This is a genomic window from Streptomyces sp. NPDC104307, assembly GCF_055584045.1.
The window spans coordinates 114,155-229,497 of the sequence record NZ_JBVJMU010000007.1; the positions used below are offsets into that span (position 1 = coordinate 114,155).

Genomic DNA, 115,343 nt, shown 5'->3' on the forward strand with positions numbered 1-115,343 from the left:
GCGACCTGCTGGGCGCCGTGCGCCGAGAGCCGGGCGAGCCGGAACAGGGCGATCTCGCCGCGCCGCAGCAGCCAGCCGGTGGCCAGCGCCGCCAGCAGGTGACCCAGCAGCATCGGCAGACTGGGGAACATTCCGGCGAGGCCGGCCGCTCCGGAGCCGGCCATGCCGCCGGAGGGGGTGGTGGCCATGTGCTGATGCGCCTGCGCGGTCACCGACGCGGGGTCGATGCCCGCGGTGGTGACGATGCGATGGGCGTCTGCGGCGTTCAACTGAGCGGGGCCCGCGCCGCAGACGAGGCTCGCCGCGAACCGGATCAGCGAGTCGTCACCGGCCGAGGGCTGCGGCGTCGCGGCGTGCGTCCCGACACCGAAGAGCGTGTGCAGGGCGATCTGTCCGCCGGCCAGGGCCACGGCGATCGACGGCAGCGAGCGTTCGCGGCCGGCCAGTACCACCGCCACCGCCAGGATCCCGAGGAATCCGGCGAGCAGGGTCCACCCGGGCACCGCCGCGCAGGCTGCCATCGCGTGTCCGGCCGCGGACAGCGCGACGCAGACCGCGGCGAACACCGCGGCCCTCAGCAGCCGTAGACCGGCTCCGGCGCGTCCCACAGACGTAGACATGGCCGGGTCATCATCGCACTGCGGCCCCGGCCGCCGTACGGCAGGTCCGGAAGGTCACCTTCCGCCCGATTGGCTGCGCGCCGGGCTGTTGGGGATGGTTGCGGACGGGGTAGGAGACGTCCTGTGGGCCGGGACATGCACAGGTGCGGCGAGCCCGGGTATCCGCCGAATGAGCGGTCTCACATCCCGTCCGTGCTTACGAACGGCATCGGGCGGCAATACGTATCGGTATGTCGAGCCGCAGCCAGGAGGCTGGAGCATGAGCATGTGGTGGTCACTCCATCTGCGGCGCGAAGCTGCGAGCGTTCCGCTCGCCCGTCGTTTCCTGCTCGGCAGCATGGAATCCGCGGGCGTGGACCCGGACATCTCCTTCGACCTGTCGGTCGCGCTCAGCGAGGCCTGCGCGAACGCCGTCGAGCACGGCGGGGCCAACGGAGGCCCGGACAGGGCCGGGGAACACCGGGACGCGATGGATGCTCTGGACGCGTGGGAGGAGCCGTCCGGTACGGCCTGCGGGCAGTACCGGGTCACCGCGTACCTGGACGGTGAGAAGTGCCGTATCGAAGTCGCCGATTCAGGTCCCGGCTTTCCCACGCGACGCACGCTTCGCGACGCCGCACAGCAAGAGCGGCAACCGCAGTACCAACAGCAACCGCAGAATCAACAGCAACCGCAGTACCAACAGCAGTACCAACTTCAGCAGTGCCAGTCGAAGCAGGCCGGGCACCCGCCGCTGGCCGCCGAGGGCGGGCGCGGCCTCTGCCTGATCGAGGAGCTCTCCGACCACGTCCACTTCGGCAACCGGCCGGGGCGCGGCGGCGCGGTGGTGAGCTTCGACAAGATCCTCAAATGGCGGGAGGGCGCCCTGCTCATGGTGTCCTGAGCGGGGCGCCCTCCGGCGCGGGTGAGGGGGCGGAAGGTCAGCCCTTGACCCGGGCCATCCAGGCCTCGACCTCGTCGGCCTGACGCGGCAGCTTGTCCGAGAGGTTCCGGTTGCCGTCCTCGGTGACGAGGATGTCGTCCTCGATCCGGACGCCGATGCCGCGGTACTCCTCGGGGACGGTCAGATCGTCGGCCTGGAAGTAGAGACCGGGCTCGACGGTGAGGCAGACGCCGGGCTCCAGCGTTCCGTTCACGTACGACTCAGTCCGCGCGGCGGCGCAGTCGTGGACGTCCATGCCGAGCATGTGACCGGTGCCGTGCAGGGTCCAGCGGCGCTGCAGCCCCAGCTCCAGGACCTCGTCCACGGTCCGGTCTCCGAGCAGGCCCCACTCGACGAGCTTCTCGGTCAGGACGCGCTGCGCGGCGTCGTGGAAGTCCCGGAAGCCCGCGCCGGGCTTGACCGCCGCGATACCGGCGACCTGGGCCTCGTACACCGCGTCGTAGATCTTCCGCTGCAGCGGCGTGAACGTGCCGTTGATGGGAAGGGTGCGGGTCACGTCGGCGGTGTAGAGGTCGTTGGTTTCCACGCCGGCGTCGAGCAGCAGCAGTTCGCCGGAGCGGACCGCTCCGTCGTTGCGCACCCAGTGAAGGGTGGTGGCGTGCGGGCCCGCGGCGCAGATCGACCCGTAGCCGATGTCGTTGCCCTCGATGCGGGCGCGCAGGAAGAACGTTCCCTCGATGTAGCGCTCGCTCGTCGCCTCCGCCTTGTCGAGGACCTTCACGACGTCCTCGAAACCGCGCGCGGTGATGTCGCAGGCCTTCGCCAGCTCGGAGATCTCGAAGGCGTCCTTGACCAGGCGTGCCTCGGAGAGGAAGACCCGGAGCTCCTCGTCGCGCTCCGCGGTGACCTTGTCGGTCAGCGCGGCCTCGATGACGGCGTCGTGGCCGCGGACGTTACGGACCGGGCCGGTGGCCCCGGTCAGTGCGGCGGGCAGCTCCCGTACGTCCTTCGCCGGGATGCCGAGCAGCTGCTCGGCCTCGGTGAGGGAGTGGCGGCGGCCGACCCACAGCTCGCCCTGGCCGTCGAGCCAGAACTCGCCGTTCTCACGGTCGGAACGCGGCAGCAGATAGACGGTCGCCTCGTGGCCGCCGTTCACCGGCTCCAGGACCAGGACGCCGTCCTGGGTCTGGTCGCCGGTGAGGTACGCGTACTCGGTGGAGGCGCGGAAGGCGTACTCGGTGTCATTGGAACGGGTCTTCAGCCGGCCGGCCGGGATGACCAGCCGCTCGCCGGGGAAGCGCGCGCAGAGCGCGGCGCGGCGCTCCGCGGTGTGCGCGGCCTGTGCGATCGGCTCCAGCCCGTGCAGCTCGGTGTCGGCCCAGCCGGACTTCATGCTCGCGGCGAGCTCGTCGGATACGCCCGGGTACAGGCCGTTCTTCCGCTGCTTGACCGGCTCTGCCTCTTCGGTCTCCGGGTTCTCCGGGGTGAGCTCCTCAGACACGACTCTGTCTCTCCTTGATACGACACTGGACCCCCTCCATCGTACGGGCGTACGGAAGGGGGCCCAGGGCCGGAAGACCTGTTACCGGAAGACCTGTTACCGGAAGACCTCGTACCGGAACGGTCCGGGGCGCGGGACGGCTCAGTCGAACCGTGCCGCCAGGAGGACCACGTCCTCGGTGTCTTCGCCCTGCCCGGGTCCGTCGGGCAGCACGGTGCGCAGCACGTGGTCGGCAACCGCGGCGGCGTCGTGGCGCAGCGCCTTCGGGACGCTCGCCGCCGCCGAGTGGAGCCGGGTGAACGCCCGGTCCATCGAGTCCCCGGCCCGGTGCAGCAGTCCGTCGGTGTACAGCAGGACGGTCTCGCCGGGCGCCGGTTCGATCTCCACGCTCGGCGCCTCCCAGCAGGCGAGCATGCCCAGCGGCGCGGACAGGGTGGTCTCGACGTACTCGGTGCGCCGGTCACCGATGATCAGCGGCGGGGCGTGCCCGGCCCCGGCCAGCAGGATCTTGCGACGGGCGGGCTCGCAGTAGGCGAAGAGCGCGGTCGCGGACCGGGCCGGCTCGGTCAGCCGCAGCAGGAGCTCAAGATCGGAGAGTACGGCGACCGGGTCCTCGCCCTCCATCACCGCGTACGCCCGCAGGCCGGCCCGCAGCCGGCCCATCGCGGCCAGGGCGTTCGGCCCGGAGCCGCTCACCGAGCCGACGGCGAGGCCGAGCGCACCCTCGGGCAGGGCCAGGGCGTCGTACCAGTCGTTGCCGCCCTGCGGTGCGGCGTGGTGGCGTACTGCCAGCTCCACGCCGGGAATCCGGGGCATCCGGCTGGGCAGCAGCTCCTCGGTGACGGTGGCGACATCGGTCCTGGCCCGTTCCAGCTCCAGCAGCCGGGCCAGGTGTTCGGCGGCGTACCCGGTGTACAGACCGGCCAGGTGGCGCTGGCGCTCCAGCGGCTCGGCGGGCTCGTCGTAGAGCCAGACGGCGGCGGCGAGCCGGCCGGTCCGGTCGGTGGTGATCGGCAGCGCGTAACTGGCGGCGTAGCCGAGCCGGGCGGCGACCTCGCGCCTGCGGGGGTCCAGGCCGGTGTCGCCGAGCAGATCGGGGGTGGTCAGCGAGTCTTCGGAGGCGGGCAGACCTTCAAGGATGCGGCCGTAGGACGTGGCGCTGCGCGGCACCGTCTCGATCTGGCCGAGCTCCGCGTGGGCCAGTCCGAGACCGATGGTGCTGACGGGGCCACGGCGGTCCGAGGGTTCGAACACGATCAGCCCGCGACGGGCACCCAGCAGAGCGGCTCCGGCTTCGAGCAGCTCGTGGAGTGCGTCGTCCAGGGTGTTGGTTCTGGCCAGCCGCTCGGTGAGTTCGTGCAGCGTGGTGAGGTCGGAGACCCAGCCCGCCAGACGGTCCTGGATGAAGGCAGAGGGGACGGCGGGCACTTCGGAGAGAGACCCGTCAGTGTGTGTCGAAACCGGAACCGTGGGATCGATTCCAGCCACTTTCGGCAGGTGCGGGGCGCTCATGGTCGCCAGCTTTCCGACTGGTGTGATTCGTCGAATAGCATCGCAAACCCCCATGTCATTCTGCGCCGCTATCAATGCATCCACATGTACACGCACAAGTAACGTGATGTCCAGCATTGTCCCCACGGGATTTGTGGTGTCCAAGTGATAACTAACTTGGCCAAAAAATGCACCCTGCGGAAGCTATTTGCGGTCGACTGGGTCTGCTTGGCAGGGGGTGCTCACGGGGTGAAGTCCCGGGGGGAGCGTCATCGCGGGCATGCTGGGTACGTAATCGATGGATGGCCAGGGGTGGTTCCGACCGCCCCCGGAACCTGGCAGCGGGCCCGGACGTCCTCATCTGTGACGGCCACGCCCCACCCCCGAGTGGCGAGGTTGTACGCACGGACGGCAGGCGCGATACGTGCTCTGCGCCTGGCCACGATTTTCGACTGGAACCGGCTCGATTCGGCTCAGCACAGCTCACGCTCGGTAGCGACGACCAACCCGTACCGCAGGCTCGACGAGCATGTACACACAGTGAAATTCCGCACACGCGATGTGACGCACGCGTGGTGTGATGTGGACCCTCGGCGTTCAACGGAAAGGAACGAGCGCTCATGCGCGAGATCCTCGGAAGGCGACGCAGGCTCCGGTTCCGGGGCAGGACCGCCCAGCTCGACGCGGCCCTGACCTGTGCTACCGAGTGGCAGTGGCCCGTACTCCCCGGAGTGGGGCTGCGGACGGCCGACGGCCGCGGTGAGGGCGGCTGCGCCTGCCCCGATCCCGAGTGCGCCGTGCCCGGCGCACACCCCCTCGATCCCGGACTGCTCGCGGCGACCACGGAACCGCGGATGGTGCGCTGGTGGTGGACGAACCGGCCCACCGCGCCGGTGGTACTGGCCACCGGCGGGCGAGCGCCGTGCGCGCTGAGCCTGCCGGCGGCGGTCGGCGCCGGAGCGCTGGCCGAACTCGACCGGATGGGGGTGCGGCTGGGCCCCGTGGTGGCGACGCCGACCCGGTGGTCGCTGCTGGTCGCCCCGTACACCCTCGAACGGCTCGGTGAACTGCTGCACGCGCAGGACTGGGTGCCCAGCTCGCTGCGGTTCCACGGCGAGGGGGGCTACCTCGTCCTTCCGCCGTCCGGTACCGGTGCGGGGCAGGTGCGCTGGGTGCGGGCGCCGGCCCGGGTCTCCGGGCTGCGGCTGACGGGCGGAGCGCCCGTCGCGGCGGCCGCCTCGCCGTGGCTGCCGGACGTGGGGGCGGTCCTGGACGCGCTGGTCGAGGCGAGCACCAGCGCTCCGGACGGTGGGAGCCGGCTCGCGTACTGACGGGGCCAACCGGCTGCCTGCTGGCAGGGGAGAGGCGGCGGCAAGGGCGATGTGCGCGGAATTCCGGCGCACCGTCAGGAATTCCGTACGCCGGGAAGGCGCGCGTCCAGCAGGAAATGCCTGACATCCGCAACGGTGTGCTGCCGGATCTCCCGGTTCCGCTGGCCGCCTGTCCTGGCTCGTGCCGGCCGCGCGCAAAGCCGGTCGCTACAAAGACGTTCGGCAGTCGGTTTTCTGATGCCTCATCCGAATCACGTTCGAGGAATGTTCGAGTTCTTCTTTAGGAGAACCAGGGGATCGCCCGGGTGCCGTCCGGGTGCCGTCCGGGTGTCGGGGCGGCACCGGTCGGAACCGTTGGGGGTGCGGCGAGACGCCAGGCGGGCAGGGTGATGCCGGGGAAGTCAGGGGGGATTGACGAGACGGAGCCGTTGTCGCCGGGGGCTCGTCCGGGGACCTGCATCAGGTCTGTGCGCGGTGCGTGCGCCGTGCGGCGCGCTGTTGGGCGCCGTACCCGGAAATGAGGATGCCCGATCGCTGGCGACGGGGGATGCACCAGCGACCGGGCTTCTAGAACGGTAACAAGAGATCTGCCGTTCGCAAATTCGATCTCGCGTATTCGGACAGCGATTTACCTGTCAGTACGGCGAGTTGTGACGCGAGTCACCGTACGGCCCCGGTAGTGGTCACTGTCAGCTGAGTGTCACCTGGCGGTTGGTGAGCCCGCCGCGCGCCCGGCGCTCCTCGGGGGTGAGGGGCGCGTCCGAAGCGAGCGCCGTGGCCAGCCGCTCCGCGAACACCGCCGCGGGCTTCTCGCACTCCTCTGCCCCCATCGCGCTCGGCAGATCCCAGACCGGGACCATCAGGCCGTGCGCGCGGAAGGAGCCGACCAGCCGGGTCCCCTCGCCGAGCGACGAGACACCCGCCGCGTGCAGCCGGGCGAGGGCGTCGAGGAGCTGCTCCTCGGGGTGCGGCATGACCCACCGCAGGTGGTTCTTGTCCGGCGTCTCGCACCAGTACGCTCCATCCACCCCGGTGAGCAGGACGGTCGGGATCGCGGCTTCGTTCGCGCGCTCCAGGGAAGCGGACACCTCGGCCGTGGCGTTCTCCGAGTCCGGCACCCAGAACTCGAAGCCGGAGTGCACGACGGGCGCGAAAGGCGCATCCGGGTCCAGGACATCCTGCAGCCTGGGACCGTCGGCCGGAACCCGCCGGGCGGTGACGGGAGAGCCGGGCTCGGTCTCCAGCGCGCGCTGCAGGGTGTCGGCGAGGTCCCGGCTGAGGTCACCGGAAGAGGTGTCGTTCTGCAGGGCGAGCAGGACCGAGCCGTCGTCACGACGCAGCGCGGGCCAGGCCATCGGGAGCACGGTCGCGAGCGTCACGGACGGCACGCCCTCGGGCAGCCCGCCCTTCAGCGTCAGCTCGACCGTGGCGGCCGGGACCAGCTCGCGCAGCGCGACCCAGTCGCATTCGCCGGCCAGTCCCTCGAAGGGGCGCTGGACGAGCTCGGTCACGGCCTGGGCGGCGGCGCGGCCGTGGCAGGCCTTGTACCGGCGGCCGGAACCGCACGGGCAGGGCTCGCGAGCCCCGACCACCGGGATCTCGCCGTCCGTGAGCTGCTGCTTCCCGGCCTTGGTCTGAGGGCGCTTCTTGGCCATGGTGGGCTTTCTCCCGGTTGCGACGGTTGCGACAGTGCGGTCTGGGCCGCGAGCCTAGCCGTCCTTGCGGTGCCCGGTGCGCAGCTGCCCGGCCACGGGCCGGCGAGCTGGTCAGCTGCAGGCGGGCACGGGCGCGGGGAGGGGGCCTGCACGGGTGCGCGGACCGGTCAGCGAGACACTCTCGGCGTCAGCCCGCGTCGTCGAAGGCGTCGGCGAGATCCAGCCCGTCGAGTCCCGGTACGACGGGAACGGGCACTCCGATCGCGTCCGCCGGCCCGGTCGCGCCTGTGGCTCGTCCGTTGCCCCGTTCGGTACCCCGTCCGCCGGGACGCTGCGGCCCTTCGTCGACCAGCACCCAGACCGTGACCTCGCCGGACGAGTCGTCGCGTACGCCCCATTTCTCGGCGAGCGCGCTGATGATGTTGAGCCCCCGGCCGCCGCGAGCGGTGACCGACGGAGTGGCCGGAACCGGTCGGGTCGGACCGCCTCCGTCCGTCACCTCGACCGTCAGCCCGCCGGTCCGGTCGACGCGCCAGGCGGCGCGCACGTCGCCCTCCCCCACGTCGCTGTGCCGGCCCAGCGGCCTGCCGTGACGGCAGGCGTTGCTGAGCAGTTCGGAAAGGATCAATACGGCATCGTCGACGACCGAATCCGACACCCCGTGACTGCGCAACTGCTCACGCATCCGGCGTCGTGCCTGACCCACGCCCGCAGGGCCATGGGGTACGGCCATGCTCGACGACGTGGGCACTTCCTGTGCCACCACCAACGCCACCCCCGAGACCTCCTTTGCCCCACGCCACGATGTGGATGCCCCCCTGGGCTGAGCCGGAAACCGGCCAGTGGTCTGACAGTGACGCACTCGCGACGATCGAGTACAGCCCGAATGCGCCGGTGTACTCCCCGTCACTGATATGAAGAGCGGCCCAACTGGGAGAGGACCTGCTTCGGGCGGTTCGTGATGATCGCCTCCACTCCGAGCCGGACGCACAGGTCGACGTCCTCCGGTTCGTTGACCGTCCAGACGTGGGCCCGGTGGCCCGCGCGGTGCAGGCGGTCGATGTAGCCAGGGTGGCTGCGCACGATCCGCATCCCGGGGCCGGCGATCCGGGCGCCGGCCGGCAGCCGTCCGTCCCGCAGCCGGGGCGAGACGAACTGCATCAGGTACACGGTGGGCAGCTCCGGTGCAGCGTCCTGGACGCGGTGCAGGGAGCGGGCGGAAAAGCTCATGATGCGGACCGGTGAGGGGCCCTCGGCCGGTGGTGCGTCGAGCTCGAAGCGCTTCAGCAGATGCAGCAGCCGCTCCTCGACCTGGCCCGCCCAGCGGGTCGGGTGCTTGGTTTCGATGGCGAGCTGGAGCGGACGCCCGGCGGCTCTTGTCTCGACGAGCAGTTCGAGCAGCCGTTCCAGGGTGAGTACGGAGGTGAGCTCGCCCGGCACCGGGTCCCAGTCGGGGGACTCCGACTCGTCCCGGTCCTTCCACGAGCCGAAGTCGAGCGCGGCGAGCTCGGAGAGCTCCAGGGCGGAGACCGCGCCGCGTCCGTTGGACGTACGGTTCACCCGGCGGTCGTGCACGCATACGAGGTGGCCGTCGGCGGTGAGCCGTACGTCGCACTCCAGGGCGTCGGCGCCGTCCTCGATCGCCTTCCGGTACGCGGCCAGGGTGTGCTCGGGGGCGTCGTCGGACGCGCCTCGGTGTGCGATGACCTGGATGGGATGCTGCGTGGTGTGCTGCTGCCGTGCTTGGGTCACCGCGTCATGGTGTCACCGGGGGGCCCGGGTGCGCGAACCTCGCGAAGCGAGGTCGTTTTGTCCGGTGTAAAGGCCCGTGCGCGGATGCACAGGTCCTGCTTACAGTGGTCTGACGTGCTGTGGGAAAAGCTGACTCCAGACACGTACACAGCGGATCTCTTGCCGAACGATGATGTGGAACCGAGGAGTATAGAGCTGTGAGCACAGAGAACGAGGGCAACGAGGGCAACGCGGCCGAGGCCGCCCCGTCCGTTCCGTCCGCACCTCCAGTGCCGGCCGATGCTCCCCAGGGGTCCCCTGGAAGCACGCCCCCGGCCCCTCCGCGGCCGGACGTGACCGCCGAGCAGCCGCAGGTCCCGTCGGCGCACGACCCGGCGACCACGCCCATGGCCCAGGTCCCCCCGACGCCGCAGCCCCACACCCCTCCTCCCGTACCTCCCGTACCGCAGTCGGCGGCGGATGCAGGCTGGCCCCCGCCTCCGCCCGCGGTCCCCGCGTACGCCCACGGCGGCCACGGTGCGCACGGCGGTGGCCACGGTGCGCACGGCGGTGGCCCGGTGTGGGGCCCGCCCGGCCAGCTGCAGACGCCCGACGCACCCCGCAAGCGGGGTGCGGGCGGTCTGGTGGCCGCGGCGGTCGTGGCAGCGCTCGTGGCGGGCGGCGTCGGCGGCGCCCTCGGCTACTGGGCCGCTGACAGCAACGACAGCTCCGGCTCATCGGGTTCGACCACCGTCGCGGCGTCGGCCAACCCGCAGGACCTCAAGCGCGACCCGGGCACGGTCGCGGGCGTGGCGGCCAAGGCGCTGCCGAGCGTCGTCACCATCGACGCGCAGGGCGGCGACGGGGAGGGCGGCACGGGCACGGGCTTCGTGTACGACAAGGAGGGCCACATCCTCACGAACAACCACGTGGTGGCCTCCGCGGCGGACAACGGTCAGCTCACGGCGACGTTCTCGAACGGCAAGAAGTACGGCGCAGAGGTGGTCGGCCGGGCCGAGGGCTACGACGTCGCGGTCCTGAAGCTGAAGGACCCGCCGAAGGGGCTCACGCCGCTGTCGCTGGGCAACTCGGAACAGGTGGCGGTGGGCGATTCGACGATCGCGATCGGTGCCCCGTTCGGTCTGTCCAACACGGTCACCACGGGCATCATCAGCGCGAAGAACCGCCCGGTCGCCTCCGGTGACGGCTCCGGCGGCAGCAACTCGTACATGAGCGCCCTGCAGACCGACGCCTCGATCAACCCGGGCAACTCCGGCGGCCCGCTGCTGAGCGCCGGTGGCGCGGTCATCGGGATCAACTCGGCGATCCAGTCGACCGGCAGCAGCACCGGCCAGAGCCAGGCGGGCTCCATCGGCCTCGGCTTCGCGATCCCGATCAACCAGGCGAAGAACGTCGCCGAGCAGCTGATCAAGACCGGCCAGCCGGTCTACCCGGTCATCGGCGCCACGGTGACCATGGACGAGAAGACCGGCGGCGCGGTCATCTCGGACCAGGGCGCGAGCGGCACGGAAGCGGTGACGAAGGGCGGCCCCGCAGCCCAGGCGGGCCTCAAGCCGGGTGACGTCATCACGAAGTTCAACGACACCGTGGTCGACAGCGGCCCGACCCTGATCGGTGAGATCTGGACCCACAAGCCGGGCGACAAGGTCACGCTGACGTACAAGCGCGACGGCAAGACGTCGACCGCCGAAGTCACCCTGGGCGAGCGCAAGGGCGACAGCTGACCGGCTAGGCTGTCCTCGCGTCGAAGCGGGCCGTTGCCCGCCGGTGCGAGGTGGGTTGCCCGAGCGGCCTAAGGGAACGGTCTTGAAAACCGTCGTGGCAGCGATGTCACCGTGGGTTCAAATCCCACACCCACCGCCAGGTCAGAGAAGTAGCAGCTCAGAGGGCGGGTCCCCGGCGAGGGGGCCCGCCCTCTGCGTTCACCTTGTCTCACCCCATGCCCCTGTTTCCCGGTGCTGACCAGGGCGTGTGGGCCATGCATGGGCCAGGATCGGTCCTACTCCTCTGCACGAAGTCCCTGCTCAACGAGGAGATTTGCCGCTGCCGAACCACCCTTGAGGAGCTTGGCGTAGAAGCGGTAGAGCACCGCGAGGCTGTGGCCAGCGCGGTACGCGGCTTCCACCGGGTCCATGCCGGACTTGATCCACAGGGAAATAGCCGCATGGCGCAGTGTGTACGGAACGTCTGCCAAGCGGGTGCCCTGGTCCTGCTCGCTGAGCACAGCCTTGCGCGCTTCGTTCCAGACGTCGGAGTACTCGTTCGAGGTGAGGCGGCCGCCGCGCGCCGCACGAAACAGCCGACCGTCCGGGGCCACACCGAAGCGGGCGATGTGGGAACGAACCATGCGGACGTACACCGGCGGGACGGGTACGGCACGTACGGCCTTGCGCGCACGGTGCTTGAGGCCGCGCTCGTCGTGAGACTTCCCGCTGTCGGTCCAGCCACTTCCCACCTCAGGATGGCTCTCCGACACGAGTACTTCTCCCCATGCCTCCGGCTCGTTCTCCGGCGGCAGGATGAAATCCGACTGCCGCAGGGCGACCGCTTCGCCGGGACGTGTCGCCACGTAATAGACGGCGCCGAAAAACGCCTCCAGATGCTCGCCTCTGCTTCCCTGCGTAACCACGGCGGCGAGCAGGGTCTGAGCGAGCCGGGGGCCCGGCACCCAACGGAAGTCGACCTCATCCGAAGTCTGCGGGGCCGCCCAGTCCACGGACAGGAACGGGTGTCGGGTGAGGAGGGCTCGCTCTTCCACCGCGTAACGGAAGGCGTTGCTCAACACCATGCGTTTTCGGTTTGCGGTGTTCTCTGCCGCAGGCTTCCCGCTTAGAAGCTTGGAGAGGGCCGACAGCGCCGCGCGGACGTTCTCTGGCCTCGCGGCTTCGTCCACCCGCATCGAGTGCTTGGCCACCCAATCCAGGGCCTCTCGAAGGTCGTCGGGGAGCTCTTCGGTATCGGCTCGCGAGACGGTCTGATCCCCAGGTCCGTCGACGGCCCGGAATGCCCACTGGTACAGGGCAGTCCGCAGCACCCGGGGGTCTGGCCGGGGGCCGGTCGTTTTGGTGAAGACCGGCGTTACGACAGCGAGGGATTCCGCGATGCTCGCTCGATGCTTCGCGGCCGCGCCGGGCCACTTCATCAGCGTGTAGGCCCTGGCATGTTCGTACCACGTAGGCATCGCGAGCGCGGCAAGTTCCTTCTCGGGAAGGCCCGTCTCCTCGTCGAACTGCTGCCCCTTTCGGAGAGCGACCATCAGCTGCGAACGGCGTCCGTCTGCCTGCGGCTTCGTCATGTAGCTCTTGGAGTGCCCCTCGTCTCCGACTCGCCAGCGGAGCTCCCAGGGCTTCGGCCGGCCTTTCCTCTGCCGGATGGACCAGATGACAACGTCGAAGGTGAGCATGTCTCTCCATGACGAGAGGGCCCGCCGTAGCGGGCCCTCTCAGAGGTGGTTGGCGCGGACTCAGGCGGCTTCTTCGTACCTCGCTAGCCATGCGTCGAGGTCAGACCGGCGTACGCGAACCTGGTGGTTCGGGAGCTTGATGAGCTTCGGCGCGAGGCCGCGGGCACGCATGCGGTAGAAGGCAGCTCGGGACATGTTGAGTTCGTCGAGGACTTCGGGGAGCTTGAGCATCTGGGGGCGGGCCGCCACGATCGGCTCCTTCACGCTGAGGGGCTGGAATCGCTGACAGAACTGACAGAACCTCGCCGCTAGGCCGCTGACCTGTGGTTTCCCCGGTTTCGAGTGGCGTGACAAAACCTCCGGAAACTCTGACAGAACCTCCGGGTGGGGGGTTCTGTCAGAGCGCCCGGCTGGGGCGGGGAGGTTCTGTCAGAGTTTCCGGAGGTTTTGTCACAGCCGTGATCTTGACTGTTTATGCAGGTCAGCGGAGTGGGGCGGGGGTTGTGTCAGTTCTGTCAGCGGATTGGGGGTTGTGTCACGCGCCGACGATGGGCGGGGTGAGGGTGGGGTGGGTGTCGTAGCGGGGCGAGGGCGGCCGGCCGCCGCGTCCGGTGCGCGGGGGCAGAGGCTGTTGCCGGACCCATCCGTGTTCTTCGAGCAGGGCCAGTGCCGGGTCCAGATCGGTCATCGCGGGGAAGTCGCCGCGTGACAGGCCCCGGAACAGCTCCCGCTTCGTGAACCCCTCCAGCCGCTGGTCCCGGATGTGGGTGAGGAGTTGGTGGGCGGTTTCCTGCGCGGGGTCGGATCCCATGTCGTCGAAGACTTCGAGCGCGTGCGCGGTGAAGTAGTCACCGAGCTCTGTTGCCGCAGCCATGGTCGCGGCCTCGATCGGCAGAGCCCATCCGTTGTCGGGGTGGGCGGCGAGGTGAAGCAGCCCGGCGATACGGGCCACTGCCCCGTCCCGCTTGGATGCCCACTTCACGATCGGGGCGAGGGAGCCGCCCTTGCCGAGCCGGGATTCGGTGACCCGCTGATAGGCGAGCATCACCGTGTCCGCCTCGGGGGTCAGGGTCAGGACTGCCGGGTCGGTCCAGTCGGCGAGGGCGAGGGTGAGCCCACCGAGCTGTTGGGCGTAGGCGGCGGTGGTCTCTTCGGTGATGAGGTCGGGGGTGAGGTTGCGGCGCCCGACCAGGGACGGGGGTTTGGCGTAGAGGAAGCGGGCGAGCAGGCCGCGCCCGTCGGCGCCTTTGACGCGGCCGATGGAGTCGAGGACTTCGGGCTGGATCGCCAGTGCCATCGTGACGGCGGGGTGCTCGATGTGCTGGGGGTCGCGGCCCTGTCGGTTGACGCGGGCCATGTCGCCTGCGTGGCCCTTGAGGAACACGCCCATGTTCGGGGCCCCGGAGTAGCGTCCGGCGATGATGTCGAAGATCTCGCCTTCGGCCGACATGACGCTGATCCGGCCGCCCTGCTCGGCCAGCAGCGTGGCCAGGCTCTCCGGTGTCACGTCGTCCGCGACCAGTTGGGGTTTAGCGGGGACGGTGAGTTCGTCGGCCTGCTGGGCGAGATGGACGGCTTCCGCGGTGAGTTGGTCGCGCAGTCCGGGTTCGGCCGCCGCTGCTTTCTGCGCGGCCTTGTCCGCCGCGGATTTGGCGAGCCGGGCGGTGGTCTCGGCTTCGGCCCGCTGCGGTCCGGAGAGCTCGACGAGTGCCTTCTCGGCGGCGAGCAGGGGACCAGTCATGAGGGCGAAGACGGCGGACTTGCGGTTGCCGGGGGGCAGGGCGACGGCGGTGTAGAGGTTCACCGGTTCCCGCCAGTGCCCGCGTACGCAGACGGTGGCGCGTCCGCCGGCCGCTGTCGCGAGGACTCCGAGGGCGAGGCACCCGGCGAGGTCGGGCGGCGTCTGTGTCTCTTCCGCGACGGCGGAGACCATGTCGCGCAGCCATGCCGGGAGCGTGTGGACGGGGAAGTCCGGGAGGGTGCGGCGGTGGTTGAGGGGAACGGGTTCGTCCCACACCGGGCCGGTGATGCTCTCGGGGTCCAGGGCGTTGAATCCCTCCCACAGATCGGCGGTCATGCGGCCTTGCTCCCTTCCGCGTGGCTGGTCTGCGGGCAGTGCTCGGGGTGGTGGTTGTGGGCTTCGATCAGGGCCAGGACCCCGGCTCGGCCCCGTGCGGTGCGGTCGTATCCGCACCGGCACCAGGACCGTGCCGACGGTGCCGCGTTGAACGAGGGTGGGGCCACGATGTGCAGCCACCGCACCGGCACCGGCTGCGGGTCCGAGCGAACAGCAGCAAGGACGCCCTTGCGGGCGGCGACTTTCGCGCCCACGCCCGGCGCGGGTACGGCCTGCAGGGCGGCTGTCGGGCCGGTGGTGCTCATGAGACCCGCCCGGGGGTGGGTGTGCTGTAGAGGCCGTTGGTTACGGCCCGGTGCGCGTAGGGCTCGGGGACGCCGACGGAGACGGCCGTGGCGACCACCTGCCAGCCGAGGGCTTCGAGCCCGCACGGTCCGGGGCAGGCGGTGTGCTGCGTGGCGAGGAACTGCGCGACGCCGAACGCCTGCGATCCGGCACCGGACTCCGTACGGGCCCGTACCAGGGCCAGGCCGCGTTCCAGGCCGGTGCGGACGAAGCGTTCGGTGTGGCGGCAGCCCGTGGCCACGCTGCGGTCCCACTCGGTGCGGCCGGAGGAAGAGACCACCTCCCCGCGGGCGGGGGTGGTCTCTTCCCTCTCCACCAACGCGCGGACGACGGCCGGTAGGCGGGTCATGGTGCCGCTGCCGGGCCCGAGCCAACGTGTGTAGGCCATGAGCGACTTGATGTCGACACCGGGGCGGACGGCATTCGCGGACCGCATCGCACCTTGGTAGATCCAGTGTTCGCCGCGGGTGGTGGGCACGGTCCGCGTGGCGGGGAGCGTCTCGCGGGCCCAGGTGACGGCGTGGGCGTTGTCGAGGTCGACGACGGTCAGCCCGGCCCCTCCCGGGTGGTAGGCGAGTGCCTGCGCGTGACGCCACGGCCCTGCCCATGCGGCGGAGGTGAGCACGGCGGTGCCGGTCGTGGCGGCGGCCCAGCCGTGGCACACGGCGGGGCACTGGCACGATCCGGGCCGCTTCATGTTCGGCCGGCCGCCGCACGCGTTGTCGGCGCAGGCGCGGCAGTTCCCGAATGGGATCTTCCCCGCCCGCAGGGGCAGCACGGGCACCCCTGCGGTGGCGAGGGACAGGGCGGTACTCACACGGTCGCGGTAGGGCTCGGGGATGCTGAGCGTCGCTGCTGGCGACGCGGGGTTGTGCTGATGCGTCATGCTGGTAGTTCTCCTGTTTCTGCGAAGGGACAGTGGAGCCGGGGCGGTCGCGGTCTTGTGGTGAGAGGCGACCGCCCCGGGCGTATCTACTGGTCCTTGGCCCAGCGGGCGTACTGCTGGCGGACGTAGTGGCGGGGGTCGCAGATGACACTGCTGTCGTCGAAGTCCCTCAGCCGTCCGGCCGCCTCAATGGCGAGTTGAACGGCGCCTCGATCGGCCGGGGCGTCCGGGTCTCCGAGCGCGATGCGGTCCAGGAGTGCGGCCTTGCGAAGCCAGAACTCCCGTACCGTCTCGGTGCCGAGCGCCCGGTTCGCGGCGTAGTGAGCGACCCAGCCGATCTCGTAGACCACGCCCGGCGCCTCGGCGTACGCGGTATCCGGGCCGGGCCACTGCTCGCCGCCGGACGTATCGGCCATGTCGCCGATCTGCCTGAGCAGGTCTCCGAGCTGCTCGCGAGTGATGTCACGGCTGTAGGCCGTGGACATCAATCCGCAGACGTCCCAGCGCATTTCAACGGTGACGATCTCGTGCGGGTCGATGCTCATGTCAGTGCTCCTTGCCGGTGGTGAGTGCGGTGAGTTCGGGCAGGCCCGCGTCCGTGAGCGCCTGCGGGTCGAAGCCGGGCAGGGCAGCGCGGGTGACAAGCGCAGTGGCGAGCTGCTCGGCGTAGGCGGCCCCTGCGCGAGCGGTCTCGATCTGTGCCCCGGCGCGCAGGGCTTCGACGCGCTCAATGTGGCCGTGTTCCTCGCGCCGGACGCTGGTCTGCCGGGCGTGGGCGATGATGTCGCGGCGGTCGGTCCGCCAGTAGCGGGCGGCGATCCCGTACGCGACGGCGGTGGCCACACCCCACAGCAGGATCGGCAGCGACCATCCGTCGGCGTATCCAGCGACCCCGGCGAGGGCGAGGGCGCCGGACGTCGCGAACGCGGTCGCGGCGAGGACCCCGTCACCGCCGCCACGGCCCCCGGCGGCGAACGCGCCGGCCGTTGCCGCACCGGCCGCAAGCACGATCATCAATGCCGCGTTGCCGGTGCTGTGTTCGGCGCCGTTGGCGTTCCAGATCCGGCCCAGGATGAGCACGGTCGACGTGGCGAGCGCGGGGGCTACCCTCGGGGCCGCGAGCGACACCCAGTGGTGCTGAATCAGGGGTTCGTTCATGGCGGCGCCTCCTACAGGTTGGGGACGGCGTTGATGACGGCGGTGGTGAGTTCGTTGATGGGGCCGGAGGCGCCGGTGGAGGCGAGGAAGAACCCGAACATGACGGCGATGAACGCGGCGCCCCAGCCGAGGGTGTTGGAGCGGAGCAGGAAGAACAGGACCAGTCCGAAGAGCAGGACCAGGGAGACGGTGACGGCCACGACGGGCCCCTTTCCGGTGCGTGTGGCGGGGTGGGTTAGCGGGTGCCGTCGCGGTGGAGTCGGGCGGCGACGTTGTAGAGGTGGCGGCCGATGCGGATGCGTTTGCCGGTGGCCTTGCAGCGGCGGCAGTCCTTGCCGCGCTTGGCCCGGCCCTTGCGGTCGGTCTTCGTCGCGAAGCCCCAGCCGCGGCACTTGCGGCAGTCCCCGAACGGCGAGGCCACACACAAACCGCTATAACAGAGCGTGACGAGCAGGAGGAGTGCGCTAGCGAGCAGGGCAGGGGTCATGAAGGGCCTCCCGGGCCTGTTTCGGGGGTTTTCGCAGGTGGGGCGCTAGTAGCTAGCTCCCTGATCAATGCGGGTTTGGGGTGCTAGCGGGGCCGCTAGACCTAGCGGGGTGTGCTGCTAGGTCTAGCGGCCGGATCGGCTAGCCCGCGTCTCGATTTCCGTCACGCTCCGCAATTACGGTGAGGATGCGGGAGCGCTCGATACCGCGCCGGTTGGCGCCCTTCCCGGCCTCGGTCTTGCCCCACACCTGACCGGTGTTGACGCCGTGCGGCTTGAGAGCGGCGGCCAGCTGCTCGGGCTCCCACCCGCCGTAGACGTCCGGCCGAAGCTCAGCCAGACGCGCTACGACGACTTCGGACCACAGCTTGGGTTCCTCGGCCGGCACGACCGCGAGGATGTCCGCGAGCAGATCGAACCCGGACGACTCACGCTCTTCGAACGACTCGCCCGCGGCATGTCCGGTGAGGCGTCCGGCGGCCTCGCGCAAGCGGCGGGCCCGCAGCCCGATGACCTCGGCCATGGGCGCGTCGATGTAGACGGAGGAGACGATCCGTGCGTCGGCGCCTTCACCGACGAAGTAGTGGATGCCCTTGTCCTTCCAGGAGAACATCGTGGCTCGGATGCCCCGCTTGTAGCTGCTGGTGCCCAGGACCATGTCGTTCTCCAGCTGGCCCATGACCTTGAGGCACCACCGGGCCGACGCGTTCGCGGAGATGCCGGTGGGCAGGGCCTTTGCGTCGGGGCGCTGTGTGGCGAGCAGGAGGACGATGCCGGTGGCGGGGCCGCGCTTGACCAGGTCGGTGCAGATCTCTTCGAACTCGGCCCCGTGCTTGGGGTGCTCGAACCAGACCTGGCACTCATCCACCCCGATCACGATCGGGTGCAAACCCAGCTTCGGCTTGTCCGCCAGCTCGGATGTCACCTTCGACTCGGGGCAGATGTCGCGGGGCAGGGAGCGGATCATCTTGGCCCGGCGGCGCAGCTCGGCCCGCAGTTCCCGCAGATCAGCGAGCGCGTACTCAATGTCCTCGTCGTCGTCACCGGCCCGGTGGCGGTGCGAGACGCGCTCGCCCACGGGGTCGAGGTCGCCGGTGCCCTTGAGGTCGTAGGTGTGGACTTCGGCCCGGGAGTCGAGGGCGGCGATGAGCAGGAGCAGGCGCAGCAGGAACGTCTTGCCCATCCGGGGGATGGCTCCGATGACGCCTGCGATGTACATCAGGGTGATGTCGACCCAGCGTCCGCGCTGGTCAGTGCCGAAGGAAACCGGCTTGAACAGGTCCACCGAGCCACCCTTGATGAGCGGCCATGCGGGCTTCGTCGCGGTTGACATGTCCTGATCCCCGACCCAGATCACCAGGCGCCCGGTGTGCTCGTCCGGGACGGGCTCGGGCCACACGCACCCGAGCTTGCGGCGTAGCCCGGAGGCCAGCTTGTCCCGGCGCTCGATCACATCGGTAGCCGTGACGCCGTAGGGGAGGTCACCCTCCGCACGCCACCCCGGCCCGTCCCGCGTGATCGGGGCGGTGAACGTGAACCCGTCCCGCCCCTTGCCCTGCGCCTGGTTGATCGCCGGAATCCCCAGCGCACCCAGGGCACGCAGCACGATGTCAGAGGTGAGCTTGGGCGCCTTCGTCATCTCCACGGCCCGGGTGATGACCGGTGCGTCGGCCTGCGTGCCGGCCGACCCCAACGCCAGCAGCAGCGCCCCGACCGAGAGAGCCTGGAGCCACCCGGGGGCCAGGACGTAGATGGCGAGCGCGGCACCGACTCCGACGAACATGCCGAGCACGGTCACCAGGGTCCGCAGCCTCACCCTGCCGTCCCGCTGCCGGGACAGCTTCAGGTACTCGGCCGCGTCCTCGCGCCGGACGGACGCGAGCCGGACCGGCTCGCCCTCCCGGTCGGACACCCACCGCGCCGTCCCGCCTACCACCTTCGCAGCCCCGCGCGGGGCCTGGAACGCGAGCCTGGTCGCGTAGTACGGCGAGCGCAGCGAGTGGTACCCGGCAAGGTGCCCGTAGTGGCCTGTGGCCCACCGGGCAGCGGTCTTGAACTCCGTGGTGGAGTGCAGCCACGCCGGGAGGATCGACCGGCGCTTGGCGCCCATGAGTCGGCCCAGGAACCCGGGGCCGACCATGGCCGGACCGTCGACCATCATCGGCTCGGTCGGGTCGCCCGACTCGTCAACCGACTGTGCCGGATGCGGGTCGGCCGACCGGCCGGTGAACGAGTCGGCCGACTCGGAACGGGCGGTGCGGGCCTTGTCGAGGTCGACCACGTCCCCGCCCGAGTCGGGTCCGGCGGGGGTGTTCATGTCGGCTTCGAGTCGGTGGAAGAGTTCACTTTCGTCGTCGTGATTCACTGACGGTCCTTCCCGGACAGCTGGGGTTGGAAAAGGGTCCGGACGGCGCTTTGGACGGCAGATCGTCCGGACCCTGTTGAGCGGTGCGTGCCCCGCACGGGAGTCGAACCTCTGCTGCGACCATCGGGGCGGACGTGCTGCTCAGGCGGCGAGGATGCGGCGCGCGGCCTCGCGGACGGGCCGCTGGTTGTCCTCAAACGACGCCTTGAGGTTCTTCGCGAAGCCGAGCGCGAACGTGGCCTCGGCCTCGGTGATCGGGACACCCTTGAGGTAGCCGCCGTACATGGCCTCGGTCTGGCTGACGACGTCCTCCGGCGTCGCGGCGGGTTCGTCGCCGTCCCACCGGCCGTACCTGATGAGCTCGCTCGCGGCGTGCCGGGCCATACGTAGTCGGCCCTCTATGCGGCGCTGGTCACGGCGGCGCCGGTTACGGTCCTCGCGGGCCTGCTCGGACGTGGTGGGGGTGGCAGTCGTGATGTCCATGAACGCGTCCTCAGCTGGTCGGGGTGGTGTGGTGCGTGCCCCGGGCCGGATCTGATCCGGCGCCCTCGCGGCATGGGTGCCGAGGCGGTGCGCTGTTCAGGAGGGGTAGGCGCAGGACACGCACATGCCGAGCGACGTCGGGATGCAGTACCCGGCATCCGTCCGGCACTCCGGGCAGGTGCGGCGCGCGGTCATCGCCTTGGCGAGCGCGGAGGCGCGGCCCGGGGTCATCGGGCGGACCGGCTTGGCGTGCTCGATGCGGTAGAGGTAAGCGACCAGCACCCCGGACTTCCGTCCGCGGGAGCGGCGCATCAACTGCGCCTGCACCTCCTGGCCTCCGGGCCGAAGCCCGCGGGCCCTGAGCTGGCGTCGCGTCGCGTATCCATCCGGGGCGAGCCACCACGGATACGTCGGTATCCCGTGCCGGGCCCCGGTCGGGTCAAAGCACTTGGCGTAGGTCATGGCCGTCATGCCGACCGCCGCAACTGGCCGGCGCCTCGGTCTCTATTGAGGTGCTGGAGTGCGGCGATGGCCTGCTGGGGTACGACCCCGTTGCCCAGCGCTTTGAGCTGCGCGGTGCGGCCGAGGTCGGGGACCTCGGTGACGTGGCCGGCGGGCAGGCCCATCAGCCACTCAACGAACGCTGGGCTCAGTCGATTTCGATCGTCAGTTGCCCATGGGGCTCGGCGCCCGGTGACGGACTCCCAACGGTGGATGGCGGGGCTGAAACGGCCCCACGCAGCGTTGGGTTCCCCCGCCCGTAGGTAAGGCTCGCCCGGTCCCCATCCGACGCTGTCGGCGTGGGCAGCAGTGTCCGTGCCGCGTCGAGGAGCGTCGGTCCGTACCCCTCGCTGTACGGGGTGCCGTCCGGCCGGAAGTTCGCCGTGTTCGCTGAGTCCGTGGCGGCTGGTGTCGGCAGCAGCGTGGGAGCCAGCGAGTTCAAGGATGGCCGGACCGCGGCGCCGGGGCTCGGCGACTGGTTGTTCCCGTAGGGCGTGGCCGTCGGGGTGGGCAGCAGGTGCTCCACCTCGTCCGCCAACGTCGGACCGTGCCCGCCCGCCTTCCGCTTGTCCGGGTGTTGCGAACCCCCATTGATCGCGAGGTTCGCGGTCGGCGTCTTGAGCAGTGGCGACGATGATGAGGCGGCGCCGTTGGTGGGGAGCGCCGACCTCCGACGCGCGTACAACGTCCCATTCAACATCGAACCCGAGGCGGGCAAGGTCAGCGAGGACGATGTCGAATCCGAGTCGAAGGTGTCCGCCGACGTTCTCAAAGACTGCGACTCGGGGTCGTAGAACCCCAAGGGCACGGGCAATGTCGGGCCAGATGTGCCGCTCATCCTTGGTTCCCTTCCTTTTGCCGGCGGTGCTGAACGGCTGGCACGGGTAGCCGCCGCAGTAGATGTCGACCGGCTCGACCTGGTGCCAGTCGACGGTTGTGATGTCGCCCAGGTTCGGGACGTGGGGGAGGTGGTGGGCCAGGATGCGGGCGGCGCCCGGGTCGTTGTCCGCGACCCAGGCGGGAGTCCCGCCGTACACGGCTTCCACGGCCACGTCCAGGCCCCGGTATCCGGAGCACACCGAGCCGATCCGCAGGCCGCTCATGCGACTGCCCCAGGCCTCGATGCACCGCGGCGACCCGAGCGGCGTCCGGCGACGCTCGCGAACAGCTTGCCGAGCCCGGCCCGGCGTACCCCGGCCCGGCCCTGCTTCGCCGCGTACATCGCCTCATCGGCCCGGCGCAGCAGTGCGGAGAGGTCTTCGCCGGGGTGGTCTTCGGCGCGGACCCAGCCGAGCGACACCGTGGTGTGTACGTCCGGTGCCGTGTTGCTGGCCGGTCGGGCGAGCACACCGTGCAGGACGGCGAGCAGGTCCGAGACGGTGCCGTGGTCGTCGATGACAACGGCGGCGAACTCGTCGCCCCCGAGCCGTCCCGCGACGCCGGTCCGGCCGACGTAGTGGGCCAGCCGGGACGCGGTCACCTGCAACAGCGCGTCCCCCGCCGCGTGGCCGAAGCGGTCGTTGATCTGCTTGAAGTGGTCGACGTCCGCGAGGACCACCACCGCCCGCGGGTCCTTGAGCAGGGCAGTGGCCCGGCGGGTGAAACCATCGCGGGTGTGCAGCCCGGTCAGCGGATCGCGGCGGGCGGTGTGCAGGCGACGGCGCATCCACATGGTGTGGACGGACCACCCGGCAGCAAGCGGACCGGCAGCGGCGAACATGGATAAGAGCGTGTTCATGCCGCCACCGCCCCGGGGCCGTCACCGTGGTCTGCCTGCTCGGTGTCGACGGAGCGCAGCGGGGTCGCGGCGCGCTCGGCCTTGAGGGTGTCGCGCAGGGTGCGGGCGGTTGCCTGCGAGACGTGCAGCTCGGTACGGATGCGGTCCGCGGTCAGTGCTGCGTCCGGCCATGCCGTGGTGACCTCACGCGCCTCGGACAAGATCTCTTCCGGGGTCCGCTTCCCCTTCGCCTTGCCCGCGGCGCGGCGGGCGGGCCGCTTGGCGGTCGGCTTCGCCTTGCTCTCGGGTTCAGCTCCGGGCTGGGGCTGGGGCTCGTCGGCCGGTGTCTCCTGCTCGGCCTCGGGGCTGCTCTCCCCGAGCTTGAGCAGGACCCGGGCGCGTCGTGGTGTCTTCGACCTCCACCGCCGTCCGTGCTGCTCGCGGAGCTCCGCGCGGGCCAGCACGCGTTCCCGTTCCCGGGCCAGTGCATCGGCGTAGGAGGTGATCTCCCACAACGTCATCCGCCGCCACAACGCGAAGGTGGAGGGGAAGGCGAGCAGCCACCGGGAGGCGCGGATCTTGTCCATGCGCCGACCGGTCACCGCGCCGATGCGGGAGGCGTAGATGTGCGCGCCGATCTCGGAAAACACCACCCACAGCAGCGGCATCGTCCCGTGCGCGACCTTCGCCCACAGCCCATGCCCTGCGGAGACGTTCAATCCGCAGGTGACCAGGGTCAGGATCCAGGGCACGAACCGCACCCACGCCAGCCCCATATCCATCCGGATCAGCAGCAGGTTCGCCACCGAGAACACCGGGATAGAGACGTCCATCCCGACCGGCACCATCCACGGCTCACCGAACCCCCACCGCGCTGCTGCCTCGGACACCGCGTCGAAGGAAGAGATCAGCCCCAGGGCGCCGACACCCGCCGCGGCGAGCGCACCGACACCGGCCAGACCGAGTTCCGGGCGGGTCAGAGGCGGAACCGCCGGCCGATCCGTGTTCAGCGTCGGGGCGCTCATGCCGCCACACCGCCCCGGTACTGCCGGCGGCGAACCGGCCGACGGGCGGGGAGCGGAACGACGTTGAACAGCTCCGGCGCGAACGCCTCGATCGCCTCAGCGGCGATCCGGCTCACGCGGTCGGGGAGGTTGGGGCTGTCGGCGAGGATGTCGCGGGCCGCGTCCATCCGGGCCGCGGCCTCCATCTCGCTTTCCCCCTCGACACCCAGCCACAGCTCCAGCGGGGTACCCAGGGCCAGTTCGATGAACTCGGTGGTGCTGGTCGCGATGCGACCGGCCACAATGTTCTTCATGGGTCGTTTTCTCCTAGTCGTGAGACGGCCTGTAAGCGGCCCCGGTGTTAGAGCACCGGGGCCGCGCCGTTGTGTGAGGAAGGCCGCCCATGCGGGCGCCCAGTGCCCCGGGCCGGATCTGGTCCGGCGTCGTCACGGCTCCCGCAGTGCGGGTCCGGGGCTGAGGTGGTGGGGGTCAGCGCTGGACGACGGCCTTGGCCAGGTCCCGGTGGCGGACGACCACCGAGTGTCCGGCGGCGGTGAGCCGGTCGGCCAGAGCGCGGGCGAAGGTGGGAGCCCGGTGACGTCCGCCGGCGCATCCGTCGGCCACCGTCACGACACCGGCACTGGGGCCGGACGCGAACGCGTTCACGGATGCGGCGGCGGCCTCGACCAGCGCGGTGATACCGGGGGTGTTCAGTACCGCGGTGCGGACCGGCTCGTCGTCGGCGGTCATGTACCGCAGCTCCGGGCTGACGTGCGGGTCACGGAAGTGATGACGCAGGTCGATGGTCAGGTGTGCGGCCGGCGGCTCGCCGTGCAGGTAACCGAAAGAGACGATCTCAACTTCACTCACGACGGCTCCCAGGGGGAAGGGGTGGATGATCCGGCTCCCCTCTGCCCCGCCCGTACAGTGCCGCGCTAGGCAGCCTGGACGGGCGGAGGAGGCAACCAGCCGCACAAGCGGCATATCAGGCGATGACGCGAGGGGCTTACCGCTCCGGCCGGTCCAGCACGGACGGCGCCCACGTACTTCGCTGGCTCATGGGGTTCCTTCCTGGTGTTCGGACTAGGGCAATCACTGCAAGGGGGATCTGTGTCCCCACTCGCCGGCCGTTGCTCGCGGTCACCGGGCCACCTCGCCAGTTGGGCCGAAGCCCTGTCCCCTGGCCTTTAGCGGGATTGCAGCGTCCCCGCCCTCTGCTTGCGGCAGCCCAAAGAGGAGCCACCCCTATACATGACACCCCGTACGACTTGTCTGGAGGAGTGCTGTGACATGAGTTTGCCCACGCAAGGTTGGCGCGTCAAGCCTTCTCGTCTAACTTGTACGGAGGAGTTGGAGCAGAGGGGTTGGAGATGCCCGTGCGACGCGGAATGACCAAAGCGCAGGAGATCGCTGCTGACCTGCGCAGGCAGATTGAAACCGGGGATCTTGAGGCCGGGGCGGTGCTGCCCAGCGAGTCGAAGCTGATGAGTCAGTACGGCTACAGCCGCGAGACCGTACGTGCCGGCGTCAGGGCCCTTGTCGAGGAGGGGCTAGTAGTCACCGGGTGGGGGCAGGGAAAGTACGTCCGTGAGGACTTCCCGCCTGTCGTCTGGAACTGGACGACGCTGGAAAGCCGGAGCCGTCACGCGAACGCGGTGGACGGGAAGACGGCCGGTGACCAGTGGGCAAGCGTGGTGGCGGGCGAGGGCAAGGAGCCCCGTCAAGACATCACGGTGTCCATCGTTGAGCCGCCCTCTCATGTACGAGATGCGCTTGCCCTGCCGGATGGCGGCCTTGCGGTGGCGCGTAAGCGTGTCCGGTATGTCGACAACCGTCCCTACGCGCTGGCGGACTCGTACTTTCCGCAGGAACTGGTGACCGGCACCCTGCTCATGGAACCGCGCGACGTGGCAGCACCGGGCGGCGTTCTCGCCTCGATCGGGCTCATCCAGACTAAGTACAGGGACGAAATCGCCGTTCGCATGCCAACACGGCAGGAAGCCGAACTGCTTGCTCTACCTGCGGCAACCCCTGTAGCCGAGCACACCCGCACGGGCTATGACGCAGACGGTAAGCCGTTGCGTTGCATGGTCACCATCCTCCCCGGAGACAGGCACAAGATCCTCTATGAAGTCGACACCGACTGAGTTCATCCGCCCGGCACGGGCGGATGACGTACCGGTCCTCATGAAGCTGAGGACGGAAGCCGAGCAGTGGCTTGGGTCCAAAGGGACCGACCAGTGGAGCGATCCCGAGACTGGCGGGAAGGCGATCACGAAGTGGCGGGCCTCGATCGACGAAGGGCGTGCTTGGGTTGTCGTCGACCGTGCCGGCGAAGTTCTGGCCACGGTGAGCCGCGGCCCCGTCGACAGAGACTTCTGGACCGATGACGACCGGCCAGAGTCCGCGCTCTACCTTTACAAGCTGATCGTTGCCCGGCGAGCATCCGGGCGGCAGCTTGGTGCACGCCTCGTCGACTGGACTTCTCGGCTGGCGACGTTGGAGGGGCGCGACTGGGTGCGGATCGACACGTGGCGAACCAACGAGGATCTTCACGCCTACTACGAGCGGCTCGGCTTCACTCATGTACGGACTGAGAGCCCGTCGCATCGGCGGTCCGGGTGGCTCGCACAGCGTCCGGTCGGCTCACTGAGCCTGCCGAAATCACCCCTGGCTGTTGTAGCTCCCCGGACAGCCGACCTGACGAGCTGACACCGCCGTTTCGGACCGCCGTGGCTTGGGCGCGTAGCGAAGACGACGTCGGCACCCCGGTCCTGTCCTTGTGGCCTGCCGCCAAGAGGGCCGGGGCCGTGTCAGCTGCGGGAGAATGCAGGCCACCGCACGCTACGGCCTGGCTGGAGACAATGGGGAGCCCGTTACAGGTTTCTCTACCTCATCAAGGCACCCGGCTCTGGCTGCGCCCGCGCTCCTGCCTTCGGCCCGCTCGGCGCTGCCGCCGCCGACGCGCGCCCGCTGTGTAGGCCCGAGGGTATGAGTCGAGAACCAAGCCCGCGGCTTCAAGATGCGACCACCTTCGACCCAGGCAGAGCCGAGCAGACGCGGCCCAGGGCGTCAAGGTCGGTCGTAGAGCGGCGCTCTCCACCTTGACGCCCTGAACCACGCCCGCTCCACGATGTATGGGTCGAGGCGGACAAAATGGGAGCTGAGGTGATTGTTGGCTGACCTCTATGAGCTTCAGCTCATGCAGGCCGTACGAGCACATGCAAGCCTCATGAGTGTCCAGGCGACCTCATGCGGGTTGCTAGACCTGCATGAGGCTACCCTTGGCTACCACAGTAACCAGGAGGTAGGTCAGTGACGGAGAACGAGCTGCATGACTTGCTAGCGAAACTTCGCCGCTTCGGTGGGGATCACTTCACCTGCGAGGTCAAACGCTCACAGGGTGGCCTGCCAACCTCTATGTGGGAAACGGTTAGCGCTTTCGCGAACGCGCAAGGCGGACTTATTGTCCTTGGCGTGGATGAAAAATCCTGCTTCACCATTGTCGGCGTGAATGAACCCGCGAAGGTTGAAGCGCATCTTGCTGCGGTATGCAGCGAAATGGAGCCGCCGGTACGTGCCGAGATGGCTACCGTGGAGGTTAACGGCTCCCACGTGATTCTCTGTCAGATCCCTCCTACGCCGCGAGACCAGCGCCCATGCTACAAAAAGGATCGAGGCCCTTGGGCGGGATCCCGTCTCCGCGTAAGCGATGGAGACCGGAAGCTAACGGACTATGAGGTATCCGTCCTCCTTTCGAACCGAAGCGAGCAGCGGCAGGACCTACGCCCAATTACAGAAGCTTCTCTCTCTGACCTCGACGAAGAAACTATTCGTGGGTTTTTGCGCCGCGTACGCGAAACAAAGTCTCAGATCTTCACTAGGATCAGCGACGAAGAGGCATTGCGAATGCTCAATGTCCTTGTCAGGCACGAGGGCACGCTGGTCCCATCCTTGGCCGGGCTGCTCGTATTCGGGTCCTACCCTCAGCAATTTGAGCCTCAGCTCGATATCACCTTCGTCGCCTACCCAACGCCCGAGGCCGGCGTTCTTGGACCCTCAGGCGAACGCTTTACGGAGAACCGCTCAATCGACGGGCCCATCCCGCAGATGGTAAGCGAATGCATTCGTATTCTTAAACGCAACATGAAGCGTCGAAGTATCGTTTCCGGACTATACCGCACAGACGAGTGGGAATATCCAGAAGAAGTCTTGCGCGAAGCCTTGGTGAACGCACTAGTGCACAGGGACTACTCCGAGTTCGCCCGGGGAATGCAAGTGCAGGTAGAGATGTACCCGGACAGGCTTATGATCCGGAATCCCGGTGGGCTCTACGGCCCCGTGGAGGTGAACAGCCTAGGCACGGAAACTGTTTCCTCCTCACGAAATAGAGCGCTGCTCAAGATCTTGGAAGATACCCCCTACAGCGACAATAGGATGGTTTGCGAAAATCGAGGTAGCGGAATTGCGCGGATTCGCATTTCGTTGACCGAAGCAGGCATGGAGCCTCCGCGATTCATCGATGATATCTCTTCCTTTACGGCAGAATTCCCTAACCATACTTTGATCGATGATGACGCACTCGCCTGGCTGGGGGGTCTGGGCACGGGCCCGCTATCCAGGCCTCAGATGACTGCGCTTGTGATGATGCGCAACGGCCAAACGATGACGAACAGCTCATACAGAGCAGCGACCGGCGTCCACGACAGCAGGGCTGCCAGCCGAGATCTAAAGGATCTCGTGGACAGGGGCATCGCTGAGCAGTTCGGCAATCGCGGCTCTGCCTCCTACGCACTTGAGGCCGGGCACCACCCAGATCCCGAGGAAGACCTGTTTGGCAGCCTGGCCGAAGGAGCGGTAGTCCCGGTTGCGTCCGCGGAGACTGCGCAGATCGAGGCGGTACCGGCCAACCTCGCCCCTCCGAATTTGACCGATCTCCAGAGAGCGGTCCTCGCATCCCTCTCCGAGAGAGATTTGCAAAGGCACGAGATCGAATCGAAGACAGGCTTTGATGCGGTCCAAGTACGGGGGGCGCTCCAAGCTCTTCGCGAGAAGAATCTTGTTGTGTTGGTAGGTAAGCCTCGGGCGCGAAATGCACGCTGGCAGGCGCGGCGGGTATGAACCACGCTAACGCGCAGCAGTGCACGAGCACGGACTCCGACAGGTGGACGCAAGAGCAGTCGAGACAGGGCGGACGGTTGCTGCAATACTGGCGCGGCGCTGCGTTGAGCCCAGCACTGCTGGGTTCCGGACTGTGTGCACTCGTAGCACTTGCGTGCCGTCGTGTCGCTCGCGCCAACCGTGACGAGATGTCTCAGACCACGTGCGAGAGGGTGATGGCTATGGTGACTTCCCTGATGGCTGCTGGCCGCCTAGTGGCTGCTGGCTCCTGTGAAGGCGTCGTTGGCGGACTTTTCTTCGCTTTGATGACGGGTGCAGCAGTGCCGGGCTGAGTGCAGCGCCAGCTGGAGTGCTGACATCTACCGCTGACATCAACAGCGGCGGATGTCAGCACTCTCGCGCAACCCTGGGACGGCGTCGCGAAGGCTTCGTATCCACTATGACTGAGCAGCCGATCGAACTCCCAAAGCGGTGGTCACAGGGCGAGGTAGTCGGCGGTAGAGCCTCCACGGCCGCGGACAGAAGCACCGCTCGATGGCCCGGTCCTAGCGGGATGGGTGGATCTGCAGAGCACGGCCACGGCTGAACTGGAGGTGTATCGCTGAACATGGCAGCTGAGAGGCCGACTTGCTGTAGACATGCACGACGAAGCGGTGGCGCCCAGGCCAGACGGAGGTTCAGTATGCGCGGACGAGAGCTGCCCTATACCAGTGCATCTAGCCAACGTGATGCGATGGAGTACATGCAGGCGTGCTACGCAGACGAGGGTGTCGACCGCTCCGGGGAACCAGCAGTGCTGGTGCGCGCCAGCGCTGCCGGAAGCCGCGAGGTCTTCCACGGTAACGAGCACTGCGGCCTCATGGCCGGCGACGGACGACGCCTAGATGAGGCCAGTTGGATGCTGTTGGGCGACGCCCAGGGTGCGTGGTATCGACCGTGCGAGCGCTGTGGATCTTCTGCCATGTTGCGATCACTGAGTGAGTCAGCGGCACGAAGCGAGTGTCTAACTGCGTGACAACGCCAGCGAACAACGGCGGACCGATCAGCGCAGGTGGCCACGGCACCGGTCCAAGGTCGGACGCCCGCTCAAGTTGCTTCGGGAAGAAGCGGTCTCGTAGGGGGCCGGGCTTGCCGGATCGGCCGTGGGCCATGTACGGGCCAAGAGAGGTCCGAAAACGATCGCGTAGGCCATAAGAGCAGGTCCGCGCGGCTCTAACTGGGTTGGCTGAGCGGTCTTGAAAACCGTCGTGGCAGCGATGTCACCGTGGGTTCAAATCCCACACCCACCGCCAGGTGAACGGCCCCTGACCAGTAAGCATGGTCGGGGGCCGTTGCCATGCCCGGTCCCTGCCGGGCATCGCTCTTCCCCTGGATCCCGCTCTATCGGGCACGGAAGGGGCACGCGGGGGGCACGGCTGGGCACTGCTTTTTGTAGCTGCTGGGGTCGGCCGGTCAGCGGCTGATTGGGATCTCGTAGACGATCTCGCAGTGCGCGGCGGGCACCACGATGCCCGCCGTCTCCACGGGGTGGCCTTGGCCGTTGTAGTACGTCCGTCGGGTGTGGGTCACGAGTGCGGCCTTCTGGATGCCGAGTAACGACGCTTCCTCGGTGGTCGCCTGCCGTGGCTCTGGCTGCTCCACCGCATGGCTGACGAACACTCCGACCGCCGCCATGCGGTTCACGACCTTCGCCCCGGCGAGCGGCCTTCCCTTGGGGAGGACGACGAGTGTGCTGGCAGTGAGGTCGTAGGGCTCCCGACTCGTCGACAACTGCACTGGCCTGCCGTCTTCCGGGAACTCGTACGTCGTACATACGCTCAGCTCGGCTTCGGCGATCCCGAGTCGCGTCGTCATGTCTCAGGTGCCGACACCTTGGCGTCGTCCGACTCTCCCAATCGCCTTTGCCTGCTTGCGGCCTCTATGTCGGCCAGGAAGGGCGTCCCGGTCGGCTGTTCGCGTGCCGACGAGTCCGCCAACCTGCAAGGGGTTGCTTGGCTTGCCCGGGGGGTTGCAACATCCCAGGGAAGCTGCAACGGTCCATAGCTGGACACTCAGGACAGCTTCAACTTGATCTGTCCACCCGACTAGTGCAGGTCAAGAATCAGTACCAGACAATGGGGACACTTTCGCCCGCTGGGGGCTCGCAGTGCTGTCGCCGCCGCAACACTCCGCTATTGGGGCTGACTTACTTATTGAGACGCAGGATCGGCGTTTGGTCCCTGACTGACGACACGGATTGCTTACGTGCATCTGGCGACGGAAGAGTATGAGACTGCCGCTTGCCTTGCGCGTCCTGTCTCCGCTGTTTGAACCTGTTGAACTGGGCGTTAAGAACATGCAGGTAGTCGAGGAGAGCCTCTGCTAGAGCAAGGCCGTCAGGAGCGTTCTCACGTGTCACCGAAATACTGCTGTAGTGGGCTCCCTCATTACCGAGGCTGCGGAGGTCATGTGCCCACTCAGATAGACGGCCGTCAATCTTTCCTTGATCCCGCATTTCTTCGAGCATCTTGAAAAGGGGCTTGGGCCGTCCAAGAGCATCCCCGACTATTCCCTGGTCGATGCACACGGCCTCTAGTATCCGACGGACCATCACAGCAGTCGCTGTGTATGCCTTTGAGGAAAAACATCATCTTCCTTAAGCGTGGGTTCGAAGTAGGTCCTCAGGTACGTGCAGCCTCAAAGGCCGCTGCTGATATGGCCACAGAACACCAGGTTCTCTATCCCGGCCTTCTCCATAGTCCTCCTCGATCAACTAGGTGGGGCCTTGCGCACTTACCGCAGCGGACAAGTTCAAGCATGTAGGGAGGGCTCCCGTCGTCATCTAGCCCCTTGGCCTCCCCGACCACTTTGCTAGGGCGGGCTGCTCGCAGCGTGGACAGGTGATAAGCAGGTCTGTGCCAACTCGTACGCTTATGGAGGCGATCCCTTCACCATGCCCCTGCACGAGTAGGCAGTTTGATCAACAGGGCAGACATGTCCGCCCTCGGCCCATGCAGCGTGGAAACGGAGGTCAGGGTGTCAGAGTGAGGCGCCCCAGCGAACGAGCGACCCCTGACACCTTGGGTCCGCGACTACCCAGCTCGCACTTACGACGCTCATCCGCCGGCACCACACCTAACCAGGCATATGTGGACCCCGCTGCGCGGGTGAGGTGCACGGGCTGTCTATGGGACCGTGCCAGCAGCGCACCAGAGGAGTACCGGATGCTGATTCAAGCTCTAGGCCGACGGCACAGTGCGCGCGAGCGGCGCGGTACCCCGGACCACGGTGCTGCCCCTTGCCGCCAATCTGGTGCAAACTATGGTTCTCACAACTAGAGTTGGTGCACTGAGTCCGGTACAGAGCCAGGAGTAGTCGATGGAACATGGCGGAGATGACCTGGGGGAGCAGACGCTCTCCTTTTGGGTGACGGCTGACGAAGAAGCCGATGGGGGTGACGCGATGGGAATATTCGGGAATGATCGTGACAGAGCCGTCTTGCGCTCTATCCCTGTAGGTCCGCTACGCAAAAACCTTGCCGAGACAGTGGATAGTCTCCAGCAGATTTTTGCTGACATTTCCGCCAGGCCGGGAGCACTCTCCCTGACTGAGGCACAACTAACCTTTCAAGTTACTGCCACTGGCGGCGTTCAATTGATTGGAACGGGCCAGCTGCAAAGTGGGCGTGGTCTCACTCTGACCTTCAAGCGACAGTAGGAATAGTGATTCGCCACAAGGCCCTGCTGATCGGTGCCAGCGATTACGATGACCCGGCAATCGCACCCCTTCCATTCGTTCCGGGAGATCTCGAGCGAATGAAGGTGGCACTCCTACAGCGTGGATTTAGTGCGGCTGAGATCGCGTCCTCTCGGCGTGGCATAACTCCCAACTTTGTCAATGGTAGGGTCGCTGATTTTCTTTGGAGAGCTCAAGCAGGAGATGCCCTTCTGGTGATGTTGAGTGGGCACGGAGTACATTTCGAGGGTGCGGACTATCTCGTCCCTGAGGATTCACATTTCAGTTCTGTATCCATTGATAAGAGCTGCATTAAGATTGATTGGGTCAAGGAGCTTGAGAGTTCGCCCGCAGGGCAAATTATATTTCTAATTGATGCTTGCCGAGAGGGCATCGACCGCTCCTCCATGGCCCCGCCGCCAGGAGTTAGGCAGTGGGGAAATCGCAAAGTAGCCGCTTCATTGCGGCGAAAAGTGGCATATATGTACGCTTGTTCTCCGGCGCAGGTGGCATTGTTTGTGAGGGCATCCGATGTGCGGTCCACTGGAAATGCTGGTGTCATTTCGGGGGAATCGTTTAGTATCTTTTCGCGCGCAGTCAGTGACCTTGTTAGTGATGCAGGTTTGGTGAACCTGGCAGAGTTTGAGGAGGCGGTGCAGGAGCGAATTGAAGCGACACATCGAGGATTTGGGAAAAGTGGTGTTGCTCAAAGAGTCCGCATTGTGACCGATGTAGATAAGCGATCATTTTCCATCCTTCCAGGATCATTGACGGTTACCGAAAATCCTGTGCAATTGCAATCCCGGTCCGATCGCAGAGCCGAAATGGGTTCGCCGTCTGGTGTCGAACCGGGAGAGGGGAATTTCGACTCCACTACCCCGTCCCAGCCTGTGGTTGAAGCCAGGTCGCCTTCACAACACCCTCGATCGTCAGCGACGCGTGCGCCTAGCCCGCCGCCGCATCCTGGTGCGGCAGCAGTGCGAGCTAGCCTATCGCTCTCCTCGCGGCCGACGATGCGGGCCATAACCCCCTCACCTACGCACAAGTTGGGGCCGATATCGATACCTACTGCCGACTCGCTCTCTGACTTCCGAAGTCCGGCGCATCGCACTGAGCGGGAACTTCTAAAGCTTGCTCTCCAAAAGCCGGATTTGGTTCCCGAATTCGACCAGTATGTCGAAGCAGAGTTTACGGCAGCACCATACTCAGCCGTATACCGTTGCATCTCTGCCGTGGGGGGCGTGAAAAGTGGGCAGAGGGATTATCTGGCGCGTATCCGAAATGCTGCACCTAACGAGCGGGTTCGAGACTTGCTCTTCGAGTTGACGGTGGAGCCAATGCTCGGAAAGAAAATAGGTCGAAGTTATGCCGGGATGCAACTTGCGCAGGTTCGCATTCGCTCAGTTCAGCGTAGAATTGATGAATTGCAAGTGAAATTTTCACAACTTAAGAATGAATCCTATGAAGCCACAGCGGGCTTGATGGAAGAAACTTGGAAACTTCAAAAATATCTGCAATCCTTGCGCCAGGCGGGTGTTGAGGCGCTTTGAGTGGCGTTAACGTTTTCCACCTCCAGGAGATAATAGCTGGGCGTGATCCGTTCTGGGTTCGATGTGCGGGTAGGGCGTGACTTGATGGTTGAAGGAATAATGTAGAGCCCTTTGAAACCCTTCCCCTCGACCAGATCATCGTGTCCCTTGTCCCTTCCTACTCTGAACGGCTCAATGCTTGCCATTGTGGCCGAGACCGCCATCGCCGAGAGCTATCGACTCCTAAATGCCATTCTTGAGACCGCCGCCCAGGATGAGCTGATCCGGGGCAACCTGCACTGTATCCGGGGCGCCGGACAATAGACGGCGGCCGAACGTCCCGTCGCTCCCGTAGACACACTCGCCGATGCTCTCGGCTCACCGACGTTAAGCCCCAAAACCTCCGCGCTTCGCACGGAAGATGGGTTGCCGACCAGTACGGCGTGATGACGGCCGCGCACCGGGTTGGATACGCGAGCGCCAGCGTGACCACTCGGCACTACGCTCGGCCTGTGGCTGGTCGCAACGACCAGGTGGTGGAGGCGTCGGACTCCTGGCTCAGCGGTCGGACGCCGAGCACGGCGGCTCTGCGTCCGCCGCATCGGACTGGCTGACACGGCACACAGGCTCAGTCCGGCGACTTCTGATCATGAAGCAGGGTGTCTTCGGGCGCCGGGTCTTGGGGCGGTCTACGGTAGTGGCCCATGCTGGCCATGATCAGAACAGCTCCGGCGGGGGCTGCGAGCCCGTAGGCCAAGGGGAAGCGGTCTTTCACCACATTGAACAGGACTAGCACGCCGATGAGGCCAGCGATCAGTAGGGGACGTCGGATGACGTGACGCGCGGCAATCTTCACGCGCCGACCCGCCCGAGTGCGCGTGAGCCGTTCCCACTCTGACGCTGCCATGCCATCACCCTAGGACTGTTCTGCGTGTTCGGGTGCCCGGATCGGACCGCTTGATGAGATGTTCCAGGGAATTGAGGCAGGTGCTCGGCGGGAGTTCCCGGCCGTCGCCATTGCCCAGCTCCCTGCCGGTCACGTTGCTCCACGCTGGGTTCCCGCTCCATCGGGCGCGGAAGCGACACGCGGAGCACGGGTGAGCACGGTTGGCACAGTTTGGAGGCTGCCGGGAGCCGGCCCGTCAGCGGCCGGCCAGGATCTCGTCACCCGGCCTTGGCCGGGTCGATGCCGTACAGCGGCGCGGCGGCCACCGCCCGGTCCGCCTCGCAGGTCTCCTGTTCGTCGGCGGGTGCGAGCCACAGGGGGATCAAGCGGGACGCGGAGGACGCGGCGTCCATGCGCAGGTAGTGGCAGCCGTCGTTGATGCGCAGCGCGAGGACGTAGACGCCGCTGCCGGCGGATTTCCCCGCGACCACATGCACGGTGTCCCCGGCGGAGACCAGCCGCTTGTCCTTCAGCAGGTCCACGGCGCCTGCCGGGGTGTGCGGATGTCCGGCGGTCGGTGTCTGCCGGTACATGTTCGTCCCGGTTGGCTGCTGTGCGAGCAGCACGCCCATCTGTGCCACGAGGCTGCCGGGCTTGTTGTCGGTGCGTGTGGTGGGGCAGTCCATCGTGGACTGACGCACGCTGTGGGCGCCGAAGGCGAAGGTGTAGCGGTAGCAGCGAACGGGATACGCGTTTGCGTCCACGGTCTTCGTGCCGGGCGGCAGCAGGCCCAGCATCATCTGTGCGGTGTGGACGTTGCCGCCGGACTTCTCCCGCTCCGTGCCCGCGCTCAGCAGTACTCCGCCGTGTGCTTCGGCGTGGGAGACGAGCGTGCCCTCGGTGAACTGCCCTCCGTAGGTGCGGCCCGGCGACCGGAAGCCCACGTTCAGGTCGTGGCGCAGGTCCTCGGCGAGCTCGGCGGCCTGGGCGTCGACGGCCGAGGCGTCCGGAGCGGAGAGCCGTTGCTGGAGCAGGGTGCCCGCCACTCCAGTGGCGCCGGCGACGAGCGCTGTCACCGTGAGGAGCAGGATCTGCCGCCCGATGCCGCGTCTTCCTGTCTGCCGGGCGGGACCGGCCGAACGGTGCCGGGCATCCACAGTGTGCGTCGTCATGTCATGTCCCCCGTTGGCAGGAGGCCTCGATCGAACGCCTCGTCGTCGACGTATATTGCCAGCCGCGCCGGGCCCCGGCGGGCGTGCTGGGGATGCCCGGATTCAACTCGGGGGTTCGCAGCGGGTCGTGGTGAGGCGGGACGCCGATGCGATGGTCGCGCGGGCCTCGTGTTCGGGCAGGCCGGTGCGGACGGCGGCATCGGTGAGAGCGCTCGCCAGGCTGTCGCCGAAGCCGTGTTCATAGGCGCGGCAGGCGGCCCAGAAGAGCCGGGTGTTGCGCTGGCCCTCGGCTGCCGCGAGGACGAACCGGATCAGTCCCCGGCCCCGGTCGTCGAGGTGGCTGGACCGGCGATGCGTGGGGGCCGGGGGCGTCAGCAGCTGGAGGAGGGCGTCGGGGCAGGGGGCCGGCGGGAGGCTGCCGGTGCCCGGCACGAGCCGGTAGGCGCCGTGGGCGGTGGACGAGCCGGGGCCGACCAGGTAGCCGCCCGTGCCGCGGATGTCGATGCCGGGGGCGAGGCGCCCCGCGGAGTTCGGTACGGCCACTCCCGGCGGTCCGGACAGCCAGATGTGGCGGCCACCGCTGGGAGTGAGCACCGTGACGGTCGGCGGGATGGTGAACAGGTGCTGAAGCGCCAGCTGTTGCAGGGCGGACTCGGAGTCGTTGCGGCCGGTGGTGTCGATGTCGAGGTCGATGCCGATGAGGTGGTGCGGGGCGCGCCCGCACGCGATGCCGTAGCCGCTGGCCCAGGGGGCGGCGGCGAAGAGACCGCGTACGGCGACGGGGTCGGTGGTGGCGTCGTGGACGCCGTGTCCGGGCAGGCCGCAGGCGCCCCGGCAGTGGCTCGGCCGCTCCTCGTCGCGGTGCGGGGAGCGCAGGGCGGGGAGCTTGGAGGCGGACAACGGGATGACGGGTAGCCCGTGTTCGGCCGCGGACAGTGCGTGGGCCAGGGCCAGGGTGAAGGTTCGGCGGTCGCGGATGGCCATGGATCTATTTTCGTACTAACGTTCGAATAAAGGAAGAGGAGGGAGGGGTGGCAGGCGGAGTGCGAGGTGTAGTGGCGGAACGCTTCTTCTCCTGTGGGGCAAGGGTCGTCGGTGCATACGGGACTGACCTGGCAGTTTGGTTCGTCTGGGGGTTTATCCGCTCTTCCTCACGCGTGCGAGGGAATCGAAAAGTGTGGGCGGTTCGCCGGGATGGCGGTGGGCAACCTTGATCTCGCGACGTCGTGACCACCACCCGGGCGGTCGGCCAACTGGCCCGGGGCAGGCCTTACTTTCGGTTCCTGGAGGAATAGACATGGCAAGCATCCGTACCGCTCGTGCCCTCGCCGTTGTTGCCGCTCTGCCCCTCGTCGCCGCGTTCTTCGGCGGTGTGGCCCAGGCCGACAACGGCTCGTTCGCGAACGACGGATCGAACGCGGGTGTGGCCGCTATCAGCGGCAGTGGCGTGGGCGGGGCCAACCTCGGCAATTCGTCCACCTCGCAGCAGCAGGCCATCGGCGACGGGGCGTCGAACCACAGCAACTCCGCGCAGGTGAACGGTTCCGCGTTCACCGCCATCGACCAGTCCAGCCACACCGTCGCGGTGAACTTCACCAATCTCTGGTGATCCGGTACCTGCCGCGTGCCGGGCGGGGGGCCGGGTCGCGGTCGGGGGGAACGGCGGTCCGCGTGGCGTCACTTCGGTGGCGGCGCGCGGGCCGTTCGTCGTTCCGCCGGGTCGAGGGTCGGTGACGGCCCCGCTGTCGGGTGCCTTGACAGGTGAACGGAATCTGACGGACAGTCAGAAACCCTGATCCGCAGGCCCTTCCCGGGAGGCAGCCGCCGTGCATCTGGCCCCTACGGACCGCCAGCTACAGCTGCGCGCCGAACTCCGCACGTACTTCCGTGATGTGATGCCGGAGTCCGGCGACCGGACCGGCCCTGTGGGCGGGAGCCCGGCCGAGCAGCGGCGGCTGCTGCGCCGTATCGGCGCGGACGGAATGCTGGGGCTCGGCTGGCCCGTCGAGTACGGCGGCCAGGGCCGCGGGGCGGACGAGCAGTTCGTGTTCTTCGACGAGGCCTACCGGGCGGGCGCGCCGGTTTCGATGGTCACCCTCAACACGGTGGGCCCCACCCTGATGAAGTACGGGACCGAGGCACAGAAGGGGTACTTTCTGCCTCGGATCCTGGCCGGGGAGATCGTCTTCGCCATCGGCTACAGCGAACCGGAGGCCGGTACCGACCTGGCGGCGCTGCGGACCAGAGCGGTACGGCAGGGTGACTCGTGGGTCATCGACGGTCAGAAGATCTTCACCAGCAACGCGCAGAACGCGGACTGGATCTGGCTCGCCTGCCGCACGGATCCGACGGCGCCCAAGCACCGGGGCATCTCGATCATCCTGGTGCCGACGGACGCGCCCGGCTTCTCCTGGACGCCCATCGAGACCGTCGGCGGGCTGACCACGACCACCACCTACTACGACGGCGTCCAGGTGCCCGCCACCGGTCTGGTCGGCGCGGAGAACGGCGGCTGGGGGCTGATCACCAACCAGCTGAACCACGAACGGGTCGCGCTGGCCGCGATCGGGATGCAGGCCGAGGACTTCTACGATGCGGCGCTCAGCTTCGCCCGTACGCCCGATCCGGTGACCGGTCGGCGTCCGGTTGACGAGCCGTGGATTCGGTCCAGGCTGGCCGAGGCCTATGCCCGGCTGGCGGCAACACGCCTGCTCAACTGGCGTTTGGTGGGGGACGTCGGGGCGGGCGCGCTGGCCCCCGGCGACGCGAGCGGCGTGAAATTCGTGGGAACCGAAAGCGCCGTGGAGGTGTATCGAATGTGCCAGGAAATCACGGGGCACGCCGGAACGATCCGGGGCGGTTCGCCCGGCTCCTTCGGGGACGGGGAGCTGGAACGGATGAACAGGGCGGCACAGATCAACACCTTCGGGGGCGGAGTGAGCGAGGTGCAGCGGGAGATCGTCGCGACGATGCGGCTCGGAATGAAGAGGGGGAAACGGTGATGGAGGGGCAGGACGGGCGGAGCGGGCGGCACGTGCAGGACGTGCGAGATGTACGGGACGGGCAGACCCTGCAGGACGGGCGAGGTGCGGGGGATGTCCCCCATCTGCGGCACGTGGGGGACGAACTGTACGAGCGGCTCAGGGCGTACGAGGGGCGGGCGGCCGCCGTCGCCGGCAGCGGCAAGGATCCGGTCAACGAGCCCATGATCAGGCACTGGTGCGAGGCCATGGGGGATACGAACCCCGCGTACACCGGCCCCGATGCCGTGGCCCCTCCGGCCATGCTGCAGGCGTGGACGATGGGCGGGCTGTCGGGGCACACGGACAGGGGCGAGGCCTACGACGAGCTCTTCGGCCTGCTCGACGAGGCGGGGTACGTCTCGGTGGTCGCGACCGACTGCGAGCAGGAGTATCTGCGGCCGCTGCGGCCCGGAGACCGGATCACCTTCGACGCGGTGATCGAGGCGGTGTCCGAGCGGAAGACGACGAAGCTGGGAACGGGCTACTTCATCACCACGCGTATGAACGTCCGGGTACAGGACGAACCGGCGGGGACGCACCGCTTCCGGATCCTGAAGTACCGCCCCACGGTGAAGGGGAAGGTGGATGGTCCGGCGCCAACGGACAAGGGGACGGCGCGGTCCGGAACAGACAAGGGGACGGCGCCGTCCGGGGAGCGGCGGGCCGGCCGGAGCCTGCGGCCGAGGCCGGTGATCAACCGGGACAATGCCGGGTTCTGGCAGGGCATCTCCGCGCACCGGCTGCTGATCCAGCGCTGCGGGGCCTGCGGCACCCTGCGCTTCCCCTGGCTGCCCGGCTGCAATGCCTGCGGTTCTTCCGAATGGGAGGCGGTCGAGGCATCGGGCGAGGGCACCGTCTTCTCGTACGTGGTGATGCATCACCCGCCGTTCCCCGCGTTCAGCACCTCCGGGGAGGCCGGTCCGTACGCGGTGGCGCTGGTGGAGCTCGCCGAGGGGGTCCGGATGATCAGCAACGTGATCGGGGTGCCGTACGACAAGGTGCGGGTCGGCATGCCGGTCCGCCTCGAATTCCTGCGTACGGACCCAGAGTTGGAACTGCCGGTCTTCCGGGGGAGTGAGGGCTGAGATGGATTTCACACCCACTGAGGAGCAGGCCGCCGCCCAGGGGCTCGCGGCCCGGATCTTCGGTGATCTGTCGACGCACGAGCGTCTGGTCGTGGCCGGTACCGGTACGGACGCCGAGCTGTGGAAGGAGCTCTGTGCGGCCGGACTACCGGGGGCGGTCGAGGAGATCGGACTCCTCGGACTGGTCCTCCTCCTGGAGGAACAGGGCCGCAGAACGGCGCAGGTGCCCTTCGCGTCGACCTGTGTGTACGGGCTCCTCGCCGTCTCCGGACACGGTACGGAGGAACAGCGCGAGCGGCTGCTGCCACGGTTCCGGGACGGCGCGGCGGTGGCGACGGGGGCCTTTCCGGCAGCCGGCTCCGTACGGGCCGGGCCGGAGGGGGGATTGAGCGGCACGGTGCCGCTGGTGCCGTGGCTGAGGGAGGCCAGCCATGTCCTGGTCGCGGCCGCGGACCGGTCGTTGTGGGTCGTCAGGACCGGAGACGCCGGGGTGCTGGCCGAGTCCGTGGAGACCACGGCCCCATGGTCGGCGGGACGGCTCGTGCTCGACGGGGCGCCCGGCGAACCGCTCGGCGGGGCAGGGGCGTACGAGGAGATTCTGGCGACGGCCCGCACAGCGTTCGCGGGACTCCAGGCGGGGGTGTGCGCTGGTGCGGTGGCACGCGCTGTCGAATACACGGGTACACGGGAGCAGTTCGGGCGACCGCTCTCGACCAATCAGGGCGTGCTGCTGCGAGCCGCCGACGCCCATATGGACACCGAGGCGATACGTGTCACGGCGTACGAGGCCGCCTGGCTGCACGACCGGTCGCTGCCCTGTGCGGCGCAGGCGCTGACCGCCGCGTGGTGGGCGTCGGAGGCGGGAAAGCGGGTCGTGCACACGGTGCAGCATCTGCACGGAGGTACGGGCGCCGATCTCGACCACCCCGTGCACCGGCACTTCCTCTGGGGGCGCCAGCTCGACGCCTATCTCGGCTGCGGCAGCGAAGTGCTTCAGGAACTCGGCGGACTGCTCGTGGAGGAGGGATCGCAATGAACGTCGGAGAAGAGCTGGCACCGCTGGAGATCGCGGTGACCCGCACCCTGATCGTGGCGGGTGCAGTCGCCTCCCGCGACTACCAGGACGTGCACCATGACGCGGAGCTGGCCCGGGAGAAGGGGTCTCCGGACATCTTCATGAACATCCTGACGACCAACGGCCTGGTCGGTCGGTACGTCACCGACCACTTCGGGCCCTCGGCAGTGCTCAGGAAGGTCGCCATCAGGCTGGGCGTTCCGAACTACCCCGGGGACACGATGGTGCTGAGCGGCAAGGTGACCGCTCTCGGCAGTGACGGCACGGCCGAGGTGTCGATAGCCGGTGCGAACGGGCTCGGCAGGCATGTCACCGGCACGGTGACCATCAGCGTTGCGGGGGGATCCGCATGAGCGTGCGCAGGGCCGATTCACTCGGCGGACGGGCGGCCGTGGCCGGGATCGGGGCGACCGAGTTCTCCAAGGACTCGGGCCGCAGCGAGCTGAAGCTGGCCGTCGAGGCGGTGCGGGCGGCGCTCGACGACGCGGGGCTGAGCCCTGCCGACGTCGACGGGATGGTCACCTTCACCATGGACACCAGCCCGGAGATCACCGTCGCCCAGGCGGCCGGTATCGGCGAGCTGTCGTTCTTCTCCCGTATCCACTACGGCGGCGGGGCGGCCTGCGCCACGGTCCAGCAGGCGGCGCTCGCCGTCGCCTGCGGGGTGGCCGAGGTGGTCGTCTGCTACCGGGCGTTCAACGAGCGGTCGGGGCGGCGCTTCGGCTCCGGGGTGCAGCAGCGGGAGCCCACCGCGGAGGGCGCGGCGCTCGGCTGGAACCTGCCCTTCGGGCTGCTCACCCCCGCCTCCTGGGTGGCCATGGCGGCTCAGCGGTATCTGCATACGTACGGGCTCACGCCGGAGGCCTTCGGCCATGTCGCGGTCACCGACCGGCGCCATGCCGCGCGCAACCCGGCGGCGTACTTCTACGAGAAGCCGATCACCCTGGCCGAGCATGCCGCGTCCCGGTGGATCGTCGAGCCCCTGCGACTGCTCGACTGCTGCCAGGAGACCGACGGCGGACAGGCGATCGTCGTCACCAGCGCGGAGCGGGCCAGGGACCTGCGGCAGCCACCCGCGGTGATCGTCGCCGCCGCCCAGGGTGCCGGGCGGGCACAGGAGCAGATGACCAGCTTCTACCGTGACGGGCTGACCGGGCTGCCGGAGATGGACGTCGTCGCCCGCCAGCTCTGGCGGAACTCAGGCCTCTCCCCCGCGGACATCGACGTGGCGATCCTGTACGACCACTTCACCCCGTTCGTGCTGATGCAGTTGGAGGAGTTCGGATTCTGCGGACCGGGCGAGGCCGCCGACTTCGTGGCTGCGGACGCGCTGCCCCTGAACACCCATGGCGGCCAGCTGGGGGAGGCGTACCTGCACGGTATGAACGGCATCGCGGAGGCGGTCAGGCAGATCCGTGGCACCTCGGTGAACCAGATATCCGGTGCGACCCGGTCCCTGGTCACGGCCGGAACGGGGGTGCCCACCTCGGGCCTGATCCTGGGCCGGGGGGAGTGAGCGGCGCAGCCGGCCGGGCCGGCGCGGTCCGGGGGGCGCGGTCGGTCGGCCCGGCGGGGGCTGGGGGCGCGGTCTCCGGGGCGACCCTGAGTCCCGCCGTGCGGCCCCTCCACCTACAGGAGGTGGAGGGAGGACCGGCCCTACACCCTGAGGCGGACCCGGTTTCGGGACCTGGGGGCGATCCCCGGGGCGGCGCCCGCTCCTAGCGTGGAGGCATGACCACGCCAGTCTGCACGGACACCTCCAGGGGAGCCGCTGCCAACGCCGGACGCACGCCGCACCACCCGCATGCGCCGCTCGCCGGACACCCGCCGCACGCGTCGACGAACGTATCGCCGTACGTGACGCCACACGCGTCGACGAACGTATCGCCGTACGTGGCGCCGCCCGTATCGCCGTACGTGGCGCGTACGCCGGCTGCCGCGCGCACGCCGTACGGTGCGGGCGCTCCGTACGTCCCGTACGCGTCGTTCACGTCGTTCGTGAAGGCCCGCGGTCCTGTGCTGTTGCGTGCGGCCCGCTCGCTCACCGCGAACCCCAGCGATGCCGAGGACCTGCTGCAGACGGCCCTCACCAAGACGTATGTCGCCTGGGAACGGATCGAGGACCACCGGGCCCTCGACGGCTATGTCCGCCGGGCCCTGCTGAACACCAGGACCTCGCAGTGGCGCAAGCGCAAGGTCGATGAGTTCGCGTGCGACGAGGTGCCCGAGCAGGAGACGGCTCCGGGGCCCGACCCCGCGGAGCAGCAGTCCCTGCACGATGCGATGTGGCGGGCGGTGCTGAAACTCCCCGACCGCCAGCGGGCGATGGTCGTCCTGCGCTACTACGAGGACCTCAGCGAGGCGCAGACGGCCGAGGTGCTGGGAGTCTCCATCGGCACGGTGAAGAGCGCCGTGTCGCGGGCGCTCGGCAAGCTGCGCCAGGACCCGGAGCTGACACCGGTCAGGTGAGGTGCCGGCTCAGGTGAGGTGCCGGCGCCGCCCGGGGGGAACGCACCGGGAGGGACCACCGACGAGGGTGCGGTCATTGCATACGGATGGTGTGATTTTGTCGCACCACACCGATCCGTACGCCCCGGAGTAGTGACATACCGCTCGGTATGTGCGCAGAATCAGCGGAACCTTACTGCCGCGTAGCGCCCACCGGGAGGACGCAGTGCTCAGCACCATGCAGGACGTACCGCTGACTGTCACCCGCATCCTGCACCACGGGATGACCATCCACGGGAAGTCACAGGTAACGACCTGGACCGGAGAGCCCGAGCCGCAGCGGCGCAGTTTCGCCGAGATCGGCCGACGGGCCACCCAGCTCGCCCATGCCCTGCGTGACGAGCTCGGTATCGACGGGGACCAGCGCGTCGCCACACTGATGTGGAACAACGCCGAACACGTGGAGGCGTACCTCGCCATCCCTTCCATGGGCGCTGTGCTCCACACCCTCAACCTGCGGCTCCCCGCCGAACAGCTCGTCTGGATCGTCCAGCACGCCGACGACAAGGTCCTCATCGTCAACGGCTCCGTGCTGCCTCTCCTCGCGCCGCTGCTCCCCCGGCTGACGTCGCTGGAGCACGTGGTCGTGACCGGGCCGGGTGACCGGTCCGTGCTGGACGGTGCCGTGCCCCGGGTGCACGAGTACGAGGAGCTGATCGCAGGCCGGCCCACCAGCTACGACTGGCCCGAGCTGGACGAACGCCAGGCCGCCGCCATGTGCTACACCTCCGGCACCACCGGGGACCCGAAGGGCGTCGTCTACTCCCACCGTTCGGTCTACCTGCACTCCATGCAGGTCAACATGTCCGAGTCGATGGGCCTCACCGACCGGGACACCACCCTGGTGGTCGTCCCCCAGTTCCATGTGAACGCCTGGGGCCTGCCGCACGCGACGTTCATGTCCGGCGTCAACATGCTGATGCCCGACCGCTTCCTCCAGCCCGCCCCGCTCGCCGACATGATCGAGCGCGAGAGGCCGACCCACGCCGCCGCCGTCCCCACCATCTGGCAGGGGCTGCTGGCCGAGGTCACCGCCAACCCCCGCGACCTCACCTCCATGGCCCGCGTCACCATCGGCGGCGCCGCCTGCCCGCCCTCCCTCATGGAGGCGTACGACAAGCTCGGCGTCCGGCTCTGCCACGCCTGGGGCATGACGGAGACCTCGCCGCTCGGCACCATGGCCAACCCGCCCGGCGGGCTGACCGAGGAGCAGGAGTGGCCGTACCGCATCACGCAGGGCCGGTTCCCGGCCGGTGTCGAGGCCCGGCTGGTCGGGCCCGGCGGCGAGCACCTGCCGTGGGACGGCGAGTCGGCCGGTGAGCTGGAGGTACGGGGCGCCTGGATCGCCGGCGCGTACTACGGCGGTGCGGACGGCGAGGCGCTGCGGCCCGAGGACAAGTTCAGCGAGGACGGCTGGCTGAAGACCGGCGACGTCGGCGTGATCAGCGACGACGGCTTCCTCACGCTCACCGACCGCGCCAAGGACGTCATCAAGTCCGGCGGCGAGTGGATCTCCAGTGTCGAGCTGGAGAACGCCCTGATGGGGCACCCGGATGTGGCAGAGGCGGCGGTGGTGGCCGTTCCGGACGAGAAGTGGGGCGAGCGCCCGCTGGCCACCGTCGTCCTCAAGGAGGGCGCGAGCGCCGACTACCTGGCGCTGAAGGCGTTCCTCGCGGAACAGGGCATCGCCAAGTGGCAGCTACCCGAGCGCTGGTCGGTCATCGCGTCCGTACCGAAGACGAGCGTCGGGAAGTTCGACAAGAAGGTGATCCGCAAGCAGTACGCGGCAGGCGAGCTGGACGTCACGCAGCTCTGAGCCCGCGGCCACGCGCCGTGGGGACGACGAGGGCGGTACGGGATCACTCTTCCCGTACCGCCCTCGCCATGTCCGTACCCCTGCGGTCAGCGCCGCCTGGGCCGTACGGCGGTCAGTTCGTGCCGATCTTCGCGAGCAGGTCGACGATGCGGGCCTGCACCTCTTCGCTCGTCGAACGCTCGGCGAGGAAGAGCACGGTCTCGCCCGAGCTCAGTTTCGGCAGGTCGGACCGGCTCATGTCGGCCGAGGTGTAGACGACCAGCGGGGTGCGGTTCAGCTGGCCGTTGGCGCGCAGCCAGTCGACGATCCCGGCCCGGCGGCGGCGTACCTGCATCAGGTCCATCACCACCAGGTTCGGCCGCATCCGGGTCGCGAGCGAGACCGCCTCGCTGTCCGTGGCGGCGCAGGCGACCTGCATGCCCCGGCGCTCCAGCGTCTGCGTCAGCGCGTCCGCGATGTCCTCGTGCTCCTCGATCAGGAGGACCCGGGGCGGGTGCTGCTCGCTGTCGCGCGGGGCGAGCGCCTTCAGGAGCACGGCCGGGTCGGCGCCGTACGCCGCCTCCCGCGAGGCCTGCCCCAGACCGGCCGTCACCAGCACCGGCACCTCGGCGGCCACCGCTGCCTGGCGCAGTGACTGGAGTGCCTTACGGGTGATGGGACCGGTCAGCGGGTCCACGAAGAGCGCGGCGGGGAACGCCGCGATCTGCGCGTCGACCTCCTCGCGCGAGTGCACGATCACCGGCCGGTAGCCGCGGTCGCTCAGTGCCTGCTGGGTGGACACATCGGGCGCCGGCCAGACGAGCAGCCGACGCGGGTTGTCCAGCGGTTCCGGAGGCAGCTCGTCGTCCACGGGCTGCGGGGAGGGGCGGTTGGCGACCTCGACCGCGCCACCCGGGCCGTCCAGCGGCTCCGGCCCTTCGGCGGCCCCCTCGTCGGGCGCGCCGATGGCGTACGCGCGTCCTGCGGCCGCCTGAGCGGGCAGCAGCGTGCCCGAACCCGAGCCCTGCACCGTGCCGCCCGGGCCACCCGTACCGCCGGGGCCGGGGCCGGCCGCGGCGGGCTGCGGGTTCGCCTGCTGCGGTGCCGCGGCGGCGGGCGCCGACGGGGTAGTCCGGTCGGCCTCGGACGGGTCGCTCTCGGGCGGTGCGGCGAGCTTGCGGCGCCGGCCGGCGCCGCCGAGCGTCTGGTTCTGCTGGTGCGCGATGTGCTGGGCGAACGGCACACCCTGCCCGAGCGTCCGCACGCTGAACGCCCGCCCGTGCGTCGAGTCCGAGGACCCTCCGGGCATCGGCGCCTCGGCCGGCAGGGGCTGCCTCCGCGCGTCCGGCCCGGGTACGAGGGTCCGAGGACGGGTCTCGTCGGGTCCGGGGGGACCGTCGGGACCCATGGGCCCCGTGGGGGCACCGGTACGGCTGCCGCCGGAACCGCGGGCGTTGCCGGCGGCCGTAGCCGCGGCCGTGCCGGTCGTGTGCGTGGTGTGACCTGTGACGGGCCACTCCGCGTCGCTTTCGGGCTGCTCCTCGGAAGCGCCGGAGGCGCCCGGAATCCCGGAGGCGCCCGGAACCCCGGGAGCCGCAGGAGCAGCCGGGCCCTGGCCGGGGACCTGGCCCTGGCCGGGGACCTGGCCCTGTGCCTGGGCCGGTAGGCCGTCCTGCTCCCAGTCACCGTCCTGCTCCCAGCCATGGCCAGGTGCGACGGACGGCGCCGGCTGTGCGGTCGGGGCAGCGGGTGCGACTGGAACACCCGGGACACCCGGGACAGCCTGGGCTGCTGCTGCGTCGGCCGCGTTCGCGTCGGCCTCGGCGTTCGCGTCGGCGTTCGCGTCCGAGTGCCGGGCTCGGCGGCGTCCGGTCGGGAGCGGGTGGGGCTGCGGCGGGGTGTGGTCATGGTCCGCCGGACCGGACACGGCGTCGTGCTGCCCCGGCAGCGAGGCATCGACGTCGGGAGCCAGTGGCATCCGGTCGGCGGCGGCGGGCGGCAGTGCGAAGGGGACCCGGGGGCCCGTCGGCTCGGCCTGAGCGGCCCGGTCCTGTGCGGCGGAGAGCGCGCGCCGGGCCCGTCGCCCGGTCGGCTGCCGGCGCGCGGGTACGGGTGCGGATTCCGGAGCAGGCGGCGCGGGACGGGCCTCCTGCGATGTCGCCCGGCTCCGGGTGGCGTCGTCGAGGTCGGAGTACGCCATGGAACCCTCGGACTCGATGGCGTTCCCCGGTGGCATGGCGGCCGGAAGAGCCAGCCGGCCCGCCCCGCCCTGGTTCTCGCCGCCCCGGCGCGCCCGGTGCCCGCCGGCCGGTACCGGTGCTGGAGCCTCGGCCGGAACGCCCCGCGGCGGCACGGTCTGCCCGCGCTGCGGACGGCCCCCGCCTCCCTGAGCGCCCTCGGCAGCCGTCACCACGGACCCCTCGGACGGGGCCCCCGCCGCAGCGGGCAGCGCCAGGGCCTGCCCCGGTCCCTGCTGCGCGTCGGCGGCCTGAGCGCCGGTCTCCGCCGGACTGGGACGGCCACGCCTGCGCCCGGAGCCGCCGCCACGCTCAGCCGGGCTCAGCCCGTTCGGGTTCGCCCCGCCCTGGTCCACGGCAACCGCACCCGCACCCGCACCCGCATCAGCAACCGCACCCGCATCAGCAGTCGCGGTGCCGGCGGTGTATGGGTCCACTGGCGAGCCCGCCGCCGGATCGACGTAGGGCGCCGCGGACCCGTCCACGCCTTCCTCCACGGGCCGACGCCGGGCCCGTCGCCGGCCGGTCGGCTCGGCCGCCCCGGTGTCCCCGGTCGCCGCTCCGGGCACGCCCACACCCTCGGAATCGCCCACAGGGCTCTCCAGGAAGGCATCGGTGGAGGCCCTGCGCGCCCGGCGCCGCCCCCCGCCGCCCGTGCTCCCCGCAGCCCCGGGAGCCGCCTCAACCTGAGAAACCTCAGGAACCTGCGGAACCTCAAGAGCCCGAGAAACCTGAGGAACCTCCAGCGCCTGCCCCTCCGGAGAAGCCAGGGCCACGGCCGGGTCCATAGCCGGAGCCGGATCCATGACGGGGGCCGGGGCCATGGGAGGCACCACTGCCCCCGAGCCGGCGCCCAGCGGCACTTCGAGCACGTACGCGCTGCCGCTCATGCCCGGCATCTCGTGTGTCTGGAGCACGCCGCCGTGCGCCCGCACGATCCCGCGCACGATCGGCTCGTGCACCGGGTCTCCCCCGGCGAACGGTCCGCGCACCTCGATCCGTACGACGTCACCGCGCTGTGCGGCCGCGACGACGACCGTGGAGTCGACGTAGCCGCCGCCCGGCACCAGCCGGGCCTTGCCGGTCGAGTCGACCCCGGCGACGTCCGCGACGAGGTGTGCGAGCGCGGTCACGAGCCGTCCCGCGTCGACCTCGGCCTCGATCGGCGGGGCGTGCACCGCGAACTGGGCGCGGCCGGGGCCGATCAGCTCGACCGCCGCGTCGATACCGGCGGTCACCACGCCGTCGAGCAGCACGTTCGTCTTGACGAGCGTCTCCGAGCCGGCGTCCAGACGCTGGTAGCTCAGTACGTTGTCGACGAGCGTCGTCATCCGCGCGTAGCCGGCGGCCAGGTGGTGCAGGATCTGGTTGGCCTCTGGCCACAGCTGGCCCGCGGGGTCGGCGGCCAGCGTGGACAGTTCGCCGCGCAGCTCTTCGAGCGGTCCGCGCAGCGACTCGCCCAGGACGGCGGTCAGCTGGGTGTGACGGGCGGACAGCTCCGCCAGCTGCCCGGCCTGTTCCTGCATCCGGTCGGCCTGCTCCTCCAGCGCGGAGGCGTAGCGCTCGGTCCGGTCGGCCAGCTCGGCCGCGTGCTGTTCCGTCAGCCCGGTGATCTCGGCGGCGTGGTTCGCGGTCAGCTCGGCGACGGCGGCGGTATGACGTGCGGCAAGCTCGCTGACCTCGGCCGAGTGCTGTTCGCCGAGCTCCTCGTACGGCCTGCGGTCGGTGAACGTCATCACCGCGCCGACCAGCTGGTCGCCGTCCCGCACGGGCGCCGTGGTCAGGTCGACCGGTACCTGCGCGCCGCTCTTGGACCACAGGACCTGCCCGCGCACCCGGTGCTTGCGACCCGACCTGAGCGTGTCGGCCAGCGGCGATTCCTCGTACGGGAACGGCTCGCCCTCGGCCCGCGAGTGCAGGATCAGCGGATGCAGCTCCTGGCCGCCGAGGTCGGTGGCGCGGAAGCCGAGGATCTGGGCGGCGGCGGGGTTGACCAGGACGACCCGGCCGTCCGTGTCGGTGCCGACGACGCCCTCGGACGCGGCCCGCAGGATCATCTCGGTCTGCCGCTGCGAGCGGGCCAGCTCGGCCTCTGTGTCGACGGTGCCCGAGAGGTCGCGCACGACGAGCATCAGCAGCTCGTCACCCGTATACGTGCCGTTGTAACTGGTCTGGACGTCGTTGTACGCGGCCTGCCCGTCCTCCAGGCTGGCGCTCGTCACCTCGACGGGGTACTCGTTGCCGTCGGTCCGCCGCGCGGTCATCCGCGTGGGCTTGGTACGGCCCCGCTCGTCCGCAGCCTCCGGCCTCCGCATCGACCCCGGGATCAGCTTGGAGTCGAACTCCGGCAGCAGATCGAGCAGTCCGCGTCCGACGAGCGCGGTGCCCGGCGTCTCGAACATTTCGAGGGCGATGGTGTTGGCGTTGACGACCGTACCGTTGCAGTTGACGAGCAGAAGCCCGTCCGGCAGTGCGTCGAGTATGGCTGCGAGGCGAGCAGCGCCTCGGGATGGCCTGCTGCTCACGACGACGCTTCCTCCCTGATTACTGCACCTTGCCGACAGCGGCCCCATCTTGCCCCTCGGGCCTCAGGCTGTCACTGGAGGAGTCTAAAGGCAGGGGAGGGGCAAGGGGCGGCGGATGAGGGGGAGCTCTCACCAAGGTTCTGTGCACGCGGTGTACGACTCTGGCCCATTACGTGCCCCGCGCGCCCCTCCCGCGCCCTGTGCGGCCGCTGCTCAGCGGACGTTCGGGAGCACCGGACGCAGACTGTTCCAGCGCCCGATCTCGCACCCGTTGGTCCGGTCGAACGCGGCATCGATGCTTCGCCCGCGCCAGCTACCGGTGATCCGTGCGGTGGCGGGTCCGCCGAACTGCTGCGTGCACATCGCGTCCCGGGACACCGGCGAGAACGGATCCGTGCTCTCGCCGGGCAGCTGCGCCAGCCGCTCGCAGGCCTGCTGCGCCACGGGGTGGCTGCCGCGCGCCGGCTCGCACTCCAGCTCGTAGCTGCCATCCGCCTCCGGGTTCCCGGAGCCCGAGACGACCACGGTCAGGTGCGTCGGGCCGTCCGTGCCCTGGAGCACCGGCAGCGACAGCAACGGCCGCGGCAGCGGACCCTCCGAAGCCATGGCGCCGGGCGCGGCGGCGGACAGGACAGCGAGGGACACGCCAGTGGTGAGGGCGAGACGACGCAGCATGCGGGCTCCTGTGGTCGTGCACGTCGGCGTCAGCGGCCGGCGACCGAGAAGAACGGCGGGGGCGGCGCCCCCGCATGACTAACGCTCCGCACGCCACGGGGTTGCGCAACCGCAGGCGCTTTGCCCTCGCGGCCGACTGCCTAGTACCGTAGGCACCGATTGGTGACGCGGCTCGCTGCTGTGACATCATCTGCACGCACCACCCGCGCTCGCGTGGGTGTGCTGGAGGCGTCGCCTAGTCCGGTCTATGGCGCCGCACTGCTAATGCGGTTTGGGTCTTAAAGCCCATCGAGGGTTCAAATCCCTCCGCCTCCGCGTGACACCGAAGCCCCGAGCCACTCGCTCGGGGCTTCGGCCGTATCCGGGCCGGGATCGCCCGGCACAGGCCTGCGCCCCGACGCCGCCGAACGGGTGTTTCCCCAGCTCAGCAGCAGTACGGCTAATGGATTTCGCGTGACGCCGCAGGTCATGTAATGTTGTTCTCGCAACGCCGACGGGGCACAAAAGCCCAGGACGCCAAGCACTCGTAGCTTAACGGATAGAGCATCTGACTACGGATCAGAAGGTTGCAGGTTCGAATCCTGCCGAGTGCACAACGCCAGAGGCCCCCAGGAGAAATCCTGGGGGCCTCTGGCGTTGTGCGTACAGCAGCGAAGTACAGCAACGGGATCGAACCCGCCTGGTTCCATACCCCCGTGGATAAGGTGTCCGCTCATGTCGCGTCGGCTGTGATGCCGGGGCGGTGCGTACGCCTGGAGGGGGCCATATGTGGTTGAGGGTCGGGGTAGCGGGCCTGACGGCTGTAGTGCTGGTGGCGATGGCGGGGTGTGGGACACGGTCGGCCCGGGGCTCGGGTGGCACGGAGGGACCGGCGTCGAGGAGCACCGCGCCGGTGACGGAGAACGGGAACATTCCTTCCGCAGAGCTACAGGGCCGATGGTGGACATGGGCTGCCTCGGAGCCCGAGGCGACCAGTCCTGTCGCTGACGCGGACGGGCGCGTGTGCGGACGGAATCAACCGCCCGACGTGTGGTTTCTGGCCGGCACTCTTGGCGGTCGGGTTGTACGCGCGTGCGAAATTCCCAACGGTCGTCCGATCGCTGTGCCTGTGGTCAATCTTGTCGGAGACCACCAGGGCTGTGCGGCCTTCATGAAGGGCGCGCAAGGGACTGTGGCGCTCGACGGTAAGCCGGTGAAACCGGAGGCTTACATAGATGACTCGATCATGGTGGAAGGGGTTCAGGGCAACCAGGTCACCGGGGAGGAAGGTCGCTTCACGGGTACGGGGTGCGGCCTTTGGGTGCAGCTGCCTCCCCTGGCTCCCGGCGCACACTCACTGAAAATCCACGGTCGGTCGGACGACTTCTACGTCGACGTGGACTACGCGTTGACCGTCGGCGCCTCATCGGTCTGAGGGAACTGTGGGGAGGCCGTTCAGTTGCGCTCGGCCGCCGCGACGGGCCCCGGGCTGGTGCTTGCCGCCCTGGAGAACCTCGGCGAGAGGATCCGTACAACGCGACGACAGAGACGAGGAAGAGCCCGTGAAGAGAGTGAAGAGACAGGCCCCGCGCAGCGCTACGGCTTTGTACGCGATAGCCGCGACCTGCGCCGCCATAGGCGCTCTGCTGTGGTTGCGAAGCCGGACCAGCACGGGGCTCACGCTCTCCAGCGTCTCCATGTACGGATCCTCCATGGACGCCGACAGCCACAGCCCCTCGGCCTGGCGGGTGTGGTCACCCGTAGTGCCCGAGGAGCGTCTTGGTCTCTATCTCCTGGCGGCCGCGCTGGTAATGGCTCTGGTCGCGCGGCTGGTCGCCGTTTGGCGCGAATGACGCCGCGCGTCAGGCCTCGGCGTTGACGGCCGGGGGTTCCTGGGTGCTCGCCCGGACGACCGGGCGGCGGCGGGTCGGCATGCCAAAGGTCGGGTTGGCGACGCCCCAGGCCGCGCCCTTGCAGACCAGTTCCTTGTAGAGGGCGGCGAGCCGTCCTGTCAGGGCCGCCCGGACCGAGCGGTCGTCGGCGGTGACGTACTGGATCACGCCCTCCTTGCGGCCCAGCGAGACGCACTGGTTGAAGTAGCGGAGCGGTGTGTGCGGGGGCTTCGTGCCCGTCAGGCGGGACGCGATGCCGTCGGCGGCCTGCCAGGCCATGGGGATGCCCGAGGCGCAGGACATGCGTAGGGGCTTGTCGTTGGGGCCCATTGCCAGGGCCGCGTCGCCCACGGCGTACACGTCCGGGTGGGAGACTGAGCGCATGGCTCCGTCGACCACGATCCGGCCGGTGGCGGTGACTTCCAGGGCGGTGGCCTTCGCGATCGGGTGGACGGCGAAGCCGGTGGTCCACACGGTGACCTCGGCCGGGATGGACGTGCCGTCGGCGGTGGTGACGTGGTCGGGCCCGACGCCCGTGACGGCGGTGTTCTCGTGCACCGTGATGCCGAGCTTGCCGACCACGTGGCGCAGGTGCCGGCGGCCCTTGGGCGAGAGCCAGTCGCCCAGCGCGCCCCGGGCGGCGAGGGCGACGTCGAGGTCCGGGCGGGCCTCGGCGATCTCGGTCGCCGCCTCCAGCCCGGTGAGGCCGCCGCCGACGACGACCACGGGCCGGCCGGGTTCCAGTCGGGCCAGCCGTTCGCGCAGCCGGAGTGCGCCGGGGCGGCCGGCGATCTCGTGGGCGTGCTCGGCGGTGCCGGGGACGCCGTGGGGGTCCCAGCCGCTGCCGAGGGCGTACACGAGGGTGTCGTAGGGCAGTTCCCCCCGCGCGCCGGCCGCGTCCGTGACGGCGACCGTCCTGCGGTCGACGTCGATGCCGGTGACCTTCGCGAGCCTCGGCTCGACCCCGGTCCCGGCGAACATCTCGCTGAAGGGCCGGGACCGGAGGTCCTGGCCGGTCGCCAGCTGGTGCATCCTGACCCGCTCGACGAAGTCGGGCTCGGCGTTGACGAGGGTGATGGAGACGTCTTCGCGGCGCAGCCGCCTGGCGAGGCGACCGGCGGCGGTGGCTCCGGCGTATCCGGCTCCGAGGACGATGATTCGGTGCTGCATTTCGCTGCTCCTGTCTGGCGCGGGCCCGAGCGCGGGTTCGCCCCTTGAACCGGGCAGACCGTCGTTTCCTGACAGGGGTGAAGTGTGATCGGGGTCACATGAGGCTAGAAGGCGGTGAACAGGGGGTTTCCGTGGTCGCCGGTGGCCGCCCAGTGCCGGGTCGCGCGTTCGAGCTTGTCGGGGTTGACCTGGTTGAGGATCGCGGTGATGCCCTCTGTGGTGATCTCCAGGCACATGATCCCGACGATCCGGCCCTCGAAGACCGCCACGATGGCGGGGGCGCCGTTGGCGGTCGTGACGTGGACGTCGGGCGAGCCGCCGACCAGGGCGCGCTTGGCCTTGCCGGGTTTGAACAGTCCCCGCATGAACGTGGCGACCGCCACGGCACCCTCGAACGCCTTGGCGCGGGCCGGGACCTTTCCGCCGCCGTCACCGACGGAGACGGCGTCCTCGGTGAGCAGCCGCACGAGCGGCTCGGTCCGGCCGCTGGTGGCGGCGGCGAGGAACTCCCCGACGATCCGGCGGGCGGTCGCCTCGTCGACCTCGGAGCGGGTCCTGCCGTCCGCGACGTGCTTCTTGGCACGGTGCAGGATCTGCTGGCAGGAGGCTTCGGTGAGGTCCAGGATCTCCGCGATCTCACGGTGCCGGTAGCCGAAGGCCTCCCGGAGCACGTACACGGCCCGCTCGTTGGGGGAGAGGCGTTCCATGAGGACGAGCACCGCGTACGAGACCGATTCGCGCTGTTCCGCGCTGGCGGCGGGGCCGAGCATCGTGTCCCCGGCGAGCAGGGGTTCGGGCAGCCACTGGCCCACGTAGGTCTCGCGCCGGGCGCGGGCCGAGGTGAGCTGGTTGAGGCACAGGTTGGTGAGGACCTTCGTCAGCCAGGCCTCGGGGACCTCGATACGGCCGACATCGGCGGCCTGCCAGCGCAGGAACGTGTCCTGCACGGCGTCCTCGGCCTCGCTCGCGGAACCGAGGAGGCGGTAGGCGATGGCCTCCAGGCGAGACCTTGAGGCCTCGAACCGCTCGACGTCGTTCGCGCTCAGGGGCATGGCCGAATCCTAGTCCCGCGCCCGTTGTCGGTGTCCGGTGTCGGTGTCCGGTGTGAGCGCCCGTTGTCAGTGTCCGGTCGTAGGGTTTCCCGCATGGAATGGCAGTGCACCGGGCTTCGGTGGCCGGAGGAGCGGGGTGGTCCCGTGCTCGGGTGGCGGAAGGGGCGCGAGGTCCGGGGGAGCGTGCTGGCGTACGGGAGCGCGTTCGGGTTCCGCGCCGAGGGGGTACGGGGCTGCGCCGGGGCGCGGGGGAACGTGTGTCCGGTGGCGGCCGTGGTGCCGGCGCGGAGCACCGGGGGCCGGTGTCCCGAGTGCGGGCGGCTGGACCGGGCGCATTCGGTGGCGGCCGACACGATCCCCGATGACCCGCGCACCTACCGCGTGTACCTGGCCTGGTCCGGGCCCGGGATGGTGAAGGTGGGGATCACCGCGGAGGAGCGCGGCGCGGCCCGGCTGCGGGAGCAGGGGGCGGTGGTCTTCAGCTGGCTGGGGCGCGGTCCGCTGATGGCGGCGCGCCGGGCGGAGGAGCTGCTGCGGGCCGCGCTCGGGGTACCGGACCGGATTCCGTACGCCCGGAAGCGGGCGGTGCGGGCGCGGCTCCCGGGGGCGGAGGAGCGGGCCGGTGAGGTGGCCGAGCTGTACGGGCGGGCCGTGGCGCTCGACGGGGGCGGCTGGCCGGAGGCGCTGGAGCGGCTGCCGTTCGAGGCCGTCGACCATGCGGGGATCTTCGGGATCGTCGAGTCGGGTGCGTCGGGTGCGTCGGGTGCGTCGGGTGCGTCGGGTGCGTCGGGCGGGGTGGTGCGGGTGGTGACCGGGCTGGTGGGCGGAGGCGCGGTCGCGGGGCGGCTGGTCGCGGCGGCCGGGCCGGATCTGCACCTGGAGACCGGCGCGGACGGTGTCGTCGTGCTGGACACCCGGCTGATGACCGGCTGGGCGCTGGCGGCGGCCAGCCCGGAGGCCGGGGTGAGTGTGCCGACCGCCGGCATCGGGGGCACTGTCTCGCAGGACGGGCTGTTCTGAGATCGTCGGGGGCGATCCGAGGAGGAATGCATGGCGGAGCGTATGGCTGACGAACGCGACGACGTGGTGCGGTTCCGGGAGCGGCTCGGGCTGCCCGGACTCATCGACGTCCACACGCACTTCATGCCGGAACAGGTGCTGCGCAAGGTCTGGGCCTACTTCGACGCCGTCGGTCCGCTGACCGGGATGGAGTGGCCGATCACCTACCGGCAGGACGAGGACGAACGGCTCGCGCTGCTGCGCTCGTTCGGCGTGCTCCGGTTCACCTCGATGCTCTACCCGCACAAGGCGGGCATGGCGGCCTGGCTGAACGGCTGGGCGGCCGGGTTCGCGGAGCGGGTGCCCGACTGTCTGCACACCGCCACGTTCTTCCCGGAGGAGGGCGTGGAGACGTACGTGACGCAGGCCCTCGAAGGGGGCGCGCGGGTCTTCAAGTCGCACCTCCAGGTCGGTGCGTACGACCCGAACGATCCGCTGCTGGACCCCGTGTGGGGGCTGCTCGCGGAGGCGGGCGTCCCGGTCGTCATGCACTGCGGGTCCGGGCCCGCCCCGGGGAAGCACACCGGGCCGGAACCGGTCGGCCGGCTGCTCGCCAGGCATCCCCGGCTGCCGCTGATCGTGGCGCACATGGGGATGCCGGAGTACGCGGAGTTCCTGGCGCTCGCCGAGGCGTACCCGGGGGTGCGGCTCGACACGACGATGGCGTTCACCGATTTCACCGAGGCCTTCACCCCGTTCCCGGCCGCGGAACGGGGGCGGCTGGCGGCGCTCGGGGACCGGATCCTGCTGGGGACGGACTTCCCGAACATCCCGTACCCGTACGCCCACCAGCTGCACGCCCTGGAGCGGCTGGAGCTCGGGGACGACTGGCTGCGGGCGGTCTGCCACGACAACGCGAAGGCGCTGTTCGACTGCTGAGGCGGCGTGCGAACACGTGAGCCCGTCGCCGGGGCGGCGCGCTCACACGTTCGCGCGTCTTTCTCAGGGAATTCACAGAATCGGAAAAGAACTCTCTCAGGGGCGTCTCACAGGGTGGGGCCATGACGACGACGACCTCGCCCCAGGGGCGTACCGAACTGCTCAGGCCGGACCACAGCCCCGTCCGGGTGCTGGTCGTGGACGACGAGGCACCGCTCGCCGAGCTGCTCTCCATGGCGTTGCGCTACGAGGGCTGGGAGGTGCGCAGCGCCGGGGACGGTGCCGGTGCCGTGCGTACCGCCCGTGACTTCCGGCCCGACGCGGTGGTCCTCGATGTGATGCTGCCCGACACGGACGGGCTCTCCGTCCTCGGCAGGCTGCGCCGGGAGCTCTCGGACGTACCGGTGCTGTTCCTGACCGCGCGGGACTCCGTCGAGGACCGGATCGCCGGGCTCACGGCCGGCGGCGACGACTACGTCACGAAGCCGTTCAGCCTGGAGGAGGTCGTGGCCCGGCTGCGCGGGCTGATCCGGCGCTCCGGTACGGCGGCGGTGCGCAGCGAGTCGACGCTCGCCGTCGGGGACCTGCTGCTGGACGAGGACAGCCATGAGGTGAGCCGGGGCGGTGCCAACATCCACCTCACGGCGACCGAGTTCGAGCTGCTGCGCTTCCTGATGCGCAATCCGCGCCGGGTGCTGAGCAAGGCGCAGATCCTGGACCGGGTCTGGAACTACGACTTCGGCGGCCAGGCCAACGTCGTCGAGCTGTACATCTCCTACCTGCGCAAGAAGATCGACGCGGGCCGGACGCCGATGATCCACACCCGGCGCGGGGCGGGGTATCTCATCAAGCCCGGTGAGTAGTCGTACGGGCCGGCGGTGGACGCTGCGGACCCGGCTCGTCGTCTCCGCGGTGTCGCTGATCGCGGTCGTCGCGGCCGTCATCGGCTCGGTCACCGCCATCGCCTTCCACAGCTACATGTACGGGAAGCTCGACGACCAGCTGCGCGATATCGCGGTCCGGGCCGAGCACCTGCCGGGGGCGCCCGTCCCCGGTGGGCTCAAGGACAAGCAGCCGCTCGGCTTCATAGGGGGCGGGGGCCAGCCGCTCAAGACGTTCGGCGCGGTCCTCACGGACGGTGCCGTCACCTCCTCCCTGGTCGTGCAGGCGGGCCGGCCGGAGGCGCAGCCGAGCAACGAGCCGCTGACCGGCGCCCAGAGGGACGTCCTGGAGTCGGCCGGGGTCCGCGCGGACCGGCACGCGCACGATGTCGAGCTGCCCGGACTCGGCGGCTACCGGGTGGAGGCCGTCCCCATGAGCGACGGCACGACCGTGCTCGTCGGCATCCCCACCGCAGAGGTGAGCAAGGCGCTCAGCACCCTGATCCTCGTCGAGGTCTGCGTGACCGCGGCCGGGCTCATCGCCGCCGGGATCGCGGGCGCCGCCATGGTCACGGTCGCCCTGCGCCCGCTGCGCCGGGTGGCCGCCACCGCGACCCGGGTCTCCGAGATACCGCTGCACAGCGGCGAGGTCGCCCTGTTCGAGCGGGTCCCGGGGGCGGAGGCCGATCCGCGTACCGAGGTCGGGCAGGTCGGCGCGGCGCTCAACCGGATGCTGGGCCATGTCGGTTCGGCCCTGGACGCGCGGCAGAAGAGCGAGATGCGGGTCCGCCAGTTCGTCGCGGACGCCAGCCACGAGCTGCGCACCCCGCTCGCCTCGATCCGCGGATACGCGGAACTGACCCGGCGTGGCCGGGAGGACGCCGGACCCGACACCCGGCACGCGCTGGGCCGGATCGAGTCGGAGGCGGAACGCATGACGGGCATGGTGGAGGATCTGCTGCTGCTCGCCCGGCTGGACGCCGGACGGCCGCTCAGTTACGAGAGCACTGATCTGTCACCGCTCGTCATAGACGCGGTGAGCGATGCCCGGGTCGCGGGGCCGTCCGGTTCCCCGGACGGGCCGGGGCCCGCTCACCAGCCCACCCACCAGTCCACCCACCACTGGCGCCTGGATCTGCCGGAGACGCCGGCCGCCGTCCGGGCCGATCCGACCAGGATCCAGCAGGTGCTGGTCAACCTGCTGGCCAACGCCCGTACGCACACCCCGCCGGGGACCACGGTCACCGCCCGGGTGCGCGCCGGGGCCGGCCGCCCGTGGGTCACGCTGGAGGTCCAGGACAACGGGCCCGGGATCCCGGCGCGGTTGCTGCCGCACGTCTTCGAACGGTTCGCGCGCGGGGACGCCTCGCGCTCCCGGCACGCCGGGTCCACCGGACTCGGCCTCGCCATCGTGCAGGCGGTGGTGGCCGCGCACGACGGTGTCGTCGAGGTGCGTTCGGTGCCGGGTGACACGGTCTTCGCCGTCCACCTGCCGGCGGACCCGGTCCGGACAGCCGCGAACCCGTTCCACTCACAGCGGGACCACAGGCTCAGCACACAGGCGTGACAGGGCGGTTGGCGAGTGTCGGTGTCATGCGAACCGACACTCCCTGGAGCGCCCTGCCGGCCCGGGACCACCTCCTGGCGGCCCAGGCCGATGCGGCGGGTGCCCCCGTCCTCGATGTGGTGGTACCCGTCTACAACGAGGAGAAGGACCTCGAACCGTGCGTGCTGCGGCTGCACGACCATCTCGCGCGCACCTTCCCGTACGCCTTCCGGATCACCGTCGCGGACAACGCGAGCACCGACCGGACGCCGGAGGTGGCGCGGCGGCTCGCGCGGACGCTTCCCGGGGTGCGCTCCCACCGGCTGGAGGAGAAGGGGCGGGGGCGGGCCCTGCGGACCGTCTGGTCGCACTCCGACGCGCCGGTCCTCGCCTATATGGACGTGGACCTCTCCACCGACCTGAACGCGCTGCTCCCGCTGGTCGCGCCGCTGATCTCCGGCCACTCGGACCTGGCCATCGGCTCGCGTCTCGCCCGTAGTTCGCGGGTGGTGCGGGGGACGAAGCGGGAGTTCATCTCGCGGGCGTACAACATCATCCTGCGCTCGTCGCTCGCCGCCCGGTTCAGCGACGCGCAGTGCGGGTTCAAGGCCATCCGCCGCGAGGTCGCGCAGCGGCTGCTGCCGATGGTGGAGGACACCGGCTGGTTCTTCGACACGGAGCTGCTGGTGCTCGCGGAGCGGGCCGGGCTGCGCATCCACGAGGTGCCGGTCGACTGGGTGGACGACCCCGACTCGACCGTACACATCGTGCGGACCGCGACCGAGGACCTGAAGGGCGTCTGGCGCGTCGGGCGGGCCCTGGCCGTCGGCGCGCTGCCGCTGGACCGGCTGGCCCGGCCCTTCGGTGACGATCCGCGTGACCGGGGGATCGGCGGGGTGCCGCGTGGACTGGCCCGGCAGCTGGTCGGGTTCTGTGTCGTGGGGGCCCTCTCGACGCTCTTCTACCTCGCCCTGTACTCGCTCTTCCGGCTGGGCGTCGGGCCGCAGTTGGCCAACGGCGGCGCGCTGCTGGTCTCCGCCGTCGCCAATACGTCGGCCAACCGGAGGCTCACCTTCGGCGTACGCGGCCGGGGCGGGGCCGTACGCCACCAGGCGCAGGGGCTCGTGGTCTTCGCCATCGGTCTCGCCCTGACCAGCGGCTCGCTGGCGGCCCTGGGCGCGGCCTCCGGATCGCCGTCCCACTCCACCGAACTCGCCGTGCTGATCGCGGCCAACCTCGCGGCGACCGTCCTGCGCTTCCTGCTCTTCCGCGCCTGGGTCTTCCCGGACCGCGACCGCGACCGGGGTGCTGACGCGGACGGCCCGGCGCACGCCCCAGCGCCCCGCCCGTCCGCAGAGCCGGCCGACGCCACCCACGCCGAGCCCGCCGACGACACCCACCACGAACTGAGGAACGCCCGATGACCACGCTCGACCACCTCCCGGCACCGCCCCGGGGCGCGACCGGACACGCGCGCTCCGCCCGCTCACTCCCGCAGCGCGTGTGGCGGGGGCGGCCCGAGGACCCCCGGTGGGCGCGGCCGGCCTTCCTCGGCATGCTGCTGGCCATCACGGCGGCCTACCTGTGGAACCTCAGCGCCTCCGGCTACGCCAACTCCTTCTACTCCGCCGCCGCGCAGGCCGGCAGCCAGAGCTGGAAGGCCTTCTTCTTCGGCTCGCTGGACTCGGCCAACGCCATCACCGTCGACAAGCCCCCGGCGACCCTCTGGCCGATGGCCCTGTCGGTGCGGGTGTTCGGCCTCGGCTCCTGGGCGATCCTGTTCCCGCAGGTGCTGATGGGCGTCGCGACGGCCGGGGTGCTGTACGCCTCCGTACGGCGCCGCTTCAGCGCCGCCGCCGGGCTGATCACCATGGCGGTGTTCGCGCTGACGCCCGTCGCCGCACTGATGTTCCGCTTCAACAACCCGGACGCGCTGCTCGCGCTGCTGATGACCGTGACCGTCTACTGCGTGCTGCGCGCGATGGAGGACGGCCGCACCAAGTGGCTGGTGTGGGCGGGTGTCGCGGTCGGTCTGGCGTTCCTGTCCAAGACGCTCCAGGCGTTCCTGATCCTGCCGCCGCTGGCGGTGCTGTACGCGGTGTTCGCACCGGTCTCCGTACGCAGGAGGTTCGGCCAACTGGGGCTCTCGGCGCTGTCGATGCTGGTCGCGGGCGGCTGGTGGGTGGCGATCGTCGAGCTGTGGCCCGCCTCCTCCCGCCCGTACATCGGTGGCTCGCAGAACAACTCGTTCCTTGAGCTGACCTTCGGCTACAACGGGCTCGGCCGGATCAACGGCGACGAGACCGGCAGCGTCGGCGGCGGGGGCGGTCCCGGTGGCGGCGCGGGCGGTCAGTGGGGCGAGACCGGGATCGGCCGGATGTTCAACTCCGAGATCGGCAGCCAGATCTCCTGGCTGCTGCCCGCCGCGCTGATCCTGCTGGTCGCGGGCGTCTGGCTGACCTGGCGGGCGAAGAGGACGGACCCGGTCCGGGCGGCCTTCCTCGCCTGGGGCAGCTCGCTGCTGATGACGGCGGGCGTGTTCAGCTTCATGGCCGGGATCTTCCACCAGTACTACACGGTGGCCCTGGTCCCCTACATCGCGGCGCTGATCGGCATGGGCGTCTCGGTCCTGTGGGAGGAGCGGTCCCGCTGGTGGGCGGGGGCCGCGCTCGCGCTGACGGTGGCGGTGACGGCGTGGTGGGCGTACGTGCTGCTGGGGCGGACCCCGGACTACCTGCCGTGGCTGCGCACGACGGTCCTGGCCGCCGGGCTGCTGGGCGCGGTGGGCCTGCTGCTCGCGGCCCGGCTGGGGCGTCAACTGGCGCTCGCCGCTGTGGGGCTCGGGTTCGCCGCCTCGTTGGCCGGGCCGGTCGCGTACACCCTGAACACGCTGAACACCGGGCACCAGGGCTCGATCGTGACGGCCGGCCCGTCCGCCGGCGGGATGGGCGGATTCGGCGGCGGCGGCCGGGGCGGACCGGGCGGCGGCATGCGGCCCCCGACCGGCAACCAACAGGGCGCGGGTACGGGCATGGGCATGCCGCCCACGGGTGGTCAGCAGGGCCAACCCCAGCCCGGCACCTCGCAACAGGGCCAGCAACAGGGCCGGCAGCAGGGCGGGCAGCAAGGTCAGCAGCCCGGCGGCATGCCCGGTATGCCCGGCGCGGGGGAACGATTCCGCGGAGCCGGAGGCCGTGGCGGTGGCGGCGGCATGGGCGGGCTGCTCAACGGCGCGTCCGTCGACGCGGCGGCCAAGAAGCTGCTGACGGCGAACGCCGACGACTACACCTGGAGCGCCGCGGCCATCGGCTCGCAGAACGCCGCCAGCTACCAGCTCGCCACCGGCGACCCGGTGATGGCGATCGGCGGGTTCAACGGCAGCGACCCGTCCCCGACGCTCTCCCAGTTCAAGAAGTACGTCGAGGACGGCCGCGTCCACTACTTCATCTCCAGTGGAGAAGGCGGCGAAGGTGGCGGTGGCGGCATGGGTGGAATGGGCGGCAGCAGCGGTACCTCGTCGAAGATCTCCACCTGGGTGGAGGCCAACTTCAAGAAGGTCACGGCGGGCAGCGCCACCTTCTACGACCTGACCCGGCCGGAGACCAAGAGCGGCGACTGAGGCTCAGCGCCGCAGCAGCAGGTCCGCGACGACGGGGCGGTGGTCGGAGGCGAGGGTCTCCGCCACCGCCGCGTCGCGCACCCGCACGGTGTCCTTGGACACCGCCACGTAGTCGATCCGCTGCACCGGGTCCTCGGCCGGGAAGGTCGGGGCGCCCGGTTCGATGTCCGTCAGCTCCTCCCACAGCGGGGCCAGCTCCGGAGCGGCCGGGGCCGCGTTGAAGTCGCCGAGCAGGATCTGCCGCACCGGACCCCGCCCCTCCTTCCGGTCCTCGGCCATGATCCGGCGGGTATCGGCCACCTGGGCGATCCGTACGGACGGGTCGCCTCGGTAGTCGAGGTGCGTCGCGTAGACGTGCACGGGCAGCCCCTTCACCCGCAGCACCACCTCACCGAAGCCGGGCCCGGGGGCCGGTACCGGGTTCGGGTCCTGGGTGGAGAGCCGGGTGATGTCGTGGTTCTCGGCGCCGACGACGCGGTACCGGGACAGCACCGCGACCCCGAACTCGCGGCGCGGCGCCCCGGGCGTCGCCGGATCGAGGCTGTAGATCGGGGCGAACGAGACCCGCATGCCGAGCCGCCGGCCCAGCTCGCCCGCCAGGTCCCGCCACTCGCTGCGCGCGTCCCAGTGGACGTCGACCTCCTGGAGCCCGATGACGTCGGCGTGCAACGAGCGGAGCTCGGCCACCTGCCGGTCGAGATCGAATACGTTGTCCATGCCCGCACCCGCGTGGATGTTGTACGTGGCGACACGCAGGGGTACAGAGCGCTCCGGGCCGTGCCCGGCAGCCGTCGCCGGGGGCGCGAGCGCCGCTCCCAACAGGCCTGCGGCAACCAGGACTTCCACCGTACGACGACGCAGTGACATACCACTCCAGCCCTTGTCGGATCAGCGATCGGCACCGTACCGCGGGAAAGTCGGTTGTAGGCGGCGGAAGGGTAGCTATACGGTGTACAACCGCTTCCCTGTACGCCGTATAGCTACCTGACCGAACACCCCTGACCGAACGCCCCTGACCGAACGCCCGGGAGTCCGAATGACGGCGTCCGCCGCCGAGCAGAACCACCTCGCGCAGACGAGCCATCCGCAGCGCTGGCTGATCCTCGGAGTCATCTGCCTCGCCCAGCTGACCGTCGTACTCGACAACACCGTCCTCAACATCGCGATCCCCTCGCTCACCCGCGAACTGGACGCCTCCACCGCCGATGTGCAGTGGATGATCAACGCCTACTCGCTCGTCCAGTCGGGCCTGCTGCTGACCGCCGGGAGTTCGGCCGACCGCTACGGCCGCAAGAAGATGCTGATCGCCGGGCTGGCGCTCTTCGGTATCGGCTCATTGGTGGCCGGGCTCGCCCAGACCTCCGCACAACTGATCGCCGCACGGGCCGGGATGGGCATCGGCGGCGCACTCCTGATGACCACCACGCTGGCCGTCGTCGTCCAGATCTTCGACGACACCGAGCGGGTGAAGGCGATCGGCGTCTGGTCGACCGTCGGTTCGCTCGGATTCGCGGTCGGCCCGCTGATCGGCGGGGTCATGCTCGACCACTTCTGGTGGGGCGCGATCTTCCTGGTCAACATCCCGGTCGCGGTGCTCGGACTGGTGGCCGTGGCGCGGCTGGTGCCGGAGTCCAGGAGCGGCACCGGGGACCGCCCCGACCTGCTCGGCGCGCTGCTCTCCACCATCGGCATGGCCGCGGTCGTCTACGCGATCATCTCCGGCCCCGGGCACGGCTGGACCTCCGGCCAGGTGCTGCTGACCGCGTTCACCGGGGTCGCCGTCCTCACCGGGTTCGTGCTGTGGGAGCTGCACATCCCGTACCCGATGCTGGACATGCACTTCTTCCGGAACCAGCGGTTCGTCGGCGCGGTCGCGGGCGCGATCCTGGTCGCGTTCGGGATGGGCGGCTCGCTGTTCCTGCTCACCCAGCAGCTCCAGTTCGTGCTCGGCTACGGACCGCTGGAGGCCGGTCTGCGGACGGCCCCGCTGGCGGTGAGCGTCATCGTGCTCAACCTCGCGGGGCTGGGCGCCCGGCTGCTGCCCAGGCTCGGCACGCCCGTCACCATCGCCTCCGGGATGGCGCTGCTCGCCGCCGGTCTGGCCTCGATCGCGCTGCTCGGCGGCAGCGGCTACGGCGGCATGCTGCTCGGCCTGGTCGTGATGGGCGCGGGCATCTCGCTCGCCGCGCCCGCCATGGCCAACGCGATCATGAGCGCGATCCCGCCGGAGAAGGCGGGCGTCGGCGCCGGGGTCAACGGCACCCTCGCCGAATGCGGCAACGGCCTCGGGGTCGCGGTGCTCGGCGCGGTGCTGAACTCCCGGTTCTCCGCGCTCGTCCCGACGGCCGTGGGCGCCGCCTCGCTGCCCGCCGCGCTGGCCGCCGCGAGCGGCGCGGGGGAGCGGCAGCGCATCACGGACGCCTTCGCCTCGGGCCTGGAGGCGAGTCAGCTGACCGGTGCGGTGGCGGTGCTGGTGGGCGGGCTGCTGGCTGCGGTGCTGCTGCGCCGTGCGGAGCGGGGAGAATCGGCGCAGGCTGATACCGCCGCGGCGGCGGCATAGCATCGGGCGAGACGTTGCGGACCGTACGACTCCGGTTTTTGGGCGCGGAGTGGGCATGGGGTACGTATCCGGTTCGTCCCGCCGGCGAGACGAGGGAGTGCGCCATGGTGTCCGCGGCCGATCGCGTGAAGAACCCTGCCAGGACCAGTGTGTGGCTGGACGGCAGGTCACCGGCGCGCACCCGCAAGGCCGACCAGCCGGACGGTCTCGACCGGGAGCGGATCACGGCGGCGTCGGTCCGGCTGCTGGACGCCGAGGGCCTCGCCAAGTTCTCCATGCGCCGCCTCGCCGCCGAGCTGAACGTGACGGCGATGTCCCTCTACTGGTACGTCGACACCAAGGACGACCTGCTGGAGCTGGCCCTGGACTCGGTCTTCGCCGAGATCGCGCCCCCGCCCGCGGACGCCGACTGGCGTGACCGGCTGCGTGAACTGGCCGCCAGCTACCGGAGCATGCTCGTCCGGCACCCCTGGGCCTCCGCGCTGGCCGGGAACTACCTGAACATCGGCCCGCACTCGCTGCTGTTCTCTTACGCCATGCAGGACGCCGTCCGGGCCACCGGGCTGCCCCTCAGGCATCAGACGGGCGCGATGTCGGCGGTCTTCCAGTTCGTGTACGGGTTCGGCACCATCGAGGGCCATGTCGTGCAGCGCTCCGCGGACGCGGGACTCAGCCAGGACGAGTTCTACCGGCAGGCGCTGGGCACGATCCGCACCCAGCCGCAGCTGAAGGAGCTGATGGCGGCCTCGCAGAGCCTGATCGACGCACGCGGCGCCGACACCGTGGAGGAGATGCGCGAGCGCGACTTCACCTTCGCCCTGGATCTGCTGATCGCGGGCATCGAGGCGATGCGCGCACGCGCGGAGCGTTCCTCCGGGTCCGTTCAGTAGCCGCGGGCCGGGTCCACGGCGAGTGCCGGGACGCGGCCCGCCGCGAGGTCGAGGAGGCAGGACGTGAAGTCCGTGACCACGTCCTCGTCGGCCGTGATGCCCGCCGAGTGCGAGGTGACGACCGTACGGGGCAGCCGCCAGCAGGGGTCGTCCGGCGCGGCGGGCTCGTCCGCCAGCACGTCGAGCACCGCCCGCCCCACCGTCCCCGCGTGCAGCGCGGTCTCCAGCGCCGCCAGGTCCACCGTCGCGCCCCGCCCCACGTTGACGAACGAGGCGCCGCCCATCGCCGCGAACCGGTCCGCCCCGAAGTAGCCCTCCGTCGCCCCGGTCAGCGGAAGGGCCGCGATCACCCAGCGGGCGTCCACCGGCTCGTCCGGCCCGGCCACCGCGTCGAAGCCGGGCGGGAGCTCGCGCGGGGTGCGCGCCACGCCCACCGTCCGGATGCCGCAGGCCCGCAGCAGCCCGGCGACGGCCGAGCCGATCCGTCCGGTCCCGTGGATCAACGCGGTCTGCCCGGCCACGAGTTCGGAGGGGATACGGCGCCACTCGGCCCGCCCGTGCAGCGCGGCGAACTCCGGTACCGACTGGCACTCGGCGAGCACCCAGGCCAGCACGTACTGCGCGATCCGCTCGCCCATCCGGCCCACCGTCCGGGTGAGCAGTGCCCCCGGCGGCCACGGCCCGGCGTCCAGCAGGGCGTCGGTACCGGCGTTCACGCTGTGGAGCCAGAGCAGCCCGTCCCCGCGCAGGGGTTCGGGCAGCGTGGCCCCCACGTACACGAAGGGGCCGCCGCCGGTGGCCGGGGCGCGCTCCACGGGACGCCCGGCGGCCCGCGCCAGGGCCTCCACCGCGGCGTCGGCCACCTCGGGCCCGGCCAGCAGCCGGGCACGGGCCAGCTCGTCGGGCCGGGGCGGAGGAACAGTCACGGGATCAGGCCTCCGGGACGGAGCGGGGCGGTGGTCACGGGATCAGGCCTCCGGGACGAAACGGGGCGGAGGAACAGTCACGGGATCAGGCCTCCGGGGCGAGATGCGCAGGGAAGCCGCCCGTGGCGACCGGGCTCCACCGCTCGGGAGTGATCCGGATGATGGACTTGCCCTGCTTGACCATCGCCGCCCGGTACTCGTCCCAGTCGGGGTGCTCGCCCGAGATGTTGCGGAAGTACTCGACGAGCGGCTCGACCGAATCCGGTGAGTCGATCACCTCGGCCGAGCCGTCGATCTGTACCCAGGGCCCGTTCCACTCGTCGGACAGCACGATGACGCTCACCCGCTCGTCCCGCTTGGCGTTGCGGGTCTTGGCGCGTTCGGGGTACGTCGAGACGACGATCCGGCCCGCGTCGTCCACGCCGCAGCTGAGCGGGGAGCCCTGGGGGCGGCCGTCGGACCGGGTGGTCAGCAGGATCGCCCGGTGCCGGGGCCGTACGAAGGCCAGCAGTTCGTCGAGTTCCACGGCGGTGTTGGTCGCGATGTTGGATGCCATGGAACAGACCCTACGGCCGGGGGAGGTCAGGCGGCCGGAACGGAATCGCCCTGCACGGCCTGGATGTCGAGCTCCACCCGCAGCGTCGTGCCGATCGCGGAGATGCCGGCCTGGACCACCTGGTTGTAGTTCATGGCGAAGTCCTCGCGGCGCAGCTCGGCCGTCGCCCGGAACGCCGCGCGCACGCCGCCCCACGGGTCGGGGCCGGTGCCGAGGTAGCTCAGGTCGAGGTCGATGGGGCGCGCTACCCCGTGCAGCGCGAGCTCGCCGTGCACGGTCCACCGGTCGGGTCCGGCCGGAGTCAGTCCGCTGGAGCGGTAGGTGATCTCCGGGAACCGGTCCGTGTCGAGGAAGTCCGGGGACCGCAGGTGCTTGTCCCGCATGCCGTTGCCGGTGTCGATGCTGGTCGCGCTGATGACCGCGTCCACCCGGGAGAGCTGCACGTCCTCCGCGATCTCGATCCGGCCGCCGAACTCGGTGAACCGGCCGTGCACGCTGGAGATGCCCAGGTGCTGGGCGACCGCGCCCACGGAGGAGTGCGCCGGGTCCAGCGACCAGACGCCCGGCGGCGGCAGCTCCACCCCGCCCTGGCGGGCCAGTACCACCGTGCCGGCCTCGACCCGGCCGCTCGCCGTGACGAGGGCGGTCGAGGCGGCGGGGGCGTACCCGACCGCCGTCACGATGACCGTGTACGCGCCCGCGGACAGCGGTTCCTCCGCCCGCACGGCCCCGTCCTCGTCGGCGGCGGCCCGCAGCACCTGCGTACCGGTCATGTCGGTGACCGTCACGACCGCGTGCTGGACGGCCCAGCCGTCCCGCGTCCGTACCTGTGCGCGAAGTCCCATCCCGTTTTCTCTCCTTGCCCGTTGCTCAATGGCCCATCCGCTCTGGCTGAACGGGTCACTTCATGAGTCGGGCCCCGGGGCGGGGACGGCAGGCCGTCCCCTGCCTGCCGTCCCCGCCACCGGGGCCCATTTCCACTGGCCCGGACAGCCTCTCCGCTAGAAGCGCCGTCCTGCCAGGGTCTTGCCTGTCCGTACCCGGACTGATTACTCGCCCGGGTGGGCGAGCTCGATGTCGTGGCCGTCGACCCCGTGACCGGCCACGGTCAGGGCGCCCGCCACCGGCGGGTAGCCGGTCGCGATGACCGAGTACTCGCCCGCGTCCAGGTCGGTGAAGGCGTACGCCCCGTCCTCCCCGGTCGTCGAGTTGGCGATCACGTTGCCCGCCGCGTCGATCAGCGTGACGCGGGCGTCCGGCAGCGGCCGCAGAGCAGAGCCGGCCCGCACGACGCCCTGGACCAGCGCACCGGCCCGCAGTGCGGCGTCGACCCGGGTGACACCCTGGCCGCCGACCTCCACGGGCAGCGCCATCGGGCGGAACCCGGCCGCGTTCACCGCGACGGTCACCGAACCGGGGACCAGCTCACCGAAGGTGAACTCGCCGGCCTCGCCGGACTTGCCGGTGGCCAGCACGTCGCCGCGGACATCGGTCACGATGATCATGGCGCCCTCGACCGGCGTACCGCCCTCGGCGGCCCGCACGGTTCCGGCCAGCCCGCTCGTACCGGCGAGCAGGATGTCGTACGAGAGCGGCTCCTCGCCGACGACCACGGTGGACGCCTGCGGCTGGAAGCCGTCGGCGGACGCGATCAGTACGTACGAGCCGGCGCCCGGGGCGTCCAGACCGTAGGAGCCGTCGGCCTGCGCGGCCGAGATGCCCAGCTGCCGGCCGCCCAGCGAGATCAGCGTGACGGCGGCGTGCCCGACGGGCGCGCCCTCGGCGCCGCGCACCACACCGCGTACCGCGGTGCCCTGCACGGTCGCCACCGGAGCGGACTGGAGGGTGTCGACCGAGGTGACCCCGGCCGTTCCCTCGGAGACCTCGGAGACCAGCGCGGCGGAACCGGACGGGACGCCGGCGAGGACCGCCGCGTCGACCGGAGCCGCCTCGACCGGGGCTGCCTCGGCCGGGGCCGGGGCGTCCTTCCCCGCGTTCGTCCGCAGCGCGACCTCCTTGATGAAGATCGTGATCAGGAAGGCGAGCAGTGCGGCCGGAGCCGCGTAGAGGAAGACGTCACCGACGCCGTGTCCGTAGGCGGCCTCGACGACCGTACGGAGCGGCGCGGGGAGCGCGTCCAGGTTGGGGATGCCCCCGCCGCCGGTGCCCATGGACGCGCCCTGGGGACCGAGGTCGGTGAGGCCGTCCTTGACGTAGTGCGTGACGCGGTTCGCCAGCACGGCGCCCAGTGCCGAGACACCGATGGCACCACCGAGGGAACGGAAGAACGTGACGACGGAGCTGGCCGAACCGAGGTCCTTGGGGTCGACCTGGTTCTGGGTGGCGAGCACCAGGTTCTGCATCATCATGCCGATGCCGAGACCCATCACGAACATGAAGATCGCGATGTGCCAGTACGTGGTGTCGTACCGGATCGTGCCGAGCATCCCGAGACCGGCGGTGAGCAGGAAGCCACCGCTGACCAGCCAGACCTTCCAGCGGCCCGTCTTGGTGATGATCTGGCCCGAGAGGGTCGAGGAGAGGAAGAGACCCGTGATCATCGGGATCGTCATCACACCGGACATCGTCGGCGACTTGCCGCGTGCCAACTGGAAGTACTGGCTGAAGAAGACGGTGCCGGCGAACATCCCGATACCGACGAACAGCGACGCCAGCGAGGCGAGCGTGATGGTGCGGTTGCGGAACAGCCGCAGCGGGATGATCGGCTCACTGGCCCGGGACTCGGTGAAGACGAAGAGCAGCGCGAGGACCAGGGAGCCGGCCAGCATCACGCCGGTCTGCCAGGACATCCAGTCGTACTTGTCGCCCGCGAAGGTCACCCAGAGGAGCAGCAGGGAGACGGCGGAGCTGATGAAGAAGGCTCCGGTCCAGTCGACCTTGACCTCGCGCTTGACGACCGGGAGCTTCAGGGTCTTCTGGAGCACGATGAGGGCGATGACCGCGAACGGCACGCCGACGTAGAAGCACCAGCGCCAGCCCATCCAGCTGGTGTCGGTGATGACACCGCCGAGCAGCGGGCCGCCGACGGTGGCGACGGCGAAGACCGCGCCGAGGTAGCCGCTGTAGCGACCGCGCTCGCGCGGGGCGATCATCGCGGCCATCACGATCTGGGCGAGGGCGGAGAGACCGCCGACGCCGATGCCCTGCACGACACGGCAGGCGATCAGCATGCCGCTGCTGGTCGAGAGACCGGCGACGACCGAGCCGAGGACGTAGATGATCAGGGCTATCTGGACCAGCAGCTTCTTGCTGAACAGGTCGGACAGCTTGCCCCACAGGGGGGTGGTCGCCGTCATGGCCAGCAGCGAGGCCGTGACGACCCAGGTGTACGAGCTCTGGCTGCCGCCGAGGTCGGAGATGATCTCCGGCAGGGCGTTGGAGACGACGGTGGACGACAGAATCGCGACGAACATGCCGAGCAGCAGCCCGGTGAGCGCTTCCATGATCTGCCGGTGTGTCATCGGCGTGCCGTCGGAGGAATCGTTCCCTCCGTGCTTGGCGTGGCCGCCCCGCACACCGGTTGGTGTGGTCGTAGCCATTTAAATCCTTGTCTTTGCTTCTGTTACACGGGTGTACGGGTGTACGAGCCGTCGTCGCTGTCGGCCGGCCGGGTGCGGCAGTCGCCGCTGTGCCTTCCGGGGGCGCACCCGCCGGAGCCGCGACAGGAGAAACTGTCGCGCAGCCGGGCCAACAACGTGTTGAGCTGCCCGACCTCTTCGTCGGACCAGTCCTGGAGGTGCTGGGCGAACATTTCGGTGGACCGGCAGTTCAGGTCCGAGAGCACGTCCTCGCCCGCGGGGGTCAGCCGCAGGATCCGGGAACGCTTGTCCGCCGGGTCCGGGGACCGTTCGATCCAGCCGTGCTCCGCTACGTGGGCGACATGCCGGCTGGTAACCGACATATCCACGTCGAGCAGTTCGGCCAGACTGCTGATCCGCATTTCGCCGTGCCGGCTCAGCAGAGCCAGTACGGCTGCGGAGCCCGCAGGGCATTCGGCCGGCAGGATGCGCGCGAGCCCTCGTTTCACGGCGCCGATGGCGCTCAGCTGCCGGGCCAGTTCTTCGTACTGACTCCGCGCTGCCACGGGACCCCCAGACATCATCACACCGGTCATCTTGTTGCTTAGGGCAACCATAGAAGCCGTTGGTTGCTGCAGGCAAACGAAATAGGGCTTGCATAAGTAAAGGAACGCAAAAGGCTCGGTAGGGGTGAAGTCAAAGCCCCAGCGTCTGCGGTGTGTAAGTGGTGGATGTGTCTCCTGCCACACCCGGGGCATCCGTGAGTCGGTCCGGAGTCCGGATTCCCGCCGGACGGGTACGGCTGTGCGGCGATACCGCCCCGCCCGCGCGCGGTGCGTGACCGCCCCTCGCGCGTATATACGGGAGGACGGGCGGGCGGCGGCGGCCGTGATCCCCAAGTGGCTTGAGAGGCAGCGGTGTTGGCCGTCGGATCGGGGGCCCGGACCGATGCGGGGGCGGGGATGGGGGCCTTGCGGTCCGGCGGATTCCGCACCGCACACCCGTGCGATCCCCGCCCGTCGCCCGCCGCTCTCCCCGCCCTCCTCCCGCACTTCCGCACGGTTTGCCCCGCTGCGCCCTCGCGCCTTCAACGCCCCGGGGGTTGGGCGCCCGCGCCGAGTTCGCTAGGGTCCTGCGACATGGCACACAACCCCCACGCCCCGCAGGGTCCCGAGGGCACAAGCGACCCGGCAGGCAACACGCAGATGTTCCGCGCCTTCGTCGACGAGGGCGAGCCGCAGCGCCGGCAGCAGCCCGCGGCCGTGTCGTCCGGACCGAGGACCGGACTGATCGCCGCGGTCGTCGCGGTGATCATCGTCCTCGGCGCGGTCGCCTGGCTCGCGCTCGGCTGACCGGCCCCCGGCCACTCCGTCCCCGTCCGCCGATCCCAGTCCGTCACTTCCGTTCCGTCGCTTCCGCTACTTCCAGACGGCGGTGACGTCCCGGGTCTCGACATGCATGCCCAGGGGCACCCGCCAGTCGTCCACACAGACGGTGTACGTCTTCTTCCGCGCCGCTCCCGCGTCGATCGGCGCGGGCAGCGGCGCTGTCGATTCCCGGGTCGCCCAGTCGATGCCCAGCCCGCCGATGATGTGCGTCGCGAAGGTGACGGTGCCCGAACGCACCGGCGATCCACCGGTGTTGCGGAACTCCACCGTGACCTTCTCGCACCAGCGCTTGTCCGCCGCCGCCCGGCCGGGCGCGCCCACCTTCAGCACGGCCGGCCCTGCGGGGGCGGTGGAGCCGGGCGCGGACGGGGTCGCGGGGGCGGTGGAGCCTCCAGGGCCACCCGAGCCTCCAGGGCCTCCCGAGCCGCCGGAACCGGAGCCGCCGGAACCGCCGGAACCTCCGGAACCTCCGGAACCGGAACCTCCGGAATCAGAGCCTCCGGACCCGGAACTTCCGGATTTTCCGGCGCCGTTGGTGCCGCTTGACGGGGCGCCGCCCGCAGGGCCGCCCCCGCCCCCGCCTCCGCCACTGCTGCCGTCCGCCCCGTGGCCCGGCGTACCGGGCCGCCCGCCACCGGAGCCACCCGCGCCCGCCGTACCCCGCTCCGCGGCCGAGGTGCCGGGCGAGGCGGAGGCGTCCCCGGCTCTCCCGGCTCCACCGCCGCTGCCGGCCCCGTCACCGCCCCCGTGCCCGTCCCCGTCCAGCGGGACCAGCGTGACCTTCCCCGAGGGCGCCACCGCCCCCGAGGGGGTCCTGCCGGGGTCCGCCTGTGCCGCGCCGACCGCCGTGTAGCCGTCGCCGCCGCCCGTTCCGTCGCCGCAGCCTGCCAGGGTTCCGCCCAGGCACAGCACGGCCGCCGAGGCGGCGATCATGGTGCCCCGGCGGCCGTGCGGGCCGGATGTCTGACGTCGCATGCCGCCAGTGTGGCTGACGACCCGTCAAATCGGAACCCGTGCGCGGCTGCACGCGATCAGTCGGCGATGAGCCCCTCCCTGAGCTGGGCGAGCGTGCGGGTCAGCAGGCGCGAGACGTGCATCTGCGAGATGCCGACCTCCTCGCCGATCTGCGACTGGGTCATGTTGGCGAAGAACCGCAGCATGATGATCTGCCGTTCCCTGGGCGGGAGTTTGGCCAGCAGCGGCTTGAGGGACTCGCGGTACTCGACACCTTCGAGCGCCGAGTCCTCGTATCCCAGCCGGTCGGCCAGCGAGCCCTCGCCGCCGTCGTCCTCGGGTGAGGGCGAGTCCAGCGAGGAGGCGGTGTAGGCGTTGCCGACGGCCAGGCCGTCGACGACATCCTCCTCGGAGACCCCGAGCGCCTTGGCCAGCTCCGGCACGGTCGGAGAGCGGTCGAGCTTCTGGGCGAGCTCGTCGCTGGTCTTGGTGAGGGCGAGGCGCAGCTCCTGGAGCCGGCGGGGCACCCGCACGGACCAGGAGGTGTCCCGGAAGAAGCGTTTGATCTCGCCCACGACGGTCGGCATCGCGAACGTCGGGAACTCCACGCCGCGTTCGCAGTCGAACCGGTCGATCGCCTTGATCAGGCCGATCGTGCCGACCTGGACGATGTCCTCCATGGGTTCGTTGCGGCTGCGGAACCGCGCCGCGGCGTAACGCACCAGCGGCAGGTTGAGCTCGATGAGCGTGTCCCGCACATAGGCCCGCTCCGGGCTGTCCGTTCCATCTGGCCCCGGTGCGGGACCCAGTGCGGCGAGCCGCACGAACAGTGAGCGGGACAGCGTACGGGTGTCGATGGCTTCCGACGAGCTGGTGAGCACAACGGGTGCGGGTGCGCTCTTGGTGAGCGTGAGCACCTTCGAGCTGCCCTGTTCTGCGGACATGCCACCCCCTTGAGGTCGCGGACGGTCGCGGTGGCCGCGACCATCGGAGGAACGCAGCCTCCACCTGAATACCGGAAGCGAGGCGGCGGCAAACGCGGTTCCCGCAGAATGTCACATGTCGGCAACGCGCTGTAGTGACTTGTCGACAAGTCTTGGGTGAGTCTGTGCAGTTAACAAGGGATATGCCGCATGTCATCCGGGGGGAATACTCAAGGAGCGTTCTACCCGTTCCGGTTACGCCTCGATCCTGTTTGCGGATCGCAGTCGGGCGAAACTTCTGGCGAGAAGCCTTGACACATGCATCTGTGAGACGCCCAGTTCCGCGCTGATCTGGGACTGCGTCAGATTGCTGTAGTAGCGCAGCAGCAGGATCCGCTGCTCGCGTTCGGGCAGCTGTACGAGCAGGTGCCGGACCAGATCGCGGTGCTCGACGCCGGCCAGGGCCGGGTCCTCGTAGCCGAGCCGGTCCAGCAGTCCGGGCAGTCCGTCGCCCTCCTGGGCCGCTTCCAGCGAGGTCGCGTGGTACGAGCGGCCCGCCTCGATGCAGGCCAGTACCTCGTCCTCGGAGATCTTCAGCCGGGCGGCGATCTCCGCGGTGGTGGGCGAGCGGCCGTGAGCCGTCGTCAGGTCCTCGGTGGCGCCGGTGACCTGGACCCAGAGCTCGTGCAGCCGGCGCGGTACGTGGACGGTCCGCACGTTGTCCCGGAAGTACCGCTTGATCTCGCCGACCACGGTCGGCATCGCGAAGGTCGGGAACTGGACGCCCCGTTCGGGGTCGAACCGGTCGATGGCGTTGATCAGGCCGATCGTGCCGACCTGGACGACGTCCTCCATCGGCTCGTTGCGGCTCCGGAACCGCGCCGCGGCGTACCGCACGAGGGGGAGGTTCGCCTCGATCAGTGCCGTCCGGACCCGGCCGTGCTCCGCGGTGCCCGGCTCCAGCCCCTTGAGCTGCCCGAAGAGGACCTGGGTGAGCGCCCTGGTGTCCGCGCCCCGGGTCCTGGCGGGGGTGGCGGTGTCGTCGGGCGTCTCGGTCTCGATCGTCTGCACGGCCTGCTGCGGCCCCTGCTGTGGCCCCTGCTGCGATGGCTGCTGTTGCTGTTGCTGTTGCTGTTGCTGTGGAGGCTGCTGGGCGGTCTGCGGCGGCTGGGCGGTCTGGGGAGGCACTTGAGGCGCTGTACTGGCCGGCACGGTGACGCCACCCCTTTGCGGTCAACTTCGGTCAACTCATCCGTCAAAAGCGGTCATAGCATCACAAGACATGTCCACTATGTGCAAGCACCCTATTGCGCCGTGTTGACCGTGTTGACCTCGAATCGGTTTAAACACAAAGAAAAGCCCCTCACCGCTGTGGTGAGGGGCTCGCAGGGCCGAAGAGGTCAGAACGGGTAGTCGGCGATCACCCAGCTGGCGAATTCACGCCACTGACCGGCGGCCGCCTGGTGGGCCGGATGCTCGATGTAGCTCTTCAGCGCGGCCTCGTCGGCGACGGCGGAGTTGATGGCGAAGTCGTACGCGATCGGCCGGTCCGTGATGTTCCAGGCGCACTCCCAGAACTCCAGCCCGGGGACCTTGTCCGCCAGCTCCTGGAAGGCCCTGGCCCCCGCGACGACCCGTGGTTCGTCGCGCTCGACGCCATCGTTCAGCTTGAACAGGACCAGATGGCGGATCATGGGGGTACTCCTAATTCACGAGCTCGGACATGAAGTCACCGACGCTCTGCGCGGCACTCGAAACGCCCTCGAAGCCTACTTGGACGAGATCTGCGGCCCGCGCCGGGGACGTGATGATCGTGTAGAGCACGAAGACGACTATCAAGTAGAGAGCGATCTTCTTCGCTTGCACCATCGGCCCCTGACTCCCCTTCGATCCCCTGCGCGGTCGGGCGAGTCTATCCGCACGAATGGCCGTATCCACCTGGTGTTTCCGATCACTCATTCTCATCGGGGGGAGGGAGGAGGGAGCGGCTTGTCCCCCCGATGCCGCTCCCCCCGACCCGAGCGGTAGCACGAGCACGCGGGCGTCTCGCGGCGCCCCGACCGGTCAGCGCCGGGTGCCGGCCGTCTCCGGCGGCAGGTCCTGGGGCAGCAGCATGCGCAGGTCGTCCAGGCTCGGTGCGGACATCGAGCCGATCCGGCCCGCCTGCCGGGTCATCATCGACTCCAGGATCTGCCGGGCCGCGCGCGCGTTGCCGAAGGAGGGATCGCGCGGCAGGGAGTCCACGTAGCCGCGCAGTGCCGTGATCGCCTCCGGGGAGCAGTCGTAGCCGTAGCCGCCGGCCTGCTTGGACAGGATCTCCAGCAGCTCGTCCGTGGAGTAGTTCTCGAACTCCACCGTCCGCGAGAACCGCGAGGCCAGACCCGGGTTGGAGTCGAGGAAGCGGCGCATCTCACGGGTGTAGCCGGCGGCGATGACGACGACCTCGTCGCGGTGGTCCTCCATCAGCTTCAGCAGCGTGTCGACGGCCTCCCGGCCGAAGTCGGACGTCGCGCCCTCCGGTGTGAGGGCGTACGCCTCGTCGATGAACAGCACACCGCCCAGGGCACTTTCGAACGCCTCCTTGGTGAGCTGCGCCGTGTGCCCGACATAGCGGCCCACCAGGTCGGCGCGGGCCACCTCGACGAGCTGGCCCCTGGGCAGGACGCCCAGGGAGCGCAGCAGGTCGGCGTAGAGCCGCGCGATGGTGGTCTTTCCGGTACCGGGCGGGCCGGAGAAGATGAGGTGCTGGCTGATCTTCGGGGTGGGCAGCCCCGCGGCCCGGCGCTGTCTGGTCGCGCTGAGCAGGTTGACCAGGGCGGTCACCTCGTTCTTGACCGCCGTCAGGCCGATCATGGCGTGGAGCCGGGCGAGCAGTTCCTCGGAGCCCGGACCGTCGTCCGCCGGGGCTCCGGCGCTCACCGCCACGTCTTCCGGCAGCAGGAGTGTCAGGTCGCTCTCCGCCGGGTTCCTCATGGAGCTCAGCCGGAACGCCTGCCGGTCCACCATCTCCTCGAACACCCGCCGCGCGGCGCGGCCGTTTCCGAACGACGCGTCGCGCGGCATCCGCTCGTAGTGCGAGGCGAGGGCGTCCAGGGTCCGCGGGTCCAGCTCGTAGCGGTGGGACGCGCACAGGCTCTCGGTGATCGTCACCAGCTCGCCGACCGCGTAGTTGGCGAACTCGATGGTGCGGGGGAAGCGGGAGGCCAGGCCCGGGTTGGAGGAGAGGAAGGCGGCCATCTCCTGCGTGTAGCCGGCGACGATGACGGCCACGTCGTCACGGTGGTCCTCCATCAGTTTCAGCAGGGTGTCGACGGCCTCCCGGCCGAAGTCGGCGCCGGATCCCTTGCCGTCGGACAGCAGCGTGTACGCCTCGTCGATGAACAGCACACCGCCGAGCGCCTCGTTGAACGCCTCGGTCGTCTTGATGGCCGTACCACCGATGACCTGCGCGACCAGATCGGCGCGGGAGACCTCCACCAGGTGTCCGGAGCGCAGGACGCCCAGCTCCGCCAGGATGCCGCCGTACAGCCGGGCCACCGTGGTCTTACCGGTGCCGGGCGGTCCGGAGAAGACCAGGTGGCGGCTCATCTGGGCGACGGGCATGCCGAGCTGGGCGCGGCGCTGGTTGAGCTGGTTCAGGTTGACGAGCGTGCGCACCTGGCTCTTGACCTCGGCGAGGCCGACGAGCGAATCCAGCTCCTCCAGGGGGCCCTTGGGCTCCTTGGTGGTTTCCCCGGCGCCGCCGCTCACGGTGTCCGGCGGGAGGGTGTCGCCCCAGGCGTCGGGGGCGACGTTGCCGGTGCTGTTCAGGTCCTCGACCGTGAGCCGTTCGTTCACCCGCGTCTGCCTGAGACCCGCGCCGCGGTTGTCGCGGACGGTGCAGCCGGTCACGGCGACCGGCTCGGCGCTGTCGATCCGGATGCCGTCACCGATGCTGCCGATGACCTGGGAGGAGGTGAGCGTGGCGCGCGAGCCGTTGTTGAGCAGGACGCCGTGGGCGCCGCAGTCGGTGATGTGGGCGCGCAGCACGGTGAGTTCGCCGTCGTTGTCCACCGTGATGCCGCCGGCCGAGGCGGACTCGATGCGGCAGTCCCGCAGGGCGCCCCGCCCCTGCGCGCCGACGGACACGGTGGTGTCGGCCGCCGCCCGCATGACCGTGTCGAGGATCTCGGGGTTGCCGCCGGAGGCGATCCGTAGCGCGGCGCCGCCCGCCCGGTCGATCTCGCAGTGCTCCAGGCGGCCGCGCCCGTTCTCGTCCACCTCGACGCCGTGGCCGCCGGGCGAGGTGATCCGCGCGCGGCGCAGCAGCGGGTTGGCGCCGGTGAGTATCCGGATGCCGGCGCCGGCCGCGTCCGCGATCAGCAGGTCGTCGAACTCCGCCGTCGAGTCCTCCTCCAGCAGTACGGCTCCGTTCGGGTCCGCGCAGTCGCGCACCGCGCAGCCGGTCAGGGCGGGGGCGCTGGAATTGATCACGCGGATGGCGGGCGCGGCGGCGGTGTCGAACTCGCAGTCCTGGAAGGTGCCCCGGGAGCGCTCCGTGACGGCGAGACCGCTGCCCTGGGTGCGTGAGGTGCGGCAGTTCAGGAACTCGGGGTCGGCGCTCGCGGCCAGCATGATGCCGGGGCCCGAGGTGTCGGACACGGTGACGTGCTCCAGGACGGGGCGGGCGGAACTGGTGATGTAGACGCCGACGGAGGTGTCGTGCACGAAGGTGCGCACGACCCGGGTGCCGCTGCGGCCCTCCAGCGCGATGGACGGCTTGTCCGTGCCGGAGATGTCGCAGTCCTCCACCAGTCCCTGCGCCTCGTCGGAGGTCAGCACACCGTTGGCGCGGGCGTCGCGGATCCGGCAGTCCCGTACGGTCGTTCGCGCCTCCGCGCCGATGACCACGCCGGAGGTGCCGAGGTTCTCGATGAGGCAGCCGGCGATGACGCTGCCGGTCGGCGCGGAGTCCACGACTCCGGCGCCCTTCGGGTTGCTGACCCGGCAGTCGCGCATGGCGAGCGAGCCCGACTCGCGGGCCAGGACGGCCGTCCAGCCGGAGCCGATGACCGTGCAGCCGTCCATCGCGACCTGGCCGCGCGGTACGTCGACCGCCGGCAGGTCCTCGCTCCCGCCGCGCAGCGTCAGGTCGGTGAGCATGACGGCATCGGCGACGAGGACCACCGCGGTGCCCCGGCGCGGGCAGATCTCGACGCTGCCCGGCTCGCCGTCGGCGACGATGGTGACCCGTGTCCTGACCATGAGGTTCTCCGGGTAGCGACCGGGGTGGACCCGGATCACCGCACCCGTGCGTGCCTTGTCCAGCGCATCACCGATCGTCCGGAAGCTGTCCGGCTCTGCCGACCCGACCCTGAGCAACTGCCGTGACACGCTCGATCCTCCTCGCTGTGGTGCCGCCGCCGTGTGACTCTCCCACCCGGGAGGCCGGCCGGGAACCGGTTCGCGTCCGGGTACGTACGGCTGTGCGCACGCGGTGAAGGCTACGGGACCGGTCCGTCGATGTTCCAGGAGGGACAGCCGAGTTCGGGCCGGATCCGCCGGGGCCGTGCGGGTGTACGGGGCCTGCCCCCGCTGGACGGCCCCTCGTGCCGCCTGGTGCGTCCCGCTCCCCGCACCGTGACGGACGGCGCCTATCATGCGCGCCATGCCCCGTGCCCGAGTTCGTTCCCGCCGCCGCCCCCGGGCCTCGGCTGTGGCCGCCGCCTTCCTGACCGCCGTTGCCCCGACCGCGCTGGGCGCCGCGGGGGCCGTGCCCGTCGCCTCCGCCGCGGCGGATTCCGTGGGGCTGCCCGTCGTGCGGTCCGTGCTGGCGGAGGACGACCCCTGCGTGCCGGTCTCCGGCAAGACGGCCAAGGCCGAGCCCTGGACCCTGAGGGCCCTGGGGGCGTCCCGGGCCCGGCCGCTCTCCCAGGGCGACGGGGTGACGGTCGCGGTGGTGGACACGGGGGTGGCCCAGGAGGCGCCCGCGCTGTCGGGACGGGTGACCGCGCTCGGGGCGGCCGGTACGGACTGCGTCGGGCACGGCACCTTCGCGGCCGGTCTGATCGCGGCGGCGCCCGGGGACGACGGTGGCCCGGAGGGTCTGGCGCCGCAGGCCCGGATCCTGGCCGTGCGGGGCACGGACGAGCGGGGCGCGACCACGGCGGGCCAGGTCGCCGACGGGATACGCCGGGCGGCGGACGAGGGCGCCCGGGTGATCTACGTCGCCGTGGCGCTGGCCGGCGGCAAGGCGCAGCTGACGGACGCGGTCCGGTACGCGAGCTCCAAGGACGCGCTGGTGGTGGCCCCGGCGGCGCCGGACGCGCTGGCGAGGGACGCGGAGCCGGCGCCCTGGTACTGGCCCGCGGCGGCACCGGGCGCGCTGGCCGTGACGGACTACGGCCCGGACGGCGGGCGGCCCACGAACGCGCCGCCGGTGACCGGGGTGGACCTGGCGGCGCCCGGCGACGCGGTGGTGAGCATCGGCCCCAGGGGCTCGGGCCATTTCATCGGTTCCGGCGCCTCGTTCGCCGCCGCGCACGTCGCGGGTGCGGCGGCTCAGGTTCGCGCGCGCTACCCGCGGTTGAAGGCCGCCGAGGTCTCGCGCCGGCTGACGGAGTCGGCGTACCCGGCCGTGCCGCCCCGGCTGGACCCGTACGCCGCGCTGACGGCCGTACTGACGGACGCCAAGGGCGCGGCGCCCAAGCCGCAGAGGGCGGAGTTCCCGCCCTCGCCGCCGGCGGCGCCCCGCACCCGCGCGCTGGTGGTGGCGGGCGTGGGCGGCGGCCTGGTGCTCCTGGTGGCGGCGGGCGCGGTGGTGATCCCGCGCGGCCGGGCCCGGAACTGGCGCCCGGCGGGCAGCTGACGGAGCTCCCCGGCGGGCAGCTGACGCAGCCCGCCGGTCCGCTCAAGCAGCCCGCCCGTCCGCTGAAGGAGCCCGCAGGCCCCTACGCCGTGTCGTCGTCCTCCAGCACCGCCGTCTGCACCTGGATCTGCTTGCGGCGCGTCACCCGGGTGCCCCGGCCCGGCGGCAGGTTGCGGCCCTTGACGCTGCCCATGATGAACCCCTCCGACGGGGGGCACGACAGCAGCAGCGTCGGGGTGTTGACCTCCTGCATGCGGCGCAGCATCGCTTCACTCAGGCCCCGGCCCGCCCCGGCGGCGGAGCGGGAGACGATCAGGTGCAGGCCGACCTCGTAGCCGAGGGCGAGGTGGTTCAGCAGCGGGTCGAAGGGGGCGTTCATGGCGCTGGTGCCCAGCATGTCGTAGTCGTCCACGAGGACGAACAGCCTCGGCCCGTCCCACCAGTCGCACTTGCGCATCCTGGCCGGCGTGATCTCCGGGCCCGGCACGCGGGCCGCGACCGCCCGCGCGGCGCCCGCGATCAGCTCCTTCAGGGCGTCCATCGACACCGCGTGACCCAGGCGGTAGTCGTCCGGGATCGCCTCCACCAGCTCACGGCGGTAGTCCACGACCATGATCCGCGCCTCGGCCGGGCTGTAGCGGTCCATGATGGCCTTGGCCGTCAGCCGCAGCATGTTGGTCTTGCCGCTCTCCGTGTCGCCGACCACGATCATGTGCGGGGTCTCGGAGAAGTCGTGCCACACCGTGGACAGCCGCTCCTCCTCCAGGCCGATGGGCATCTTGAAGTCGCCCTTGGGGGCCGGGAGGTCGGAGAGCGGGAGCCTGCTGGGCAGCATCCGGACCGGCGGGGCCGGCGGGCCCTGCCAGCTCTCCCGGACCGCCGCCACCAGAGCGGCCACACCGTCGGACAGGTCGTCCGCCGACTCCGCGCCGTCGATCCTCGGCAGCGCGGTGAGGTAGTGCAGCTTGGCCTCCCGGGTCAGTCCGCGGCCCGGCAGCCGGGGAACGGTCGCGGCGCGCCGCATGTCGATCTCGGAGTCCATGGGGTCACCCATCCGGAGCTCCAGGTGGGTCGCCGCCTGGTCCCGGATGGATGAGGTCAGCTCCACCCAGCGCGCGGTGGTGACGATCAGGTGGATGCCGTAGTTGAGACCTCGGGCGGCGATGGAGCCGAAGGTCTGGATGTACCGGTCGAAGTCCTGGCGCACCGTCGACCAGCCGTCGATCACGAGGAACACGTCGCCGTGCTGGTGCTCGGGGAACTCCCCCGCGGCCCGGCGGCGCCGGAAGTTCGCCATGGAGTCGATGCCGTTCTCCAGGAAGAACCGTTCGCGCTCCGCCAGCAGCGTGGTGACCTCGGCGATCGTACGGCCGACCCGCTCGGTGTCCAGACGCGCCGCGACCCCGCTGACGTGCGGCAGGCCGGCGAGACCGGCGAGCGCGCCACCGCCGAAGTCGAGGCAGTAGAACTGGACCTCGCGGGGGGTGTGGGTGAGCGCCAGCGCGGCCATGACCGTGCGCACCATCGTGCTCTTGCCGCTCTGCGGACCGCCCGCGATGGCGATGTGCCCGCCCGAGCCCGAGAGGTCGACGGTCAGCAGGTCGCGGAGCTGGTCGAAGGGACGGTCGATGATGCCGATGGGGATGGTGAGCCGGCCCCGGTTCGGCGAACCGGCGCTGGTCAGGCCGAGTTCGGGGTCCGGGGTGAGCGGCGGCAGCACCTGGTCGAGGGTCGCGGGGAGGTCCAGCGGCGGCAGCCACACCTGGTGGGCCGGCGGCCCGGCGGTCAGCAGCCGCTCCACGGCGACGGACAGCAGGGTGTCGGTGGTCTCCTCCTGCTCGCCGGACGGCTCGGGCTCCGGGGCGTCCGGCAGCTGGCGCGGCACGACGTAACTGTTGGTCCACGGGACGGTCTGGCTGGCCACCCGCGCCTGGTTGGCGGTGCCCCGCCGCTGCTGGTACGAGCCGGAGACGTACGCGGCGCGGAAGCGGGTCAGCGCCTCCACGCCCGACTTCAGGAAGCCGCTGCCCGGCTGCGGCGGCAACTGGTAGGCGTCCGGCACACCGAGGACGCCGCGGCTCTCCATGGCGGAGAAGGTGCGCAGACCGATCCGGTACGACAGATGGCTCTCCAGCTGGTGCATCCGGCCCTCGTCCAGGCGCTGGGAGGCGAGCAGCAGGTGCACTCCGAGGGACCGGCCGAGGCGGCCGATCATGACGAACAGCTCCATGAACTCCCGGTGTGCGGCCAGCAGCTCGCTGAACTCGTCGACGACGACGAACAGGCTGGGCAGCGGCTCCAGCGGTACGCCGGAGGCGCGGGCCTTCTCGTAGTCCAGCGCCGAGCTGTAGTTGCCCGCGGAGCGCAGCAGCTCCTGGCGGCGCATCAGCTCGCCGTGCAGGGCGTCCTGCATCCGGGAGACGAGGGCGACCTCACCGGCCAGGTTGGTGATGACGGCGGAGGTGTGGGGGAGTTCGTCCAGACCGAGGAAGGTGGCACCACCCTTGAAGTCCACGAGGACGAAGTTGAGCGTCTCGGAGGAGTTCGTCAGGGCGAGCGAGAGGACGAGGGTGCGCAGCAGCTCGCTCTTGCCGGAGCCGGTGGCGCCGATCAGCATGCCGTGCGGTCCGGTGCCGCCCTGGGCGGACTCCTTGATGTCCAGCTCGACCGGCTCGCCGTCCGCGCCGACCGCGATCGGCACCTTCAGCCGGGAGGGGCCGGTGTGCTGCTGCCACAGGGTGTCCGGTTCGTGGCGGTGCAGGTCGGCAATGCCCAGCAGGGCGGTCAGTTCGACGTTCGCCGACAGCGGTTCGGCCGAGTCGGAGGCGGTGCCCAGGCCCATGCGGTACGGGGCGAGACGGCGCGCGAGCGAGGCGGAGCCCCTCAGCCCGAAGGTGTCGGGCCGGCCGAGCCGGGTGGTCTGCTCCTTGCGCTCGCGGTCGGTGCGTACGAGCCCCAGTTCGTCCTCGGCGACCTCGAAGCGCAGCGTGCTGCGGCCGGGCCGCCAGGTGAGCGCCCCGCTCAGGTCCAGTACGACGGTGTTGCGGAAGCCGGCCCCGTCCACGCGGTGGCCGGCCGGGACGGTGCCCCCGTCCACGACGATCACGGTGAACGGCTCCTCGCGGCCGGGCACGGCGTCCGGGTCGAACTGGGGCCGCTCCATGAACTCGGCGCCGAGCAGGTGCTCCAGCTCGCCCAGGGCGGAGACGGTCATCCGGGTCGGGCCCGCACCGTCGGTGTCGTGCGGGTGGAGGCTGTGCGGGAGCCACTTCGCCCACTCCCAGTCCGGGCGCCGCTCGTCGGAGACGCACAGCGCGATCCACACGTCGTCCGGCGAGTGGAAGGTGGCCAACTGCGCGATCAGGGACCGGACCACGGACCGGGTCCGCTCCTCGTCGCCCCGGAACAGCACGCGGGCCCAGGCTCGCAGGTCGATGGCGATGGGCTGCTCGGGCACCGTCGCGTAGGCACGGATGAAGCTGCGCAGGGCGTGCGCGCTGAGGGGTTCCAGGTCCTCGACGGGGTTGGTCGACTTCGGGGTCAGCTTCAGGCCCAGCTTCTGCTCGCCGACCGCCACCCGGACCTCGCCGAAGTCCTCGTCCTGCGGGCGGCGCTCCCACAGCCGGGTGGTGCCCACCATCGACCACAGGGCGGCGGGTTCGGGGTGGCGCCAGGCCAGGGCCCGCTGCTGGTCCACGACGGCGCCGCGCACCTTGCGCCGGATCTGGGTGAGGTAGCGCAGGTAGTCGCGGCGCTCGCCCTTCAGCTTCTGCTTGCGTTCGCCGGCCTTGCGCATGAACTGGCCGATGAACATAGCGGCGGCGCCGAGCACCATCATGCCCAGGGCGATGTAGATGAATCCGCCGCTGCCCCGGGTCATACCGGGCCGCATGAACATGAACATCATGGAAACCGACATCATCGCCATGGGGAGATACGTCCACACGGCGGAGGTGTCGGGCACCGTCTCGGGGAGGACCGGCGGTTCCTGGAGATTCAGCTCCCCGTCGGGCATCTCCGGGCCCCGGCGTCGGGCCGGGCGGCGGAACAGGACCACACTCAAGGAACCTTCTCCTTACGGGGCAAGGGCGGAGAGCGGTCGGGACGTCGTCGACGTCGCCGGGGCGCCGCCCGTGGGTGCCGGGCCGGGACACGAGCGGCGCCGTACGCGTCCGGACCGTCATGCCGCCGTCACGCGATGTCACAGCCTCGCCACGACCCGGCCCCGCCGTGTCACAGTCCTGCTACGTCATACGTGCGCCGTGCGGCGGACCGGTGCCACGCCACCTCGCGTGCCACGGCACCATCCGTACCAGGCCGCCCTCCGTGTCACGTGGCGAGGTCGCCACGCGGCCTTTGGTGCCATGCCGTCATGCCGGCCGGCGCAGCAGGCGTGTTGTGCGCCGTCGGTCACATCAGCTTCTGTCCCGCAGGTCGCGGGCGACATCGTCCACAACAGGCGGCTGATACTACGATCATTCCGCCGCCCGCCAACAACCGGCCCCGTCCCGCGGCTTTGGAACCCGGCCGGCGAGTGAGATGTCCGGCGGTGCGTCAGCCCGCGTCCCCCGCCCGTCCGCAGCAGTGAACCGGAGAAGCGTGAGCCATCCCGATGAGTGACAATCAGGTGGCCGAACTCTGCCGTCTGACGGTACGAGCCCCGGCCAGGAGCATCGATCTCGCCGTGCCCGCCGACGTCCCCGTGTCGGACCTGCTGCCGGCGGTGCTCGGCTACGCCGGTGACGAACTGGAGGAAGCCGGTATCGACCACGGCGGCTGGGTCCTCCAGCGGCTCGGCGGCGAACCACTGGACGAGGAACGCACCCTCGACTCCTACGGACTGCGCGACGGCGACACCCTCTACCTCAGACCGCGCACCGAAGCCCTGCCAGAGGTGCACCTCGACGACCTGGTCGACGGCATCGCCACCACGATGCGGGACCAGCCCTACGGCTGGACCCCCAAGATCAGCCGGTGGGTGCTGCTCGGCCTCGCGGTCGCGCTGCTCATCGGCGGCATGGTCGTGATCGCCTGGCCCGGCGGCTCCGCCCCGGTCCGGGCCGTGTTCGCCACCGCGGCCGGCCTGCTGCTGCTCGCGGGCGCGGGCTCGGCGAGCCGGGCGGTCGGGGACGCCGGCGCCGGAGCCGCGCTGGGCTTCATGGTGGCGCCGTACCTGGCGCTGGCCGGCTGGCTGCTGCCGGGCGGCGAGCTCAGCGGTCCGCACGCGTACGAGACGCTGGGCGCGCGGCTGCTCGCCGCCGGCGCCGCCGCGGCGGGCGGGGCGGTGCTCGCGCTCGCCGTCGTGGCCGCGTTCGCCGCGCTCTTCCTGGGCGTCGCGGTCGCCTCGGTGTTCGCGTCCCTCGTCGCCGTCCTGCTCATCACGACGGACCTGGCGCCCGTGCACGCCGCCGGGATCGTCGCCGTCGTGGCGGTGATCCTCGGCGCGTTCGTCCCCTCGTTGGCGTTCCGGATGTCCGGGATGCGGATGCCACCGCTGCCCACCAACGCCCAGCAGTTGCAGGAGGGCATCGAGCCGCACGCCACGTCCGTGGTCGCGGCCCGCGCCGTCCTCGCCGACGGGTGGATGACCTCGCTGTACGGGGCGGTCGGCGTCGTCGCCGCCGGATGCCTCTTCGTACTGGGCCGGGAGCCCGAACTCGCCGAGATCATCATGACGGTGGCACTGTCCCTCCTGCTCATCCTGCACGCGAGGGGGCTGGGCAACATCTGGCAGCGCATGTCGCTGGTGGCCCCGGGCGTGGGCGGGCTGATCCTGCTGGTGATGGTCGCCGCCCCGGCCGCGTCACCCGGCAGCCGACTGGTGACGGCCGCGGGGATGCTCGCCGCCACGGCGGCCGTCGCCATCGCCGCGTGGACCGTCCCCGGGCGCCGGCTCGTGCCCTACTGGGGCCGTGCGGGCGAACTGCTGCAATCGGCCCTGGCGATCAGCATGCTGCCGCTCGCGCTGTGGGTGCTCGGTGTGTACAGCACCCTGCGCTCCATCAACGGCTGACCGGAAGGGACACACGCTGCGATGCAGTCCAAACGCGATCAGGTCCACGCGCACATGTTCGTCATGGGCCGGCTGACCTCGGGCATGCTGCGCGCGGACCCTGACGCCCCGGAAAGCCCCCAGGGCCGCACCAACCGCGGGGTGGTGATCGGGATCGTGATCGCCGTCCTGCTGACGGCGGGGTCCTTCGTCCTCGGCCTGCTCAAGCCCGCCGGCACGGACTCCTGGCGCACGGCCGGGACCCTCGTCGTGAACAAGGACACCGGATCCCGCTACCTCTACCTGGGCGGCCGGCTGCGCCCGGTGCGCAACTACGCCTCCGCGAGGCTGCTCGGGGGCGCCGACATGAAGGCGACGTCGGTCGGCAACGGCTCCCTGAGCGGGACGCCGCACGGGGCACCCATCGGCATCAGCGGAGCGCCGGACGCGCTGCCCGCCAGTGCTGACCTGGACACCGGCCCGTGGCAGGTCTGTTCGGGCGGCGAGGCGGGTTCGGCCGCCACCAGCGTGGCGGTGGGCCTGCCGGCCGAAGCCGCCGGACTCCCCACCGGCCAGGGGATGCTGGTGGCGGGGCCGGACAAGGCCGGCTATCTGGTGTGGCGCGGCAGCAAGCTCCGGCTCGATGAGGACAGCCGCGCCCGTGAGGCCCTCGGCTACGGCTCCACCCCGCGGCTCCCCGTCTCCGCGCCCTTCCTGAACGCCCTGCCGTCGGGACCCGACCTGCGCTCGCCCGACGTGCCCGGCAAGGGGCAGGACGGGCCGGCGCTGGGCGGCAGGAAGGCCCGGCTCGGCGAGGTGTTCCGGGTCACCGTGCCCGGCTCCGCCGCTCGTTACTACCTGCTGCGCAAGGAGGGGCTGACCCCCCTCACCGCGACCGGTGCCGCGCTGGCACTCGGTGACCCGGAGACCCGCGAGAAGGTGTACGGGGGCGGCGCGGCGAAGGTGACCGCCCTGGGCGCGGACGTCCTGAGCAGCCATCTGGCGCCGGGCGCCGCCGAGACGGCTCAGGACCCGGGCCTGCCCTCGGCTCCGCCGGAGGCGGTGGCCCTCGGCGGGGACCGCACCGTCTGCGTACGGGTCGAGCCCGGCGAGCGCGGGCCCCGGATCAGTGTGGCCCTGACCGGGACGGGCACCTTGGGCCCGGTCTCGCAGGCGCCCCCCGAGGGGCTCACCCCGGCCTGCGTGCCGGTCGGCACGATCGCCGTACGGCCGGGTGCCGGGTCCCTGGTGCGCGCGCTCGGGGCGAGCGGGAGCGAGCTCGGCGCCACGGTCTACCTGGTGACGGACACCGGGATGAAGTACCGGGTGGGGACGGCGGACGCCCTCACGGCGCTCGGCTACTCGCAGGCCCAGGCGCGCGGACTGCCCGCGCCGCTGCTGGCGATGCTGCCGACGGGCCCGGACCTGACGAAGGAGGACGCCGCGATGGGCCGGAGCGCGAGCACGACGCCACGCTGCGAGCGGAAGTGAGCACCCGGAAACAGGAACGTCGCACGGCGCACCGCACCGTGACGCGCGAGTGGCACATCGTGGTGGTGGGGGAGATGAACACCGTGTGACGCGAGAGAAAGTCCCCGCGGCGGCGAAACGGGACGTGCGCGACGGACGTCCTGGTAGGTGAAAGTACAACTACGCCTACGTACAGGGACACAACTGACGGCGAGGCCGAATCACACTCGCGAATCGGCCGAAACACCGGGTGGGAGCGGAAAGGTGACTCAGGCCATTGAGCTCTCAACTCACCTTTCCTTAGGCTCCCTTTGTCCACCCCGTCCGGACGCCGGCCCTCCGGCCGCGTCCGTACACGCATCGCGTCGCCCGGATCTTGTGATCGGCGGCGCGGCACTCCAGGAGGCACAGGCATATGGCAGGTACAGGCGGACAGCAGTCACTGGCGTCAGCGACACAGAACGGTGTCACGGCTCTGGAAATGGCCTTCAGCGGCGTCCAGAACTGCCGGCAGGACGTGGAGAACATGAAGCACAACCTGTCCTCCGGATACGCGGGAAGCGACGGTGGCGCGTTCCAGAACCTGCTCGACCGGTGGGACTCGCAGGCGGAGATCATCTCCAAGAACCTCCGCGACATGATCGGGACGCTGGAGGAGACGATGCGCGCGCAGGGCATCCAGCAGTCCACCGCGAACGAGTCCATCCAGCAGGCACAGAGCCGCGCCGAGGAGATCTTCAACGCCCTGGCGGGCTCCACGGCCGGCAGCTGACGACCACCCCCGCACCGGGCGTTGTGACCGGCACCCGAGCCCGGCACGACCCCCATCCCGAAGCAACCGCCGCGAGACGAGGACCACGATGACCCCCCCTATGGACTTCACCGACGGCCAGATCTACGTCGACTACTCCCACATGCAGAACGCCGCCGACGACATGGTCCACCAGACCAAGGCGATCGACAGCATCCTCACCAACCTGGAGGCGGAGCTCCAGGAGCTCCAGCGCACCTGGGAAGGTGACGACAAGGCGGTGTACGGCGAGAAGCAGGCGGCCTGGGACCACGCGGTCCAGGAGATGAAGCGCATCCTCGCCGAGAACTCGTCCCTGCTGAACGACGTCTCCGACACCTACCAGTACAGCGAGAAGAACCTGACCTCGCTGTGGGAGAGCGTGCGCATCGGCAGCTGACCTGTCGTAGGGCGACACGCCCCCTGTGTCTCTTCGGGCGGCCGTCCGCGTGTGCGTCACGCGAGCGGCCGCCCGCTTCCGTGGGGCGGTGCGCCGCCTCACGCACAGCCGCGGACCGCCCTTGACCGGGCGGGAAACCTATGAAATCAGGAGTAGTGCGGAATGGCCGACAAACCCCCAGTCAATCTCAACAAGGCCTGGCTGAAGAGCTTTCTCGACAATGACGTCGTCCCGTTCCTCGCGGCGGTCAAGAAGATCCGGGAGGACGGGGACGACCCGGACGGGGTGCTGGTACCGGGGATGCGCAATCTGCAGTCCGGGGACAAGGGCGGGAAGAAGGCGCCGGGCTTCTACGACGGGCAGAAGGTGCCGCTCGCCATCGGGTTGATGGCGGGTGACAAGGACGGCCGGACCAACGGCGGTTACCTGATCAAGTCGCTGACCACGATGGTGGATCAGATCGACGAGATCCTCAAGTTCCAGGTCGAGCTCTTCGGGGAGATCGAGGACAACCTGGAGGACACCATCGAGGAGATGTTCAAGACCCAGGGCGACAACCTGGAGAAGATCGACGGGAAGAAGTTCGTCAACTTCTTCGAGGGTGTGGACGAGGTTCTCTCCGAAGGCGCCGGTGGCTCGGAGAGCGGTGGCGGGGACGACGACGATGACGACTGAGTCCGCGAGCGGGCCGGCCTGCCCGCGCCCGCCGCACGTTTCGTGAAGGCGTCATGACCGCGTGATGCCCGGGGTCATTCCGGCATGCCGCCGGGGGGCGTCATCGCCTGGCCCGTTCTCCTCCTCATCCGCCCTGACCGAAAAGGCATCCTGGCATGGCGCTCGACTCCAGCAAGGTCACCAACAAACTCACCGCCGCGAACGACAAGTGGGCCGAGGCGTCTCACTTCTTCACCGGATACAAACCACCGGCCAGGGATACGCTCTTCGACACCTTGGTCGGCAACGAGGGCATTCCGTTGATGAAGGTGGAGATATCCGACGTCGGCTACGTCGACTATGTCGACACCGAGGACATGAACTGGCTTACGGAAAACGCCGGTTACAAGATCGAGAACACCGACTTCGTCATCCCCTTCTACCACACCTCGGGTGGTGAGGGCTCCGATGTGAAGATGTACAAAGCGCGGATCTCGATGCTCGGCAACACGGGGGACGACAAGAGCCCGAACCAGGGGTACTACGAGGGCGGGAAGTTCTCCAGCCATATCGATGGCCACCTGGGGATGGACGGAAAGCCCACCTGGGATACCGAGCCGCTCACCCAGTACGCGTTCGGTGCCGGACTGGCGCTGGAGAAGGTGCGCAACGACGAGAAGAACGGCACCCACGGCTTCGCCTGGGGCGGATATCCCGTGAACGACGGCGACTCCGTCACCCTCGGCAACTTCGACGTGGTGGCCGGCAGTTTCGACCGGGTCGCCCAGTTCTTCGCCGGCCAGCAGAAGCTGGTGGAGGAGTGGCAGAGCAGGGTCGGCGAGGAGAAGGACGATGCCTGGCGGGGCAAGGCCGCAGGCGTGTTCTGGGACCTCGTCAACAAGGTGAACAAGCAGTATTCGGACTACGCCGAGGACATGACTTCGGGTTCCGGCTATTCAAAACAGGGCAATGAGATACGCGCGGCGAAGAAGGACCTCGCGGACGCGGTGGCGGATCTGCACAACGCGTGGATGAAGTGGGAATGGCGTTACGGAAACCCGCTGATCGTGCTGAACACGCTGCTGAGCGCGGTGATGGACCACGTGTGGCACAACAACATAACGAAGATCACCTATGAGATCGAGCCGGCCGGGGAGTCCTACTACACGAACTACATCGCGGAGGAGGGCTTCGACAACGAGGCCGCCATTGCGGAGACTTCTTCCTATGACAGGGAACTGGTCATTCCCAAGCAGAAGTTCGGTGAGCTCAAGGAGCTCGACACCTGGCTGAACATCGGGAACAAGGCTGTCGAGATGTGGCAGAAGACCGTCGTCGACCAGCTCGACAAGGCCGCGATCGACGCCATGGACAAGGTGCGCAGCGGCTGGAGCAACAGCAGCTTCGACCTGGGAGAGGTGAAGTCCCGGGGCAGCAGCGGAACCCTTGAGTCGGGATACAAGGAGGACAAGGCCGACGCCGCGGAGGACAAGGCGGCGAAGGACGCGGCCGATGCCAAGGCCGCCGCCGATGACGCCGCGGCCAAGCAGGCGGCGTTCATCCAGTGGCAGAAGGACCAGGCCGCCAAGGCGGAGGCGCTGCGGCTGAAGGAGAAGGCCGAGCAGGAGGCCAAGGAGGCCAAGGCCAAGGCCGAGCAGGAGGCGAAGGAGAAGGCGGCCAAGGAGGAGCAGGAGCGCAAGGAGAAGGAGGCCGAGGCCAAGGAGAAGGCGGCGAAGGCCGAGCAGGAGGCCAAGGAGAAGGCCGCCAAGGCTGAGCAGGACGCCAAGGAGAAGGCCGCCGAGCAGAAGCAGGCCGAGCAGGAGGCCAAGCAGGAGGCGAAGGAGCAGGAGCAGGAGGCCAAGCAGGAGGCCAAGGAGAAGGAGCAGGAGGCCAAACAGGAGGCCAAGGAGAAGGAGCAGGAGGCCAAGCAGGCCGAACAGGAGAAGAAGCAGGAGGAGATCCGCAAGGAGCAGGAGGCCAAACAGGCGGCTGCGCAGACCCGTTCGGAGAACATGCAGATTCTCCAGATGAAGCAGGCCAAGGAGGAACAGGAGAAGGCGAAGAAGGAGCAGGACGCCAAGGAGGCCCAGGCCAAGGCCGAGCAGGAGGCCAAGGAGAAGGAGGCGGAGCAGAAGCAGGCCGAGCAGGAGGCCAAGCAGGAGGCGAAGGAGCGGGAGCAGGAGGCCAAGCAGGAGGCCAAGGAGAAGGAGCAGGAGGCCAAGCAGGCCGAACAGGAGAAGAAGCAGGACCGCATCCGCACCGAGCAGGAGGAGCGCCAGGAACAGGAGCAGGAGAAGCAGGAGCAGAAGCAGGCGGAGCAGGAGGCCAAACAGGAGGCCAAGGAGAAGGAGGCCGAGCAGAAGCAGGCCGAGGCCCAGGCCAAGCAGGAGGCCAAACAGGAGGAGCAGGAAGCCAAGCAGGACCAGATCCGCAAGGAGCAGGAGAACAAGGAGGAGCAGTACCGGTCCGAGCAGGAGCAGCGGCAGAAGGAGGCCGAGACCAAGCAGGACGAGGTCCGGCAGGAGCAGGAGAAGAAGCAGGCCGAGGCGGAGGCCAAGTACGACAGCACCCGCCGGGAGGCCCTGAACGGCGGCGATCTGCCCGATCTGTCGCCCACCCACATCTCGGGCCCCGTCAACGACGGCGCCCTGGACATTCCCGGCGGCGGCGAGTCGCACATCGACTCCAGCGGCCGGGTGGTCACCGAGTTCCCGGACGGCTCCACCACCACGATCGACCCGGTCACCCACTCCTCGACCCTGACCGGCCCCGACGGCTCGACCAGCTCCGGTCCGCTCAACACCGGTGATCTGCTGTCCAACCCCGGCGGCAGCACCACGCACCTGGACGCGGGTGGCAACGTGGTCACGGACTACCCGGACGGCTCCACCCAGACGATCAACCCGGACACCGGCACCACCACGGTCACCCATCCGGACGGCTCGACGACCTCCGGATACGTCGACGACGGCGGCTCGTCCTTCGGCTCCGGCCACCTCAACAACGGCTCGCTCGACTACACGGCCCCCTCGTACGACTCCCACTCCTACGAGGAGGAGCTCTTCGACGAGAACCCCTACGAATCGCCCCTGGGCGGCGGCGGGGGCGCGGACGCGGCGGCCGGACCGGGCCACAACCGCCCGTTCCTGAACAGCGGCCCGTTCCCCGGCCCCACCGCCGACGGCACGGGCGGTTCGGGCGCGGCGGCCGGTGCCGGCTCGGGCGCGACGGGCGCGCCGACGGGCGGCGGCGGTGGCGGCGGCGGTATGGGTGGCGGCATGGGAGGTGGCATGGGCGGCAAGGGCGGCGGCCAGTCCGACTCCGGTGAGCGCGTCCGTAACGTGATCGACGGTGAAGTGGTCAACAACCGCCGTCCCCGTCCCGGCGCGGGCTCCCCCCGCGGTGGCCGGTACGTGGACGACGAGGTGCGTGTGGCGGCCGGTGGCCCCACCGCGGGCCGCACGCCCTTCCTCGCGCCGATGGGCGGTGGCGCCGGAGCGGGCGGCGACTCCGGCCGGACCCAAACCGAGAGCGGTGAGCGGGCCCGTGACTCGTGGGTGCCGGAGGACGAGGACGTATGGGGGACGGACGAGGGCGGCGCGCCCGCGGTGATCGGACGATGAGCGTGACGGGGGCGGGCCCCCGTAGCGGGCGTATCCACAGGAGCAGTCGGAGAGGTGTCCGTTGAGCGAGTCGATGGAAGCGAAACTGGCCCAGGCCATGGCCGAACTGACGGCGGTGCAGGAGGCCGTCGCACGGGCCGAGGGCGAACTCGGCCAGGCCTCGGCCACCATCCGTTCACGGGACCGCGCGGTCGAGGTCACCGTGGGCCCGCAGGGTGAACTGACGGCACTGAAGTTCCCGGACAACAAGTACCTGAACATGACGGGCCCTCAACTGGCTTCCTCCGTGATGGAGGCGGTCCAGGAGGGGCGCTCCCGGATGGCCCGTAGAGTGATCGAGGTCTTCGAGCCGCTGACGCGGGCCGGCGGCGGCGCGACCGGCCTCAGGGGCGTCGACATCGACTGGGACCGGGCCTTCGGCTCGGCACTGGACGATCCGGCCGGGGGGCGGAGGCGTTCCACTGCCCGGCTGCACGACGAGATCCACGAAGACACCGACTGACTTCGGGAAGCGAACCAGGGAGGCATTCATGGCAACGGGCAAGTTCGTGGCGAACCCCGGCGGTCTGCGACGGAGCGACGAGGGGATGGAGTCGCTGGCGGAGCGGACGAAGAGGCTCCGGGAGGTTTTCATCGGCGACTCGCAGACCTACCGCGGCTGGGGCGGATACACGGATGACTTCGCCCACGAGGTCATGCCGAAATACGAGGCGAACAACGCCTCTTGCCTGGAGCTGCTCACGTCCCTGGGCTCCGCGTTCCTAGGGCTCCGGGAAGCGGTCTGGGCCAACGGGCAGCACATCGAGGGCGTCCAGTCCTACGCGAAGGACCAGATCGGGCGGCAGATGTCCAGCCTGGACGGTCCCGGCGAGGACTCCAGCGGAGGCGGCAAGCACTAAGTGGACGAGATCGACTTTCCACCTGACGTCAAGACGATGCTCTGGATCCTGCTCGGGGAGATGCCCCTGCAGGCCAGGGAGAATCTGGCGTGGGAAAGCCGTCATCTCTACCTCGCCCTGCAGAAGGGGCTGATGGACCTGCGCTCCGCCGCGCGGGAGACCATCCAGCTGGTCGAGGAGTCGTTGCCGCCGGAGGTGGCCCAGCCGTACATCGAGAGCGTGCGCATGCTCACCGATGAGCCCGGCGGCAACGATCCCGTCCAGAAGCTGCTCTTCCAGCTGGACGAACTCGCCAACGGCCAGGTCACCTACTCGCAGTCGATCCAGGGATCGAAGTGGGAGATCATCTCCGAGATCATCATGCTGCTCGCCGAACTGGCTCTGCTGGCAGCACTGATGGCGTTCACCGGCGGAGCGTCGGTGTCGCAGATGTTCCTGGCCAGGGCCCGCAGCAAGCTCGCCATTCTGATGATCATCGACCGGCTGTTGCGGATGACCCACATCGCGCCGTCCCTGAGCGAGGCGATCGAGGAGGCCATCCAGACGCTGGCGGTCCGCCTCGCGCAGATGGGTCTGAACACCGGTGGCCGCAGGCCCGGCGGCATCGACTGGAAGGACGTCGGGGTCGCGGGGGCTTTCGGTGCGCTCACCGGGGCGTTCATGGGGGTCTTCGACATGTTCCTGAAGCCGTTCACGAACTACTTCAAGAACCTGCTCAACGACGTGTTCAACAAGTTCAACTTCAAGCCGGACGGTCTGCTGTTCAAGGGGCTGGTGAACGGCCCGCCGACCGTTGTCACCGTCTTCGTGGTCTCGGGCGCCGCCGAGAGCACGGCCGAGGTGATCATCAACGGCGCCTTCTACGACAACTGGAGCTTCAATTGGCAGACCTTCGTCGGTTCGGGCACCAGTGGCCTGTTCGACGTGGGCGCGGGGCTTGCCGTCGGCGGCGGGGCCGCGATCGTCTTCAACAAGTACTTCAACAACAACAACCAGTTCACCGATCTCAACAACCCGCCCGCACCTGACAGTCCACTCGGCGGCGGCGGTTCCGGACCCTCCGGGACCACGGGTCCCGGTGTGCGGTCTTCGCCCGGCCCGGCCGTCCCTGCTCCGTCAACGGTGAACAACAGTGCGTTCACCCCCGGCCCGGCGGCCCCGCTCCCCAACACGACCGTCTCGACCACCTTCCCGGGCGGGATCGGCAGCGGCATCAACACGGCGCCGCCGCCGTCGTACAAGCCTCCGACCGCGCTGAACCCGACGCCCACCGGGGGCTCCGGCACCTCCGGGTCCGCAGGGCCCGGCACGCGCTCGCCGGGCGGCACGGGGATCACGGGCGACACCGGCGGCTTCAACAGTCCGGGCGTCCTGGACGGCCTGACCGGTGTGACCGGCACGACCGGGTCACAGGTTCCGTATCTGCCGGCGCCCACCCCGTCCAGCTCCCCGTCGACAACCTCGCCCTCCACTTTCCCGTCCTCGTCCCAGCCCGACCTCGCGCCGCTGCCGTCCGGGTCGACCACCGGGCCCACGTCGGGGCGCACCTCCTCGACCCCGTACGGCACGGACACCGACCTCACGACGCCGGAGCAGTCGCCGGACCTGTCGCCGGAGCAGTCGCCCGATCTGTCGCCGGACCTCGTGCCCGGTACGACACCCGACGGGGTTTCGGACGTGCCGGGTTCGCAGGGTGACCTCCCCGAGGGACTCACGACGCCGAAGGGCGCGCCCGCCACGCCGGGGGGCGCACCGTCCTCGTCCAACGCGGATGTCGATGTCGACCTGGATGCCGATGTCGATGCCGACGTCGACTCGGACGCCGATTCGGGCACCGCCCCGCAGGCGACGCCCGTGGGTACGGGACCGGCCGGTTCGAGCGCGTCCGCGCCCGGTACGTCGCAGGGCACGTCCGGTACGGGGAACCAGCCGCAGCGGTCGTCCGGTCCGGCGGACCAAAACGGTCAGCAGCGCGGAACGGACCTGACAGAGCAGGACGGCAGCACCGAGCAGGACGGCAGCACCGAGCAGGACGGCGTCACCGAGGAGGACGGCCGGCCGGATCTCGCCGACGGTCCCGGGCAACCGGGCACACCGGTGCCGGCCGGTGCGGAACCGCTGTCCACCGATGCTGACGGGGATACGACGACCGCACCCGGGACGTCCGTGCCGGAGCCGCTGCCCGCCGGTCCGGACGGGTTCCGCACCTCCTCCGACGGTCCTTCGGCAGCCACCGGACCGGTCACGCCCCTGACGACCGCGCCGCCCCCGCCCGCGACGGCGGCTCAGAACGTACAGTCGGCCGCCGCCGCCGCCGCCGCCGCCGCCGCGCAGCCGCCGTCGCCTGGACGGACCGGTCCCGACGCCGCTCCCGGGCGGGCCGACCGCCCGGCCAGGGGTGTCCCGGACGCACCCGGTCCGATCGCGCCTCCCACCCCGGTCCGGACGACCTCGGGCACGGACGTCCCGTTCGTGGCCGGGCAGGACGAAGGGCGGCCGGACACGGCCTCGCCGCCGGCTCCCGAAGAGACCGGGACCGGGACCGGGACCGAAGCTGCTCAGGCCCAGGAGCCCGGCCCCAAGGGCAAGGGCGTGGACCGGGGTACGGACCTCGCCGCCGATCAGGACCCGGACGGCATCAGCGACATCTTCCCGCTCGCCCTCGCCGTCGACGAGGCGCGCCGGGACCACGACGACGCCCTCACCGCCTTCAACCGGGCCGCGCGGACCGTGGACCTGCTCGGCAAGCGGGTCGGCAGCGGCCGGGGCGGCAACGAGGACACCGGCAGGTTCCACGAGGCCCGGCAGGACGTCGAGCGGGCCCAGCGGCGGCTCGACGCGGCCGTGGACCGGCTGCGCGACCTCGGCGCGGACGCCGCCGCCGACGCCGCGCTCGCCGCGATCGTGCCCCGGGTCAGCCGTACGGAGGCCGAACGGCGGCGCACCGCCGCCCTGATCACCGCCGACGACCTGACCGGAACCCCGCCGAGGCTGCCGTCCGACGGCGCCGTCACCACCGCGGAGCTGACCGCCGCCGGGGTGACGCTGGGCGAGGGCCCCGCACTCCAGGCCGAGCTGAACGGATCCGTGCAGGTCCAGGACAGCGGTCTTGACCCCGTCGGTCACGTCCGGGTGCTGATGAACCGGCCCGGCCCCTGGAGCGAGGCGCTGGACGCCGTCGCGGCCCGCGCCGCACGCCGTACCTGGGGCTCGGCCTACGAGGACTTCGCGCGCGCGACGCACGGGGCGTCCGGAGTGCCGACCGGCACGGACCCGGCCGACGCCTGGCGGCGGGCGGTGTCGCTGGTGCTGCCGCTGGAGCTGCACCCCGTCCTCGCCGACTCCCGCCACACGGACGCCGAACTGCGTGCTGCCGTGCGGCAGGTGGCCGAACACCTCGCCGTACACGGCACGGACGCCGTCTCGGGCGCGGACCTGGCGAGTCGGACCCGGCGCGAGCTGGGGCTCGCGCCGCGGCTGCCCGGCGGTGCGCCCGGGTTCTCCCCGGCGGCGCCGGACCACTCGCGGGCCGCCGCCGAGCTGGAGCGGCTGGCGCTGCTGGAAGATCCCCGTGGTGACTTCGACGTGGACGGCCTGGCGCGGCGCGTGCTGCATGTCCCGGCGGCTGTCCAGGTGTCCGTGGACCACCACGGCGAGCTGTTCGCCCTGGTGGAGAACGCGATGGCCGCCGGATGGGCCTCCAGCGTCATGTCGTTGGGCGCGTATCACCTGGCCACCGGGGGCTTGTTGGACCACGGGCGGCACATCGTCCTGGCGAACGGCTCGTATCAGGGGCTGAACCTGACGGACCGGCCGGTGGGCGTCGTGGACACCTCGCAGGTGTGGCAGCGGCGCGACGGCCGGTTCCAGGGCCCCATCGACCCGTTGTGGGACACGGATTCGGGTGCGTACGTGGTCGCGGCGACGGGCGATCACGAACAGGTGCTGATCCCCTGGGGCCAGGGTCAGCTGCCGGTCCCGTACGGCGAGTTCGTGGAGCTGGTGGCCCGCGATCCGGGTCTTGCCGGGCTTCCGCCGGGCGTTCCGGTGGTGCTGGTGCTGAACCACGGCGGTGACCAGGGGCTGGTCATGCCGAGGTCGTTGGCGTTCAGGACCGGCCGGAACGGGATCTGGGCGCACAGCGGCCAGGTGGCACTGGTCCATGACGCGGAGACCGGGTTCAGCAGGATCGTCGTCGAGAACCAGCGGGCGCTGAACGTGCCGCTGGGCGGCTGGTTCGGCAGTGACGCGGACGACCTCGGCCCGGACGGCGTCGTGGACGAGGGTTTTGTGACCGCCCTGGACGGGACGGTGATCCCGGACCGCGCGGTCAAGTCGCGGACGATCGGCGACGAGGGCCGGTCGGTCGGCCGCGTCACGATGTCGGATGCGGACCTCGTGATCAACGAACCGGTGCTTGAGGCCCTCGACGAGGTCTCCGGGTTCTCGCAGTTCGATCCGGTGACGTCACGGGAGATCGGTACCGCCGTCCCGCTCCTGGAGGACGGGCGGCCGGTCTACCGCTTCTCGCAGCACGGCATGCCGATGCGGGGCGTCATGGAGGTGACGGACGGCCGTCCGCCCGTCCAGGTGGACGGCGTGGAGACGGGCCGCTTCATCAGCCGCCGCCCGAGCATGCGCAAGCTCGGCGCCGGCGCGGTCATCGATCTGGGGTCGTGCTGGGCCGACGCGTTGGCGGAGGACCTGCCGTACCTGACGGACGCGGCGACACCCCCGTACGTCTTCGACGTGCTGGGCCTGACCTCGTACGCCCAGGGCGTGGCGAACGGCTCCACCGCAGGCGTTCTGGCGGTGGACCGGGTGCACGCGTACCAGCGGACCGCCGCAGGCCCCAAGGCGGGTGCGATGGCCGGGCCCTCGGGTGAGCAGGGGGCGCAGGTGCTGCTTCCCCCGGAGCCGGAGGGGGACGGGCTGACGCGGCACGCGCGGTGGGCGGGGCTGCACTCCGGGACGGGACCCGTGTCGCCGGAGGACGCGGACGCGACGACGCGGCTGGTGCGGGCGCTGCGCCGGTCGTTCGGCGGACAGGTGGCGGCCGACCCGGAGTTCCGGACGCTGCTGCGGGGGGCGGGCGCGCTGGAGAACATGCGCCGGGCCGACCGGCACCTGCGGGTGGCGGGCCCGTTCACCCTGCACCATCTGCACCTGGTCGTGCACGCGCGCCACCAGCGCACCGGCAACGACGCACCCACGCCCGACGAGATCCGTGCCGTGCTCCACGACGCGGCCCGCAGGGCGGACGAGGCCTCGGCCGGGCAGCTGACGGTGCACGGGTACACGCAGTTGCCGTCGTTCGACTGGGCCCTGAGGCGGCTGGGCGGGCAGGACCTCTCCGCCCTCGCCGCCGACGTGCTGCGGCTGCCTCCCGGGCAGGCCGTGACACAGGCGGACGTGAGCCGGCTGGTGTGGGGCACGGTCAAGGGCGCGGAGGCGCTGCGCGGTGTGCCGGACCCGGTGGCGTACGCGAGGAAGGTCCTGCACCTGCCGGCGTCGGAGGAGCTGTCGGCGGACGAGGCCGGGGACCGGCTGCTGTGGCTGATGGCGGGGGCCGCCGTCACGGGGTTCGACACCTCGGACCCGGCGGACCTGGCCGCGTGGGACCTCGTGCGCCACGGCCTGCTGGACGACGGCACCCGGCTCATGACGCGCGGCGTGGCGATGGGCCGCAACTGGACCCGCAGGCCGGTCGACGGCGACATCTCCACCCAGGGCTATGTGGTGTCGCCGGACGGTTCGGTGCACAACGGCACGCCGTACGAACCGGGTTGGCCGGGCGCCCCGGCCGGTTCCCCGGCGGCCGCGTACGTGATCTACGCGGACAGCACGAACGGGCACGTGTCGATGCCGTTCCCCGACGGTTCGAGCCGGTGGGTGCCGGGCAGCGAGATCGCCGCGCTGCTGCGCCACGACCGGGTGCACCGGCAGCTCGCGCTGTCCGTCCCGCTGCTCATGGTCGGCGCCCACACCAACCCCGTCGGGCTGGCGCGGCACGTCGCCGGCCGGTCGGGCACGGCGCGCACGACGGTGCTCTCCGAGCTCCCGAGCGCCCCGGTCCATGACGCGGCGCGCAACGAGAACGTCATCGTCCTGGCGGGCGACCCGGCGCAGCCGGCGGCGCACTGGCAGACCGGGCAGCCCGCAGTCCTGCCCGGCACCTCCGCCGAACAGGGCACCATGCACACCTTCTCGGGCCGGGCCCCGGCGCCCGCTGTCGTCGCCGAGGGCTCGCGCACCGCCGGCACGGTCGTCCCCGCGCCGCCGGTGGCACCCCCGGCCGAGGCGAGCGTGAACCGTGAGCTGTCGCCGTACGTGCGCGCGCACGGCACCCGGCACGACGGGCACATCGGCCTCGTCATCCACGAGCCGACCCCGGACTCCGTGCTGGACGGACTGCACCGGCAGGTGATCCTGGCTCTCGGGGCCGATCCGGACAGCGCGGCGGGCCAGGAGCTGCGGACCACCCTGAGCGACGTGCTGAGCGCGGAGGAGGTCGAGCTGAACCGGCCCTATCTGCGCAGCCGGCAGGGTCACCGGATCACCGTCCGGCACAACGGCCGCGACCGGTCGGTGGACGTACGGCTCGCCTACGCCGGTGCCGTGCGGTCGGCGAAGTACGGGCACAACGGCGATCAGCTCCCGGCGACGCTGCCCGGCATGCAGGTCGAGTACCGGGCCTCCGGCGGACAGATGTCCTCGGACGCGGAGGGCTCGGGCACCTTCCGTACCGGCTCGGTCCCCTGGACCGCGGTCCTGCCGACCGACGGAAGCGGCCCGCTGCGCTGGCTGGACGGCACCTTCAACCTGACCGCGACGCACAACCAGCTGGCCGAGTCCCTCACCGTCGGCGAGACGTTCCTCGTCCTGAACAAGCAGCAGGCCGAGGACCCGGCCCACCCCATCGACGTCGACGGGCGGTGGCAGATCCAGGTGGACACGGACCGCGGCGACGCGGTCGGCAACTGGCAGCCCGAGCAGTCGCACGGCGCCCTCACCCTCTGGTTCCACGAGCACCTCGCGTTCGACGGCTCCGACACCGGCGACCTGCCGGAGCCGGGGGACTTGGACGACCTGCCGCTGTGGGGTGTCGACAGCGTCGCCGAACCGCGCCGGCTGCTGACCGAGCTCCTGGCGGACGACAACTTCGCGGACCTGCGCGAACTGCCCGCGGACTCCGAGCGGGCGCTGGAGAACTTCCTGCACGAGCAGATGCTGCGCGGCACCCCGCAGCTCCAGATCGACGGCGGAGTGTCCTCCTCGACGTTGCTGGACAAGGACGGCAACGCGATCGGCATGCTCCAGCTCACCGCGCGGATCGAACCGGGTGAGCCGCTGCGCAAGAGCCCCGAGGGCAAGGCCCTGCTGGAGACGTGGCTCACGCACACCTCCACCCTGGACCGGTCGGCGAAGTTCACCGCGGGCGTGGGGGCCGAGATCTCGGGCGGGCCGACGTTCACCACCGACCGCACCGCGGGACACCCTCGGGCCACGGAGTCGTTCGGGGGGAACTTCCTGGGCAGGGCCGGGGTCAACTGGCAGGTGAACGAGGCGCTCAACACCGTCGAGAGCACGACGATGACACACGGGCTGCGCTCCAAGAGCAGCCATGTGCTCACCTCGGGCCGCGTCACCTACGAGGTGACGCTGCACCGGGCCGGCGGCGGGCGGGTCACCGGCAGGTTCGGGCCGTGGGACGACGGACTGCGGCTGCGGATCGCCCAGCGGACGACGATGCGCGGAACCGTGCCGTCGGCCGAGGAGCTGCGGGAGCCTCCCGAGCACCTGAAGAACCTGGAGAGCGTCGGATACGCCGAGACCCCCCTCAAGGTCGAGGGGGCGGAGCAGATGTTCGCGCGGGCGGAGGCCTGGCTGCGGCAGGAAGGGTTCCTGCCACCCACCGAAGCCCGCAGCAGGACGAACCCGTTCCGGCTGGACGAGCCGCTGGTCCTGGCGCAGCTGGAGAACGTGCGGCGGCTGGCGCAGATGCGTTCGCGGTTCGGCCTGGCCACGGCGCTTTCGGACGCGGTGGACGGCGGGCAGCCGGTGTGGTTCGAGCGGCCGAACACGCTGACGGGCACCCGGCGGGTGCAGCTGCGGTTCTCCGTCACCGGGGACACCGCCCGCCCCTCGGTCCACGAGCGCAGGCTGCCCGAGGTCCACCACGTCGGACTCACTTCGCACGAGGGGAGCGGCGGGCGGCAGCGCGGCACCGCGCTGAGCGGTTCGCTGGGCGGCGGCGGAGCGCTCGGCATACCCGTGGCGGACGGTGCCTGGGCGCTGAACCCGGGCCCGGAGTACCTGGGCACCAAGCAGCTCACGGACGCTTCCAACACCGGTGACTCGGTCGCGTACGACCAGTTCATCCTCACCAGCGCGAACGGCAGCGAACTCTTCCGCATACCGGCCAGGTTCGCCCTCGACCTGTACGAGGGCCCGAGCGAAGACCCGCTCGTCCGCTTCGCCGACGACCCGGGCGCGGACGCGGAGGACGGTGCCGAGGACGCGGAGGGGATCGTGCTGCGGGTCCCGGGCGCCATCCCGCACACCGTGCTGGGCACCGTCACCGTGCTGGTCCCGAACTACCGCACCCGCGTCCCGGACCCGGCCCCCGTGCCCGCCGCGCCCAGGGCGGGACACGTGATCCGGCAACCGGTCACCGACGGCGGGGCGACGGACGACTACCGCCGCCTGGACCGCGTCGATGACCGGGGCCACCCGCTGCCGGGGCTGACCAAGCTGCCGGTCGGGGCGCTCGTGGACACCTTCCGGGGCACCGCCGCGCTGACGGAGGCCCTGGGGCAGATCATCGCGGGGACCTACCCGGGGCACCCGGAGGAGGGGGCGGTGGGGCGTGCGGTACGGCGTGCCTCCGCGCAGCTGAACGACCTCGCCACGGAGACCGCCAGGCGGGGCTCTGCGGTCAAGGAGGCGCTGCCCGCGAGCCTGACCGGTGCCGTCAACAGGGTCGGCGCGGCCGCCGGCTGGGCCGCGACGCCGGTGACCTGGGCGGCCAGGACCTCCGCCGACGGGGCGGCGGCGACCTATAAGTGGACGTCCGTCGCCGTGGCGGGAGCCTCGCTGAACGACCAGGGGACCCTGGCGACCGAGGCCCGGCAGGGCGCGATCCGGCCGTCCCAGCTCATCTCCCGCGCCGTGCAGATCCTGGACGGCGTGCACGTGGTGGAGGGCCTGACCCTGCCGGGCATGGCGGCGGACCGGACCATGACGCTGGAGATCAGGGGCTATCTGACCAACCCCCGGCCGCTCGGCTCCGGTTCGCTCTACTCCGAGCAGGACGTCAACTCCGGTGACACCGCCGGCCGGCAGCGCGCCGTCGGTCGCGTCCACCAGGGAACCTTCCAGGTCACCGCGGTGCAGGCGCCGCCTCCGCCGCCGGCGCGGCTGGTCCATCAGGCCAACCCGATCGGCCGCTACGGCCACTCCCGCCGGACCGACGACACCAGCACGGTGGGTTCCACCACGAAGGTCACGCACGCCCTGGAGGAGACGGGCGACAAGCTGTGGATCGTCAACGACGTGACGCTGCTGGTGACGGTCAAGTGGGGGGTGCGCAACGTGGCCGGGAACGCCGTGGGCCTGGGCAGCTTCGCTCCGGTGACGGTCGCGATCGACCTGGCCCGCGGCGTGACGTACGTGGCTCCCACGCAGAGCGTGGCCCGCGCGGCGCAGTGGTTCCAGGGCATGACGGGCATCCCGGCCCTGACACCGCCCCTGCCCGGCGTCCCCCTCCCCGCCCGCTTCGTACGGAGCCGCCAGCTGGGCAAGGCGGGCGTGCTCTCCGTGACCCAGCTCGACGACACGACGAACCGCAGGGAGCGGCGCGACCGGCTGGGCCGGGAGCTGACCGCGCTGGTGGAGAACGAGGCGCCGGGCTCCCTCCAGCCGGGACACGCCTCCTACCTGTCCGGTGTGGAGAGCGAGATCGCCCGCCGCACCGGGCCTGCGGGACTGCGCGCCCTGCCCGGACGCGGACCCGGCGGCCACACGCGCCTGCACTTCATCCACAGCGCGTTCGGCGGGGTGCGGCTGGTCGAGTTGACCCTGCGCGCCGAGCCGATCCTGCAGACGCCCGCCCTGCGCGCCGTACGCGGCCGGCCGGCCGGTGAGGGCGGCGGCTTGGAGCAGGTCGACACCCACATCCCGCAGTCGAGGGCCACCGCCTCCGGCGTCACCAAGACCCGTCAGCTCACGGTCAACGTCATCTCCCGCTACCCGAGGCCCGGCACCACCGGGCGCACCGACCGCGAGGGCCCGGCCCTCGGACTGACCACCGCCAGGACCCGCACCGCCCGGACCGACACGGCGACGGAGGACCGGTACTGGACGCGTACGGCACTCGGCGCCGACTTCGAGCTCGACTACCGCGTCACCGCGACGGTCCGCTCCCAGCTCGTGTGGGAGTGGCCGCCCAACATCCCCGGCGGCGTCTTCCAGGGCGGGCTGCTGAACCTGTCCGGCCTCGAAGGCGATGTGGCCCAGCGGGTGCGCACCTGGATCCACCGCCTGCTGAACGGCCGGCCGGAGAGCACGATCACGGTCCCGGTCGCGACCGAGGTGCGCTTCGTCGGCTCCGAGGCCACGGAGCCGCGTGAGCACGCCGGGCCCCGGCCCCCGGCCCTGCTCAGCCGTCACCCGCTGGGGCTTTCTGCGGCCGACGCCGCCGCGCTGGGCACCCTGCCGTTCGCGGGCGACGTGCGCCTGCTGCCGACCGGTCCGACGCCGGTGCACGAGGCCAACGCCGTACCGCAGCTGATGCAGGCGCTGCGCCAGGTCGCCCCGCGCCTGGCCGCGGCCTGGGGCCTGCCCGCGAACCCCTCGGCGGAGGCCGTCGCCGTCCGCCTGGGCGAGCTGATCCAGTCCGGGGAGGTCAGCCTCGACCCGGCGCGCACGGCGGCAGGCCTGACCACCACGATGCCCGGCAGCTGGCCGCTCCAGGGGCCCGGCACCGCGCCGTCCCTGGAGATCGCCCTGTACAACCCGCGCTCGGCGTCGGACTCGGGCGACGGCGCCGTCGACCGGGTCCGCAGGCAGGTCCGCACCTCCGCGACGACCTCGTCGGCCGGCAGCTCCTTCGCCCTGAACCTGAACCACCAGAGCAACTTCGGCCTGCCGAGCGGCAACTCCCAGCTGGTCGGCCTGACCTTCCCGCTGCTGGCGCAGCAGCCCCACACCCACACCTCCGGCGGCAACGCCTCCGCCTCCCGGTTCACCAGCGTGCGGACCGGCACCGCCGCCGCGCCCGCCGACGGGCGCGGCACGCAGGCCCACGAGACGCTGGTCGACACCGTGATCACGGTGACCGGTCCCGAGGGCACCCGGTACGTCACCGGGAGCCTCACCGTGCGGCTGTGGGAACGCGATGTGCTGGGCTTCGGTGTCACCCGGCCGAGGCCGGGCCCCCGGATCTACGACGTGCCCGCGATGCTGGCCGGCCAGGACGCGGACGACCTGCGGGACTGGGCACGGCATCCGGTCACCGAACTGCCCGGGGTGCTGGCGGACGGCATCGACGAGCAGGACGCGACGGCGGAGCTGTGGCTCGCGCTCGGCCCCGATCCGGACGGTACCCGGCTGGCCCGCGCCCTGTTCGTCGGCTCCCGCACGGCCGCGCTGGCCGGCAGGCCGGTCGAACTGGTCGTCCGTACCGACCAGGGGCTGCGGCACTGGCCGTTCGCCGCCGACGGCTCCCTCGCCGACGCGACCGAGGCCACCCGGGGCGCCTGGGAGGGGATACGGGACGACGTCGGCAACTACCTGCGCGCGGTGCGGGCCGAGGCGACAGCACGGTACCGGGAGGACGTGACGGCACGGCGGCGGCCCGGCGCGCTGCGGGCCCTGGAGTCCGCCGGCCGTGCCGTGGACACCGCCACCACCGCGCACCGGGCCGCCGAACTGGCCCGCGCCGAGGCCGTCCGGACCGCTGACGCCGCCCGGTCGGGGCTCGATGGGGTCCGGGCCCGGATCGCCGAGGCGGAGGCGGAGATCGCGCGGCAGGAGCAGGCCGGGCGGAACGCGCGGACACTGCACGACGCCGCCGACGAGGAGGAGCAGGGGCTGCGGGAGCCGTGGCGGCAGGCGCTGGCCGAGGTGGAGCGACTCGAACAGCTCGACGAGACCTCCCCGGTGACCGGCCAGGCCGCCGCGGACCGGGAGAGCGCCCTGGAGGCGGCCGAGGAGCACGCCGACGCCATCCGGGAGCAGGGGATCGCCGCCCGGGATCAGCGCCTGCGGTACGAGCGCGAGTTCACCGCCGCCCGCGAGGCGGCCGCCGAGGCCAAGGCGGCCCTCGACGGGGCCCGCGAGGAGGAGGGCCCCCTCGTCGCGGAGCTCGCCAGGGCCAACGGGGACGTGACCCGGACGGGGCGTGCGCTGCTGCGGGCGGACGCCGCCCTGAGGCGCTTGACCGGGGCCCGCGAATCGATCCGGACCCAGGTCGGAGGCATTGAGCGGGACCTGACCGAGGCCCGGCAGGAGCTGAGCGAGCAGGCACGCCGTCACACCCAGGCGTGGCAGCGGCTGCCCGGCCTCGTGAGCACCCTGGAGACCGGCCGCCGCGCGGAGGGCAGCGGCGCGGAGCCGTCGTTGCTCAGCTCCATGTCCTCGGCGCCCGCCCGGCCGACCCGCTCCGGCCGGTTCGGCGGGCAGCCCCTGCCCGCGCCGCCGCCGCAGGAACGGACGGCGGCCGCTACCGCTACCACCACCGACACCACGGCCACCACCACCGACGCCACCGCCACCGCGCCCGCCGTGGCGCCGCCGCCCGCGTCCGGGACGACGGTGACGGCGCGGCCCTCGCTGCCGGCGGCGGAACTGGCCGCCCTGGCCGGCCTGCTGCCCACGATGGCCGGACCGGAGCGGACGGCCCGGCTGCTGCCGCTGTCACAGCGGGACCGCGAGGCCCTGGCCGCCGACCGGGAGCTGGTGGCGGCCCTGCGCCGGGGCCTGCCCGCCGACGAGTTCGCGCGCACGGCCGCGCTGCTGATGGTGGATGTCCCGGCCGGTGTGGACCTGAACGTCTCGGCGGGGATCGAGGCGCGGGCACAGGTGGCGCGGATGCTGCGCTCGCCCGCTACGGCGGAGCGGATGCTGAACGAGGGCGCGCGGATGATCGTGGTCCCGAAGGACGCGGCCATGACCTCGCTGGAGGCGTTCCGCACCCTCCAGGGGGAGTCGACCGAGGACGCGCGCCCCTTCGACACCGAGCGCGGCGTCCAGCTCGACGGACATGTCGCGGCCGCGGAGGAGAACCTGCTGGGGGGCACCACGAGCGTGCCGGGCGCCGGCCTCCACCACGACGGCTACTCCACGACGACCCACGAGTTCGCGCACGCCGTCCACCGCTACGGGCTGACCGGCAGCCAGCGGCGCCTCATCACCGAGGCGTTCGTCGAGAAGACGCGGAAGGGCAGCTTCACGGACTGGCCCGACGGTTCGCTGTACGACGACTCCGGCACGCACCGCAACTACTCCTCCCGTGACGAGTTCGAGTACTTCGCCCAGCTCACCAACGTCTACCTCTCGACGAACGCCGGGACGGACCCGTACACCGGCCTGCCCCGCAACAACGGGACCAAGTGGGTCCGCAAGCACGAGCCGAAGCTGCTGCCGCTGCTGCGGGAGCTGTACGGCCCCGACCCGAAGGGCTTCCACCCCTGGCAGTCCAACCCCCGCCAGGAGGAGGACGTCTGGGCGGGCTTCCGGGCGATGTGGGACACGGCGGAGGACGCGCTCGTGCCGCAGCCCCACGCCCCCGTCCCGGCGCCCGGCCACCCGGTCGGGCCCGCCGCCGCGACGGCGAGTGCCGAGGCGCGGGAGCGTGCCCGCGCGGCCCTGACGGCTCCCCTCGCGCCCCTGCCGGTGCTCAGCCGTGCGGAGCTGACGCGGAAGGTGCGCGAGGTGGCGGGCCGGGAGCCGGCGGGACGCATGTCCCTCGAACGGTGCCTGACGCTGCTGGGGGACCTGCGGGACAGCCTGTATCCGCGGGGTGTGCGCCCGGCGGTCACGCTGGACAGCTCGGCGATCCGCTCCGGTGCGGCGTCCTCGCTGGTGGCCGGGCCCGGCTGGCGCGGGGTGCGGACGTGGGGCGCGGTGGCGGACGCCGTCCGCGCGGCCGGGCCGGGCGCCGTGGGCCTCGTCCTGGCGCGCGGTCAGGGCGACGCGCCGGGCCACGCGTGGGCGGCGTACCACCTCGGCGGTGCGGACGGTGTGGTGTGGGTGGACGTGTCGGCCCGTGCCGACCGCCAGGTGTCGGCGTTCCCGCCCAGGGTCGTGCCGTCCGAAGCGCAGGCGCTGGTGATCGACCCCGCCGGGAAGGCCGTGGAGCACGCGCTGCCGGTGTTCGCGCAGTCGTCGTCGACCGCGGCCGCGCTGCTCGACCCGGCACCCGGGCGCGTCTACGGCGCCATCGGCCTGGAGGTCGAGAGGCGTCAGGTGTTCCTCATCGCCGGGGGCGGCGACCTTCCCGCCAAGCTGGTGCTGGCCACTGCCCCCGGTTTCAAGATCGTTACCGATCACGGCGGGGTCTGGCGGTCCGCCGACGGGCGGCTGCACCTCACCTACCCCGCGCCGCCACCGGGAGCGCCGAAGCCCACCCAGAGCTCCTATCTCATCGGCGAGATCGTCATCGAGCCGATGGCGGTGCTGCCGGGCGAGCGCAGGCAGTCCCAGGAGAGTGCGCTGGCGAAGCTGGGGAGGATGGAGCGGGCGCTGGACGCCAGGGACGAGCCCGGCGCGGCCGAGCAGATCCCCCTGGCCGAGCTCTTCCCGGCCGGCGACGGCTGGACCACCACGGAGCTGGGCGACCGCATCCTGGTCGGGCGGACGCCGGTCAGGTCGAACCTCTCCTACGTCCAGCCCACCACGGGACTGCCCGCCCTGGGTCTGAGCGTGCTCCAGGACCAGGTGGCGGACCGGCTGCCGCCGGGACCCTTCGGCTCTGTGGACGGGGCGAGCCGGGAATTCGGGATGAGGACCCTGTCGGAGGTCCTGCGCGCCTTCACCGGCCGCCAGGACGTGCCCGATGTGGCCGTTCCCTTCCTCGCGGTCATACCGGACGTCGACGACATGTGGGGCTATCTGCGGTTCGGCTTCGCCCACACCGTGGCCAGGCCGACCGGTGTCATCCTCAACCGGGGCCCGGTCCCGTTCATGGTCAAGAACGCCTTGGCGGTGGCGTCCCGGCCCTCGCTGGACCGTGTCCTGCGGGCTCTGCGGCCCCGCAGCCGGCACTTCCTCGACGAGCACCACGACGGCACCAGCGGAAGTCTCGCCGCCACCCTCGGCAGGCTCATGGAGGTGTACCAGAAGGCCATCGCGCCGGGGGAGCCGGTCTTCCCGGGGTACTTCGACGCGACCATCGGCGACGTGCCCTCCCCTCGCGAGCACCTGACCTCCGTACTGACGGGACGCACCTCCGAGGGGCGGACCGTCACGCAGAAGCAGATGGTCGACATGGACGACGACCAGTACCCGACCCTGGACACCGACGACGGCAGGCTGGCGATCCCGCTGGTCCTCACGGAACTGCGGCACTTCGCCTACAACGGTCAGTTGATGACGCCCGAGGACATCCGGCGTGCCGTCGCCGAGCTGTCGCGGCTCAGCCGGGAGGCCTATCTGCGGGCGCAGAAGTACGCGGCCCCGCTGCCCGAGGACGTCCTGCGCGAGTCCATCGGGCGGATCGTGGAGAACCCGGTGGTGCGGGGTCTGGCGGCGTTCGTGCAGATGGCCCTGGTGGCGGGTCTGCCGCGGCCCGGCGGCGGCGGAGCCAGGAGGCTGATGTCCATCGAGGCCAGCCAGCGGACCGCCCGCGCGCTGGGTGCCTACGCCCTGGGCACCCCGCTGCCCGCCGACGACCCCGTGCACCGGGCGCTCCGGGCGGCCGTCGACGAGGCGTCCGACGCCATCGACGGCCTCCCCCCGCAGCATCAGCCGAGGCTCCGGGGCATGGTCGACGCGGCCCGGGGCGCCCTCGCCATCCTGGCCGATCCCGGACAGACGCCGCCGGTCCTGGAGTGGAGGGCGGAGATCGTCGCGCTCGACGGGACCCGGGTCCTGCTGGAACGGGTGCTGACGGTCACCCACCGGGGCGCGGACGGGCGGTCTGTGGGGCTGTCCTCGCGTCCGGTGCAGGACTGGCAGGACGCCCACCGGCACGCCTACGGGGCGATGCCGGACGCGGGCGGGTTCACGCTGGTGCGGCGGGGGCCGGTGCCGTTGGAGAGCCCGATGCAGCCGTTGCCGTTCGGCAGGGCGCGGCTGGTGGGCCTTCGCGGCGATGCCCGGGGCGCCGTGCTGGCGCTGTCGGACGGCAGCGACGCGGTCTTCGACTACGCGCGGATCGTGGACCTCCTGTTCGCCGTGGACGGCGATCTGACGGCGGCGCCGCCCGAGACGGCCGTGGTGGTGGCGGGGGCCGATCTGGCGGGTCCGCCGGTGGCCGATCCGCTGGAGGTCCCGCTCCCGGGCCAGGCGCTCTCCACCGGCTTCGACCGCTGGGTGTGGGGGACGGGGAGCGGCCGGGAGCCGGTCCTCGTCCCGGGTGAGGAAGGTGCGCCGGCGCGGTGGCAGCTGGCGGAGGGGGACTGGTGGGTCGGCTTCCGGCGTGAGCCGTCCACCGCCGAGCTGGCCCGGCTCGCGGAGCGGGTGACCGGCGACCGAGGGCGGGCTCCGGCGGTACGGCGCTGGGTGCGGGCGATCCGGCTCGTCTACGGTCCGCTGCTGGAGGACGACCGGGCGGCGTTCGAGACGCTGTTGGGCGGGTTCTGGGCTCTGGACCGGGTGCGGGCGGCCAATGGCTCGGAGTCCCTGCTGACCTGGAGCGATCTGCGGACTGCTGCCGGGGCGTACTTCGCCGATCGCGGGCAGCCGATGCCTCCGTTGCCGGTGGCTCTGCAGTTCCTGCTGGTCGGGGCGGCGGGTTCGGTGGGCGCCGATCTGGAGCTGTCCGGACTCCAGCTGACTCCCCGGTACCAGAGCGTGCGGGCCTGGGACGGGGCCGCCCAGAACGCCGTCAGCGGCGGGGCGGCGCCGGACGCGGGGATGACCCTCTTCGGGCCGTCGCCGGAGCAACCCACGACGCAGACCGCTCCGGTGACGCCCGCCGTGCCCGCCGCCGTGACCGGAGGTTTCACCGGGCCGGACGACGACATCCTCTCGGCGCGGACGATGATCGCCGGTCCTGCCGCGTCCGCCGGGTCCACAGCGACCTCCGGGCCTTCGCGGGGCCGCAACTGGAAGACGGCCTCCGTGAGCCGGGTGCTGCCGGAGGTACGGGTCATCGAGACCCGGGCCGGCGTCGTCCCCACGCAGGTGTCGAGTAAGGCGGCGCCGTGGCCGCAGGACGCGTACGTGGTGTCGGCGGCCGGCGAGAACGGGCAGGTGCGCCTGCCGGACGGCCGGGTGCTGGACGCCGAGGGGCTGGCCGACGCCCTTGCGGCCGATCCCGAGCTGTCGAAGCTGCCGAAGGACGTGCCGGTGGTGCTGGCCGTTCCGTTCGCGGGGGCGCAGTACCAGCGGACGCTGCGGACGGTCGCCGACCGGCTGGGGCGCAGGGTCTGGGGTCCCAGCGGTGACGGGCGCCTGATCGCCGACGGTTCCGGGGACGCGCACGTCGTGGTGATGGTCGACCGCGATCCGGACGCGCCGATCGGCCTGTGGATCTCGGTCGACCCGTCAGAGAACACGTCGTACGAGGACCGGCAGTGGACCGCGCTGGACGGGACGGTGTTCCGCGACAGCGACGTGGACACCCGGCCGCTGGCGGACGAGAACCATGAGCGGTACGGCCGGCTGGCGGTCGCGAAGGGCGACGCGCTGCGGGCCCGGGAGGAGCGGTTCCGGATCTTCCGCAAGATGCGCCGACTGGTGCACCGGACACACGCCGACACCGGTTACCAGGACACCGGTACGGAGCCGGTGTCGATGGCTTCGGCGGTGTATCTCTTCGCCGCGCACGGCTATCCGGGCCGGATGCGGCTGCCGCTCCTCGACGGCCGGACGGTGCTGCTGGACAAGCGGGACGCCGCCGCGTACATCACGGGCCTGCGCGAGGTGCGGGAGCTGCCGCCGGGGCACCGGATGCATCTGGAGATCTGCTGGAGCGCGACGGACGGTGACCCGAGGCAGCAGCAGCGCTCGTACGCGCCCGCGCCGCATATCGACGATCCGCTGGACGACCTCTCGCTCATCGGGCACGTCGCGAATCTGAGCCGGATGGAGACGGAGGGCAGCACCAGGCAGACCGGCATGGACAACACCATGCGGGTCGCTCTGGAGGGCGCCGACGGTGAACGCGGCCGCCGGGTCGTCGCCCGTCCCGAGCCACTGGACCCGGAGCTGGACCAGCTGGCGCGGGAGGCGGGACTGCACCCCGGCACGGGTGAGGTGTCACCGGAGGTCCGGGCCACGACGCTGCGGCTGGTACGGGCGTTGCGGCTGGTGTTCGGCAACGAGATCGAGGATCACCGCGGCGTGGGCGGCCGGTACGAGCGGGTGCTGAAGGGGATCGGCGCGCTGGAGCGGATGCGGGCGAACGATCCGGCGATCAGCGCGCTCACGCCGTTCCGCATGGACATGTGGGCCTTCTTCGTCCAGGAGCACAGCGGGAAGGCTCCGGCTCCGGCCGGGTACGTGGCGTTGCTCGACTTCGCCGCGGCCCGGATCGCGGCCGATCCGGACGCGAAACTGACGGAGGAGATACCCGCGCCGGTGGTCGAGCTCACCCTCAAGCACATGAGTGAGAACGGCATGGACAAGATGCGGTACGTGCAGTCGCTGCCGCCCGGAGCGCCGTCCACTGCGAGGCATGCGGCCTCCACGCTCTGGGCCATGACCCGTGCGGCCCAGATCTTCCGCTCGATGCCGCCCGCCGACCGGGAGACGATGGGCCGCAAGGTGCTCCATCTGGATGTGAACGCCGTGTGGGACCGGGCCGGTCAGGAGACCCTGTGGAAGCTGACGGCCAAGGCGATCGCGGAGGGCGCGGACGCCTCCGATCACGATCTGCTGGCCGCGCGTCATCTGCGGGAGATCGGCGCCTTCGCCCCGGCGGCTCTGCTGCGGCAGGGGCCGAACGTCCAGGGGGTGAACTGGTCGGGTACGCCGGCGCCCGCCGGGATCGACTGGGCCAGGGTGCGGCGGATCGCGCACGGGCCCAACGGGACGGTCACGCAGCCGGTTCAGCCGGTCTGGACGGGGCCGGGCCTGCCCATGCCGCTGCTGAGCGTGGTCGAGGTCGACTGGGCCGGTTCCCTCGTGCTGCATCTGCCGGGACGGGCTCCCGTCGAGGTCTCGGAGGGCGAGTTCCTGGCGCTGATGGCGATGGACCCGGCGTTGGGTACGCTCCCGCTGAACACCCCGGTGCTGTTCCTGACCACCGGCCCCGGAGAGCTGCCCGCCGGGCTGCTGCAGCGGTTCTCCCAGCGCACCGGACGTCCGGCCTACGGCTACGACGCGCCGATGATGCTGAACGCGCCCGATGCCGCCACCCCTCTCGTGATCCTCGCCCTCCTCGACCCGGCGACCAAGAACCCGGGCCAGTGGTCCGGGACCGTCCGGCAGTTCGCCGCCCCCGGCACCACCACCGACGCCGCACTCACCCTCTTCGGCACCGCGGCAGCCACCTCCGCCCCGCGGGCGGCGGAGCCGCTCCCGGGCCCCGAGGGCGCTGCCCCGGACCCGTCCTGGCCGGCGCCGCAGGCCCGGCGGGAGTCCGGCGTCGGTACGTTCCACTTCGCTCCCGGAACCGTCCCGGACGGCCCCGTCCGCACGGGCACCGGCCCCGGTGAGAGCGACGAGCGATCCGGCATCGGCTAC

Annotated in this window: 82 protein-coding genes, 3 tRNA genes and 3 pseudogenes (2 of these 88 running past the window's edge); 42 read left to right on the plus strand and 46 right to left on the minus strand. The window is 70.6% G+C overall.

From position 1 onward, the window contains the following. Nucleotides 1-620, minus strand: partial view of a hypothetical protein gene (locus tag ACZ601_RS20060; RefSeq protein WP_469539694.1) — the 5' portion only. 199 nt of this gene lie to the left of the window's left edge; only the first 620 of its 819 coding nucleotides appear in the window; the start codon lies at nucleotides 618-620; the stop codon falls past the left edge of the window. Between the two features lie 259 nt (nucleotides 621-879). On the opposite strand from ACZ601_RS20060, the gene ACZ601_RS20065 reads away from it, so the two are divergent. Continuing rightward, nucleotides 880-1,503, plus strand: a complete 624-nt coding sequence (locus ACZ601_RS20065) for an ATP-binding protein (protein WP_469539697.1) — start codon at nucleotides 880-882, stop codon at nucleotides 1,501-1,503. A 37-nt stretch (nucleotides 1,504-1,540) separates the two neighbouring features. Here ACZ601_RS20065 and ACZ601_RS20070 read toward each other — a convergent pair whose 3' ends face one another. Further along, nucleotides 1,541-3,004, minus strand: coding sequence for an aminopeptidase P family protein (locus tag ACZ601_RS20070; RefSeq protein WP_469539699.1), 1,464 nt, complete (start codon nucleotides 3,002-3,004; stop codon nucleotides 1,541-1,543). Between the two features lie 141 nt (nucleotides 3,005-3,145). Then, nucleotides 3,146-4,633: a PP2C family protein-serine/threonine phosphatase gene (locus ACZ601_RS20075; RefSeq protein ID WP_469539702.1), complete on the minus strand. Its 1,488-nt coding sequence runs from the start codon at nucleotides 4,631-4,633 to the stop codon at nucleotides 3,146-3,148. Nucleotides 4,634-5,115: 482 nt separating this feature from the next. Here ACZ601_RS20075 and ACZ601_RS20080 point away from each other — a divergent pair, with 482 nt between their 5' ends. After that, nucleotides 5,116-5,826: a bifunctional DNA primase/polymerase gene (locus tag ACZ601_RS20080; RefSeq protein ID WP_440574290.1), complete on the plus strand. Its 711-nt coding sequence runs from the start codon at nucleotides 5,116-5,118 to the stop codon at nucleotides 5,824-5,826. A gap of 689 nt (nucleotides 5,827-6,515) precedes the next feature. Here the strand turns inward: ACZ601_RS20080 and ACZ601_RS20085 are convergent. The 3 genes from ACZ601_RS20085 to ACZ601_RS20095 all read right to left on the minus strand — a co-directional run bounded on the left by ACZ601_RS20085 (nucleotide 6,516) and on the right by ACZ601_RS20095 (nucleotide 9,233). Beyond that, nucleotides 6,516-7,481: a DUF5926 family protein gene (locus ACZ601_RS20085; RefSeq protein WP_469539704.1), complete on the minus strand. Its 966-nt coding sequence runs from the start codon at nucleotides 7,479-7,481 to the stop codon at nucleotides 6,516-6,518. Nucleotides 7,482-7,668: 187 nt separating this feature from the next. Then, entirely contained in the window at nucleotides 7,669-8,256 is a 588-nt protein-coding gene (locus tag ACZ601_RS20090) for an ATP-binding protein (RefSeq protein WP_469539706.1), read from the minus strand. Nucleotides 8,257-8,387: 131 nt separating this feature from the next. Beyond that, nucleotides 8,388-9,233: a glycerophosphodiester phosphodiesterase gene (locus ACZ601_RS20095; RefSeq protein WP_469539708.1), complete on the minus strand. Its 846-nt coding sequence runs from the start codon at nucleotides 9,231-9,233 to the stop codon at nucleotides 8,388-8,390. Between the two features lie 197 nt (nucleotides 9,234-9,430). On the opposite strand from ACZ601_RS20095, the gene ACZ601_RS20100 reads away from it, so the two are divergent. Both ACZ601_RS20100 and ACZ601_RS20105 read left to right on the plus strand, forming a co-directional pair. After that, nucleotides 9,431-10,957: a S1C family serine protease gene (locus ACZ601_RS20100; RefSeq protein ID WP_469539710.1), complete on the plus strand. Its 1,527-nt coding sequence runs from the start codon at nucleotides 9,431-9,433 to the stop codon at nucleotides 10,955-10,957. Between the two features lie 49 nt (nucleotides 10,958-11,006). Then, a tRNA-Ser gene (locus tag ACZ601_RS20105) sits at nucleotides 11,007-11,096 on the plus strand. A gap of 136 nt (nucleotides 11,097-11,232) precedes the next feature. On the opposite strand, the gene ACZ601_RS20110 is transcribed toward ACZ601_RS20105, so the two are convergent. The 13 genes from ACZ601_RS20110 to ACZ601_RS20170 form a co-directional block, all read right to left on the minus strand. After that, nucleotides 11,233-12,636, minus strand: a complete 1,404-nt coding sequence (locus ACZ601_RS20110; RefSeq protein WP_469539713.1) for a tyrosine-type recombinase/integrase — start codon at nucleotides 12,634-12,636, stop codon at nucleotides 11,233-11,235. A gap of 60 nt (nucleotides 12,637-12,696) precedes the next feature. After that, nucleotides 12,697-12,867 carry a helix-turn-helix transcriptional regulator gene (locus tag ACZ601_RS20115; protein ID WP_356320837.1) on the minus strand — a complete coding sequence of 57 codons (171 nt, stop codon included), beginning with the start codon at nucleotides 12,865-12,867 and terminating at the stop codon, nucleotides 12,697-12,699. Between the two features lie 304 nt (nucleotides 12,868-13,171). Beyond that, nucleotides 13,172-14,713, minus strand: coding sequence for a YfjI family protein (locus ACZ601_RS20120; protein WP_469539716.1), 1,542 nt, complete (start codon nucleotides 14,711-14,713; stop codon nucleotides 13,172-13,174). Next, on the minus strand, nucleotides 14,710-15,018 hold the full coding sequence (locus tag ACZ601_RS20125) for a hypothetical protein (RefSeq protein WP_469539718.1): 309 nt from the start codon (nucleotides 15,016-15,018) through the stop codon (nucleotides 14,710-14,712). Before ACZ601_RS20125 ends, ACZ601_RS20120 begins: the two co-directional genes overlap by 4 nt. After that, nucleotides 15,015-15,944 (minus strand): bifunctional DNA primase/polymerase, encoded by a 930-nt coding sequence (locus tag ACZ601_RS20130; RefSeq protein ID WP_469539720.1) that lies wholly within the window; start codon nucleotides 15,942-15,944, stop codon nucleotides 15,015-15,017. Before ACZ601_RS20130 ends, ACZ601_RS20125 begins: the two co-directional genes overlap by 4 nt. An 86-nt stretch (nucleotides 15,945-16,030) precedes the next feature. Further along, nucleotides 16,031-16,489, minus strand: a complete 459-nt coding sequence (locus ACZ601_RS20135) for a hypothetical protein (RefSeq protein ID WP_469539723.1) — start codon at nucleotides 16,487-16,489, stop codon at nucleotides 16,031-16,033. Nucleotide 16,490: 1 nt separating this feature from the next. Next, nucleotides 16,491-17,102 carry a hypothetical protein gene (locus ACZ601_RS20140; protein WP_469539725.1) on the minus strand — a complete coding sequence of 204 codons (612 nt, stop codon included), beginning with the start codon at nucleotides 17,100-17,102 and terminating at the stop codon, nucleotides 16,491-16,493. 11 nt (nucleotides 17,103-17,113) lie between these two features. Further along, on the minus strand, nucleotides 17,114-17,302 hold the full coding sequence (locus ACZ601_RS20145; RefSeq protein ID WP_469539728.1) for a hypothetical protein: 189 nt from the start codon (nucleotides 17,300-17,302) through the stop codon (nucleotides 17,114-17,116). Between the two features lie 35 nt (nucleotides 17,303-17,337). Continuing rightward, entirely contained in the window at nucleotides 17,338-17,589 is a 252-nt protein-coding gene (locus tag ACZ601_RS20150; protein WP_469539730.1) for a hypothetical protein, read from the minus strand. Between the two features lie 139 nt (nucleotides 17,590-17,728). Beyond that, nucleotides 17,729-19,951 carry a cell division protein FtsK gene (locus ACZ601_RS20155; protein ID WP_469539733.1) on the minus strand — a complete coding sequence of 741 codons (2,223 nt, stop codon included), beginning with the start codon at nucleotides 19,949-19,951 and terminating at the stop codon, nucleotides 17,729-17,731. A 141-nt stretch (nucleotides 19,952-20,092) separates the two neighbouring features. Continuing rightward, entirely contained in the window at nucleotides 20,093-20,434 is a 342-nt protein-coding gene (locus tag ACZ601_RS20160) for a hypothetical protein (protein WP_469539735.1), read from the minus strand. 96 nt (nucleotides 20,435-20,530) lie between these two features. Further along, the gene (locus ACZ601_RS20165; protein WP_469539738.1) at nucleotides 20,531-20,905 is read right to left on the minus strand and encodes an RRQRL motif-containing zinc-binding protein; all 375 of its coding nucleotides are present in this window, start codon (nucleotides 20,903-20,905) and stop codon (nucleotides 20,531-20,533) included. Continuing rightward, nucleotides 20,902-21,060 (minus strand): hypothetical protein, encoded by a 159-nt coding sequence (locus ACZ601_RS20170; protein WP_469540119.1) that lies wholly within the window; start codon nucleotides 21,058-21,060, stop codon nucleotides 20,902-20,904. The genes ACZ601_RS20165 and ACZ601_RS20170 overlap by 4 nt, the downstream gene beginning before the upstream one ends. 174 nt (nucleotides 21,061-21,234) lie before the next feature. Here ACZ601_RS20170 and ACZ601_RS20175 point away from each other — a divergent pair, with 174 nt between their 5' ends. After that, on the plus strand, nucleotides 21,235-21,426 hold the full coding sequence (locus ACZ601_RS20175; protein WP_469540122.1) for a hypothetical protein: 192 nt from the start codon (nucleotides 21,235-21,237) through the stop codon (nucleotides 21,424-21,426). A 171-nt stretch (nucleotides 21,427-21,597) separates the two neighbouring features. On the opposite strand, the pseudogene ACZ601_RS20180 reads toward ACZ601_RS20175, so the two are convergent. The 5 genes and pseudogenes from ACZ601_RS20180 to ACZ601_RS20200 form a co-directional block, all read right to left on the minus strand. Then, nucleotides 21,598-22,038 (minus strand): annotated as a pseudogene (locus tag ACZ601_RS20180) (DNA cytosine methyltransferase); the annotation flags it as partial. After that, entirely contained in the window at nucleotides 22,035-22,673 is a 639-nt protein-coding gene (locus ACZ601_RS20185; protein ID WP_469539741.1) for a GGDEF domain-containing protein, read from the minus strand. The pseudogene ACZ601_RS20180 and the gene ACZ601_RS20185, both read right to left, overlap by 4 nt. After that, nucleotides 22,670-23,677, minus strand: a complete 1,008-nt coding sequence (locus ACZ601_RS20190) for a DUF2637 domain-containing protein (RefSeq protein WP_469539744.1) — start codon at nucleotides 23,675-23,677, stop codon at nucleotides 22,670-22,672. The genes ACZ601_RS20185 and ACZ601_RS20190 overlap by 4 nt, the downstream gene beginning before the upstream one ends. Then, nucleotides 23,674-23,970 carry a hypothetical protein gene (locus tag ACZ601_RS20195; protein ID WP_469539746.1) on the minus strand — a complete coding sequence of 99 codons (297 nt, stop codon included), beginning with the start codon at nucleotides 23,968-23,970 and terminating at the stop codon, nucleotides 23,674-23,676. The genes ACZ601_RS20190 and ACZ601_RS20195 overlap by 4 nt, the downstream gene beginning before the upstream one ends. 175 nt (nucleotides 23,971-24,145) lie before the next feature. Beyond that, a complete protein-coding gene (locus ACZ601_RS20200) occupies nucleotides 24,146-24,526 on the minus strand; it encodes a RapZ C-terminal domain-containing protein (protein WP_469539749.1) in 381 nt (126 codons plus the stop codon). 500 nt (nucleotides 24,527-25,026) lie between these two features. Between ACZ601_RS20200 and ACZ601_RS20205 the strand changes: the two genes are divergently transcribed. The 3 genes from ACZ601_RS20205 to ACZ601_RS20215 all read left to right on the plus strand — a co-directional run bounded on the left by ACZ601_RS20205 (nucleotide 25,027) and on the right by ACZ601_RS20215 (nucleotide 28,777). Continuing rightward, complete coding sequence (locus tag ACZ601_RS20205) at nucleotides 25,027-25,803, plus strand: GntR family transcriptional regulator (protein ID WP_469539752.1); 777 nt, start codon at nucleotides 25,027-25,029, stop codon at nucleotides 25,801-25,803. Beyond that, nucleotides 25,784-26,368, plus strand: a complete 585-nt coding sequence (locus tag ACZ601_RS20210) for a GNAT family N-acetyltransferase (protein ID WP_469539754.1) — start codon at nucleotides 25,784-25,786, stop codon at nucleotides 26,366-26,368. Before ACZ601_RS20205 ends, ACZ601_RS20210 begins: the two co-directional genes overlap by 20 nt. Before the next feature lie 603 nt (nucleotides 26,369-26,971). Continuing rightward, nucleotides 26,972-28,777: an ATP-binding protein gene (locus ACZ601_RS20215; RefSeq protein ID WP_469539757.1), complete on the plus strand. Its 1,806-nt coding sequence runs from the start codon at nucleotides 26,972-26,974 to the stop codon at nucleotides 28,775-28,777. A 1,452-nt stretch (nucleotides 28,778-30,229) separates the two neighbouring features. Here the strand turns inward: ACZ601_RS20215 and ACZ601_RS20220 are convergent. Together ACZ601_RS20220 and ACZ601_RS20225 are read right to left on the minus strand one after the other, a co-directional pair. Beyond that, the gene (locus tag ACZ601_RS20220) at nucleotides 30,230-30,631 is read right to left on the minus strand and encodes a UTRA domain-containing protein (protein ID WP_469539759.1); all 402 of its coding nucleotides are present in this window, start codon (nucleotides 30,629-30,631) and stop codon (nucleotides 30,230-30,232) included. Between the two features lie 331 nt (nucleotides 30,632-30,962). After that, nucleotides 30,963-31,391 (minus strand): annotated as a pseudogene (locus ACZ601_RS20225) (DUF4145 domain-containing protein); the annotation flags it as partial. Nucleotides 31,392-32,218: 827 nt separating this feature from the next. Here ACZ601_RS20225 and ACZ601_RS20230 point away from each other — a divergent pair. The 3 genes and pseudogenes from ACZ601_RS20230 to ACZ601_RS20240 all read left to right on the plus strand — a co-directional run. Beyond that, nucleotides 32,219-32,473, plus strand: coding sequence for a Pepco domain-containing protein (locus ACZ601_RS20230; protein WP_469540075.1), 255 nt, complete (start codon nucleotides 32,219-32,221; stop codon nucleotides 32,471-32,473). Nucleotides 32,474-32,478: 5 nt separating this feature from the next. Further along, the gene (locus ACZ601_RS20235; RefSeq protein WP_469539762.1) at nucleotides 32,479-34,041 is read left to right on the plus strand and encodes a caspase family protein; all 1,563 of its coding nucleotides are present in this window, start codon (nucleotides 32,479-32,481) and stop codon (nucleotides 34,039-34,041) included. 356 nt (nucleotides 34,042-34,397) lie between these two features. Further along, nucleotides 34,398-34,634: pseudogene (locus ACZ601_RS20240) on the plus strand (hypothetical protein); the annotation flags it as partial. Nucleotides 34,635-34,648: 14 nt separating this feature from the next. Here the strand turns inward: ACZ601_RS20240 and ACZ601_RS20245 are convergent. The 3 genes from ACZ601_RS20245 to ACZ601_RS20255 form a co-directional block, all read right to left on the minus strand. Beyond that, entirely contained in the window at nucleotides 34,649-34,927 is a 279-nt protein-coding gene (locus ACZ601_RS20245) for a hypothetical protein (protein ID WP_469539765.1), read from the minus strand. 257 nt (nucleotides 34,928-35,184) lie between these two features. After that, entirely contained in the window at nucleotides 35,185-36,078 is an 894-nt protein-coding gene (locus tag ACZ601_RS20250; RefSeq protein ID WP_469539768.1) for a hypothetical protein, read from the minus strand. A 102-nt stretch (nucleotides 36,079-36,180) separates the two neighbouring features. Then, complete coding sequence (locus tag ACZ601_RS20255; RefSeq protein ID WP_469539770.1) at nucleotides 36,181-37,062, minus strand: bifunctional DNA primase/polymerase; 882 nt, start codon at nucleotides 37,060-37,062, stop codon at nucleotides 36,181-36,183. 313 nt (nucleotides 37,063-37,375) lie between these two features. Between ACZ601_RS20255 and ACZ601_RS20260 the strand changes: the two genes are divergently transcribed. The 8 genes from ACZ601_RS20260 (at nucleotide 37,376) to ACZ601_RS20295 (ending at nucleotide 45,585) form a co-directional block, all read left to right on the plus strand. Continuing rightward, nucleotides 37,376-37,687, plus strand: a complete 312-nt coding sequence (locus ACZ601_RS20260; protein ID WP_440577810.1) for a hypothetical protein — start codon at nucleotides 37,376-37,378, stop codon at nucleotides 37,685-37,687. A 217-nt stretch (nucleotides 37,688-37,904) separates the two neighbouring features. Further along, nucleotides 37,905-39,080, plus strand: coding sequence for an acyl-CoA dehydrogenase family protein (locus tag ACZ601_RS20265; protein WP_469539775.1), 1,176 nt, complete (start codon nucleotides 37,905-37,907; stop codon nucleotides 39,078-39,080). Continuing rightward, nucleotides 39,080-40,186 (plus strand): bifunctional MaoC family dehydratase N-terminal/OB-fold nucleic acid binding domain-containing protein, encoded by a 1,107-nt coding sequence (locus ACZ601_RS20270; protein ID WP_469539778.1) that lies wholly within the window; start codon nucleotides 39,080-39,082, stop codon nucleotides 40,184-40,186. Before ACZ601_RS20265 ends, ACZ601_RS20270 begins: the two co-directional genes overlap by 1 nt. Nucleotide 40,187: 1 nt before the next feature. Continuing rightward, a complete protein-coding gene (locus ACZ601_RS20275; RefSeq protein WP_469539781.1) occupies nucleotides 40,188-41,222 on the plus strand; it encodes an acyl-CoA dehydrogenase family protein in 1,035 nt (344 codons plus the stop codon). Beyond that, nucleotides 41,219-41,614: a MaoC family dehydratase gene (locus tag ACZ601_RS20280; RefSeq protein ID WP_469539783.1), complete on the plus strand. Its 396-nt coding sequence runs from the start codon at nucleotides 41,219-41,221 to the stop codon at nucleotides 41,612-41,614. Before ACZ601_RS20275 ends, ACZ601_RS20280 begins: the two co-directional genes overlap by 4 nt. After that, on the plus strand, nucleotides 41,611-42,777 hold the full coding sequence (locus ACZ601_RS20285; protein WP_469539786.1) for a lipid-transfer protein: 1,167 nt from the start codon (nucleotides 41,611-41,613) through the stop codon (nucleotides 42,775-42,777). Before ACZ601_RS20280 ends, ACZ601_RS20285 begins: the two co-directional genes overlap by 4 nt. A 401-nt stretch (nucleotides 42,778-43,178) precedes the next feature. After that, nucleotides 43,179-43,730, plus strand: a complete 552-nt coding sequence (locus ACZ601_RS20290; RefSeq protein ID WP_440577812.1) for a SigE family RNA polymerase sigma factor — start codon at nucleotides 43,179-43,181, stop codon at nucleotides 43,728-43,730. 205 nt (nucleotides 43,731-43,935) lie between these two features. Continuing rightward, nucleotides 43,936-45,585 carry a long-chain fatty acid--CoA ligase gene (locus ACZ601_RS20295; RefSeq protein WP_469539788.1) on the plus strand — a complete coding sequence of 550 codons (1,650 nt, stop codon included), beginning with the start codon at nucleotides 43,936-43,938 and terminating at the stop codon, nucleotides 45,583-45,585. Between the two features lie 112 nt (nucleotides 45,586-45,697). On the opposite strand, the gene ACZ601_RS20300 is transcribed toward ACZ601_RS20295, so the two are convergent. Both ACZ601_RS20300 and ACZ601_RS20305 read right to left on the minus strand, forming a co-directional pair. Then, the gene (locus tag ACZ601_RS20300; RefSeq protein ID WP_469539791.1) at nucleotides 45,698-50,326 is read right to left on the minus strand and encodes a response regulator; all 4,629 of its coding nucleotides are present in this window, start codon (nucleotides 50,324-50,326) and stop codon (nucleotides 45,698-45,700) included. 213 nt (nucleotides 50,327-50,539) lie between these two features. Beyond that, nucleotides 50,540-51,001, minus strand: a complete 462-nt coding sequence (locus tag ACZ601_RS20305) for an SSI family serine proteinase inhibitor (RefSeq protein WP_469539794.1) — start codon at nucleotides 50,999-51,001, stop codon at nucleotides 50,540-50,542. A 224-nt stretch (nucleotides 51,002-51,225) separates the two neighbouring features. Here ACZ601_RS20305 and ACZ601_RS20310 point away from each other — a divergent pair. The 4 genes from ACZ601_RS20310 (at nucleotide 51,226) to ACZ601_RS20325 (ending at nucleotide 52,833) form a co-directional block, all read left to right on the plus strand. Continuing rightward, nucleotides 51,226-51,316, plus strand: a tRNA-Ser gene (locus ACZ601_RS20310). A 205-nt stretch (nucleotides 51,317-51,521) separates the two neighbouring features. Then, a tRNA-Arg gene (locus ACZ601_RS20315) sits at nucleotides 51,522-51,594 on the plus strand. Nucleotides 51,595-51,893: 299 nt separating this feature from the next. Continuing rightward, complete coding sequence (locus ACZ601_RS20320; RefSeq protein WP_469539796.1) at nucleotides 51,894-52,415, plus strand: signal protein; 522 nt, start codon at nucleotides 51,894-51,896, stop codon at nucleotides 52,413-52,415. Between the two features lie 127 nt (nucleotides 52,416-52,542). Further along, nucleotides 52,543-52,833 (plus strand): hypothetical protein, encoded by a 291-nt coding sequence (locus tag ACZ601_RS20325; RefSeq protein WP_469539798.1) that lies wholly within the window; start codon nucleotides 52,543-52,545, stop codon nucleotides 52,831-52,833. A gap of 9 nt (nucleotides 52,834-52,842) precedes the next feature. Here the strand turns inward: ACZ601_RS20325 and ACZ601_RS20330 are convergent, their stop codons facing one another. Both ACZ601_RS20330 and ACZ601_RS20335 read right to left on the minus strand, forming a co-directional pair. Further along, nucleotides 52,843-54,042: an NAD(P)/FAD-dependent oxidoreductase gene (locus ACZ601_RS20330; RefSeq protein WP_469539801.1), complete on the minus strand. Its 1,200-nt coding sequence runs from the start codon at nucleotides 54,040-54,042 to the stop codon at nucleotides 52,843-52,845. 104 nt (nucleotides 54,043-54,146) lie between these two features. Further along, nucleotides 54,147-55,094: an RNA polymerase sigma-70 factor gene (locus tag ACZ601_RS20335; RefSeq protein ID WP_469539802.1), complete on the minus strand. Its 948-nt coding sequence runs from the start codon at nucleotides 55,092-55,094 to the stop codon at nucleotides 54,147-54,149. 93 nt (nucleotides 55,095-55,187) lie between these two features. Here ACZ601_RS20335 and ACZ601_RS20340 point away from each other — a divergent pair, with 93 nt between their 5' ends. The 6 genes from ACZ601_RS20340 (at nucleotide 55,188) to ACZ601_RS20365 (ending at nucleotide 63,078) form a co-directional block, all read left to right on the plus strand. Beyond that, nucleotides 55,188-56,114 carry a DUF2797 domain-containing protein gene (locus ACZ601_RS20340; RefSeq protein WP_469539805.1) on the plus strand — a complete coding sequence of 309 codons (927 nt, stop codon included), beginning with the start codon at nucleotides 55,188-55,190 and terminating at the stop codon, nucleotides 56,112-56,114. A gap of 30 nt (nucleotides 56,115-56,144) precedes the next feature. Then, on the plus strand, nucleotides 56,145-57,032 hold the full coding sequence (locus ACZ601_RS20345; RefSeq protein ID WP_469539808.1) for an amidohydrolase family protein: 888 nt from the start codon (nucleotides 56,145-56,147) through the stop codon (nucleotides 57,030-57,032). Nucleotides 57,033-57,154: 122 nt separating this feature from the next. Further along, nucleotides 57,155-57,895 (plus strand): response regulator transcription factor, encoded by a 741-nt coding sequence (locus tag ACZ601_RS20350; protein ID WP_311304338.1) that lies wholly within the window; start codon nucleotides 57,155-57,157, stop codon nucleotides 57,893-57,895. After that, nucleotides 57,888-59,480, plus strand: a complete 1,593-nt coding sequence (locus tag ACZ601_RS20355; RefSeq protein ID WP_469539812.1) for a sensor histidine kinase — start codon at nucleotides 57,888-57,890, stop codon at nucleotides 59,478-59,480. The genes ACZ601_RS20350 and ACZ601_RS20355 overlap by 8 nt, the downstream gene beginning before the upstream one ends. 26 nt (nucleotides 59,481-59,506) lie before the next feature. Beyond that, nucleotides 59,507-60,883 carry a bifunctional glycosyltransferase family 2/GtrA family protein gene (locus ACZ601_RS20360; protein ID WP_469539816.1) on the plus strand — a complete coding sequence of 459 codons (1,377 nt, stop codon included), beginning with the start codon at nucleotides 59,507-59,509 and terminating at the stop codon, nucleotides 60,881-60,883. Next, nucleotides 60,880-63,078 carry a glycosyltransferase family 39 protein gene (locus ACZ601_RS20365; protein WP_469539819.1) on the plus strand — a complete coding sequence of 733 codons (2,199 nt, stop codon included), beginning with the start codon at nucleotides 60,880-60,882 and terminating at the stop codon, nucleotides 63,076-63,078. The genes ACZ601_RS20360 and ACZ601_RS20365 overlap by 4 nt, the downstream gene beginning before the upstream one ends. A 3-nt stretch (nucleotides 63,079-63,081) precedes the next feature. Here ACZ601_RS20365 and ACZ601_RS20370 read toward each other — a convergent pair whose 3' ends face one another. Continuing rightward, entirely contained in the window at nucleotides 63,082-63,945 is an 864-nt protein-coding gene (locus ACZ601_RS20370) for an endonuclease/exonuclease/phosphatase family protein (protein ID WP_469539821.1), read from the minus strand. A 169-nt stretch (nucleotides 63,946-64,114) separates the two neighbouring features. Here ACZ601_RS20370 and ACZ601_RS20375 point away from each other — a divergent pair, with 169 nt between their 5' ends. Together ACZ601_RS20375 and ACZ601_RS20380 are read left to right on the plus strand one after the other, a co-directional pair. Further along, complete coding sequence (locus ACZ601_RS20375) at nucleotides 64,115-65,638, plus strand: MFS transporter (RefSeq protein WP_469539824.1); 1,524 nt, start codon at nucleotides 64,115-64,117, stop codon at nucleotides 65,636-65,638. Between the two features lie 104 nt (nucleotides 65,639-65,742). Then, the gene (locus ACZ601_RS20380) at nucleotides 65,743-66,528 is read left to right on the plus strand and encodes a TetR/AcrR family transcriptional regulator (RefSeq protein ID WP_469539827.1); all 786 of its coding nucleotides are present in this window, start codon (nucleotides 65,743-65,745) and stop codon (nucleotides 66,526-66,528) included. On the opposite strand, the gene ACZ601_RS20385 is transcribed toward ACZ601_RS20380, so the two are convergent. The 5 genes from ACZ601_RS20385 to ACZ601_RS20405 form a co-directional block, all read right to left on the minus strand. Next, a complete protein-coding gene (locus ACZ601_RS20385) occupies nucleotides 66,522-67,454 on the minus strand; it encodes an NAD(P)-dependent oxidoreductase (RefSeq protein WP_469539830.1) in 933 nt (310 codons plus the stop codon). The two genes, ACZ601_RS20380 and ACZ601_RS20385, sit on opposite strands and share 7 nt — an antisense overlap. Before the next feature lie 85 nt (nucleotides 67,455-67,539). Beyond that, nucleotides 67,540-68,010 carry a PPOX class F420-dependent oxidoreductase gene (locus ACZ601_RS20390; protein WP_073736400.1) on the minus strand — a complete coding sequence of 157 codons (471 nt, stop codon included), beginning with the start codon at nucleotides 68,008-68,010 and terminating at the stop codon, nucleotides 67,540-67,542. A 26-nt stretch (nucleotides 68,011-68,036) separates the two neighbouring features. After that, nucleotides 68,037-68,855, minus strand: a complete 819-nt coding sequence (locus ACZ601_RS20395) for a YceI family protein (protein ID WP_440579447.1) — start codon at nucleotides 68,853-68,855, stop codon at nucleotides 68,037-68,039. Nucleotides 68,856-69,059: 204 nt separating this feature from the next. Then, complete coding sequence (locus ACZ601_RS20400) at nucleotides 69,060-71,492, minus strand: MFS transporter (protein WP_469540078.1); 2,433 nt, start codon at nucleotides 71,490-71,492, stop codon at nucleotides 69,060-69,062. A 101-nt stretch (nucleotides 71,493-71,593) separates the two neighbouring features. Next, a complete protein-coding gene (locus tag ACZ601_RS20405; RefSeq protein ID WP_469539835.1) occupies nucleotides 71,594-72,115 on the minus strand; it encodes a MarR family winged helix-turn-helix transcriptional regulator in 522 nt (173 codons plus the stop codon). 573 nt (nucleotides 72,116-72,688) lie between these two features. Between ACZ601_RS20405 and ACZ601_RS20410 the strand changes: the two genes are divergently transcribed. Then, complete coding sequence (locus ACZ601_RS20410) at nucleotides 72,689-72,901, plus strand: hypothetical protein (protein WP_123460542.1); 213 nt, start codon at nucleotides 72,689-72,691, stop codon at nucleotides 72,899-72,901. Nucleotides 72,902-72,967: 66 nt separating this feature from the next. On the opposite strand, the gene ACZ601_RS20415 is transcribed toward ACZ601_RS20410, so the two are convergent. From ACZ601_RS20415 to ACZ601_RS20440, 6 genes are all read right to left on the minus strand, one after another. Then, nucleotides 72,968-73,912 carry a hypothetical protein gene (locus ACZ601_RS20415; protein ID WP_469539840.1) on the minus strand — a complete coding sequence of 315 codons (945 nt, stop codon included), beginning with the start codon at nucleotides 73,910-73,912 and terminating at the stop codon, nucleotides 72,968-72,970. Nucleotides 73,913-73,968: 56 nt separating this feature from the next. Beyond that, a complete protein-coding gene (locus ACZ601_RS20420; protein ID WP_024489092.1) occupies nucleotides 73,969-74,835 on the minus strand; it encodes an RNA polymerase sigma factor SigF in 867 nt (288 codons plus the stop codon). A gap of 234 nt (nucleotides 74,836-75,069) precedes the next feature. Continuing rightward, the gene (locus ACZ601_RS20425) at nucleotides 75,070-75,885 is read right to left on the minus strand and encodes an RNA polymerase sigma factor SigF (protein WP_242436734.1); all 816 of its coding nucleotides are present in this window, start codon (nucleotides 75,883-75,885) and stop codon (nucleotides 75,070-75,072) included. Between the two features lie 329 nt (nucleotides 75,886-76,214). Then, complete coding sequence (locus ACZ601_RS20430) at nucleotides 76,215-76,508, minus strand: Dabb family protein (RefSeq protein ID WP_401925880.1); 294 nt, start codon at nucleotides 76,506-76,508, stop codon at nucleotides 76,215-76,217. Nucleotides 76,509-76,518: 10 nt separating this feature from the next. Further along, nucleotides 76,519-76,683, minus strand: a complete 165-nt coding sequence (locus tag ACZ601_RS20435) for a hypothetical protein (RefSeq protein WP_199884435.1) — start codon at nucleotides 76,681-76,683, stop codon at nucleotides 76,519-76,521. A 195-nt stretch (nucleotides 76,684-76,878) separates the two neighbouring features. Then, complete coding sequence (locus tag ACZ601_RS20440; RefSeq protein ID WP_469539845.1) at nucleotides 76,879-80,187, minus strand: right-handed parallel beta-helix repeat-containing protein; 3,309 nt, start codon at nucleotides 80,185-80,187, stop codon at nucleotides 76,879-76,881. 265 nt (nucleotides 80,188-80,452) lie between these two features. Here ACZ601_RS20440 and ACZ601_RS20445 point away from each other — a divergent pair, with 265 nt between their 5' ends. Continuing rightward, entirely contained in the window at nucleotides 80,453-81,661 is a 1,209-nt protein-coding gene (locus ACZ601_RS20445; RefSeq protein ID WP_469539847.1) for a S8 family serine peptidase, read from the plus strand. An 82-nt stretch (nucleotides 81,662-81,743) separates the two neighbouring features. On the opposite strand, the gene eccCa is transcribed toward ACZ601_RS20445, so the two are convergent. Then, the gene (gene eccCa / locus ACZ601_RS20450; RefSeq protein ID WP_469540083.1) at nucleotides 81,744-85,718 is read right to left on the minus strand and encodes a type VII secretion protein EccCa; all 3,975 of its coding nucleotides are present in this window, start codon (nucleotides 85,716-85,718) and stop codon (nucleotides 81,744-81,746) included. A gap of 555 nt (nucleotides 85,719-86,273) precedes the next feature. Here eccCa and eccD point away from each other — a divergent pair. The 9 genes from eccD to ACZ601_RS20495 form a co-directional block, all read left to right on the plus strand. Beyond that, a complete protein-coding gene (eccD, locus tag ACZ601_RS20455) occupies nucleotides 86,274-87,674 on the plus strand; it encodes a type VII secretion integral membrane protein EccD (protein WP_469539849.1) in 1,401 nt (466 codons plus the stop codon). A gap of 21 nt (nucleotides 87,675-87,695) precedes the next feature. Beyond that, the gene (eccB, locus tag ACZ601_RS20460) at nucleotides 87,696-89,144 is read left to right on the plus strand and encodes a type VII secretion protein EccB (RefSeq protein ID WP_469539852.1); all 1,449 of its coding nucleotides are present in this window, start codon (nucleotides 87,696-87,698) and stop codon (nucleotides 89,142-89,144) included. Between the two features lie 394 nt (nucleotides 89,145-89,538). Continuing rightward, complete coding sequence (locus ACZ601_RS20465; RefSeq protein WP_440574490.1) at nucleotides 89,539-89,895, plus strand: hypothetical protein; 357 nt, start codon at nucleotides 89,539-89,541, stop codon at nucleotides 89,893-89,895. 88 nt (nucleotides 89,896-89,983) lie between these two features. Beyond that, nucleotides 89,984-90,313: a WXG100 family type VII secretion target gene (locus ACZ601_RS20470; protein WP_440574491.1), complete on the plus strand. Its 330-nt coding sequence runs from the start codon at nucleotides 89,984-89,986 to the stop codon at nucleotides 90,311-90,313. Nucleotides 90,314-90,475: 162 nt separating this feature from the next. Next, the gene (locus ACZ601_RS20475; RefSeq protein ID WP_469539856.1) at nucleotides 90,476-90,988 is read left to right on the plus strand and encodes a type VII secretion system-associated protein; all 513 of its coding nucleotides are present in this window, start codon (nucleotides 90,476-90,478) and stop codon (nucleotides 90,986-90,988) included. Nucleotides 90,989-91,143: 155 nt separating this feature from the next. Beyond that, complete coding sequence (locus tag ACZ601_RS20480; protein ID WP_469539859.1) at nucleotides 91,144-94,590, plus strand: AAWKG family protein; 3,447 nt, start codon at nucleotides 91,144-91,146, stop codon at nucleotides 94,588-94,590. Between the two features lie 61 nt (nucleotides 94,591-94,651). Beyond that, on the plus strand, nucleotides 94,652-95,092 hold the full coding sequence (locus ACZ601_RS20485; protein WP_469539862.1) for a YbaB/EbfC family nucleoid-associated protein: 441 nt from the start codon (nucleotides 94,652-94,654) through the stop codon (nucleotides 95,090-95,092). A gap of 28 nt (nucleotides 95,093-95,120) precedes the next feature. After that, nucleotides 95,121-95,489, plus strand: a complete 369-nt coding sequence (locus tag ACZ601_RS20490) for a hypothetical protein (protein WP_440574495.1) — start codon at nucleotides 95,121-95,123, stop codon at nucleotides 95,487-95,489. Further along, nucleotides 95,490-115,343, plus strand: partial view of a lonely Cys domain-containing protein gene (locus ACZ601_RS20495; RefSeq protein WP_469539865.1) — the 5' portion only. The gene runs 6,327 nt beyond the window's last position; 19,854 of the gene's 26,181 nt are visible here — the first part of the coding sequence; the start codon lies at nucleotides 95,490-95,492; its stop codon lies beyond the right edge, outside the window.

Coding starts and splice junctions, on each gene's coding strand:
- ACZ601_RS20130 (WP_469539720.1), bottom strand. CDS start 15,944: ATGACGCATCAGCACAACCCCGCGTCGCCAGCAGCGACGCTCAGCATC.
- ACZ601_RS20190 (WP_469539744.1), bottom strand. CDS start 23,677: ATGAGCGCCCCGACGCTGAACACGGATCGGCCGGCGGTTCCGCCTCTG.
- ACZ601_RS20185 (WP_469539741.1), bottom strand. CDS start 22,673: ATGAACACGCTCTTATCCATGTTCGCCGCTGCCGGTCCGCTTGCTGCC.
- ACZ601_RS20110 (WP_469539713.1), bottom strand. CDS start 12,636: ATGCTCACCTTCGACGTTGTCATCTGGTCCATCCGGCAGAGGAAAGGC.
- ACZ601_RS20340 (WP_469539805.1), top strand. CDS start 55,188: ATGGAATGGCAGTGCACCGGGCTTCGGTGGCCGGAGGAGCGGGGTGGT.
- ACZ601_RS20335 (WP_469539802.1), bottom strand. CDS start 55,094: ATGCCCCTGAGCGCGAACGACGTCGAGCGGTTCGAGGCCTCAAGGTCT.
- ACZ601_RS20415 (WP_469539840.1), bottom strand. CDS start 73,912: ATGCGACGTCAGACATCCGGCCCGCACGGCCGCCGGGGCACCATGATC.
- ACZ601_RS20430 (WP_401925880.1), bottom strand. CDS start 76,508: ATGATCCGCCATCTGGTCCTGTTCAAGCTGAACGATGGCGTCGAGCGC.
- ACZ601_RS20085 (WP_469539704.1), bottom strand. CDS start 7,481: ATGGCCAAGAAGCGCCCTCAGACCAAGGCCGGGAAGCAGCAGCTCACG.
- ACZ601_RS20410 (WP_123460542.1), top strand. CDS start 72,689: ATGGCACACAACCCCCACGCCCCGCAGGGTCCCGAGGGCACAAGCGAC.
- ACZ601_RS20065 (WP_469539697.1), top strand. CDS start 880: ATGAGCATGTGGTGGTCACTCCATCTGCGGCGCGAAGCTGCGAGCGTT.
- ACZ601_RS20220 (WP_469539759.1), bottom strand. CDS start 30,631: ATGACGACGCGACTCGGGATCGCCGAAGCCGAGCTGAGCGTATGTACG.
- ACZ601_RS20255 (WP_469539770.1), bottom strand. CDS start 37,062: ATGGCCATCCGCGACCGCCGAACCTTCACCCTGGCCCTGGCCCACGCA.
- ACZ601_RS20435 (WP_199884435.1), bottom strand. CDS start 76,683: ATGGTGCAAGCGAAGAAGATCGCTCTCTACTTGATAGTCGTCTTCGTG.
- ACZ601_RS20470 (WP_440574491.1), top strand. CDS start 89,984: ATGACCCCCCCTATGGACTTCACCGACGGCCAGATCTACGTCGACTAC.
- ACZ601_RS20465 (WP_440574490.1), top strand. CDS start 89,539: ATGGCAGGTACAGGCGGACAGCAGTCACTGGCGTCAGCGACACAGAAC.
- ACZ601_RS20365 (WP_469539819.1), top strand. CDS start 60,880: ATGACCACGCTCGACCACCTCCCGGCACCGCCCCGGGGCGCGACCGGA.
- ACZ601_RS20375 (WP_469539824.1), top strand. CDS start 64,115: ATGACGGCGTCCGCCGCCGAGCAGAACCACCTCGCGCAGACGAGCCAT.
- ACZ601_RS20445 (WP_469539847.1), top strand. CDS start 80,453: ATGCGCGCCATGCCCCGTGCCCGAGTTCGTTCCCGCCGCCGCCCCCGG.
- ACZ601_RS20250 (WP_469539768.1), bottom strand. CDS start 36,078: ATGACGACGCACACTGTGGATGCCCGGCACCGTTCGGCCGGTCCCGCC.
- eccB (WP_469539852.1), top strand. CDS start 87,696: ATGCAGTCCAAACGCGATCAGGTCCACGCGCACATGTTCGTCATGGGC.
- ACZ601_RS20075 (WP_469539702.1), bottom strand. CDS start 4,633: ATGCTGGACATCACGTTACTTGTGCGTGTACATGTGGATGCATTGATA.
- ACZ601_RS20205 (WP_469539752.1), top strand. CDS start 25,027: ATGCCCGTGCGACGCGGAATGACCAAAGCGCAGGAGATCGCTGCTGAC.
- ACZ601_RS20395 (WP_440579447.1), bottom strand. CDS start 68,855: ATGGGACTTCGCGCACAGGTACGGACGCGGGACGGCTGGGCCGTCCAG.
- ACZ601_RS20380 (WP_469539827.1), top strand. CDS start 65,743: ATGGTGTCCGCGGCCGATCGCGTGAAGAACCCTGCCAGGACCAGTGTG.
- eccD (WP_469539849.1), top strand. CDS start 86,274: ATGAGTGACAATCAGGTGGCCGAACTCTGCCGTCTGACGGTACGAGCC.
- ACZ601_RS20390 (WP_073736400.1), bottom strand. CDS start 68,010: ATGGCATCCAACATCGCGACCAACACCGCCGTGGAACTCGACGAACTG.
- ACZ601_RS20350 (WP_311304338.1), top strand. CDS start 57,155: ATGACGACGACGACCTCGCCCCAGGGGCGTACCGAACTGCTCAGGCCG.
- ACZ601_RS20080 (WP_440574290.1), top strand. CDS start 5,116: ATGCGCGAGATCCTCGGAAGGCGACGCAGGCTCCGGTTCCGGGGCAGG.
- ACZ601_RS20490 (WP_440574495.1), top strand. CDS start 95,121: ATGGCAACGGGCAAGTTCGTGGCGAACCCCGGCGGTCTGCGACGGAGC.
- ACZ601_RS20345 (WP_469539808.1), top strand. CDS start 56,145: ATGGCGGAGCGTATGGCTGACGAACGCGACGACGTGGTGCGGTTCCGG.
- ACZ601_RS20195 (WP_469539746.1), bottom strand. CDS start 23,970: ATGAAGAACATTGTGGCCGGTCGCATCGCGACCAGCACCACCGAGTTC.
- ACZ601_RS20160 (WP_469539735.1), bottom strand. CDS start 20,434: ATGGACATCACGACTGCCACCCCCACCACGTCCGAGCAGGCCCGCGAG.
- ACZ601_RS20150 (WP_469539730.1), bottom strand. CDS start 17,589: ATGACCCCTGCCCTGCTCGCTAGCGCACTCCTCCTGCTCGTCACGCTC.
- ACZ601_RS20280 (WP_469539783.1), top strand. CDS start 41,219: ATGAACGTCGGAGAAGAGCTGGCACCGCTGGAGATCGCGGTGACCCGC.
- ACZ601_RS20115 (WP_356320837.1), bottom strand. CDS start 12,867: ATGCTCAAGCTCCCCGAAGTCCTCGACGAACTCAACATGTCCCGAGCT.
- ACZ601_RS20275 (WP_469539781.1), top strand. CDS start 40,188: ATGGATTTCACACCCACTGAGGAGCAGGCCGCCGCCCAGGGGCTCGCG.
- ACZ601_RS20305 (WP_469539794.1), bottom strand. CDS start 51,001: ATGCTGCGTCGTCTCGCCCTCACCACTGGCGTGTCCCTCGCTGTCCTG.
- ACZ601_RS20245 (WP_469539765.1), bottom strand. CDS start 34,927: ATGGCAGCGTCAGAGTGGGAACGGCTCACGCGCACTCGGGCGGGTCGG.
- ACZ601_RS20230 (WP_469540075.1), top strand. CDS start 32,219: ATGGGAATATTCGGGAATGATCGTGACAGAGCCGTCTTGCGCTCTATC.
- ACZ601_RS20285 (WP_469539786.1), top strand. CDS start 41,611: ATGAGCGTGCGCAGGGCCGATTCACTCGGCGGACGGGCGGCCGTGGCC.
- ACZ601_RS20165 (WP_469539738.1), bottom strand. CDS start 20,905: ATGACGGCCATGACCTACGCCAAGTGCTTTGACCCGACCGGGGCCCGG.
- ACZ601_RS20420 (WP_024489092.1), bottom strand. CDS start 74,835: ATGTCCGCAGAACAGGGCAGCTCGAAGGTGCTCACGCTCACCAAGAGC.
- ACZ601_RS20475 (WP_469539856.1), top strand. CDS start 90,476: ATGGCCGACAAACCCCCAGTCAATCTCAACAAGGCCTGGCTGAAGAGC.
- ACZ601_RS20170 (WP_469540119.1), bottom strand. CDS start 21,060: ATGGGCCTGCCCGCCGGCCACGTCACCGAGGTCCCCGACCTCGGCCGC.
- ACZ601_RS20140 (WP_469539725.1), bottom strand. CDS start 17,102: ATGAACGAACCCCTGATTCAGCACCACTGGGTGTCGCTCGCGGCCCCG.
- ACZ601_RS20270 (WP_469539778.1), top strand. CDS start 39,080: ATGGAGGGGCAGGACGGGCGGAGCGGGCGGCACGTGCAGGACGTGCGA.
- ACZ601_RS20135 (WP_469539723.1), bottom strand. CDS start 16,489: ATGAGCATCGACCCGCACGAGATCGTCACCGTTGAAATGCGCTGGGAC.
- ACZ601_RS20400 (WP_469540078.1), bottom strand. CDS start 71,492: ATGACACACCGGCAGATCATGGAAGCGCTCACCGGGCTGCTGCTCGGC.
- ACZ601_RS20210 (WP_469539754.1), top strand. CDS start 25,784: ATGAAGTCGACACCGACTGAGTTCATCCGCCCGGCACGGGCGGATGAC.
- ACZ601_RS20125 (WP_469539718.1), bottom strand. CDS start 15,018: ATGAGCACCACCGGCCCGACAGCCGCCCTGCAGGCCGTACCCGCGCCG.
- ACZ601_RS20480 (WP_469539859.1), top strand. CDS start 91,144: ATGGCGCTCGACTCCAGCAAGGTCACCAACAAACTCACCGCCGCGAAC.
- ACZ601_RS20370 (WP_469539821.1), bottom strand. CDS start 63,945: ATGTCACTGCGTCGTCGTACGGTGGAAGTCCTGGTTGCCGCAGGCCTG.
- ACZ601_RS20330 (WP_469539801.1), bottom strand. CDS start 54,042: ATGCAGCACCGAATCATCGTCCTCGGAGCCGGATACGCCGGAGCCACC.
- ACZ601_RS20360 (WP_469539816.1), top strand. CDS start 59,507: ATGCGAACCGACACTCCCTGGAGCGCCCTGCCGGCCCGGGACCACCTC.
- ACZ601_RS20260 (WP_440577810.1), top strand. CDS start 37,376: ATGGCAAGCATCCGTACCGCTCGTGCCCTCGCCGTTGTTGCCGCTCTG.
- ACZ601_RS20120 (WP_469539716.1), bottom strand. CDS start 14,713: ATGACCGCCGATCTGTGGGAGGGATTCAACGCCCTGGACCCCGAGAGC.